We start from the raw sequence: 102,333 nt of genomic DNA on the forward strand, positions 1-102,333 counted from the left end.
GGTTTTTCTTTTTTAAAGGAGTATATATGGAAAGAGAATATACAAATGTGATGGAAGAGATTGTTGTGACTTGGGTGCAGATTTTAATGGCTGGAATGGAATATCAAACGTTTTGTTCGTGCAACAAATGTAAGAATGACATTATCACATTATCTTTGAATGCCCTGCCTAATTATTATGTAACAACGGAAGAAGGGCGGAAGCGGATATTTGAAAACTTGAATACGGATGAAAACCGAAAATGGATTAACAAAAGACTTATTAGTGCCATACATGTGGTAGGTAAATTCCCCAAACATAATCAGAATGGAACAAGGGAAAACTGTTAAAGGCAAACAAGGTGAAGTCGAAGTCACAATAGATGAAAGCATCGACTCAGTAAAACCAGAGGACTTTGATGCTTTGTTCATTCCTGGAGGTTTTTCCCCAGACCAGCTACGTGCAGATGCACGCTTCGTAACGTTTGCAAAATCGTTCATGGATGAAAAAAAACTGTATTTGCATTCTGTCATGGACCACAGTTGCTGATTTCTGCCAAAACACTTGAAGGACGTCATGCAACAGGGTATAAATCTATTAAGGTAGATTGAGTATGCAGGTGCTACATATATGGACAAAGAGGTCGTTGTTTGCGGCGATCAGCTTGTCACCAGCAGAATACCAGAAGATATCCAAGCCTTTAATCGAGAGTCACTTAGATTTTTTCTTTAATAAGGTTTAAAGGATTCATATACTTCCATCTTTGCAGTAAAATAAAAGGAGAGACGAAAAAAAAGGAAGTGTAACGATTGATCGTATTAAAATCTGCACGTGAGATTCAAGCGATGCATGACTCAGGTAAAATTTTGGCAGCTTGTCATAGGGAAATCGCAAAATTAATTGTACCCGGTGTGACAACATGGGAAATTGAAGAATTTGTTGAAGGGTTTTTAAAGAAGCATGGGGCGAAGCCGGAACAAAAGGGTTACAAAGGGTATGAATATGCGACATGCGCAAGCATCAACGAAGAAATCTGTCATGGTTTTCCTCGAAAGACACCTTTGAAAAATGGCGATATCGTAACAATTGATATGGTCGTTAATTATAACGGCGCGCTTTCAGACTCTGCCTGGACGTACCCGGTCGGTAAGGTTTCAAAGGAAACGGAACACTTACTGCATGTGACAAAGGAATCTTTATATAAGGCGATTGAAGTATCTGTAGAAGGCAATCGTATTGGCGACATTGGTCATGCTATTCAATCATATGTAGAAGCGGAAGGCTTCTCTGTCGTCCGTGATTTTATCGGCCACGGGATTGGAAATGTTATTCATGAAGAGCCTCAAGTTCCGCATTATGGATTGCCAAATAAAGGGCCGCGCCTAAAAGAGGGCATGGTATTCACAATTGAACCGATGGTGAACGTAGGTACATATAAAGCCAGCAGGGATGCGAATGGTTGGACCGCCTCTACTGCAGATGGGAAATACTCGGCTCAATATGAGCATACGATTGCCATCACAAAGAACGGTCCAATTATTTTAACGGAACAATAATGATTTGGTTATCTTATCTCCTAAAAACGAAAAAAACAGCATCGAAAATTGATGCTGTTTTTTTCATCTCATTTAATTGGCCGTTCCAATGAATATAAATCTTCTTCGATGTTCCCAATTCGGTCCTCAATCACTGTTTTAGCATCTTTAATGCCCTCGTTATATATAAAGGGAGCAATGTTGTCGAGAATATCTTGTAAGTGGTTTTCAGCAGCAATTTCGCCAATTCTTTCACCATTTTCCTGGTAGACATACTCTTGAATGCGTTCAATCATCACGCGTCGCTTTTCTAAGGGAAATTGAATAAACATAAAAAACCTCCTTTATATCTGTTCTAAAAACCATGAAATGAAATGATCCGAATTTAGAGGGAAGACAGGTACTGAAGCATAGCTCATTGTTTGCTCCAGACAGTCAGGCCAAGCAATAACTGCTTTGATATTATTAAGCTGTTTTAGTAATAGAAGGTCATTTTCCTCTTTGATTAGAATTATCTTAGGAAAGTCTTCCTGTTTGTATCCTTCGATTAAAATCACGTCGGGATGAAAAAGACCCAGCAATTGAATCAGCTCTGCTATAGAGGTTCCTTTTCTAAAATTGCCAAGTAATTCAATCGTCCCGTCTCCTTCAACAAGTGATGCAGCTGCCCCAGCCTGAAAGTGTTTGGTGGAATCCTTTATACTTGTATGATCGGGTTTTCCGCCATGCCCATGATGCTTTAATACGGCTGTTTCCAAGTTTACTGCGCGAAGCTTCTCAATTATATTCGTAATGAAAGTCGTTTTTCCTCTATTTTGGTAGCCGACCACTTGAAATATAAAAGGTTTCACCAAGGCCATACGCATCCTTCTTGGTCATCAAGAAGAAGGACGTCCACGATATCGCCAGTTTTGAATCCACGAGTGCCTCCAGGTAATACGGTTAGTGAATTTGCTCCTGCAAGGCTTGTTGTTATATTGGATTTATCTACACCACTAGGGATAACCTTCAGCTGGCCAGATTCGAAAAATAAACGCGTTCGCAAAAGCCGTGAGAAGGGATTGGGCTTTAAGAAATCCTCAGCCAATTGCGCTTTTTCTTTTCGTAAATGAGGCAGCTCAGAAAACAGCATGGTTCGAATAATCGGTCTTGCAAATAACTCAAAGCCGACATAACTGGCAGATGGATTACCAGATAAGCCGAATAGAAATTTATTATTAAATACAGCAACTGTTGTAACACTGCCTGGGCGCATAGCTACTTTATTGAATAAAACATCGGCTCCTATTTTCCGGTAAATATCAGGGAGAAGGTCGAAATCACCGACGGAGACGCCCCCCGTTGTAATGAGAAGGTCAACTTCCTTCAAGGCTGAGGAAATTGCCTCATAGCTTAAGTCAAATTCATCCTTAAGTTTTCCATAAAAACGAACTTCTCCTCCTGCTCTCTGAATTTGGGCGGAGATGGCATGAGAGTTGCTGTTGCGAATTTTTCCCGGTTGCAATGGTTCACTGACATCTAGAAGTTCTGACCCTGTAGCAAATAAGCCGACGACAGGCTTTTTGGCAACTGGAACTTCAGCGTAACCGAATGTAGCAAGCAAGCCGATGATGCCTGGATTAATCATTGTGCCTTTTTTGACAAGAATATCACCTTTTTTTGCATCCTCCCCTTTGAAAGACACATTTTCGCCTGCGTTAAGTGAGCGTTTAAAGGATATGTATTTCTTCCCGTCCTTTTCAAATTCCTTGGTGAGCTCGAACATAATAACTGCATCACATTCGTCTGGCATTTGGGCTCCAGTCATGATTCTTGCTACCTGGTTTTGTTGCACAGGAAGAGTAGAAACCATCCCTGCAGCCAACTCTTCTATCACTTCGAATTCGAGCGGATTATTAAGGGAACCTTCAGCCGTATCTTCAGACCTGAGGGCAAAACCATCGTACGGTGAACGGTTGAAATGTGGAACATCATTTGTAGCTATAATATCTTGAGCTAAAAAACGATAATGACTTTTCTCAAGAGCAACTAATTCCACCTGTCCTTCTAATGTATGTTTCATCACTTTTTCTACTGCATCAGCGAGACTAATGGGCGTTCTTCTTTCTACCATACCTACAACTCCTGTCTGATTGTCCAATAATATTCACTATAACAAATTTAGCAGAATTCTTTAATAAATAAAAAACCCTCACCATTATGGGAGGATTTGGATGTTATTTATTGCGGAGTCTTCCAAGTTCTTCAGCGATTGCTTCCATTTCACGGACACTGAAGTTTGTTTTTTTCATCACCATTTTATAAATATCATGAAGTTCTTCATACATTTCGATATCGAAATGGGTGGATTTGATTGCTCCGAAGTTCATTACTTTTAGTTTATCCTTGATTGCTTCTACCATAAACTCGACACTTTCGGCTGTATTTTGTGTTAAATCCATTTCCCTCATCCTTTCACACGTTTCTAAATTATTTTCATCTTTGCATGATTACCCCTATAAGTCAATGAATATTCAGTAGGAAAACGACGCATTATCTCCGATTTACTTGATTGTCTCGCGTTTTAATGTGAGCATGTTTGGGAAAAGATAGGAAAAAACTTTTTTAAACACTGTATAATGGAGATAACCACCATTACCCATCAACTAATATATGACGAGGAGGAGAATATATGAGCAACATTCGTGAAGAATATAAGTGTGCAAAGAAAAGTAAATTTATGCAGGCGGTTTTAATAGGGGCTCTAGCTGGGGCTGCTGTTAGTCTTTTTGATAAAAACACGCGAAGTTCCGTATTAGCAAACAGCAAAAGTTGTATGAATAATATGAAAGAACTAGTGAAAAACCCCAATGGAATCCTAACTCAAGTACGTGAAACATCTTCAAAAGTTCGTGCCACAGTTGAAAAAATTTCCGATGATGTATCCTTCATTTCCCAAAGAGTAGAGGAGATGAAAGATATTCCATCGCAAGTTGCGCATGTTGTGATGGAGACAAAAGAGGTCTTCTCTGCGGAAGGACAGCAAGAATCGTCTTCAAACCATGATTTAGAAGAGCGTATTTCCTTAAATTAGATAATGAGGTGGAGGTATGGCCGATAAAAAAGAATGGTTGAAAGGGTCATTCTTCAAAACTTTCATAAAACGGTTACAAGTGGATGATGTGTCGGGACTTGCCGCCCAACTGTCCTATTTCTTTTTACTTTCCCTGTTTCCGTTACTTATTTTCCTATTTACTTTATTGGCCTACCTGCCATTTTCACAGGAAGATATTTTACGTATAGTCCGTTCATATGCACCAGATGGTTCTATGGCAATCATTGAGGGAAATCTAACAGAAGTTATGGAAGGGAATAGTACCTTATTGTCGTTTGGTGTCATTGGAACAATATGGTCAGCATCTAATGGAATGAATGCAATTATTAAAGCCTTTAATCACGCATATGGTGTAAAAGAAAGTCGAACTTACTTTATTTCCCGGGGAATGTCGATTATTCTCACATTAGCGATGATTTTTGTTTTTATTGTCGCTTTGTTGCTTCCTGTATTCGGAAAGCAGATAGGTATATTTTTATTTGCCGAATTTGGGCTATCTGACGAGTTTTTGTCGATTTGGAATCATATGCGCTGGGTGATTAGCACAATTGTATTATTTATCGTGTTTACAATCCTCTATTTGATAGCGCCCAACAAAAAGTTGAAATGCCTGACAGTGATTCCGGGTGCTATTTTTGCCACGGCTGGCTGGAGTCTCGTTTCCTTTTTATTTTCTTTTTATGTAGCGTACTTCGCAAATTATTCTGCAACATATGGGAGCCTTGGTGGGATAATCGTGTTAATGATCTGGTTTTACTTATCAGGGCTAATCATAATTCTAGGCGGGGAAATTAATGCCCTCATAAGTAATAAAGAACAGCCAAAATGTGAATGAGCTTCCTAAAGTTCCCGTAATAGCTATAAGTCCTGTAGCAAATGCTAATCAAGAAATGACGACTTAGTAGTAGGGAGGAATTCTTTCATGGGTAAAAGCAACAAAAAGCAAAAAGGAAAAAAAGGTTCGAACCATAAAACGTCAGGTTCTGCTAATGGGAAAAACGGCTATCACTAAGTAGAATGAACACACAAAAAAAGGGGCCTCATAGGCTCCCTTTTTTGTTTAGTTTTTCAATAATCTTAAACTGTTCAGAATAACTAGAATGGTGCTTCCTTCATGGCCAATTACGCCATATGGAAGGTCGAGGAATTGAAGGAAGTTAGATGCAATCAGAACCATAATGACAGAAATCGAGAAAACGACGTTTTGTTTGATGATTCGGTTCATTTTCTTAGATAACCTTACTGCTTCGGCAATACGCGGTAGGTCATTCTTCATTAGGACAACATCCGCTGTTTCCAACGCAACATCTGTGCCCTCGCCCATTGCAATCCCGACAGAAGCAGTTGCAAGTGCAGGTGCATCATTAATTCCATCTCCAACCATTGCTACAGTACCGTAGTGTTCTTTCAACTTTTTCACTTCAGTAACCTTAGTTTCAGGTAAGCATTCAGCAATATATGCATCGATATGGCTCTCAGACGCAATCGCTTTAGCGGTCTTTTCACCATCGCCTGTTAGCATAACGGTATGAATGCCTTCATTTTTCAATGCTTCGATAGCAGTAATCGTTTCTTCACGCACCACGTCTTTCAATGTAAGAATGCCGGCAATACCTTGATTGTCTCTTGCATAAACTATCGTCTTGCCTTGTTCAGCTAGTGTTAGTGCAATACCGTTTTGAAATTGTTCGGCTTCACTTCTTCCGACGAAATCAGCTTTTCCTACTTGCCAAAGTACTCCGCTGAAATATGCTTGAACCCCATTACCTGAGATATCTTCCATATTATCCGGTTTAATGATGTCTTTTGCTAATTTAGTTTTAGCGTAGCGCACAATTGATGTTGCCAAAGGATGGTTCGAATAATTTTCAACAGATGCAATATGGAATAGGAAATCTTCTTCGTTTAAATCTTCACGGATAATGACATCCGTTACCTCTGGTTTTCCTTTTGTTAATGTTCCGGTTTTATCTAAGGCTATTGCCCTCAAGTTACCAAGATTCTCAAGGTGGATACCACCTTTAAATAGAATTCCATGACGAGCACCATTAGAGATGGCAGATAGCGTAGCTGGCATAATAGAAGCTACGAGAGCACAAGGTGAAGCAACAACAAGCAAAATCATTGCCCGGTAAAATGTTTCGGTCCAACTCCATCCTAATACAAAATGCGGTACGAACAACATCAAAGCGACAACGGTTAATACGATTTTTACATAGGTTCCTTCAAAACGTTCAATGAACAGCTGAGAAGGAGACTTTTCACTTTGTGCAGATTGAACGAGAGTAATTATTTTTTGAAATAATGTTTCGTTTGCTGGTTTTGTAATTTCTACGGTAATCGTTCCACGCAGATTCACTGTTCCCGCAAATACTTCATCATCCAATGACTTACTAACTGGAATAGATTCGCCAGTGATCGCCGCTTCATCAATATTGGTACGTCCGTCCGTGATTTTTCCATCAGAGGGTATTCTTTCACCTGGTTTTACCAAAATTAGGTCCCCGACTTGTAGCAGGGAGACGGATACGGTTTCTTCATATCCATTTGTGATTCGCAGCGCTTCTTCCGGCTGTAAATCCATAAGTGCTGAAATTTCTTTATGACTTTTATTCATTGTGTATGTTTCAAGCGCCCCGCTTAAAGCAAAAATAAAAATTAAAATAGCGCCCTCCGTCCAGTAACCGATAATCGCAGAACCGATGGCCGCGAAAATCATTAGCATCTCTACATTCAATTCCTTATCGGCAAACGTATCTTCAATTCCCTCTTTTGCTTTGGCATAACCRCCGATTAGGAAGGAAGCTAAATATATAACGATAGAAGGAGTTTCAAGTCCATTCTTAGAAAGCGCCCAGCCCAATAATATCAATACACCGCTAAACAATGCGGCAATAAGTTCTAGATGGGGTTTTACTTTTTCCAACCAAGAGGTTTCGCATGCAGTCGGTTGTGTTAATTGTTTAGTATCAGTGGTCATAAGATTCCCTCCCATATTCTTTTCTATTTTTGTGTAAATGATATAGATTATCATTTGTATAATATCTAATTGAGAAAGATAATCAACGTCATTTCTCTGAATAAAATATGAAAGCTGTCACCAAAATTGCGATGACAGCAACGATTTAAAAGGTTTATTAACGTGGTGTTCTTTTTATTAATCTTATATTAACACATATCCTATTCAAAAATAAAGAAGAATGATTCTAATGTAGGAAAAAATATAAAGAACCATAATTTATATCATTTGACCACTATATGATAAATACAATACAAATTGAATAATAAATGGAGTAGTTCAGATAATAAACTATACTACAAGTTTGGAGCAGGCATTTTTTCCTTAAATAGCACCAGTGAAATAAAGACAAGAAGAAGCATTATACTAATTAAATAGAAAAAATTACCTCCTTGTAAGTATTCTATGACTAAACCACCGAAAAACGGACCACCAATGCTGCCGAGACTGTAGAAGATGCTGCATAACAGATTTCCTGCAGGTAATAGGTTGCGGGGCAAAAGGTCTGCCATATAACTGATTCCTAAAGAGAAAGTCGAACCCACCATCATCCCGCCAAGCAGGAAGCAAATGAACAGACCGATTACGGAATATGAAACAATCCCAGCTAGAGTAAATACGGTAAAGCCTGAAAAAAGAATGATCAGCAAGATTTTTCGTCGGCCAAATCGGTCACTGAGCATTCCAAGCGGAATCTGTGAAAGCAAAGTACCACCTGAAAATGCTGGAATGATAAGCGATACTGCGGTTAAATCAATTCCAGAGCGCAACGCGAATACTGGAAAGTTGCTATTCAATGAGGATTCAAGCACGCCAAAGGTGAATGGAAGTAAAAAGGCGACCCAAGCAATGCGACTCACTTTCGTAAACCGTTTGAGTGTACCGAAGAATGATGTGCTTTCTGACTCATCCTGTTCAGGAAGCTCGTTTTTAATCAGGAATACAGTCATCCACGTAAGTAGGCTTAGTATGGATGTAATGATGAATGGCAAAGACTGATTAATCTCCAGAAGCTTCGTCATTAGCGGACCAACCATGAAACCAAGACTGAAAAATAGTCCATAAATAGCGATATTCCTTCCGCGCTTTGCTGAAGGGGAAATAGCGGTAATCCATGTCTGGGTAGCAAAGTGAAGGGTATGATCACCGATTCCGATGAAAAAACGCAGAGCAAACCAAAACCAGAATGATTTCCAGACCGGAAATAAGGCAAGTGAAAGAATTACCGTTATTCCGCCAAATAATATTAATGGCTTATAGCCATATTTGCGGAGAGGTGCTTCCATAAAAGGAGAAATTAAAAGAATCCCAATATAAAGTGACGCAGCATGAAATCCATTTAAGGAAGAGCTAATTCCGTCATTTTCGAAAATGATTGCGATAATTGGCAGAAGCATTCCTTGAGAAAATCCAGATATGCCGACCATACAAATTAGAACACTAATAAGCAGCTTTTGATTCATAAGTTTTCGTCTCCTAAGATATGTATACCTTGTTGATGTTACATCCAGGGGAGAGGGTTAAGCAATAGAAATTTGGGTAAATGTTGACAAGAAGAGAATATCGTTAAAAATCCCCTTTTTCATTTCGGGAAAATTATGTATGATAATTTTTGTTACATATTAAATTGCATATAGGATTGTGAGGAGAAATATCGTGGATAAAATATTTTTGGGGCTCGTCCTCTTAGGTGTCCCTTTATCAGTTATAGGTTCTTTGATGCATTGGCCGAGTGTAATCATGTTTATTGTGTATTGTTTAACAATTATAGCGCTCGCAGGTTTTATGGGCCGGGCAACGGAAAGTCTAGCGATTGTGATGGGCCCAAGGATTGGTGGACTGTTGAACGCAACCTTTGGTAATGCAGTGGAACTGATTATTTCCATTTTTTCATTAAAGGCAGGGCTAGTGGGCGTCGTATTAGCCTCCTTAACTGGATCGGTATTAGGAAACTTATTGTTGGTGGCAGGACTTTCCTTTTTTATTGGGGGGACGAGGTACAAACGGCAGAAATTTAATGTGTTCGATGCAAGGCATAACGCTGGTCTGCTAATCTTCGCCGTTATTGTTGCTTTCGTGATACCGGAAGTGTTCACTCAAAACATGAGCGAATCAAGTACTATGTCGTTAAGTGTCGGAATTTCCATTATTTTAATCTTATTATACTTAGCGGCATTATTCTTTAAATTAGTTACTCATCGCGGGGTTTATCAGCATGCGGAAAAAAGAGAAGCCCATGAGGAACATGAAGAGGAAATACCGGAATGGAGCAAGAAAAAGGCCATTACTATCCTAGCTGTTGCTACATTGGCTGTTGCTTACGTATCGGAAAAACTTGTTCATACTTTCAGTGAAGTCGGGGAGACGTTCGGGTGGACAGAGTTATTTATCGGGGTCATTATCGTTGCCATCGTAGGTAACGCGGCTGAACATGCATCAGCCGTTATTATGGCATATAAAAATAAAATGGATGTCGCTGTTGAGATTGCAGTCGGTTCTACGCTGCAAGTAGCGATGTTCGTTGCTCCTGTCCTAGTGTTGATATCATTAATGTATCCAACACATATGCCGCTTGTTTTCACATTGCCTGAGTTGATTTCTATGGTTACGGCTGTCTTTCTGATGATTATGATTTCGAATGACGGGGAAACGAACTGGTTTGAAGGGCTTACCCTGTTGGCTGCTTACTTTATTATGGGGATTGGATTTTACTTATTATAAGAGTGTCAGGCCTTCCACATCGGGAGGTCTTTTCTTATGAGAAATGCGGATACAAATAAAAATGACTCTGCCCAGGTTATTTTAGCAGAGTCATTTCTATATTAATAAATTACCATTCATAAATTAATCCAAAATTTTTCATCATGCTTCTGTTAAAGTTGAGAAATAATTCTAGAGTGTTACACCATCCTTTTACATCAAATTTAAGTAAGTGGCGAATTCGTTTTTCTGTCATCCTTGAAAAGGGTGTCTTAGATCGATAAGCATACCTCCTGAACGTTTATTAGGTATGAACGATTTCGCCTCCTTTTTATAATGTAAGTTAAGTATAACCGATTTATATAAAAAAGTAAATATTCTGAACTTTACAAATTTATTACAAAATCAACATGTTATTGAAATGTATAGAATGTTGAGTAAAAACAAAATCTATAAACAAAATGATTGAACCTTTTAAAGGAGTGCTACAGCATGAGACGACTTATTCTTATTACAGTGTTTGCCCTAACTGCCTTTATTCAGGCGAATGTAAGTTTTGCAGCCCCTATATCAGCCGGAGATAAAACAACTCCGAACAAGGTGAATATCCCACCTTCCGTATTAAATATTGCGAAGGAGAATACGTATCCAAACTCGACTCAGGATCTTCCAATGCTGCAGCCGAGTGAGTTTGCTAAACAGTTGATTGATTCATCGGATATTAAGATTGAAAATCCAGAACTCATTCATATGTTGAATGAATCAGCAATTGCAAAGGCACCGCTTGCTTTTGGTTACAGGGCGACCATTTACCTTGGCCATTGGGCGTTGAATTACGAGTCTTCCGAGACGGCCCCAAATTGGGAATATCAAAAGATCAATATGAATTACTATGATAATCGCGGCGGTGATGTTCCATACAGAATCCGTTATGTCCAAGAAAACCAAAAGGGAGTGAGTGGTGGACTAACAGCGAAAATTCCTAAGGCCGAGGATGTTAAAAAGATGATGCTATTAAAAGCTACGGAAAAGACCCATTTGCCACTCGCTTTTGAAACGATTGTTGGAGCTGGTACGAAAAAAGATGAAGTATACAATGTTGCTTCAAATCGGATTGGTTATTTATCTAGCTATGCTTCTGCCGTCAATGAAAAAGGTAAGGTCACCTATGGAGAAGTATATTTGAACCTTAAAGGAAATAAACGCTCGATTACGATTAAAAATATTACCTCTCAAGGCATAGGCGCTTGGATACCAGTTCAGGACCATGTTTCCTTCAGCTTTACTGTTTCGCAACAACCACGGTAAGGAAGGTGAAGTAAAAAAACTCGCCTGATTGGCGAGTTTTTTTCTCATATATTAGACTTTCTTACGCTGAAGTCTTCTTTAGGGTAATATGCATTTTTGACAAGAACATTCGGACCGAGACATTTAACCGACGAACAGTGGCAGTTTAATTCATTGGCCAGCTTCGAATTCATCCATGTTTCATAGGATTCGGTTAACGGCTGATCAATGATATTTCCCAAAGTAGGTGCATCCCCAAAATCGGTAACAATGACTTCTCCGGTAAAAATATTGACATTCAAACGAGAGCGTCCATCAGGGTCATTCCGAACTGTCACTTTTTTAGCACTGTAAAGCCGCTGAAGCAGCTCTAAATCTTCTTTGCTGTTGTTACATGGATAGAATGGGAGCGTTCCGAAAAGCATCCATACATTTTCATCCCGAATATTAAGTAGATGATGAATCGCCTCGCGCATGTTCTCCAATGATAACGTTTCAAGTGCTGAGGCGAAATCACTTGGGTACATCGGATGTATTTCATGGCGCTGACATCCCATTTCATCGACAATCTGTCTGTGGATATGCTCAAGATGCGGCATGGTGCGTTTATTAAGCATCGTTTCTGCAGAAACTAGTACACCTGCTTTTGTCAGGGCACGGGAATTTTCAATCATTTTATCAAATAATTTTTTTCGTTGCTCGCGCGAAGGTTTGCGGTCCATCATGGCAAAACCGATATCGATGAATTCATCGATCGTTCCCCAGTTATGGGAAATATGAAGAACATCCAAATAGGGTATGATTTCCTCATACCGTTCCAAGTCAAGGGTCAAGTTAGAATTGATTTGGGTACGAACTCCACGGTTACGAGCATATTTTAATAAAGGTAAAACATAATTTTTCACTTGTTTTTTAGAAAGCATTGGTTCACCGCCAGTTATACTTAGCGAGCGAAGCAATGGTATCTCATCGAGGCGCTGAATTATTAATTCTAAAGGAAGAGCATCCGGGTCTTTTGGCTGAAGTGTGTAACCGACAGCACAATGTTCGCAACGCATATTGCAAAGGGTAGTGGTTGTGAATTCGACATTGGTAAGACTGAGCTTTCCGTATTGTTCAACGTCCATATATGCTTCCCAAGGATCATACTTGGGTGTGATTGGTGTTAAAAGATCTTGCTTGATTATAGACATGTTTAAAACTCCTTACGTAATAATGCACTAACCCATTATGAACAATGGGCACAAAAATTGTCAAATGGCGGAGAGCTTCATTTTAGCTTGCCATTGCACTTTCAAGAGGATTTCGTTACGATGGAAGAAGAACGGAAGGAGAGTGCCTCATGGGAAAAACCATTACAGGTAAAAACGAACAATTAACATACTTAAAAGAACGCCTCACGATGTTCATGGAGGTTCTTGACCATATTGAACCAGAAAATACAGAATTAGAAGATATTGATCGCTTAATCGGCATGCTTGATGATTTGGAAGTTAAAGTAGAACAATTTAAAACGCGCAAAGAAGGATAATATCTGTACGATAGTATGATTTTTTTATAATTAATATTCATAAAGGGATGACGCTATTTACTCGTCATCCCTTTTTATATGTAAGGAAGAAAAATGGTTATTTAAAATTAGGTAATTATCGGTAATTTTTTTGCTTTATGCTATTCTTAGCGCCATGATTATTTCTCTTCACACTGATTTTCATTAAGAAAACTAATTACTTGTTTTCGAAAGATTATGTTAGATGTATAATAAAACGGGTGTTGTATCATTTGCTCTTATATAGAGAAGCGGTGAATGATTAAATCTAGGGGAAATAAGAGGGGGAAGAGAAATTTGGATATTCAAAAATTCCAAGAAAGTATGTACAGTCTTATCGTTGAAACTTCAACGAATCTTCCAAAGGATGTTCGTCGTGCGGTCAAAAGTGCGAAACAACGTGAAAATGCAGGTACGCGTTCAGCGTTGAGCCTAACAACAATCACGAATAATATTACAATGGCTGACGACAATGTATCACCGATTTGTCAGGATACAGGTCTGCCGACATTTAAAATTAAAACTCCAGTTGGTGTGAACCAACTTGAAATAAAAGAAGCAATTCGAAATGCAATCATTTTAGCAACAAAAGGCGGAAAGCTTCGTCCAAACGCAGTTGACTCTTTGTCAGGTGAAAACAGCGGGGATAACCTTGGGGAAGGTCTTCCTGTCATGAAATTCGATCAATGGGAAAAAGATTACATTGATGTGCGTCTTATATTAAAAGGCGGCGGCTGTGAAAATAAAAATATTCAATACAGTCTTCCGATGGAGATTGAAGGATTAGGTAAAGCCGGCCGTGATTTAGACGGAATCCGTAAATGTGTTCTTCATTCCGTATACCAAGCGCAAGGACAAGGCTGTAGCGCAGGGTTCATCGGCGTTGGTATCGGGGGAGACCGTTCATCCGGATATGATTTGGCTAAGGCTCAACTTTTCCGCAGCAACGAAGATGTGAATCCGAATGAGGATCTTCGTAAACTAGAAGAGTATATTATGGAGACGGCTAATGAATTGGGAATCGGCACGATGGGCTTTGGCGGAGAAACAACACTGCTTGGCTGTAAAATTGGTGTCATGCACCGTATTCCGGCAAGCTTTTTCGTATCGGTTGCTTACAACTGTTGGGCTTTCCGTCGCTTAGGTGTGAAAGTGAGCCCAGAAACAGGAGAAATCAATGAATGGCTATATCAAGATGGCGAGAAAATTGACTTTGCTCTAGAAGCAGAAAAAGCAGCGAAAGAAGAAGTAGCCGCAGCAATAGAAGCGGAAGTTGAAGCACCGCGTGAAATCATCCTTCAGGCACCAATTACGGAAGAACAAATCCGTGAGCTGAAAGTTGGTGACGTAGTCCGGATTAACGGAAGAATGTATACTGGCCGTGACGCGATACACAAGCACTTGTCTGAAAACCCTGCACCAATTGACCTTGATGGACAGATTATCTATCATTGTGGGCCGGTTATGCTTAAGGACGAAGAAGGTAAATGGCACGTGAAAGCTGCAGGTCCGACAACTAGTATACGTGAAGAACCATACCAAGGCGATATCATGAAAAGATTTGGCATTCGCGCTGTTATTGGTAAAGGCGGAATGGGTCCAAAAACACTAGAAGCACTAAGCGAACACGGTGGTGTTTATTTAAACGCGATCGGCGGCGCAGCTCAATATTATGCAGACTGCATTAAATCAGTCGAAGGTGTGAACTTCACTGAATTTGGTATTCCTGAAGCAATGTGGCACTTGAACGTTGAAGGATTTACCGCAGTTGTTACCATGGATTCACATGGAAACAGCCTGCATAAAGACGTACAGCAATCTTCATTAGAAAAACTGTCACAATTCAAAGAACCTGTATTTAAATAAGATGTATGCAAAAGACGCTCACCAATTCGGTTGAGCGTCTTTTTACCTTACTCTTCTATTTTCGGCAATGGATCAATCCTTTTTGAATCCCCTAAATTCAATCCACTTTTCACAAAATAAACAAACAGTCCCGCACCTAATCCCAGACAACCAATAAAACCTAACGTAATCACCCATTCAAGCATTGTATACGCCCCCTTGCTAATGTATATGAAAAAAAAGGCTATTATTGCCTTAAAAAAGTACAATCTTTTTGCACCTTTGCTCATACATTAGAAGAGAAAGGGGGGAGTAAAATGCAAAATAGCATCTTATTGTTCTTTGTCGCAATGTTAACAGGTTTTGCTTTCATCCATCTTCCTGTGGCAGGCACGATTTTCTCCGGACTTGAACCAACTTTAGACGTAATTGGAATTGTAACCGTTATCGTTTTTGCCATCGTCGTCATTTGGAAGGCGGTACAGGCGTTATTTAAAGGGTAAATAGATAGGGGGCCTATCCTTTTAGGAGGATAGGCCTTTTTTTGTGTGGAATTTGTTCGTTGTGGATAAAATTCGTCCAACAGAAAGATAATTCGACCGTAACCGGCAAGAATTCGACCTACATGGAAATAATTCGACCGTCATCGGGTATAATTCGTCCTACGTGGCAATAATTCGACCGTAACCGGCAAGAATTCGTCCTACATGGCAAAAAATCGACCGTCATCGGGTATAATTCGTCCTACATGATGAAAATTCGACCGTAACCGGCAATAATTCGACCGTAACTGGCAATAATTCGACCTACATGGTAATAATTCGACCGTCATCGGGTATAATTCGTCCTACATGAGGAAAAATCGACCGTAACCGGCAAGAATTCGTCCTACATGGCGATAATTCGACCGTCACCACGAAAAATTCGACCTACGACAATATCATGCATATAAATCTTCATGTTCCAAACACTAAGAAAAAAAGAACATGGGGGATAATCCAATGAAAAAAATGGCGATTCTATCCGTTTTTATATGCTTGATCTGCTCTTTAGCAAGTCCGGCTTTTGYGGAGTCCTATAATTGGGGCTTCAATAAAGGGAAAAACGGAACTCCTGCCGATGCAGGAAAAAACTTCAATGAAATGCTGCCTAAATATGAAGCAATTTATAAAGGTGACACAACGAAAAAAAACATATATTTAACGTTTGATAATGGTTATGAAAATGGATATACGGCCCAGATCTTAGATGTGTTAAAAAAACATAAGGCCCCAGGAACATTTTTCGTCACTGGTCATTATTTAAAAACCGCACCGGAGCTTGTTGTCCGTATGGCGAATGAAGGTCATATCGTCGGAAACCATTCCTGGAATCACCCTGATATGACCAGTGTGACGGATGAAGTCATTCGCACAGAACTGCAACGGGTTAAAAAAGCAACTGAAAAATTAACGGGCCAACAGGGGATGAACTATTTAAGGCCGCCGCGTGGTGTATTCAATGAGAGAACAATGAAAGTCGCACAAAAAGAAGGATATTACCACATTTTCTGGTCGCTTGCTTATAAAGACTGGGTCGTTGACCAACAAAAGGGTGCAGCTTACGCTCATGATGAAGTGCTTAAACAGATTCATCCAGGGGCGATTTTATTACTGCATACTGTTTCAAAAGATAATGCAGAGGCGCTTGACTCGATTTTGACTGATCTTGAAAAACAAGGATACACATTCAGCAGTCTGGATGAATTAATGATTGAAAAACACCTGCCAAATCGAATGCTTTATTAAAATAAAAAGCGGAACCTGAAGTGAAAATACAGGTCCCGCTTTTTTCCATTCTCCTCATTTTTAAGTAATATTTCAGGAAACATGCTATAATACGTGGAAAACTGCTAAAGGATGGATCGCTTGTGTGGACGGAAAAATTACAGGTCCAGGGACCATATAATTTCGACCTTGTTCTCGAACGATTATCGTTAGACCCACTTCAAGTAGTTGATTTTACTAACAGAACGGTAAAAGTTCCGCTTTATATAGAAAAAGAACCAGTCGTTTTGCATGTTCAGGCAATAGGAAACATCGAAGAACCGACCTTTATCATTAAAGGTCAATCAGAGGAATACAAGTCTAAAGCAATCGAACGGTTAAAAAAGGTGTTTCATTGGCATCAGCCATTAGAAGGCGTTTCCCAGCATTTCCGAAAATCTGATTTGAGGGGAATCTTTGAAGAGCACCGCGGTACAGCCATAGTCTTGGACTTCGATTATTACAGTTGCCTCGTCAAATGCATCATACATCAGCAATTAAACTTGTCTTTTGCGCATATACTCACGGAACGGTTCGTGAAAACATTTGGCTACCAGATAGATGGTGTGTGGTTTTATCCAACACCGGAAACGACCTCACAACTTCAGGTGGAACAGTTAAGAGCCATTCAATTCAGTGGCCGAAAAGCTGAATACGTCATCGGACTATCCCAGCAAATCACTCATGGCCATCTTAATCTTGATCTGTTGGCAGAGCTATCCGATCAAGAGGTTATGGATATACTAATAAAAATACGCGGAATCGGTAGATGGACGGCTGAAAACTTCCTGCTTTTTGGACTTGGAAGGCCGAACCTTTTTCCAAAAGCCGATATTGGCATTCAAAACGCCATAAAACATTTATACGGCTTACCGCAGAAGCCAACCCAAGAAGAAATGGAAACCTACAGTGCAAAATGGGCTCCATATCTAAGCTACGCTTCCCTCTATTTGTGGAGAAGCATCGAAAAACGGAGTGAAAAGAAATGACAAACATGCAAGATACAACACTAGAAGTAAATCAAACCCTTCCATTAACCATTAAACGGCTTGGCATAAACGGAGAGGGCGTCGGCTACTTTAAAAAGAAAGTCGTCTTCGTCCCAGGAGCATTACCAGGTGAAGAAATTGTAGCTTTAATAACAAAAGTGCAGCCAAACTTTTCTGAAGCAAAAATAAAAACCATCCGGAAAGAATCGCCACACCGCATTGCCGCACCATGCCCAATCTACGCAGAATGCGGTGGCTGTCAACTACAGCATTTAAGCTATAGTCAACAGCTTATTGAAAAACGCGATATCGTCATTCAAGCGATGGAACGTCATACGAAATTCCCGATTTCTTCATTAAATATACAAGAAACAATCGGCATGGAAGATCCTTGGAACTATCGCAACAAAAGTCAGTACCAGGTCGGTCAGAAAGATGGCAAATTGATTGCCGGTCTTTACGGTTTGAACTCCCATAACTTGATCGATATTCCCAACTGTCTTGTCCAACACAAAGCTACTAATAAAGTAACCCGTACGGTGAAGAAGATACTAAAGAACTTGAATATCTCGATCTATAATGAAAGAAAGAGAAAAGGTGTGATCCGAACAGTCATTACAAGAGTTGGCTTTGAAACAGGCGAAGTACAGGTGGTCTTAGTTACAGGAGCGGAAGAAATTCCACAAAAAGATCAATTACTTAAGCAAATTCGTGACCAACTGCCGGAAGTGAAATCGGTCGTTCAAAATATTAATAACCAAAACACATCACTTATTTTTGGCGAAAAGACGATCCATCTGGCTGGCGAAAAAGTCATCAACGAAACATTGGGTGATCTATCGTACGAACTATCGGCCCGCACTTTCTTCCAACTTAATCCAGTTCAAACAGTCCGCATGTATGACGAAGTGAAAAAAGCGGCAGCCCTAACCGGTACCGAAAAAGTCGTTGACGCGTATTGCGGCGTAGGAACCATCGGACTTTGGCTATCGGAAGATGCAAAAGAGGTTCGCGGAATGGACGTCATCAAAGAATCCATTGAAGACGCCAAGAAAAACGCCATAAAACACAAACGCACCAACATGCACTACGAAACAGGAAAAGCCGAAAACATCCTGCCACGCTGGACCAAAGAAGGATGGAAACCGGACGTATTAGTCGCCGACCCACCAAGAACTGGCCTGGACCAATCCTTACTGCAAACTATCCTAAAGGTCAAACCAAAAACCATTGTGTATGTATCATGTAACCCATCCACATTGGCAAAAGACCTACAAGAATTGAGCGCTTTATATAACGTAGAATCCATGCAGCCTGTGGACATGTTCCCGCAGACGAGTCATGTTGAAGTTGTGACAAAGTTGAAAAGGAAAGAATAAGCAGAAGGATCCGAGAATCTGTAAAAGGTTCTCGGATTTTCATCTGCGTTTATTTCAATCCATTTGTGAAATAATGAAGGTGCTGTAAAAAATAAGAAATATACAGGAGGTTTATGGATGCATAATCATGATATTTTAATTAGATTAAGATATGCTCTGGATATAAAAAATAAAGATATGGTAGAGATATTTAAACTTGGGGATATTGAAGTAACAAGAGAAGAAGTCATGCAGATGCTCACAAAACCAAAAGACGGTTTCTATGATGAATACGACGACGATGATATGGATGATGAAGGTATAAAATGTAACAATACGATGTTGGAATCCTTTTTAAATGGCTTGATCATTTTTAAAAGAGGGAAACAAGAACCAAAACCCGGCCAGCCAGAAAACCCGGCACCGACTGCAAAGAATAAGGAAAGCATGAATAATATTCTGCTAAAGAAATTGAAAATTGCGCTGACATTAACAAGCGAGGATATGATTGATATCCTGGATGAAGCAGGAGTCATGATAACTAAAGGAGAATTAAGCGCCATCTTAAGAAAAGTTGGTCATAGAAATTATAAAGAGTGCGGGGACAAATTCGCCAGGAATTTCTTAAAAGGGTTAGCTTATAAATATAGGGGATAAGGGAGCAGCCAAGTAGTTGAAATAAAACTACTATATGAATAAGATGCTCATACCAATGCTCAATTTTTTTGAAAGTTACTTAACCGTTAATAAGAAATAAAAGAATCCTAATTTCTCATTTATGACCCTGAGAAAATTAGGATTTTTTGCAAACTTCACCAAAATCCAATGTTCCGCCACATACGCTCTACACATGTTGAATTAGTAACAAAATTAGTTTTAAAATAAAATAGTAGACCACTAATTAAAGTTGTGCATAAAGTGTGGACAAAGGAAAGAAGGAAGAAGGAGAAATCCCAATCCCTCAAGCCTTTCTCCTATCCTTGTGCATAACTTTTTTTAGAGGGGAGAAAGAACGACCCTATATATTATTGAGAAAAATGAAGTACAGCAATGAGAGTGTTCCATTGTAAAAAGCCCATTCTATTGAAACTTTTTTTAGTATACGTTTCAATACCAGTTTCTAATTACCATCACCTAAACTAGATTAGGAAAATCATCCCTAATATTATTTAAAGAAAATAATATATATTCAAAAAATTCATACTATAATACTTTATACTTATGCTATATTATAGGGAGAATTATTTATTATCACGTATAATCTAAGAATTGGAGTGATTTGAATGAAGAAACTTGGTTTATTTAGTATGTTTTTGATTCTTACTATCATTATCTCAGCTTGTGGAAGCAATGATGAAAAAAATGCAGGTGAGAAAGAGAAAAGTCAAAAGGTATATAAAGTTGGTGTGGATACGACATATCCTCCCTTTGAATTTAAAGAGGGAAACGACTATAAAGGTATTGATATTGAATTAATCAATGCAATAGCAAAAGACCAGGATTTTAAAATCAAATTTTCTCCAATGGATTTCGGTGGTATTATTCCAGCGATGCAAGCCAATCAGCTTGATGTCGCTATTGCAGGAATGAGCATTACAGAGGAAAGAAAAAAGGTAGTAGATTTCTCAACGCCGTATTTTGATGCAGGATTAACAGTGGTTGTTAAAAAAGATAATACAAGTACTAAATCAGTCGATGACCTTAAAGGAAAGACCATAGCAGTGAAAAAAGGGACAACCGGTGCTAAATATGCACAGGATAATTCCAAGAAACTAGGAATTAAAGTTGTTCAATTTAATGATAGTCCAGCTATGTTCCAGGAAGTAGCAAACGGTAATGCCGAAGCACTTATAGAAGATTATCCTGTTATCTCCTATGCAATTGCTCAAAAAGACCTTGGGTTAAAAATCGTAGGTGATCGTTTGAATGGAGATCAGTATGGAATTGCTGTATTGAAAGGGCAAAACCAGGATTTATTGAAAAAAATAAATGACGGTCTTGCTAATCTTAAAAAAGATGGAACATACGATGAAATATTAAAAACTTATCTTGGTGAATAGATTTATGCTTATTAGGCGCGCTTAAAGCGCGCTTTCTTTTTCTAAGGGGTGAATAGAATGGATATAATTGTTGCGGCATTGCCTATTTTATTAAAAGGACTTCAGGTGACACTTTATATCTTTGTAATTGCCATTATCCTAGGTTTCTTGATTGGTTTAGTGGTGGCCTTGCTGCGACTTGCTCCTATCAAGATCTTGAACTGGATTGCAAAGGTTTATGTAGATGCGATACGAGGAACGCCGTTTATTGTGCAATTGTTTTTTATATATTTCGGTGTGAATTCACTGAATTTGATTTCTTTAAACAGTACTACAGCTGGAATAATTACCGTTGCCATCAATGCAGGGGCCTATTTTGCTGAGATAATAAGAGCGGGAATTCAATCCATCGATAAAGGGCAAACAGAAGCGGCAAGATCAATCGGATTCACTGGTACTCAAACAATGCGATATGTAGTACTGCCACAAGCCTTTAGAAGGATGCTTCCCACCATTACGAACCAATCGATCATTAGTCTAAAAGATACATCTCTATTATCCGTTATCGGTATAGCGGATTTAACACAGCAAGGGCAGATTCAGGCTTCGGCAACCTTTGAAGCGTTCAAGATTTGGCTTGTTGTTGGTGTGATTTACTTTATCATCATCTATTTGTTAACCCTTATTGCTAACTTCATAGAAAGGAGGGTACAAGTTCGATGAGCATCATTACTGTAAAAAACCTGAGAAAATCATTTGGAACTGTCGAGGTTTTAAAAGATATTAATGCAGAAATAAAAGAAAAGGAAGTAATTTGTGTAATAGGTCCTTCTGGATCTGGAAAGAGTACATTTCTGCGCTGCCTGAATCTTCTTGAGGAAGTTACGGGCGGTGAGGTGGTCATTAATGGGCATGATATTACTGACCCTAAAGCGAAAATCAATATCAACAAAGTTAGACAAGAGGTTGGAATGGTTTTTCAACATTTCAATCTATTCCCTCATAAAACCGTGTTGGAAAACATAACGTTGGGGCCTATTAAAATTCGTGCCACCGATAAAGCTGAAGCGGGAAGATTAGCGCTTGAGTTACTGGATAAGGTTGGGCTAAGGGAAAAAGCAAATAGCTATCCAGGAGAACTATCCGGAGGACAAAAACAACGGGTTGCCATCGCAAGGGCATTGGCCATGAATCCGAAGATTATGCTATTTGACGAGCCGACTTCTGCACTTGACCCTGAAATGGTCGGAGATGTTTTAGAGGTAATGAAACAACTTGCTAAAGAAGGTATGACAATGGTTGTTGTTACCCATGAAATGGGCTTTGCCCGGGAAGTTGGAGACCGTGTCATATTCATGGACGGAGGGTATATTGTAGAAGAAAATGAACCGAATGAATTATTCGGTAACCCTCAGCATGTTCGAACCAAAGCCTTCTTAAGTAAGGTGCTTTAGGCAGGTAGAGTGTGGGAATGAATGGCTAAAAGAGTGAATGCATATCACTTAAGAGGCTTATAAAACTCACCAACGTTGAAGTTAAAATAAATTAAAGTTGTGCATAACGTGTGGACAAAGGAAAGAGAGAAAAAGGAGAAATCCTAATCCCTCAAGCCTATCTCCTATCCTTGTGCATAACTTTTTTTGTTTTAGAGGTAAAGGTTAATCGTGTTCAATCAGGCTAAACATTCATACAAAAAAGTAACCTATGCATTCAACACCCGCACAGGTTACTTCTCTAGTTACTGGGCCCCGTAACTAATCAAGTTCGTCATGATTCGATATCCTCCTGGTACCTGGCTTTGAATTTGCCGGTAGAGGACAAGGTTGGTGTAGAGATAAGTTCCTTTACCGTAATTGGCCATTAGGATTCCACCATCAAATGGTTCTTCATTTGGATCAGCCATGGAAATGAAAGTTTCAAATCTTTCGTCCCATTTCATTGGGAAGTACAATCCTCTTTCTTGAACCCAATTGTTCCAATCGTCCGTTGTTATTTTGTTTGGATAGTTGAAAAGCGCTGATTCTGGTTTCAATACGTTTACTGTGGCTTTTTCATCGGTTACTCTCCAGCGAATGGATGGATTTCCGATTGTAAGTGGATATGGAGCAGTCGTCAGGGCATCCCATCCATCACCAGGTTTGTGGTATTGAACGACAAGGTGACCGCCGTTTTCTACGTATTGAAGTAAGCGCGCGTTATTTGTCTTTAGATCTTCTCGAGATAGATAAGCGCGTATACCTGTAACAATCGTGTCGTATTGGCTCAAATCACCTAATGCTAAATCATCAGCTGTTAGCTTTGTAATATTAAGACCTGTGTTGCTTAAGTAATCGGCTACTTTGTCAAATCCACTCTCAATGTAACCTACTTTTAGTGAAGCTGGCATTAAAAGCTCAAATGCAACGGTGTTGATTGCTGCTGGGTATTGGTAATAGAATGTTCCGATATGGTCATAGGAAATTTCTTGAATAGTAGAATCAAAGGTTTTTCCATTGACAGTAGCTTCTGCTTTTAGCTGATATTCACCATTTTGAATCGTCTTCGGTGGTATAAGGGTGAATTTTACTTGTTTTTCTTCTGATTTTTCATTAAATGATACGGTTGCTTTGGTAGGTGACACTTTCCAATTTTTAGGTATTTTTAAAGCGACGTTTGCTGATGTTTTTCCTTCTGTATAATTTTTTACAGTTACGGTTACTGGTATTTCTTCCTGTACATCTGCTGTGTTTACTACGATGTCTTCAGGTGAAAGGGTAAGACCCACATCAGGTAGGACAGCGATTGTTCCTTCCAATTCTTCTGTGATGGTAGTCTTGGTTTTACCGGATTCATATGAAATGTTGGTTGTAATTGCTGATTTGTCATAAGCATGGTAAAAGGAAGCATCTTTTGGAACGTTAACCTGGTAGGTGATGGTCTCTGATTTATTTGGTGCTAGATTGATTGCTTTAGATTTTGTTTTAGCTTTCCATCCTTTAGGCACGTTCAATTTGGCAGAGAATTTTTTCAATGTTTGTTTTCCGGTATTCTTCACTGTTACGGTTACGTTCGTATTTTGACCTTTTGTAAGGATCGCAGAGGCTGATTTTGCTTGAACATATAGTCCTGAAGAGACATAACTAACGTTTTGTAATTGCTCTTCTTTTAATGAGAGCTTATGAAGCAAGTCGTTCTTCAACTCAGAGTTTAGCTTTGCCTTTTTAATTTGCGAAGTAAGTGAACGTACATGAGAAAGAGCTGTTTGGGATGTTGTGAAAACACGTTGATCATTCGGATAGGCCGCAATAACTGTGTTCAAATCCCGTTGTACATTTTTAAAATAAGATTTTAACTTTGAAGCTGAAACTGGGAGTTTATCAGCCCATTCGGTAAAATTATAAGGTACTCCTGCAAAAAGGTCTGACTGGTCTTTCGTATCAACTGCACTTTGTTTCAAATCTAGATGAACCTGGCGAGGTGCTGCAGGGATATCAGAGCCCATTCCTTGGCTTTTATGCAGATAGCGGGATTGTTCTCCAAGCTGTGGATAAGTCATACCGTATATTGGGTCATAGGTACCGATTTCAATGGATGTGGTGGCTTTATCTGCGGAGGAAACAGGTAAATATAATTTTTTCACTTGCCATACCGATAGACCTTGTTTCAATTGTTGTGGAAAAACAGATGGATTAGCCGCATCCTTAAAAGCACGTTCACTTAAGATTGTCATTGTGCGATGATGTCCATGCTGGGTATCATCATTTTGGAAGGATGGCATCAATATATCAGGCTGATATGTTCGGATAAACCGGATAAGCCGTTCATATGTGAGTTCCTCGCCCCATTTTTCTAATGTTTCTTCTGGTGTTTTCGAGAAGCCAAAATCATAGATGGGATCAGAGGTTGTTTCACTGAGATGATAGGCTTTAACCCCGGTAATTTTTGCAGCTTCTATCATTTCTCTTGAACGGATAATTCCAAGAGCATTGTCCAGTTCATCCCCAATTTCATTTTGTCCGCCTTCCCCACGGTTCGCAATTAGGCTGGAGGTCTTCACACCTAACCCTCTCGATAAATAGGCGAGAAAGTCGCTGCGCTCATCATCTGGATGGGCACCGCTGTTTAAGAATGTAACGGTTGTCTCGAGTGGCTTGACCGCATTCCATAACTCAACATTAGGTTTTTCCTTTTTTGCTGCGCTACCTGCGAGCGGCAATAGTGAAAAAACTAACAAAAGTGAAAGCAAAGGTACCAAAATTTTTTTCATGCCTTCCTTTAACCCCTTTCAAATTTAATAAAAAACCTAAGCTTCTTTGAAGACTATGAAAAGTATGTTAGTAATATTACCTAACTAACTTGATGAAAAAGCTTATCTAATAAATAACATAATAGGTTATAATTGTAAATGAACCGAAATAACTATTAAAAACAGAGTATTTGAAATAATCAAAAAAAATATCTTGTGCACTTTCTTGATTTAAGTTATATTTTTACTTAATTAGTAAGATTTACTAACTAAATAATGTAAGGCCGTGATGTGATGAGTTTTAAGCGAACACCCAATCATCAAAAATACGTAAATAAAAAAAGAATCATTCAATGCATCCAAGAATGTTCATCTATTTCAAGGGCTGAAATCGCTGTTAAGCTTCAGCTTAGTAAACCGACAGTTTCTCTTGTTGTAGATGAACTTATACAGGAGAAATGGGTATTTGAGAAAGGAATAGGAGAGTCCTCTTCTCAAGGCGGGAGGCGGCCAATCCAGCTCTTTTTCAATGAACGAGCGGCATATATCATAGGAACCGATATTGGCGGAACAAAAGTGAAAATCGTTTTATGTGATTTAAGTGGCAACATCCTTGCTGATACTAGTTTTTCAACAAATATTTATCTGCAATCAGGTCTTCTTAAACAAATGGCTATTGAAACAGATCGGTTACTTGCAAAGAATCAGATCGCGAAAGATAGGATTTTAGGGATGGGAGTTGGGATTCCTGGTATTACACAAACAGCAAGTGGACTAGTAATTGAGGCACCGAGTTTAGGGTGGATTCAGTATCCATTTATAGCCGAAGCGAAACGGTATTTCGATTTCCCTATCTTTGTCGACAATGATGTGAATGCTGCTGCGCTAGGTGAACAGTGGCTAGGGAACGCACAGAATAAGCGAAATGTACTGTTTATTGCAGTTGGCACAGGGATAGGAAGCGGCATTATCTTGAATAACCAGTTATACAGAGGGGCTTCGAGTGCAGCTGGAGAGATGGGATATATGGTAACTAATAAAGAGGATATGAAGCGTGAATTTAAGCCGATTTTCCACAGATATGGCTATTTAGAAAGTGTTGCAGGAGGAAAGTCCATTGGTGCTCATTTTACTAGAGCAGTTCTTAAGGATCCTCATCATTCCTTTTTTGAACGGGCCCAGTCTTCTGAACTATCAGGTGAAGATGCTTTTTTGTTCGCAAAAAAAGGAGATTCGACAGCTATAGCTGTCATTAATGACGCCATCGAACATTTAGCCTACGGAATTGTCAATGCAGCCTGCTTGCTAAATCCAGAGGTCATTATTTTAGGAGGTGGTGTATTAAATTCATCTGAATACATTTTACCTAGAATTCGGGAGATTGTTGATCGATATCTTCCAAGTTTAGTAGAAATGAAAACTTCACAACTGGGAGAAAACGCAGGAGTTTTGGGAGCGGTTTCCCTATTTTTAAGAGAACATGATAGCATTTTGAATTTTCATAATGAGGGGGATTATTAATGAATAATAAGAAAAAGTCGTTTGTTTCAGTGCTAACCTTATCGGCAGCTTTATTGATTTCTGGATGTAGCAGTACAGATACAAAAACGAATTCGAATGCAGGCGGTGCCAAAGAAGAAAAAAGTGAATTAGAAGATAAGATTGTAGTTTATTCACCGCATGGAAAAGATATTTTATCAAAATTCGAGACTCAGTTTGAAGAAAAATATAGCATTGATGTTGAGTGGCTTGACATGGGGTCTCAGGAAATCCTTGATCGTGTTCGATCAGAGAAAACTAATCCGCAGGCAGATGTTTGGTGGGGAGCACCTTCCACGAACTTTAACCAAGCAAAGGATGATGGACTGCTAGCTGCTTACCAACCTACCTATTCTGATAGTCTTGATGAAGGGTTCCACGATCCAGAATGGTATTGGACGGGAACGAGCCAGACTCCAGAAGTCATCATGTATAACAGCAAGGAACTATCAAAAGACGAAGTACCAAAAGATTGGGATGAGCTGCTTGACCCGAAATGGAAAGATGAAATTATCATTCGCTATCCGCTAGCATCTGGAACGATGAGGACGATTTTTTCTTCGATGATTTATCGCACGTATAAGGATACAAATGATCCTCAAGAGGGCTATGATTGGTTAACGAAGCTCGACCAAAATACAAAAGAATATTCAGCCAACCCGGAAATGATGTATAACAAAGTAGCCAAAGGAGAGGGTTCACTATCTGTTTGGGCAATGCCGGACGTTGTCATGCTGAAAGAAAATAAAAACTATCCGTTTGAGTTTGTTATTCCAGAAAGCGGAACACCGGTGTTGACAGAGGGAATTGCCATTGTTGAAGGTGCCAAGCATCCAAAAGCAGCTGAAGCGTTTTATGAGTTTGTGAACTCACCAGAAGCTGCGAAAATTTTAGCTGAGGAATTTTACCGGATTCCGACAAGAAGTGATGTGACGGATTTACCTGAATGGATCACGGAAACAGATATTAAAACGATGGATATTGATTGGGATGTTTTCCAAGAAAAAGGTGACGAGTGGATGAAATATTGGGACGAAAATATTAAAAGTGGAGATAAAGAAATAAAAGAATAAGGAAGTGTCGTTGGGATGGCGTCAATAAAAATAGAGAATGTCCAAAAAGCCTTCGGAAAAACGATAGCTATCGATCATTTAAATCTGGAAATCAAAGACGGTGAGTTTTTTACCTTTTTAGGTCCAAGTGGCTGCGGTAAAACGACAACCCTTCGGATGATTGCTGGGTTTTATTATCCAACAAAGGGTGTCGTCCGATTTGGCGACAAAGATATGACGCGAGTCCCTCCGGAGAAAAGAAATACTGGCATGGTTTTTCAAAACTATGCCCTTTTTCCTCACATGACAGTTTTTGAAAATGTAGCCTTTGGATTGCGCGTGAGAAAAGTTTCTTCAAGCGATTTAAAGGGGAAAGTGCTGGATGCACTTCGCAAAGTCAGGCTGGAGAAATACTCGGATCGTCAAGTGAGCCAGTTAAGCGGAGGACAGCAGCAGCGTGTAGCCCTTGCGAGAGCACTTGTTATAGAACCGGAAATATTACTGTTGGATGAACCATTAAGTAATTTGGATGCCAAGCTTCGTGATGAAATGAGAGCAGAAATCTTAAGGCTGCAGCGTGATTATAAGATTACCACCATTTATGTCACACATGATCAGGCAGAGGCATTATCCATGAGTGATCGGATCGCCGTTTTCAATTTTGGGGTATGTCACCAGGTCGGGACTCCAGCAGAAATTTATAATCAGCCCGCTAATGATTTCGTGGCGAGTTTTATTGGTGAGATTAATCTATTGTCCGTTCAAGTGAAGAACGTTCAACAAGAGAATATAGTGGTTACCCTAGAAAACGGTGAAGAACCGGTAAAATTAATTGTACATAATCACACTAATGAAGGAGAGTTAATTCAACAGAATGAAAAGAACCTTGCAGTTTCGATTCGTCCTGAAGCAATCCGTATTCTTGATACGGTCGAAAAAGGAACAAATATCTTAAAAGGAAAAATCGAATCTGTCCAATTCTTTGGATCTGTTGTGAATGTGATGGTGGATGTTCATAACGTGTTACTGAGGGTGGACGTGTTAAACACGCATGAATTCGGATACTTTTATCAAGGGAAGGAAGTGTATGTACAACTTCCGGAGAAACAACTGCGCCTCATCCCGGTCATAAGCGGTGATGCTCCATGATTAAAAATCGTGATACAAGGTTGACGATTTGGCTTCTTATACCAGTTGTATTAGTGCTCGTTGCATATGTTCTTTATCCATCATTGAGAACCTTTTTCGAAAGTTTGCAAAAAGACGGATCGATATCTTTCGGAAATTATCAGGATTTCTTCGTGCAGGAATCGAAAACGAACTTAGAAGCTCTATGGAACTCTGTTTATATATCAATTTTAAGTGTATTGGCTAGTGCCTTGATTGGTATTCCGCTTGCGATTATTTTTAACCGTTACGATTTTCCAGGCAGAAGCTTCTTTTCAACTGCAGCGATTTTGCCGATTGTTCTTCCATCATTGGTAGGGGTTATGGCCTTTATGTTTTTATATGGAGAATCAGGATTAATTCCAAATGCTATTAAGGATTTGTTTGGTCTTGATAAAGTTCCTTTTAAAATTGGCGGGGTTTCGGGAATCCTGATCGTGCATGCCTATACGATGTATGTATATTTTTATATGACCGTATCCGCTGCGATCAATAAAATTGATCCGTCTCTAGAAGAAGCTGCTTTTAACTTAGGAGCGAATAAATTCAAGGTATTTTGGAAGGTGACATTTCCATTATTAACACCTGCCATCGTTGCCGCTTCTTTACTTGTATTCATGATTTCAATGGCTTCATTCAGTGCCCCGTTTTTATTAGCTGGTGGGTACCGAGTGTTGAGCTTGCAAATATATTTTTCGAAAATTAATGGTGATATGGAAATTGCTGCTACTCAATCTGTAATACTTTCCATTGTTTCGATTTCATTTCTATTATTTATGCGTTGGTATCAGAATAGGAAAGATTACCGCATGGCTTCGAAAGGAATCGGGGCACACAGGAGTGAAGTGAAAAATCCGCTTATGAAGTGGGTGATGGTGGTAACTGGTATCATCGGCGTACTTATTCTGCTTTTACCGCACTTTACGATTCTATTGCTTTCACTTGTGCCGGATGGAACCTGGACGTTTCAAACGTATCCAACAGTATTTAATGTGGAAAATTACCGGCTTTTGTTTGAAGACCCTAATATTTTTAAACCGTTACGAAATAGTTTACTAATGGCTGTTATTGCCACACTAGCAAATTTGGTATTTGGGGTCATAGCGTCCTATGTTCTTGTCAAACGGAAATTCATTGGGAAAAGCTTTATTGATATTCTAGTCATGATTCCATGGGCCTTGCCAGCAACGGTTATTGGGATGAACTTGATATTCGCATTTAATGAACCTAGCGTTTTTTCTTTCGGTCAAATATTAGTAGGAACATTTTGGATTTTGCCCCTGGCCTATTTCGTTAGACATATTCCACTTGTTGTCCGCTCAACTAACGCCGTTCTAGAGCAGCTTGATGACTCGATTGAGGAAGCAGCCAGAAACTTGGGGGCAAAGTGGTTTTATACCTTCAGAAAGGTCATTTTACCGATTATTATGCCTGGCGTTTTATCAGGGACATTATTAGCCTTTATCGAGTCTGTAGGAGAATTCCCAACCTCAGTCCTATTGTATACGATTTCTAACAGACCTATATCTATTGAAATTATGAATCAGCTTCGAATGTTCAATATGGGGCAGGCAGCTGCTTATGGGATGATTCAAATCACGCTGATTGTTATTGTTCTCTTTATTTCGAACAAGTTTTTTGGAATCAAAGCAGAAAAAGCCTTATAAATCGGGGGTAAAAAGATGAGTAAGCTGGATGAATTTATCAAAAATGAAGGTAGTGTTTTTCCAGGGAAAACATATGTAGAAGAGCTTCTAATGCCCGTTTTTAATGATCAAAGAGATTACTTATTTCATGTGATGTTCGATATTCATCGAGCCCATGTGATCATGCTTTCAGAACAAAAGATTATTAAAGAAGAAGAAGCAAAAATTATGCTGGATGGGATTCGGAAAGTGGCTCAAACAGATCTAACCCTCCTGACCTATCAACCTCAATTCGAAGACTTATTTTTCATGATGGAGGCAAAGATTGGCGAAGAAATCGGTCATGAGCTTGCAGGAAAGATTCATATCGGTCGCAGTCGTAATGATATGGGAGTTGCAATGTATCGGCTTGTTTTGAGAGGCCATCTTCTTCAATTAATTGGCTATGCAGACCAATTGAGTGAGTCATTCTTGGTGCAAGCTGAAAAGCATATAGAAACCTATATTACGGGTTACACGCATACTCAGCCAGCTCAGCCGACTACATTAGGCCACTACTTTCTAGCCATTTATGATGTTCTTCAAAGAGATATTGGAAGGTTATGGGCAGCCTATGAAACGGTGAACCTATCTCCTCTGGGAGCGGCCGCATTAACCACAACTGGTTTTCCAATCAGCCGGAATCGTACCGCTGAATTGCTTGGCTTTGAGGCGGTTGTTGAAAATTCCTATGACTCGATTGGCGGGGCCGATTATTTATTAGAAACTGCAACTGCAATTATGACGTGCATGGTCAATACTGGAAGATGGATTCAAGATTTTTTGCAGCATGTGACAAGAGAGTTTGGTACATTTTATGTGGCAGATCCTTATGTTCAAGTAAGCAGTATCATGCCGCAAAAAAGAAATCCAGTATCAATTGAACATTCCCGATCGATTGCCAGCAGTGCGTATGGTGATGCGCTTGCTGCAGTGAATATGATCCACAATACTCCATTTGGTGATATCGTCGATACGGAAGATGATTTACAGCCGCATTTATATCGAGCATTTTCGAATGCAGGCCGTGTCATGAAACTAATGTATGCAGTCATATCAACCTTGAAAGTAAATGAAGAACATACAAAAAAAATGGCCGCAAAATCTAGTATCACGGTTACTGAATTAGCAGATACTCTATCAAGAGATTACGCGATATCATTTAGGAAAGCTCATTCCATAGCTAGTCATATTGCAAAACGGTCGATAAGTGAAGGGAAAGAGTTATATGACTGGGACACACAAGACATTAACAAGATTATTAATGAATTCGTTTCAGTGAATATAGCAGAAGACGAATGGAAAAAAATCATCTCTCCCGAATATTTTGTGGAGATTAGAAGCATTCAAGGTGGACCTAGTCCGAAAGAAGTTTCGAGGATGATTGTGAATAGAAAACAAAAACTAGAACAACAGGTGCAGGAATATAAGGAAATTGTTAAAGCTTTGAATGATAGAAGGAAAGCTTTAGTGGAATATTGAGGTTGCAGTTTTGGAAAATCCCGTAAGCAGAACTAGTGTCAAAGTCAGCATAATGATTAAAGACCCGGGAGGAAGTTGCCTGGGTTTTTTAGGTTCATTCCATTTTATTTAAATGTCATCTAACTATTTACAGGGCTAGGGCTCTGATAATTGAATGTGTAGAACGAGTGTTCTAAAATAAAAGAAAAGAACGAGAGTGAGGTGTATCGAATGGCTTTGTAAGAGAATATAGTAAAATGACTAGAAAGCTTTAAAATGGAGGATTAGAACAGATGGATGAGAAAAATCGAGACTTATTAGAAGCTGATCTCAGCGGTCAAAATTCCTGGGCTTCCTCTGAAACAATTCATAGTGACCTTCTTGCAACTAAGGAACTTGTCTTTAGTCCATGCAGGTTTGAGTTCTCTCAACCACTAATAGAAGCACAAAACGCTGAATATGGAGCCTATATATTCAAGTTGAATACTCTTACGGTTAGATTTCGTGTGGCAAAAATCATGCCTACAAAGGTAGGACAATTTGTGACTTTATGGGAGAGAATTGGGGATGGAGTGATTCAACCATATGACGTATCAGAGCCAGTTGATTTGTTTGTTATTAGTACTCGCAAAGGTAATCACTTTGGTCAGTTTGTATTTCCAAAAGCTGTTTTATGTGATCAGAATATAGTATCTAATAAAGGTAAAGGTGGTAAAAGAGCAATACGCGTTTACCCACCTTGGGACAAGCCTACTAGCCGTCAGGCACAAAAAACTCAGATATGGCAGCTAAAATATTTCATAGAGATACCTATAAATACACCAATAGACTGTGTTCGTGTTCAAATGCTTTACAGTCCAATTCACGCAAGTCAATTAGAAAAATAATTATGATCTCTATGAATTTGGGAATATGTACAATTGAGTCGTAATAATTTGATGAATTTTCAACATTATCGTTTAACATAGTAAAGAATAAAAGAATCTGCTGATTGCCAAGGCTCTTGCTGTCTTTCATTACACATGTATTAAGAGAAAAATAGACGGTTTAAGGGAGAAAAACGCCGAAAAAAGAAGTGTGTATCCTTTATGGGGTATGAGATACATAACAATCGAAAGGCTCAGTCTTTTGACTGAGCCTTTCGATTGTATAATTGACGGTGCACTTTTAATCCCCAAAAAACCACCGTCAAAGAAGTACTTCATATATCTTTAACAGATTTAGATTATTTTGCGGAATCTAACTGAACCGAGAGCTTTCTGAAAGCGAGACTTACAGTAATCATAACAAAGAAATTGACCGCCAAGGCAATGATTCCAACATTCAAATCCTTCGCTGCCTGTGGTAAGGATGGAAACATGGTACCTATGGTTGAATGACTAAGTGTAATGTAGGTTACGATGGCCAATCCGCAGATGATCCCGGCGATCGCTCCATATTTGTTGATGGTATTAGTCTTTTTCAGGCTAAAGAGAAGAGACGGAAATAACTGTGTGATAAGACTGTATCCCATGAGAATTAATGCTGACATCGTTTCGCCGCCGTTTAAGGTAAAGTAGACTGCTATTAATGCAATAACAGGAACGAGGAACTTTGCTAATCTTACAACGTTCCGATCGGATACTGTAGGTGCAAATTCCTTATAGACGTTTTTCGCGAGCAGTGTAGCCACACTCATTAAAAGCATGGATCCTGGTACTAATGCGGTCAGCATTCCAGCTCCGCCGATTATGCCTATAAACCATGGATCAAAGGTCTCAATAGAAAGGCGCAGCAATGAGAGGTCTGCATCTGCCCCAACGAGTCCAGGCACTTTCAATATAGCAGTAAATCCTACAAAAAAGACAAATAACAACATGAGCGTATATAAGGGACTGATTATAGCATTTTTACGAAATACTTTCCCGCTGCGCGCCGAATAGACAGCGCTGAAAACTTGGGGCCACATGTAAAAACCAAATACAAGCAATATTACCGTGGAGATAAACCATGAAACACTAAGCCCCTGTTCAGGAAGCTTTAGAAAACCAGGCTTGGCTGCATTTACGGCCTCAAACATTGGTTGAAAACCACCAAAGTAATGAATAGGAAGATATATTCCTAAGAATCCTATAATCACGATCATCATGATATCTTTAATGACTGCTGTCCAAACTGAGCCGTGTATTCCAGAAATCATAACATAAATGGTAAGGCTGATTGCTCCCATCCAGACTGCGGTAGACATTGAAATTGCTCCATAAGATGCTTCTGAAACAATAATCCCTAATCCTTTAAGTTGCACGACAATCACTGGAATCATAGATACCACACCGACAAGTGCTGCCAGAATTCCTAAACTTGGGCTCTTATACTTGCTTACAAAGAAATCAGATTGAGACATTAGACTATTTTCTTTGGCATATTTCCATATTTCCGGAAGAAGCCAATATGACAATACATAAGACAAAGTAATGTAAATAAGGACGTATAAAGCGGGTGCACCCTTACCATAAGCCCAGCCGCTGCCACCAAGAAAGGAAAACGTCGTATAAATTTCTCCAGCCATCAATAGAAAGACGAATATAGCACCAAAACCACGGCCTCCAACTGTCCATTGTTCCAAATTCATGTCTTTTCCTTTTGAAGATCGAATACCTAAAAAGATTGATAAAAGTAAAAATCCTAAAATAATTAAGAGGGAAATATTCATTCCTGGTCACCTTCCCGATTTCTGGGGTCCAACTTATACATGATGCCCAAAATAACGGATGTAAGGACCACCCACATAGCCATCCAAAACATATTAAAAGGCATCCCTAATACGTAAGGTTCTATTCTGTTTACAAACGGAAGAAATCCTAATATGCCTATAAAAGGAACTAGAGTAAGTATATATATAATCTTCATTAATCCAACCCCTCCATTCTAAGTGAAAAGTCATTTATATCGACTTACAGTACCTTACACTATTTTAATATAAAATTTACTGTGGCTGCATTATATATTTTAGTAGCACTTCTCTGTGTTAGCAAAATAAATTGAAAAAAAGGAAGGGAGTGTCCCTTCCTTTTAATTCCTGCGACCATGAAAAATAGCTACTTCTTTTTCTGATAGTTATAGAGTACGAGTAGAAGAATGAACCAGATTGGCGTCATTAACAGTGAAAGTCGTGTAGCTTCAGCGAATAGCATAACGATTAGGATGAACAGAAATAATCCTAAAATAACGTAATTGATAAAGGGTGTAAAAGGAGCTTTGAATGTAGATTGCGCTCTCAAGTCCGGACGTTTTTTCGTATATTTGATATGTGAAATCAGGATGATGCTCCAAACCCAAATAAAACAGATGGCACTGATTGTAGTTACTATTGTAAAGGCCTGTTCAGGTATCATTTTGCTTAGCAATGCCCCTAGGGAGACGACGATTGCCGATGTAACCAAGGCATTACTTGGAACAGCATGTTTATTTAATTTTGCTAATTTTGCAGGAGCATCGTTATTATTGCTTAATGTATAAAGCATACGGCTTGTTGAAAATAAACCGCTGTTGCCGGCAGATGCAGCGGATGTCAGGACAACAAAATTGATAATCCCTGCAGCGATTGGAATGCCGATTAGTGTAAAGACTTCTACGAATGGACTGCTTGATGCATCCAGCTGTGTCCAAGGATTGACGCATAGAATGACGAGTATGGCACCTACATAGAAAAGTAAAATTCGGACCGGGATTTTATTGATGGCTGATGGTATATTTTTTTTCGGGTTAGCTGTTTCTGCTGCAGAAACACCAATTAATTCGACCCCTACAAAGGAGAAGACAACCAATTGTAAAGATAGCAGGAAGCCGGATACGCCGTTCGGAAACATGCCTCCGTGGCTCCAAAGGTTGGTAAGTGAAACGGTGCCAGTATTGGTTTTGAAGCCAATGACTAACAGGATGATGCCTACAATAATTAAGGCAACAATCGTGATGACTTTAATGAGCGCGAACCAGAATTCAAGTTCTCCAAACAATTTAACCGTCAATAGATTCAACCCTAACAGAATGACCAGGCAAGCAAGAGCTGGTATCCATTGAGGGATATTGAACCAATATTGCATATAGACACCAACCGCGATGATATCGGCCATGGCTGTCATGATCCAACAGAACCAATAGGTCCATCCGGTCACAAATCCAGCCCACGGCCCGATATATTCGGTAGCGAATTCGGTGAATGACGTATAACCGGCGTTGGATAAAAGTAATTCCCCTAAAGCCCTCATAACAAAAAATAAGGCAATCCCTATAATAAGATAGGAAAAGATAATGGAGGGGCCTGCCAATTGGATGGCTTTACCGGATCCAAGAAATAAACCGGTACCAATTGTTCCTCCTATTGCAATTAATTGTACATGGCGATTTTTTAAATCTCTTTTCAATTCCTGTTTAGCCAATTTGAGCATCTCCCGTTGTTTATGATCTTAGTCGTGTGGAGCGTGATTCTACATTCCGTGTAGCTCGTTGTTTTCACCTCGCTTATGCCATTGAATGGCAATATCTTGGATTTTGGACAATAAAAAAAGAGATTGGATACTACCAATCTCGTCAGGTTTAAGAATAACAATTCATCATTCGTTACTCTTCTGTCCTTTTGCCTGAGATTGTGAATCCTTCGGCGCTGTACTATGTACAGTCTCTCCAGAAGCTGCTCCTGCTATAGTGTGATCCATAGCATTCAACGCTTGCTAGTATGCGGTTGTAATAAATGTCCGTTTGTAGAAGAAATGAATCTTCCTTCGGTCATTTGTCATTATACTTAAATAACGTCAATATAATATTGGAATTCTATCATTGTTTATTCTATAGGTCAATATGGAAATTGGAAAGTTAGCGGGTAATGTAGTTGATGTATATCAACATTCTATAAAAGTAGTGATTTGAAAAGCCATAGTTACTGGAGCGATGGATAACGGGGCCCGCTTTAAAATCAATACAAAAAACAACAACAAATTTTGTGGTTATCGTTCCGCAGAAGAGTAGACTTCGTTAAAGACTTAATTTGCTTTTTAGTGAAATACATGAACCAAAAGGAAGCTGTAAGGAAGTTACAAACCCCTCGTGTCATTATTGATATTTCACAATATTGTAGCTTTTCTAGGTGGTTTTTTTCTAAACAATTCATACCATAGAACTGGCATTTTAATCGCGACTGTTTTCCGAATAGTGTGATAATATTTAGGTAAAAAGGTGAAAGGGATTAGAGATGCTATGGCGATAAAGACAGTATCAATTGTTGGATTAGGAGCACTGGGCATTTTATATGGACATCATTTATCAAAGGAAATGCCGAAGAAGAATGTGAGGATTATTGCGGATACAGCTAGAATAAAGAGATATGTCCAGGATGGGGTTTATTGCAATGGTGAGCGTTGTGACTTTCATTATGTAACGCCTGAAGAAATATGCGAGCCTGCAGATTTGATGATTTTTACTGTTAAATTTAGTGGATTGGAAGATGCTATCGAAGCGGTGAAGAATCAAATTGGAAAACAGACGATTATTATTTCTGCTTTGAATGGAATCACAAGTGAAGCGATTATTGGTGAGGCGTATGGAAAGGATAAAGTCTTATATTGTGTTGCGCAAGGTATGGATGCTGTTAAAGAAGAAAATAAGTTGACATACGACCATATGGGCATGCTCTGCTTTGGTGAGCGGGAACCTGGTTTGGTTTCAGAAAAGGTTCAGCTGGTGGCAGATTTTTTTGAAAAAGTGAATGTCCCATATGAGATAGATACGGATATGTATAAGCGGCAATGGGGGAAATTTATGCTGAATGTTGGTGTTAATCAAACTGTTGCTGTCTATAAAAGAAATTATGGTGAAATTCAACGAAAGGGTCATGCAAGAGAAATGATGATTTCTGCCATGAGAGAGGTTATCGTTCTGTCAGAGAAAGAAGGAATTCATTTAACGGAAAGAGATCTGGATTATTGGTTAAGTGTATTGGATGCATTAAGCCCAGAAGGAAAGCCATCCATGGCTCAAGATATCGAAGCTCGACGTTACAGTGAGGTTGAGTTATTTGCAGGTACGATATTAAAATTAGGTGAGAAATACGGTGTGCCTACACTTGTAAACAAAGAGTTATATGATCGGATTAAACTTCTTGAAAGTCAATATATTTGCAACTAAAGTTTGACTTTTTTCTATAATAACTCCCTTACCTTTCTCTAGAAAAAGGCCATTTGAACTGAGCTCAGTCTTTAAAGACTGGGTTTTCTTTGGTTGTGTTAAATTCCCTACTTTATCTTATTAGGCTCATGTTATTTTATTGATTTCTTAAAATACTAATATATCTAATATCACTTTTAGTGATTGAATTTTTTTATACTGGTTAGTGTTTCCTCTAGAAATACATTTGTTTTTTTACAGAATATTTATTATTATAAGATAAGATTATAAATTATTCGATATGATAAAGAATTGGAACTTTTCAAATCTAATCATAAGTATGGAAAAAGAATCAACAGTTGTTTTAATCTAAATTGAGAGTTAATTAGGGGCTAGAAAAAGACTTTAATAACCTTGTACGAAGTATAGTCGCTAATATTACATCTGGAGGAATTAAACATGTCAAACAAAGAATTAAAGAGAGGGCTAGAGGCACGTCATATTCAGATGATCGCTTTGGGCGGTACCATTGGTGTTGGGTTATTTATGGGATCAGCAAGTACGATTAAATGGACTGGACCATCTGTAATGCTAGCTTATGCTATCGCTGGTCTTTTTATATTTTTCATCATGCGTTCTATGGGAGAAATGCTTTATTTAGAGCCTACTACGGGTTCGTTTGCAACATTTGCGAGTAACTATATTCATCCTTTAGCAGGTTATATGACTGCATGGAGTAATTGGTTTCAGTGGGTAATCGTCGGAATGTCCGAGATAATTGCCGTTGGAATGTATATGAAGTATTGGTTCCCAGATTTACCCGCATGGATACCAGGTGTGATTGCCATGGTTATCCTAGGGGCTGCAAACCTCATTTCTGTAAAATCTTTCGGGGAATTTGAATTTTGGTTTGCGCTTATTAAAATTATAACGATTGTACTGATGATTATTGCTGGACTAGGTCTTATCTTTTTCGGATTTGGAAATGGCGGTGATGCAATTGGATTATCAAATCTTTGGGCAAATGGCGGCTTCTTCACCGGAGGCTGGACAGGGTTCTTCTTTGCGCTTTCCCTTGTTGTAGCATCCTATCAGGGCGTTGAACTTATCGGTATCACTGCGGGTGAAGCGAAAAATCCAACGAAGACTGTAACAAAAGCTATCCAAAGCATCATTTGGCGTATTTTAATATTCTATATTGGCGCTATTTTTGTCATCGTGACAGTCTTTCCTTGGAACCAACTAGATGACATCGGTAGTCCGTTTGTTTCAACCTTTGCTAAAATAGGTATTACTGCAGCAGCAGGTATTATTAACTTTGTCGTAATCACAGCGGCGATGTCTGGATGTAATAGTGGGATTTTCAGTGCAGGTCGTATGCTTTACACTCTAGCAATGAACGGTCAAGCTCCTAAAATCTTTGCGAAAGTATCTAAAAATGGAGTGCCAGCTTATTGTACGATTGCTGTCCTTTTAGGTTTAGCAATTGGTGTTGTCTTGAACTACCTTGCACCGCCACAACTATTCCTTTATGTTTACAGTGCCAGTGTTCTACCTGGAATGATTCCATGGTTTGTCTTACTTATTAGTGAGCTTAAATTCAGAAAGGTAAGAGCTGCGGAAATGGAAAACCACCCGTTCAAAATGCCTTTTGCCCCTTACAGCAACTATGCAACAATTGCATTTTTACTGATGGTGCTGGTTGGTATGTGGATTAACCCTAGTACTCGAATTTCCCTGATTGTTGGGGTCGTTTTCCTAGCTATAGTCGTAGCAAGTTATTACATTTTAAAAATGGAGAAGCGAGTACCATTAGAGGCTAAGACCGATGATGATATTTCCAGTTAAGAAGCAAGTAAGGATTTAGGGACATCATCTTGTTCAAGGAAACATTAAAATACTAGTAATCTACGTTCATCATTCTAGCTATGCTGAGTGTGTTTCACAGTTAGTTTAAATATAATAGACACTAATTAAAGTTGTGCATAAATTGTGGACAAAGCAAAGAGAGATCTTCATCCCTCAGGCTTTTTCCCCAACTTGTGCATGACTTTTTTTGCGGAAGAAAAGAACACTGGGAGTAAAGGGGGAATAATCCAGTGAAATTGAAAACCGATAAGGTATTTTAGAAATATGGGGGATTTATATCCCATTGTGGTCATGGAACCTCCCCACCGTTATGGTTGATTCTAGCAAATCGGGTATTTTGAACAAAGTTGCTATGATATTATTGCAATAAACCCGAACCTTAAAAGGAATAAAGAAAATCGGGAATACCCATTAATTTGGAACGGTTTATTTTGCACATATAAGCTATTAAAGATTTTTAAATATAATGTTAAAGGGAAATGATTATATTGTTGAAGCATGTAGTTCTAGAAATCGAATGTTTGCTTTTTGAAGCTTAATCCACCTAATTTTTTCAAATTAAAAAGAATATTAATAGTAAATTCCGAAAAAACAATGGAATTATTAATAAAATATAAATGTTTTTCAAGTATTGTGAAATTTAAAAAAATCCTATATACTAAGAAAAAACTATTTTTCTATATGTAACTGGCGCAACATGGAGTACCATGGGGGAGCATATAGAGTATAAGCCGCGCGCCTGGGCAAACACTTGATTTTTTAGATCAAGTGTTTTTTATTTTCCTAGGAAGAGGTGTAGTAGGGATGAGTAATATGCATAGAAAGATGGGGACTTTTGCTTTAACTATGACAGGTATTGGTTCTATTATCGGCTCAGGTTGGTTGTTCGGAGCGTGGAAAGCTGCCCAGATTGCAGGACCAGCAGCTATTTTTTCTTGGATTATCGGTATGGTTGTAATTTTATTTATCGCATTATCTTACGCAGAGCTTGGGGCAATGTTTCCTGAAGCTGGAGGAATGGTTAAGTATCCTCAATATTCGCATGGCTCTTTTATTGGATTTTTAGCTGCGTGGGCAAACTGGATATCTATCGCTTCGACTATTACCGTTGAGGCCATTGCTTCAGTACAGTATATGAGTACGTGGCCTTGGGAATGGGCAAGATGGACTCATTCTTTAGTTGATAACAATATCTTAACGATCAAAGGATTATTCATAGCTTCTTTACTACTATTGTTCTATTTCTTCTTCAACTATTGGACAGTTAACCTTTTTGCTAAGGCAAATTCATTTATTACTATTTTTAAATTAATTGTTCCAGGTGTAATGGCAGGATCGTTATTTTTTGCTGGATTTCATGGTGAAAATTTTACAAGTTCTCAAGGGATCGCACCATATGGTTGGGCAAGCGTTTTAACAGCAGTAGCTACTTCTGGTATCGTGTTTGCGTTTAATGGATTTCAAAGTCCCGTTAATATGGCAGGAGAAGCTAAGTCGCCGAATAAGTCCATACCTATTGCTGTTATTGGGTCTATTCTAATTGCAGGTTTTATATACGTTATATTACAAGTTGTGTTTATCGGTGCAGTTGATCCGTCTATGATCGTGAACGGATGGAGTCATCTGAATTTCAATTCACCTTTTGCTGATTTGGCAATTGCTCTTAGTCTTAACTGGTTAGCGATTGTATTGTATGTAGATGCATTTGTATCACCGTCTGGTACAGGTGCTACTTATACAGCGACAACTTCGCGTATGCTTTATGGAATGCAGAAAAATGGGTACTTACCGAATATCTTTGGTACATTACATCCACTTTATGGTGTTCCTCGTCCAGCGATGTTATTAAACTTAGGAGTATGTTTTATCTTTTTATTTTTATTCCGCGGATGGGGCGTACTTGCTGAAGTGATTTCAGTTGCTACACTTATTTCGTATATCATGGGGCCAGTTGCATTGGCAACATTAAGACGTACAGCTTCTCATTTTAATCGTCCATTTTACTTAAAAGGTGCTTCTATTATTGCACCATGTGGATTTGTTTTTGCATCGCTTACTTTATATTGGGCGCGTTGGCCATTAACAGGTGAAGTCGTTTTCATCATTGCCATTGGACTTCCTATTTACTTTTATTATCAAGCGAAAAATAAATGGAATGGATTCAAAAAACAATTTTTATCAGGTGTTTGGATGCTTCTTTACTTAGGTTGTATGATTTTGATTTCTTATATTGGAAGTGAGAAGTTCGGCGGAAAAAATATTCTTACATTTGGCTGGGATATGGTGGTCATCGCATGTCTAGCACTTGGCTTCTATTGGTGGGGAGTTAAAAGTGGGATTAAAACAGAATACATGGCTGAGGCTGAAAAAATTAACAAAGAATTTTTCAATAAATAACTTTTAGTGTATATGAGTAGAATGAAAACATGGTTACTTTATGACCATGTTTTTTTTGTGCTGGCGATTGGAACGGTATTCCCATAAATGGGCATGGAAAATTTTATAGTTTAAAAAATAGCGTATTTTGCTAGATACAAAACCAATCCATAATCAGTTAAAAGTGAGCTATACAAAACCTTCATCGTAATTATAATGGAAAATGGGGATTCACTCAGTTTGTATCTTGATAAGATTGAATCCGCAAATAATGTAAAAGCTGAATTGAGATCATAAAAAAAGGTGTCAGGCATCCTTTTGATTTTTTTCCTTAAGATACCTGACAATAATAATGAAGAATTTAAACTTTTACTACACGTTTATAGCCAACCTCGCTGAATAATGGATTGGCAGGAAGTACAAACATTTCATCTTCCAAGTCTAGTTGTATCGGATTAGAGAAAATGTCTCCGTTATATACGAATGAGTGATATTCACCAAACTCACCACATGGATCTACATCATCTGGTAAATCTTCTATAAATTTTTGGTCCAAATCTCTTCCTAAAAAAGAAGGATCGAGCTTATCTAAACGAATGCTGACAATTTTCGCTTTATACCCTAAATCAATAAACTCCTGGACTAACTGTTTCGTGTTGATTCCGGCTAAAGGAAGGATTAGTTCATAACTATTAGACTCAACTAAATTCTTTTTGTATTCGATACAATCCTCCAGAAAGAGATCTCCAAATGCAATTTTTGAGATACCTTGATTGCCAAAAAAATTCATGGCGTCAATAAGGTCTTTTTCAAAACCTTTTCCATCATATAAAGGATATTGAATTTTGTATAATGGAATTCCAATGGATTCTGCTTGAGCTTGAATCAATTTAAAATCAACCATGTGTCCGGATGTTTCATCATCAGTTGTTACGGTTGTAAGCAAAGATACGACTTCATATTTGTTTTCTTTTAACAGCTTATGAAGCATATACGTGGAATCTTTGCCACCACTAAAGCAAGCAATGATCTTTTCTTTCAACATCAATCCATCTCCCTTTTGTTCCGTTTATTTCTATCGTACGCACTTTAGCTGCGTGAATCAACAAAGAAGGGGGGCGAGTAGAGTGCATACAGTCATCACTTGTTAAGTTTATTGAAATTGTTACGAGTAAATTGGTGGAATTCACGAGTAAAACTGCAAAATTCACGAGTAAATTGGTGGAATTCACGAGTAAAACTGCAAAATTCACGAGTAAATCATGAAAATTCACGAGTAAATCATGAAAATTCACGAGTAAAACACTGAAAACTTGCGAGTTAAATGTGCTCTATCATATAGAAAAACTATATATCCTACTTTTTAAGGTACGGATGTTGAGTTAAAAGTATGAATTAGATTAATTGAAATCCTTACCAGCCTATAGAATGTGTCTTCTCCTAAAGAATTTCATAGTATATAGCATCCTCTCTACATCAACTGAGGAAGGGGGTTATATTTTGGAAAAGACAAAGCTTACCGGGCGGATCGTTACACCTGTTGATTCTGAATATGAGCAGGCAAGAATAAATAATAATTTAAGTTTCCCAAAATTCCCAAAGATAATTGTATTTTGTCAGAATACAAAGGATGTACAAAATGCATTGAAGTGGGCGAGGGAGAATCATATACCTTTTCGGGTGAGAAGCGGTCGACATAGCTATGAAAATTTTTCATTAGTAAATGGCGGTCTTATTATTGATGTCAGCGAAATGGATAGAATCAAGGTCAATCGTGAAAAAATGATTGCAAAAATAGAAGCCGGAGCTAATTTAGGGAAGGTATATAATAAATTATGGGAATAYGGCACGACTATCCCTGCAGGTACCGAAAGCAGTGTAGGTCTTGTCGGCCTTACGCTCGGCGGGGGAATTGGCATGTTAACGCGGTTGTTTGGACTTACTTGTGACAATCTTATTGAAATAGAAATGGTAAGAGCAAGTGGGAGTAAAGGTGCCGAACTCATTAAAGCAAACAAGAATCATAATAGTGATTTATTTTGGGCTTGCTGCGGCGGGGGAGGAGGAACGTCCTTTACATTCAAGGTGCACCCCATTTCTAGGGTTTCAGTCTTCTCCATTACATGGGGATGGGAAGATTTCGAAGCAGTATTTAATGCATGGCAAAATTGGGCACCTCACACGGATGACCGACTAACATCAGAAATAGAGTTTAAGTCAAAGGAAGTAAATCAAATTATCGCTCAAGGTGAATTTGTAGGTACGTCTTCTAGGTTAAAGCAACTTCTTCAGCCTTTAACGACAACCGGTTCACCAACTAGTGTATTGATAAAGGAAGTTCCATATATTGAAGCTGTACGGTTCTTTGACGACCCGAGTGGAAACCAATCAGCCCATCGAAAGAGATCAGGATCTTTTCTTAATAAACCTTTTCCAAAGAAAGCGATCTTGACGATGAAACAATTTTTAGAAAAAGCACCAAATGAAAATTCAGGCATTTGGCACCAATCTCTTGGAGGAGCAGCAGGCAAGGTCGAACCAAAGAAAACGGCTTTCTATTACCGGGACGCCATTATTGCACAAGAATACCTAGCTACTTGGAATAATCCTAAAGAAGAAAGGGAAAACATACGTTGGATCAAAGAATTAAGGAGTGCCTTATCACCGTATACGACTGGTGACTATGTGAATTGGCCTGATAGGCAAATCAAAGATTGGCCAACAGCGTATTATGGAGAAAATTTTAAACGGCTTCGAGAAGTAAAAACTACATATGATCCATTTAATACGTTTAAATTTCCTCAAAGCATTCCACCTTATAATAGTGGTTTTAAGAAAAACAGGGGCGCTCCCTTTTTATAAGGTTTGCTAAACTATGTGAATAACTAAAAAGGCCTAATCCACTTATGGGTATAGGCCTCTTATCATCTAGCTTTTGTGACATTCTATTCTTAATTTACTCCGTTTTTTGAGTTTGCATTACACTGTAAACTTGACTTACATATGATTGGGCTTGTGCGATTTCCGAAGCAGCTTGTTTAATTGCTTCTTGTGCCAATGTTGGGTCCGATGAGGATTTTTCAATTGCTTGACTAAGTAAAGTTTGTGTAAGAGTAACGTTTGCTTTTGCTTGATTTAATTGATTGACATCGATTTGTTGTTGAGGCATTTATTTTCTCTCCTTATTTCCTATTTTGAATTACTCCTTTAGGATGACCCTTCTTTTCTTTTTTATAAGGAGAAAAAAATAATAACTTAAATATGTCAGTTTTATAATAAAAGGAGAAGTCGGAGCTATTCTAGCTTACTGAGTTCAATTGATGGATACGAGAATCTCTAACGAATGATGGATGTTCCATCTTTCTTGATTTTAATCCAACTTACAAATGAAAGTAGTGTCTGAGGAGTTAATTCTACAAAGACCAAGATACCTGGAAAGTTCCAGCCCGATTTTTGCATATGCATCCCATGATACAAAGTAGAACTTTGTTGGTTTTATTCCATAACTATCGCCAAATGAAATAACAATTCCTATTAGCCATTAGAGTGATCAATATTTTTTTAGCGAATATATATTCTCCTTTTGGGATTAACAATCCAAAGTTTTGTGTCTTGAATATAAAGCTTGTCATATATCATATTTTTACTTAATTAAAACGTGTGGATGAAAAATACTAGGTGCTAAGCAGGTATTTAGCACAGATATTGTGTGTTTTCTCTTTGAATAGCCGGCTAGGCTGGATTCAGTTTGTCCGTTTATACAATGAAGTGGGTGGTATTTAATTCACTTTTCTCCTAAGGTATGCGCCAATACTTTTTAAATTGTGAATGGTTGATCTTTCAACTAAATAAAATACACTTTACTTATTGGAATTATATGATTAAAATCGAATAAAGTCTCTATAAAATGGAAAAATCATTCATTGCTCCATAACGCGACAAGCGAAGGAGCCTGCTTTCATATTGGAGATAAGGAGTTGGATAGATGAATATTGATCATATTGAAGCATTTTTATATGTTGTTCACTTTAACAGTTTTCATAAAGCTGCAGAGGCACTGTTCTTGTCACAACCAACGGTTACGGCAAGAATTAAAACACTCGAGAATGAACTCGATTCGGTATTATTTGAGCGGCAAGGCAGGGGGATTATATTAACTGAAAAAGGGAAAGCATTTATTCCATTTGCGGATCAGATTATTCGTACCTATCAACAGGGGAAAAAACAGTTAAAAAAAGGAAGTTATCGCGAAGAAATAACGATTGGCGCCAATATCATTACTTCGCAATACTTTATTCCATATGCTCTTCCTTTATGGAAAAAAGAAAACCCTGATTTACGCTTTAAGTTTATTTCTGCTCCAAACGATGCATTAGTTGATAAATTGCTTCAGAAACAGGTGGATATCGCATTTATGAAGGATGTTACGCATAGTGGTCTCCAAAATCACAAGGTCCTTGATAATTCGATTCGTTTAGTTGTGTATCCAGGCCATCATTATCAATTTCAAAAAGACCTGTCAGCGCAGCAATTGGCAACTGAGCCGCTAGTATTTTTTGAATGCGGCGCATTTGATTGGAACCAGGTTCATAAAATCTTTGAGGTGTCACATGTAGAGCCACGTATTGAATTTCAGGTAGATCATTTGGAGGTGGCTAAATCTCTAATTCTTAGCAGGAGCTGTATTGGGTTTTTACCGTATTTATGTATTAAAAAAGAGTTAGAACAGGGAACCCTGGTTGAAGTGGATGTGTCGCATTTAATCAAGATAAAGCAGCACATCCATTTGACACATTTAAAATATGGGGTTGAAGCTCCTTTATTATGGAATGAAATCCTGTCTTCTGTTCAGAAATTTGAAAAATTGCTCCTTCATTGATAGAGATTTCCTATCCATACAATAATTCTTTCTATCAGTTTAAGTATTGCCATTAGCATGTTTAAGGTGATAGGATAAATCACAATTACAAATAAACCATTATTCTTATAAGAAAGCTATGAATTAAACGTGGAGGAGATAGTATGAGTTATAAGCTTGGCATTTTAGACCAGAGCCCGATATTTCCAGGAACTTCGGCTTTTGATGCACTACAGCAAACTATTAATCTAGCTAGACATGCTGAGGAATGGGGGTATACCCGTTTCTGGGTATCAGAGCATCATCATGCAGAACAGCTGGCTGGATCTTCCCCAGAAGTATTGATATCGTACTTGTTGGCCCAAACAAAATCGATTAAGGTGGGATCTGGAGGTGTAATGCTTCAGCACTATAGCCCATATAAAGTGGCGGAAAACTTTCACGTGTTATCAAATCTTTCACCTGGCAGAGTAGACCTTGGTATTGGAAAAGCACCCGGTGGTCTCCCCTTATCAACGAAGGCGCTACAGTTTGGTACTGTGAATGATGGAAAAGATTTCGAAGAGCGGTTATCTTTTTTGCAAAAAATAATTGAAAATTCGGTTAATGAAACTCACCCGCTTGCAGGTATTCAAGCGACACCACTCCCTTCGAAAAAACCAAAAATGTTTCTGCTTGGTGCGAGTGCTGACAGTGCCAGGCTAGCAGCTGATCTTGGTATAGCTTATGTATTTGCTCGATTTATCAATAGTAATGAGACTGTACTCGAAGATGCTGCACGCATTTACCAAAGTATCTATCCAACTGGGAGCTTTAAGGTATCAGTTTCAGTGATTGCTGCTCCTTCACAACAAGAAGCAGAACAGTTAACAGGTGATCAAAAGATTGTGAAAGTTCATCTCCAAAGTGGTCGTTCTGTTACGGTCCAAACACTTGTGCAAGCAGAGTTATTTGGGAAGCAGTCTGGGGAGCCTTACGAAATAGAAGAACAGGATTCCAATATTATTGCTGGAACTCCCTCTTACGTGAAAGGGATATTAACAAATTTTCATGAAAACTATGGGGTAGATGAGTTTATCTTACATACGCCGATTTTAAAAGAAGCAGAACGATTCAGGTCTTTTCAGCTGTTAAGTCCACTTTTACCTGAAGAGGATCACTTTACGAGCCAAAAGAAAGCCTTCATTAATTAAAGATGTTCAGTAGATGGCTGGCTGCAAAGTTAAAAATGGATTCACGTGTTTTCTATGAAAATTAAAGGAGGAGTATCAATGTCCAAGCAAAGAAAGTTGAAATTGGGAGCACTTATACATGGAGTTGGAGGGAGTATATCTGGTTGGAGGCATCCTGACATTCAAGCAGATGCCAGTGTTAGTCTTGAATTTTATAAGGAGCAGGCTCAGAAGGCCGAAGAGGGAAAGTTCGATTTACTTTTCATTGCTGACGGTTTGTTTATCAATGAAAAGTCAATTCCGCATTTTTTAAATCGATTTGAACCACTGACCATTTTATCCGCACTCGCTGCTTTTACATCAAGAATAGGGCTTGTCGGAACTGTTTCCACCTCATACAGTGAGCCATTTACTGTAGCCCGGCAATTTGCTTCACTTGATCACATTAGTCAAGGTCGTGGCGGATGGAACCTTGTTACTACACCTCTTGAGAGTACGGCTTTGAACTATAACAAAACGATTGAAGAACACCCTGATCATGCCAAACGCTATCGGATAGCATCAGAATATTTACAAGTTACCAAAGGGCTTTGGGATTCCTGGGAGGATGACGCGTTTACTCGGGATAAAGAGTACGGTGAGTTTTTTGAACCTTCTAAATTGCATCAATTAAATCATAAAGGAGAATTTTTCTCAGTGCAGGGACCACTTAACATTGCTAGATCTAAACAAGGGCGGCCTGTCATTTTCCAAGCAGGTTCATCAGAAGCAGGCAAGAGTCTTGCGGCTAAAGAAGCGGATGCAATCTTTACGGGTCAACCAACATTGGAAGAAGCGCAGAACTTTTATCAAGATGTAAAAAACAGAGCTATTGCATTTGGGAGAAATCCTGATGAACTTGTAATTCTGCCAGGAATCGCTCCAATCATTGGTGCAACTGTGGAAGAAGCAGAGAACAAATATCAAGAACTCGCTAACCTAGTTTCTATAGATAAGGCGCTTGACTATTTGGGACGATACTTTGATCATCATGATTTTTCTCAATATGAACTGGATGCGCCTTTCCCAGATCTCGGACACATCGGAAAAAACAGTTTCCGAAGTACGACTGACCGAATTAAACAGGAAGCCAAGGAGAAACAGTTAACGCTCCGTCAAGTAGCACTTAAGGAGACTACACCTCGGACTTCTTTTATTGGAACTCCAGAGAAAATAGCGGATTTGATCCAGCAATGGTTCGAAGAGAAGGGTGCGGACGGGTTTATTTTTACTTCAAGTGTTCCAAATGCTTTGCGCGACTTTGTAGACTATGTGGTGCCTATCCTTCAAAAAAGGGGGATATATCGTACTGAATATGAAGCAGAAACATTAAGAGGCAACTTGGGACTTCCATTCCCGGAAAATCGTTATGCCAAAGAAAGCATTAATCAATAATTGAAGAATCATTTAAAAAATTTGAAGGAGGAATACGAAATGGGAGATGCGTTATCTGTCGTCGTTTGGTCCAAACAAGGATGTCACTATTGTGAAGAGGTTAAACAATACTTGAAAGAAAAGGACATTGCTTATCAAACAGTGGATGTTACCAATCATGATGAACGGCGAGATATTTTAGAAATCAAATATGGTGTCCGACATGTGCCTATAATTGAAATTGGGCGAGGTAACGTATATGAGAGTGTTACAGAAGTTGGAATTCCACATCTTGAAGAAGTACTTGAACGTGTACAATAACAAAAAATCACGCGTTTAAATCTGGGTCTATAAGCATGACTGATTGATTTAAAGAAAGATTGCAGATATAAATCCGATTATTCTGGTACATATAATATGTTATAGAAGTGGGGAGTTAATCATGACACAGCTAATCCGTCTTGCCACTGTAAAAGATGCTCCCGAAGTGCTAAACGTTACACTTCGGGCTTATGAACCAATTAGAGAATTGAATATTAACTTTCTGGCTGCGACAGCTGATTTGCAGCTAGTGACGAATAATATTAGGCGGAATCTCACTTGTGTTTTAGAACAGGAGGGCCAAATTGTTTCTACTGTGACAGTTCGTCATCCATGGAATGACCCTGATCAGTTCAGTCCATACCCATTCATTTGGTGGTTTGCAGTCGACCCCCTTTACAAACAAAAAGGTTTTGGCTCGACTTTGTTAACCTGGGTGGAAGAAAACGCACTTCGGAAACAGGTGAAAGCGCCGGCTGTCTATTTGGCGACAGCTGATCGTCATCCTTGGCTTGTTTCCATTTATGAAAGAAGAGGCTATGAGATTTTTGCTGAACGAGATCACGATGGAGAAAAAATTGTGTATCTTCGTAAAATTCTCGATGAAACGTTGTATCGCATTATTGAAAATAAAGAACCAATTGTTAGTAATTAAAAACGTCGGGGGAATTTGAGATGAAAAAAACATTATTAATTGTTATGGCACTGCTACTTACTTTTTTGGGAGCTTGCTCTTCGAAAGAAACAACGAGTACAGCAAAATCAAGTTCTGGAGGTTCAAAAGATAAAAAAGTTCAGAAAATCATTGTCGGAACAGGAACGCAATTCCCTAATATTTGCTTTTTAGATAAAAATGGTAAGTTGACAGGGTATGATGTCGAGTTGGTACGTCAAATCGATGAAAAGCTACCTGAATATGAATTTGAATTTAAAACGATGGAATTTTCGAATCTATTATTAAGTTTAGAAACGAACAAAATCGATTTTGTTGCTCACCAAATGGAGGTGAATGATGAACGAAAAGAAAAATTTCTATTTAATAAAGAACCATATAATGTCTTTCCCCTTCAAGTTACAGTTCATCAGGACAACAATGATATTCATTCGATTAAAGATCTAAAAGGAAAAAAAGCGATAGTGAGTGCAACGAGCAATTCTGCTGTTTTTCTTGAAAAGTATAATAAAGAAAATAATGCCGGTATTGAAATTGTCTATTCTGGCCAAGGCGTAGATGATACGAAAAATCAAATCAAAACTGGTCGGGCGGATGCTACCATTACTACACCATTTGCAGTCGACTTCTTAAATAAACAAGCAGATGCACAGCAAAAGGTTGTGGGTGAGCCACTTCTTAATTCAAAAGTATACTTTTTACTAAGAAAAGACGAAACGCCTTTACAGAAGAGAATTGATGAAGCACTTGTGGAGCTGAAAAAAGATGGGGTAGTTAGCGAACTAAGTAAAAAGTGGCTGGGCGCAGACTATTCAGTAGGATTTTAATTAGATAGCAGTAAGCGCGGAGGTGCTAAAGCATGGGGAAAGCATTTGATCCTTCATTAATCGTCGATTTCATTCCGACGTTAATATATTACCTTGGAGTAACATTGCAAATTCTGGAAGCATCCGTTTTATTAGGAATGGTCATCGGGATAGCGGCAGCCATACTGAGATTATTTCGTATCCCTGTTTTGAATCAATTTGTCATTTTGTATATTTCATTCATTCGGGGAACTCCTATTTTAATACAATTATTTCTAGTTTTTTATGGACTGCCTGCAATCCTTTTATTCATTAATATTGATATTTCAAGAATGGATGCTCTGTATTTTGTCATTATTACTTATGCATTAAGTAATGGGGCGCATTTCGCAGAAATATTCCGAGGAGCGATTAAGGCTGTCGATTATGGGCAAACGGAAGCAGCCTATTCTGTTGGCATGAATAATAGTCAAAGTTTCTTTCGAATTGTGCTTCCTCAGGCAATACGGATTGCTTTTCCGAATATCGCAAACTCTATTATCGGATCCTTGAAGGATACCTCACTTGCCTTTACCATCGGCGTAATGGATATGATGGGTAGGGGAGAGACATTAATTGCTGCAACTGCACATGCTCTCGAAGTCTATCTCTCATTAGCTGTTATCTATTATGCAGTCGTGCTATTGTTTGAGAAAATATTCAGACTTTATGAAAATCGCATTAATCGGCATCAAACTGTTGATGTGTCTGTTACTGGATAACAAAGGGAGGAGAGAAGGACTTGACGATTGATATTCTATTTATTTGGACTGCTTTTAAGGAGATTATTAAAGCACTTCCGATCACACTTATCTTAACGATTCTTCCTCTTCTTGCAGGTTTTATTATCGGTCTCGCTGTTGCCTTGATTAGGATATATAAAGTGAAATTTCTATGTAGAGTTGCAAATGTATATGTTTCCTTCTTTAGAGGAACACCGATTATTATGCACATAATGCTCATTTATTTCGGTTTTCCATTATTAATCGATCAAATTTCTAAAAAATTTGACTTGGGTATTCAATCTAATTCCATTCCGATCATTTTATTTGTCTTAACCGCCTTATCGTTGAGTGCGGGTGCCTATTTATCAGAAATATTCAGATCGGGAATTATCAGTGTCTCCAATGGCCAAATGGAGGCAGCCTATTCCGTAGGTATGAATTCGTTTCAAGCCATGACGCGAATTGTTGTGCCACAGGCCATTGCTCAGTCCATCCCGAATTTCACGAATATTTTCATTGGATTCTTGCATACGTCATCCATTGCTTTCATTGTATCGCAAAAAGAAATGACAGGAGCAGCCAATATAGTTGCATCCACCAATTTGAAATTTTTGGAGTCTTTTATCGCTGCTGGTTTAATTTATTGGGGCCTCACAATCATTGCAGAGGGGCTTTCGTTTTTAATTGAGAAAAAGGCCACTGCCTATAATCGAGGAGGAGTACAATGATTTATTTAAAAGATATAAAAAAATCATTTAACCAGCAGCCCGTTTTAAAAGGAATTAATTTGAAAATAGGCAAGGGAGAAGTAGTTACCATACTTGGACCAAGTGGATCTGGGAAAACAACCCTGCTTAGGTGCTTGAACTTTCTGGAGAAACCAGATGAGGGAATTGTTCAAGTGGGAGATGTACAGGTGGAGTCTAAGAAGGCGACCAAAAGGGAAATCTTATCCCTTAGAAGACAATCGGCAATGGTTTTTCAGCATTATAATTTATTTGCTCATAAAACTGTTTTGGAGAATGTAATGGAAGGGTTAATTGTTACAAAAAAATATAAGAAAGCTGAAGCGAAACGGGAAAGCGAGCTGTTATTGGAAAAAGTAGGTTTGGGAGATAAGCATAACTATTTCCCTTCGCAATTGTCAGGAGGTCAACAGCAACGTGTTGGAATTGCTAGGGCACTTGCTTTAAATCCGGAGGTCATTCTATTTGACGAGCCAACCTCGGCACTCGACCCTGAGTTGGTCGGTGAGGTGCTTTCTGTCATAAAAGCAATTGCACAGGAAGGCATCACGATGGTGATTGTAACCCATGAAATGAGTTTTGCTAAAGAGGTATCGGATCGTGTTCTTTTCATGGATCGCGGGGTCATTGTAGAAGAAGGTTCACCATTGGAGATTTTCAATGCTCCAAAGGAAGAGCGAACACGTCAATTTTTAAACCGGATATCAAGAGATTTTTCCGTATCGTTTTTAGAAGAAAGGGCCAATTAAAGGAAGGGGCAAAAGTATGATTAGTACAATCGTAGTAGATGAATTGATTGAAGAAGATAAAGAGACGGTCCGCCGCTTATTGGTAGAAAGTTATCAACAATATGAACATGAATATTCGAACCCAGAAGCTTGGGAGGGATATTTAAAAAATATAGAATCCTCGGTGGATAATCCACATGTTGATAAGGTGTTGGTTGCAAAGTGCAATCAGGATATCCTTGGTACATTGCAGCTTTTTCAGTCATCTGAAAAAGCATATGAAAAGCCGGAACTTGGGATTTTTTCACCAATCATTCGGTTGTTGGCCGTTCATCCCGAATCAAGGGGACGCGGTATCGCACAGGAATTATTAAAAGCTAGTGTAATTTATGCAAAATCGCAAGGTGCGTCCAGTTTGTATCTACATTCTACTGATAAGATGCATAAAGCCATTAAACTATACGAATGGTTTGGCTTTAAACGGGATCGAACGAAAGAATTTCAAAATCATGATATTTTAGTAAAATGCTATCGCTTAGATTTATAGAAGGAGGCGACTGTATGAGTCGAGAGCTGGAAAAGCGCTTAATATCGATACGGCGTCATTTACATCAATATCCGGAGTTATCAAATGAAGAATTTGAAACGACAAAATCGATACAAACGTGGCTCGAGGAAGAGGGCATTGAGATCCGTCATACAGGATTGAAAACAGGTGTTTTTGCAGATATAAAGGGTGGTAAACCCGGACCGACAGTAGCCATAAGGGCGGATATCGATGCTCTTCCGATTGAGGAACGAACCGGGCTTCCATTTGCTTCGAAAGTAAGAGGAGTGATGCATGCTTGCGGCCATGATTTTCATACGGCAGCTGCAATAGGTGCTGCCTACCTTTTAAAAGAATATCAATCAGAGTTGTCCGGGACAGTGCGATTGCTTTTTCAACCCGCAGAAGAATTAGGTGGCGGAGCGGTGCATGTGATAAAAGATGGTCAAATTGACGATGTAGCGGCTGTGATTGGGCTGCACAATAAACCCAATTTGCCTGTCGGCACCATTGGGATAAAAGATGGTCCGTTAATGGCGGCGGTGGACCGTTTTCAAATTGTTCTTCAAGGGAAGGGGAGCCATGCGGCCATCCCTCAAAACGGAAAAGATCCAATAGCGGCAGCGGCTCAGCTTATTACCGCTCTTCAAACTATCGTCAGCCGGAATGTATCCCCATTAGATTGTGCTGTGGTGAGTGTTACGAGAATAACAGGTGGAAACACTTGGAATGTAATTCCGGGTGACGTCATATTGGAAGGAACGATTCGAACCTTTAATTCTGGAATCCGCGAAGAAGTAACAGAAAAGTTTTATTCGATTGTGAATCATATTGCAGCTGCTTTTTCACAGGAAGCTGAGATTGGTTGGTTTCCTGGGCCCCCTGCGCTTCTTAATCATCCTGCAGTTACAGAGATGGCACGCGTGTCTGCTCGGCAGCAATCATTGCATGTAATCAATCCAGAACCTTCAATGGGTGGTGAAGATTTCGCTTATTACCTTCAACATATCCCCGGTACCTTTGCCTTTTTTGGTACAAACGGAAACGAAGACTGGCATCATCCAGCTTTTACTGTTGATGAAAAATCCATTATTAAAGCCGCTTATTTTTTATATGAAAGTGCCAAGGCTTTATTACATAACCAGGGTAAGTGGTGAACATACATGACAAAGGTGCCAGACACAATCTAAAGTTGGTTCGTGCCTAGCACCCTATTTGTCGTAATTCCAAGGATATCTGCAACTTAATTTCAAGCAAAGGCATGATAAATCCACCACAAATTAACTATTCAGATAGCTGCTTTTGTGTTGTGTAAGCTCCGTGAATGACTTATCCGATTGGGAGCCTCTTTTCTCTTCTGCAAGTCAGCTGATGCGAACATTGCCCCCTCCATTTTTCCTTAACTACATAGCCACTCTTCGTTCATTAATTCATTCAAGTTTTTCATAGATTCTTCTATCCTTTTCTCTTCCTCTCATTGATGATTCTTAGTTCTGATAGGGTTTAGAAGATTAGATCTCTATAAAAAATATTTCTTAACCCTAATAGGCGAAAGTGAGGTTAAGTAATTTGGCAAAGGTATTCCATACTCATAAGCGAATGATAGAGTTTTTTAATCAATTAAATAAATTTTTCTATCAAATAAGGTGTTGTCAAGTGCTTGTTTACAATGTTAGGATGAATTTCAATCAAATTAAAACAACTAATTCGATTTGTTAACTAGGTATTGATGATTGGAGGGAGATATATGAGTTTTAAGCTTGGAATATTAGATCAAAGCCCCATTTTTCCTGGGAATTCGGCAGTTGATGCACTTAAGCAAACCGTAAACCTAGCTCAAAAAGCTGAAGAATGGGGATATACCCGTTTTTGGGTATCGGAACATCATCATATGGAACAAGTTGCTGGATCTTCACCGGAAGTATTAATTTCTTATTTATTATCGCAAACCACATCCATTCGTGTAGGTTCGGGAGGTGTCATGCTTCAGCACTACAGTCCTTATAAAGTCGCTGAAAATTTTCATGTTTTATCCACTCTTGCCCCGGGGAGGGTAGATCTTGGCATTGGTAAAGCACCAGGTGGATTTCCTTTATCAACAAAGGCATTACAATTTGGAACTGTAAATGATGGAAAAGATTTTGGGGAACGTGCATCCTTATTGCGAAATATTATTGAAAATTCAATCAATGACGATCACTTGCTCTCTGGTATTCAAGCAACACCGATACCGCCTGAGAAACCCGAAACTTTTCTGCTTGGTGCCAGTTCAAACAGTGCTCAACTAGCCGCTAACCTCGGAATGGATTTTGTATTCGCCAGATTTATTAATAGTGATGATACCATGCTGAATGAAGCTTCCTCTGCTTACCGAAGCAAGTACCCAGATGGTCGTTTTATCGTATCAGTAGCCGTTGTGGCTGCTCCTACCCAACAAAAAGCAGAGGAGCTGGCAAGCGATCACAAACTATTTAAAGTTCATCTTCAAAGTGGCCGAACGTTGACAGTTCAATCACGTGAACAGGCTGAATCATTTGAGAAGCAGGCTGGTGAAGCTTACGAAATAGAAGAGCAGACCGCAAGTGTTATTGCTGGGACTCCAGGATATGTAAACGGAATTTTAAAGGAACTTCATAAAACTTATCAAGTGGATGAATTTATTTTGCATACACCGCTCCGAAAAGAAGTAGAACGGATCCAATCATTTCAGTTGTTGAGTCCGCTTTTCTTAGGGGAAGAGACTATACATATAGAAGGAAAAGAAAACATCCAGCGGATATGAATCAGCTGATAAATATTTGCAAGTATTTATTCCAATATAAAAGGATAAAAAAAGGAGTGAGGAACATTGAAGAAAATTAAATGGCTGTCAGTGACGATTTTAACAGTAGTATTACTGGTATTAGGAGCTTGTGGAAATAATGAGCAAACATCATCGGAGAGTAAAGGAGACAAAGATGAGGAAGTGACTTTGAAAATTAGTGCAGCCTCGATTCCACATGCCGAAATTTTAGAGTTTATCGCACCGGATTTAGAAAGACAGGGCGTGAAACTAGAAGTAGTGATTTCTACGGATGGTATTCAAACGAATCAACAAACAGCAAACAAAGAAATGGATGCAAACTTCTTTCAACATACACCGTATTTAGAGCAAGTAAATAAAGATAGTGGTTTAAATTTGGTTAATGTGAAGGGCGTACATATTGAACCATTTGGTGTCTACTCCAAGAAAATTAAGTCTATAGGGGAATTGTCAGACGGAGCGAAAGTAGCTGTACCGAAAGATCCAGTAAACTTTTCACGAGCGTTACAGCTTTTTGCGGCAAATAATATCATTGAGTTGGATTCGTCTAAGTCAGGGGATTATACGATTGAGGATATTACAAAAAATGATAAAAAAATAGAATTCATTCCAGTCGACTCCCCTCTTTTAGTTCACTCGCTTGACGATGTGGAAGCGTCGGCCATTAACACAAACTACGCGCTAGAAGGAGGGTTAAAACCTCTCGATGATGCACTGATAATTGAAGGAAAGGATTCACCATATGTTAACATTTTAGTTGCTCGTCCAGACAATAAGGACGATAAAGCGATCCAAAAGCTTGCGAATGCATTAACGACGGAAAAGGTCAAAGAATTTATTTTAGATAAATATGAAGGAGCCGTCGTACCTGCGTTTTAAGTGAAGTGAGTTTTCTAAACCAAACTAGTTAAAAAGAGGAGGTGGCCACTTTGATTGAATTTCGTCAGGTTTCAAAAGTATTTGATGACGGAGAGAAGAAAATTGAAGCGTTAAAGGAGATTAATATAACCGTTGAAAAAGGGGATATATTCGGAGTCATCGGTTTTAGTGGAGCAGGAAAAAGTACACTCATCCGAACTGTGAATCTATTAGAATATCCTACTTTAGGTGAAGTGATTGTAGAAGGAAAAGATCTAGCAAAGATGTCTGAAAAAGATTTGCGTGAAGCTAAGAAAAATATTGGCATGATTTTTCAGCATTTTAATTTACTTAATTCCAAAACAGTCTTTGATAATGTGGCGATGCCATTATTGTTAAGTAAAAAAAAGAAAAAAGAGATTGAAGAACGAGTTTATGAGATTCTCCGCTTTGTTGGTCTAGAAGACAAAGCAAAGAATTATCCAAATCAGCTATCAGGTGGACAAAAGCAGCGTGTCGGGATTGCCCGTGCGTTGGCTACAAACCCTTCGATTCTATTATGTGATGAAGCAACATCGGCATTGGATCCACAAACAACAAAATCAATCTTGAATCTATTGAAACGGATAAATGATGAATATAAAATTACCATTCTAATTATCACGCACGAAATGGAAGTTATTAAAGAAATTTGTAATCGGGTTGCAGTGATGGAGGATGGTAGCGTGATTGAATCAGGAAATGTGTTCGATATTTTTGCCCGTCCACGAACAGAAACAACACGTAACTTCATTCGATCGGTTGTTCGCGATGAAGTGCCATCAAGTGTTTATGGGTTGCTAAAAGAGGATGCCTATTTCAGCCGTATTTTTAAAATTGATTTTTTTGGATTGAGCTCTGGGCAGCCTATCGTTTCAAAAACAGCGAAGAGGTTTAATGTGGAAATAARCGTTCTGTTCGGCAATATTACTGAGTTACAAGGCATCCCATTTGGTAATTTAATTGTTGAAATAATAGGAAATGATGATGAAATTGATCGGGCATTACAGTTTATAAAGAATCAAAAGGTTGAAGTGAAGGAGGTTACGAAGGATGGAAGTCAGCAAAGAGCTCATTTTAAACGCATTGTGGGAAACGCTGTACATGGTTAGTATTTCACTTTTTTTTGGAAGCATCATTGGAATATTCTTAGGCATTTTATTGGTTGTAACAAGAAAAGATCATATTTATGAAAATAGATTTATTTTTTCTATTGTGAATCCAATTGTAAACATTTTCCGATCGATTCCGTTTATTATCTTGCTTGTGGCGATTATTCCATTTACAAGACTAATTGTTGGTACGTCGATTGGTACGACAGCAGCAATTGTACCACTCGTGCTTCATATTGGCCCATATATCTCAAGACTTGTAGAGAATTCGCTATTAGAAGTAGATGAAGGCATTATTGAAGCCGCGAAAGCTATGGGAGCAACACCGTTACAAATTATTTTCAGGTTTTTAATGCCTGAGGCTTTTGCGTCGTTAATTCTGAGTATAACAACTGCAACAATTGGTTTAGTAGGCGCTACAGCTATGGCAGGAGCTATAGGTGGCGGTGGACTTGGTGATGTAGCTATAACATATGGCTATCAACGCTTTAGCACTATTACGATATTCGTCACCGTTGTAATTCTAGTAATTGTAGTTCAGGGAGTACAAAGTTTAGGAAATATACTCGAACGAAAAATTAGAAGAGTGTAGTGGTGGTACTGAACAGACAGAGAGGGGAATTAATGATGAAAAAATGTATTTTACCTTTATTGCTTATCTTGGGGGTGTTATTGACAGGTTGCTCAAGTGATTCAACTAATGCGGGAGGGAAACAAACGAAAGTGAAGGTCGGGATTAGAAATTCTGAACTTCGAACATGGGAATTTTTAAAGGAACAGGCTGAAAAAGAAGGGGTGGAAATTGAAATTGTTAATTTCTCATCGGCTTATGATCCGAACGAAGCGCTGGCAGAAGGGGATATTGATATCAACGCCTTTCAACATGTTGCCTATTTAGATTCATTTAATGCGAAGAACGATACAGACATCGTTCCAATTGGGACTACAATTATTGCTCCTCTCGGTTTGTATTCAAGTAAATATAAATCGGTGGAAGAAATTCCAAATGGTGCACAAATTGCTGTGCCCAATGACCCAGCAAACTGGGGAAGAGCTTTATTGTTATTACAAGAAGCAAAACTCTTAAAAGTTGTTGATGACTTTGACGGAAATGGTGGACAGGACAAAATAAAAGAAAATCCGAAGAAAATCGAAATTGTTCCTGTCGATAGTGCCAGTGCTCCACGTGTGATGGAAGATACAGCTGGTTCGGTGATTAATAATGGAGTTGCGGTAGAAGCGGGACTAAATTTAAAAGATGCTCTTATTTATGAAAGTAGTACTGCAAAGCCTTATATTAATATCATAGCGGCTAGGAGTGAAGATCAAGACAATGAAATTTACCGAAAATTAGTTGATCTCTATCAATCAGAGAAAACGGCTAAATTTATTGAAGAAACTTACAATGGAAACTATATTCCAACATTCATTACCTTGAAAGAATTGAGCAGTTATAAGGAGATATATTCTAATAAATAAGGAGAGATTAGAATGGCTCAAGACAGACAGATGAAGCTAGCTGCTTATCTGATTGGAACAGGTATGCATGTTGCGTCGTGGCGACATCCGGCATCAAATCCGAATGCAAGTATTGATGTGAAAGCTTTGCAAAGACTGTCAAAAATTGCGGAGAAAGGGAAATTTGATCTTGCCTTTGTGGCAGATAGTTTGGCCATTAATCATGAATCGCATCCTCAAATACTTAATCGATTTGATCCGATTGTACTAATTACAGCATTAGCTGCAGCGACAGAAAAAATTGGCATTGGGGCGACGGCTTCTACAACCTACAGTGAACCATATGTACACGCTCGCCAATTTGCTTCCGTTGACCATATAAGCGGCGGAAGGGTGGGGTGGAATGTTGTTACAACAGCTGATGCGACCGGAGAGACGGCCTTGAATTTCAGTCGTGATAAACATTGGGCACACGATCATCGTTATGAACGAGCAGAGGAGTTCATCGACGTTGTGCAGGGATTATGGGATTCTTGGGAAGATGATGCATTTGTGTATAACAAAGAAACGGGACAATTTTTTGATCCTGATAAAGTGCATGAGCTTCATTATAAAGGCAACTATTTTTCGGTTAAAGGTCCGTTGAATATTGCACGATCGGCGCAGGGACAGCCGGTCATTATTCAAGCGGGTGCTTCTCTACCAGGGCAGCGATTAGCCGCTCGAACAGCCGAAGTCGTTTTCACACATTGGGATAACATTGAAGAATCGAAACGATATTATCAAGAATTAAAATCGTCCTTAATGGATTTTGGAAGAAGCGGAGAGGAGCTCCACATCCTTCACGGCATTTCCCCTATTATCGGAGAAACCGAAGAAATAGCCGTTCAAAAATACAATAAACTCCAAAGTCTCGTCGACCCTTATGAGAGTTTGAAATTCGTTTCTGGTTATATGGGCAATGTTGATTTTTCGAAATACTCTTTAGATACGCTAGCGAAGGATGTTGAGTTTCCATCAGTAAATAGCATACAAAGTAACTTTAATGAAATGAAGAAAATTATTGATGAAGAAGACTTAAAAGTCGGTGAATTATATGCGAGATTTTTCAGTCCTGCCAGACGTGATAGATTTGTCGGTACACCAACTCAAGTAGCCGATGAAATGGAGGTATGGTTTACCGAAAAAGCTGCAGATGGCTTTATGCTTCAACTTCCACTGTTACCAGGCGACTTAGAGGATTTCGTCGAGATGGTTGTTCCAATTTTACAGGAGAGGGGTTTGTTCCGTTTGGACTACGAAGGAGACACTCTCCGTGATCACCTTGGATTAAAGAATCCAAAAAATCGCTTTGTTAATGAAGAAATAGCAAATTAAGGAGAGCAAGGATTAGATTTCTCACATCTTCGTTATATCCATCAAATGAAGGCATATATTAGGTGCGGACAAAGGAAAGAGAGACAAGGAGAAATCCTAGCCCCTCCATTCTTTTCTCCAACCTATATATATGACTTTTTTTGTTTATAGAAGAATCACCAATCATGATGCTGCCGGAAATTACCGGTACACAGCAAATAACTGACTGAATGCTCAAAATATAATAGTTAGTTAGCCCTAGCTTTTAATTGTAATTAGAGTTTTCCCTTTACACACGAGAAAGAAAACATGTTTTTACTTTATCAGGCTGCTGTTAGTGATCCACAACTCGGAAAATCTTGTTGATTATTAGAGTGGAAACAATGAAATCATAAGTTGTTTATGGTACTTTTAAATAAATAAAGATAGGAGAATTATGATGAAGACTTTGAATGAATGGTTTGAAAAGGGGATTCCTGCTAAAGATTTTGTTGCTTCGATGAAAGTTCATAAAGAAAGCTTACAATCGATTTATGATCGGTTTTCTGTTTCGGAGGTAGACCAAGATTTTTTTAATGATTTAAAAGCGAAAGACCTTCGAGTTATTATCATTACTGAAGACTGGTGCGGAGACGCGATGATGAATATACCTATTCTTTTAAACATTGCAGAAGCCGCAAATATTGAAACTCACATGGTTTTACGTGATCAAAACCTTGAGCTGATAGATCAATACTTAACAAATGGAACAGCACGTTCAATTCCTATTTTTATATTTATTGATAAGAATGGTGAAGAAAAAGCGGTTTGGGGGCCTCGTGCACCAAAGGTACAAGAGTACGTAATGGAGTTGCGATCGGATCTGCCAGCTAAGGATGACGAGCGCTTTGAGGCAGAGCAAAAAGAAGTATTTAAAAAAATAACAGAGGCTTTTTCTGAAGATAAGCAGCTTTGGAACGAAGTATACTGCAGTATAAAAGAAACCTTAGTTAAGATATAAAATCTGAATTACCCCCTCGTTTCCCCGCGGATAGTTAATTACCACACTGAAAGCCTCTCCGATAAGAAGAGAAGCGTGGGTGTAACCCGAAAAAACGAGTGTAAAACGTAAGCTGTTTTACCCTCGTTTTTTTATTTGTAGTGTTTTTTTCTATATGTTAAGGATATGGTTCATGGCGCCTTGTTTTGGGTCAGCCTTTTTTCATTTGTTTATGATTCTGGAATAATGGTAACGCCAATGGTTCGAATTGGAGAATCCTGTTTAGCACTTTGGTTCGTGGCTTTGTAGTATTTTAACATTAGATCGTTTAATTCATTTTGAAAGTTAATAAAACTTTCATCATCAAGCTTAAGTTCTATAAGTGAAAAGGTTGAACCATCTTCTGAGCAATCTCGTTCTTCTAATTTAGTAAGGTAATTTTGATATTGAGTCATAAGTGATAATTGATAATAAGAATAATAGTTCAACTTTTTCTCATTAGAAGATTTTTTCCACTCTTCTCCACTAAGTCGTGCCTCTTCTTCATTTAAAACGTAGTATTTTTCGGAAACTGATCTCACTTTTTTCTCTTTCACAATACGAATAACTCCAGAATCTAACAAAACTTGTATATGTCGATACAATGTTGCCTGAGGTACATCTTTAATGATTTTTAACATTTCTAGTGGTGTTAATCCATTTTCTTTGTTTCTCATTAAAGCTTGGGAGATCTTTATTCTTACGGGGTGCATTAAAATTTCAGCTTTATTAATCATTTTATTCTCCTTACATTAGAAATTTGATACTACATAATGATAATCAATTCGATAATCCCAATATTGTTCTTTTCTTATCATATAGATCACGAATAATAACTTCATTTTGTCATATAGTGTATGGTTAAATCATTTTCATTTAAGTAAGATAATAGTAAAAGAATACATTTAATCAAATTAGAAAATTTTTACCGTAATGTATTTTGAAGAAAGTAAGATGCATTTAAAAATTATATGTCTTTTTTTAAAAGATGAAATGTGTTCATACAATAGGATTAATAGCTTTTAGCATACATAAATCCCATTATATTTTTATTATTATTTATAATGATAATATTATCATTATAAATAATAATAAAAACTAAAACAATATTTTTAAAAGAAAAAAATAGGTGTAATATTCCAATTATAATGTTATCATTATTGATAATGATAGTGTTATAATTGGAATTATTAAATGATAGGAGTGGTAGGTATGCAATTGCATTACGGATGGGACGAATTTAAAGATATTGATTTCATGTCTATTCTGCCGATTATTTTACCGGTAATTGCTATTGGATTTATTTTAGTCCTTATAGCTTTAATTGATTTATACAGACATCGAAAAACGAGGAAAAATATTTTATTGTGGACACTCATTATTATTTTTGTAAACACTCTTGGTCCAATACTGTACTTTGTTATTGGTAGAAAGGACAGTGACAGAATATGAAATTAGAAATCAAAAATGTTACTAAAAAATTTAAAGAAAAAACAGCGGTTAATAATTTTTCAATGGAACTACAATCAGGGGAATGTGTTGGATTGATAGGGCCTAATGGGGCAGGTAAATCGACACTAATAAAAGTTATTGCAGATATTATAGATCCAAGCATGGGAGAAGTCTTACTTGGTGGTAAGAAAATTTCTAAAATGAAAAGGGAAATAGGCTACTTACCACAATACCCAAACTTTTTTCAATGGATGACTGCCAAAGAAACCCTTACTTTTATGGGACAGCTATCAGGAATAAAGAAGGAAGAATTAACACGGAGTATTCCAGAAATAATGTCGAAAGTAGGGTTAAGTGGGGAAGAGAATTCAAAGGTAAGAACCTTTTCAGGTGGAATGAAACAGAGACTTGGAATTGCACAAGCATTGTTACATAAACCATCTTTGATTGTAATGGATGAACCGGTTTCGGCATTAGATCCAATTGGTCGAAGAGAAGTTCTAAATATAATAGAAGAAATAAAGAAAGAGACGACCATTTTATTATCAACACATATATTAAGTGATGCAGAAGAAATATGTGAGAGATTTGTCATTATAAAGAATGGTGAAAAAATTGAAGATACTACAATGACAGAATTATTAAACAGGAATAGTGAAAATAAAATTAATGTTGATTTAACAGTTAAAAATCAAGAATGGATTGAAATCGTTAAAAGCTTGAACTTTGTAAAAGGTGTAGAGGTAATAGGAAATAAATTAAAAATAGAAGTGGAAAATATAGAATTAAACAAGAATTTATTACTGGCGAGTGCTCTGGAACACAATGTTGATCTTGTACGGTTTGAAATAGATAACGATACATTGGAAGAGATATTCTTAAAATTGGTGGTGGAAAAATGAATAATTTTACCGTTTTAGCGAAAAAGGAATTTGTGCAGATGGTACGTGAATTCAAAGTTATTTGGCTGCCTCTTGTATTTATATTTTTAGGATTAACTCAACCAGTTGTTAGTTATTACTTACCTTCAATATTAAAGGCACTAGGTGGAGGCCAAGGGATCACTATTGATCCAAGTATGGCTGCTCAAAAAGGCGGCGAAGTACTTGCTAGTACATTAGGGTCTCAATTTGATCAATTAGGGGTCATGATTATTATCGTTTCCATGATGGGGGTCGTACAGTCTGACAAAGCAAATGGTATGTTAGCCTTTATTCTTACAAGACCTGTTACGGTTGGTTCTTATATAAGTGGAAAAGTTATTTCCAATTATTTGTTTGTTGCTTGCAGTGTAGTGCTAGGATACTTGGTCTCATATCTATATGTTATTTTATTGTTTACGAGAGTTGATTTTGTGGACTTATTAGTAGCTTTGTTGTTCTATCTGATGTGGATTCTATTTATAGTTTCATTCACGACAATGATCAGTACTATTTTTAATAGTCAGGGTATTATTGCATTAATATCAATAGTATTTTTACTGGGCTGTAGAATCGTAGTGGGTTTAAGTCCTGTTATAGACAATGTAAACCCGGCAAGTATGAGTAAACATGCTATGGAAGTACTTATTTTAGGAACAGTCAATACAGATGTAATCTGGAGTGTAATATCGACAATTGTATTGTCAGCACTAACAATCTTAGTAACAAACATCTGGATTTCTAAAAAGAAATTTAATAATGAATAAGTAGAAGGCAGAAATGTGTTAATCATGAAGTGATGGGGGGATGATAACATTGTTAAGCATCACAGATTTAGAAAAAGGTTACTCAACCAAGAAAATTTTAAACGGTGTAAATTTAAAAATAAAAAAAGGGGAAATTTTATCGAACCACAACCTTAGAATAATAGATGAAATCTATATTTTAAAGTTGTGGTGATTTCAGACACTTTTGGGTCCTTTTTTATTATGCCATCGGTTTCAGAGACAAGGTTTTGAAGTAAAGTGACACCCGTTCTATCTGCTTAGGATCTGAGGCCTACTATCCTTTAATTGGTTTGATGGAATAACAATCTACCATATTGATCGCTTTGATTATTTGCGTTAATTGCAAGGGAAAGACTGAAATTTTAACGAAAAGATTAATTCGGAAAAGAAGTGACGACTTATTAAAATTTTCAGGGTTTATTATAAATCAAAAAGATTTTAATGGATGAATCGTTTCGTGAATACCGTTCATCCACTGGTCTCATATTCATGGTCCTCTATACCCCAATTTTGAAGAAACTCGATTGCCGGTTTCAATCACATTTTTAATGAGAAAATCAAGTCTGTCTTCTGTCAAGTTAAAGCTGACAAAACCAATACTCACTGCCCCATGCACTTCTCCAAAATGGTTTAAGACTGGAACAGCTACAGAAGATGTTCCTTCTGTTCTTTCACTGTGACTGATTCCATGTCCCTTCATTTTAGCTTCTTTCAATATATCCCAAAAAGCTGCTCTTTCTTGAACTGGCAAAAGAGCATCTACGATTTTTTTCGCTTGATTATATGGCATATAGGCGAGCATTACCTTATTAGCAGCTCCAATATGCATAGGGACTCGTGAGCCAAGCTGGTCATAAACACGGATTTGGCTTTTTTCACTGTCGATTCGTTCGATAATGAGTGACTCAATTCCTACTGGCTGGCTGAGATAGACGCTTTCCTCCACTTTGTTCATAAGCCTTTCTAGTTCAGGCCTTATTTGACTGATGTAATCCATTTTGTCATACATACGCAAACCATATTCGAGCCAAATATTTCCTAAACCATATTGTTTGGATTGTTCGTCTTGTTGAATTAGGCCATGCTTGGACATTGCTTTTAACAAACGGTGCATGGAACTAACCGGAAGTTCACATTCTTGAGATAGTTCCGTAATAGACAGCCAGTTTTCCGATGAATCGGAAACTAGCACCTTAATAACGTTCATGGCCCGGTCAATTGATTGCATAAACTTACCACCTATCTTTCATTACGAGTTACAAAAAAACTGAAGATTTAAAACATATTGACATTATACCATATTTAATTTTATAATTTAAGAAAATTTCCTATTGCCGGAAACGTTTTCCGATATGCGGAAAAAGGAGGGAAGGTAATGACATATTGTTCGTCTATGTACCAACCATTAGAACGTGTCATTGTAAAACATCCGAACGACGCTTTTATTAGTCAAGAACATATAAGCCAAGAATGGCGGAATTTCAACTATGTAGAAGAGCCAGATTTCAAAGAAGCCCTAACAGAGTATGGTGACTTTATTTCTATTTTGGAGAAATATGTTCCAAACATCGATTATTTGCCCGCATCTTCGGAAGTCGGAATGGACTCCTTATATGCCCATGATCCTGTAAAATTCACAAGTGAAGGAGCCATTATTTTAAAGTCTGGGAAAGAATTGAGACAGCCTGAAGCAAATGTATACAAGGAGTTTTGTAAGGAGAAGGACATACCGATTATTGGTGTTTTAACTGGTGATGCTGTCGCAGATGGCGGTGATATCGTTTGGCTTGATGATCGGACACTTGTTGTCGGACATGGTTATCGTACAAACGCTGAAGCTATTCGTCAATTAAAAGAAATGACCGCTCATCTTGTCGATGAATTCATCGTAGTCCAGCTTACACATGATCAAGGCGAGGCAGAGTGCCTCCATCTTATGTCCTTTATCAGCATGGTAGACCATGATTTAGCAGTAGTCCATTCTCGTCTTATGCCAGTATTTTTCAGAAAACTGCTTATTGATCGCGGTATTCAGCTTATTGAAGTGCCGGATGATGAGTACATGAACTTAGGCTGCAATGTGCTTGCATTAGCTCCGCGTGTTTGTGTAATGTCTTCTGGTAACGCTTACACAAAACAACAGCTTCTTGATGCTGGAGCCACAGTATATGAATACAAGGGAACTGAAATCAGTTATAAAGGCACTGGCGGACCGACTTGTTTAACCTGTCCAGTTGTACGTACGAATATCAAATATTGAGGGGGAAATTAAGTATTAACATGTAATTGTAAAAACACTGGGAGAAAGTTATGTAAATGGTTTAACAACCTCCGACTTAGGCAAGCCAGATTATGAAAGATTATTAGAGAAGCATGAAATGCTTATGTGGAAGCATTAATAAAATGCGGGGTTTCAGTTACACACTTGCCAGCAAGCGAGGAATTTCCAGATTCAACATTCGTTGAAGATACCGCTGTCTGAAAACAGGAATCGCCTACCTTGGGAAAAACTTGATTGTAGCTGCAGGTGAATTTATCAATCATCATAATTTTTCACAATACAAGAAAATAACGGTTTCAACTCAAGACGAATACTCAGCAAACTGTATCCTTGTAAATGATTATGTGATAATTCCAAAGGGATATGAAGAGACGAAACATAAAATGAATGAAGTTGGTTTTAAAACGAATGAACTGGAAATGTCTGAGTTCCAAAAGCAGGACAGTGGATTGAGAACTACGCTTTTAAAAAACAGAAAATTTAGATAAAAGAAGGTTGGTTTTTCCTACGTTCTTACATTTATTAAAAATCGGAAGGGGGATTTCAATGAGTCGATTACTATGGGGTACACCTGAAACTCTTCGTGCTTTATTATGTGAACTTGTTAGCTGGGAAAGTCGTACTCTTACTGAAGGGGAATGCATGTTTCCTTATAAAGTTCAAGAGAAATTAAGCAAGCTTGATTATTTTAAAAGGAATCCAGAGCACTTATCACTTCACGAAGTTGATCTAGGGAGAAATTTTGTCAATGCCTTTTACAAACATTCTGAAGCAAAGGATACAGTCGTATTAATTAGCCATTTTGATACGGTTCAGACTGAAGAATACGGCGATCTTGAGACTCTTGCTTTTCAACCAGAGGAGCTTACAAAAAAACTTCATGAACGAAAAGATAATTTACCGGAAGAAGCGCGCATTGATCTTGAATCGGGAAAGTACTTGTTTGGAAGAGGAACGATGGATATGAAAATGGGACTTGCCCTTCATATGGCTCTCATCGAAAAAGCAAGTATCGAACAATGGTCTATCAATCTTCTGCTACTAACCGTCCCAGATGAGGAAGTGAATTCAGCGGGAATGAGAGCTGCAGTTAAAGAACTTGTGACTTTGCGTGATAAATATGACCTTTCTTATAAAATGTTTTTTAACAGTGAACCATCTTTTTCACAGAAACCGGGAGATGATAGACATTATATCTATTCTGGAACGTTGGGAAAAATCATGCCGGCTGCTCTTTTTTATGGAAAAGAAACTCACGTTGGTGAGCCTTTAAAGGGAATTACAGCTAACTATATTGCCTCGTTCCTTACTCAACTCATGGAGTGGAGCACTCTGTTTCAGGAAAGTGATCTCGGAGAGGATACACCTTTACCCGTTTCGCTTCAGCAAAAAGATTTGAAATTACAATATTCAACACAGACTCCTTATCGTGCAGCCGCCCTTTATAATGTTTTCATTATGAAAAGAAGCGCTGCTGAAATTATGGATATATTCGAGCAGGTTGCACAGGAAGCAGCGATAATGTGCAATGAATCATATAAAGCTGTTTGCCGGCGTGAACAGATTGAAGGTGTAGGCGAAGTAAAAGTATTGCGCTACGAAAAGTTACTTTCTTATGCCGAGGGGAAATTTGGTGCAAATTTTGTTGAGGAAATAAAGAGTGAAGTCCAAGGAAACATGGATTGGGATGAGCGGGAAAAATCACTGCGAATCGCAGATAAACTGATGATTCAATGTCAGGAGCTTGCGCCGGCTATTGTATTGCTGTTTGCGCCGCCCTATTATCCAGCTGTTAATACGTCCAATGACCCGTTTATCATCGATTCTGTGCAATTAATAAAGGAAACTGCAGCCAGGTTTAATAAAGAAGTCAGCCAAATTCATTATTTTAATGGTCTTTGCGATTTAAGCTATGTTCAATATAGTGATGAGGCTGATGGCTGGACGGCTTTTGAAAAGAATACGCCAGTCTGGGGCGATACTTATAGCATTCCTTTCGCTGATATGCTTCAACTTCAAGCACCCGTGCTCAATGTAGGGCCGTTCGGCAAAGATGCACATCAGCGTACAGARCGCCTTCACATCGATAGTGCCTTTGTCCATACTCCTGCTATGATAGAGAGTTTGATAAAGAGTATGTTTAAGAGTTTGGTAGAGAGTCGATAGAAACATTTCTGCAAGGCCAGTGGTGCCGAAAATCCAATAACTAAAAAACTACTTGTACAGTTTGGAGCACAAGTGCACTAAGGTACGGAAGGTTCAGGTGGTTTAACTGTCCCTATTTTAAAAAAGTTAAGTTAACTATATTAGGAGGAATAAATATGTTTAAACATGCGATTGTACGAAAGATTGGTAAAAGTTTTGTAAATGGTTTAACAACATCGGATTTAGGAAACCCAGATTATGAAAAAGCGCTGGTACAACACGAGGCTTATATAGAAGCATTAAAACGCTGCGATGTGAAAGTGACTGTTCTCGAATCGGATGAAACATACCCTGATTCTACGTTTGTAGAAGATACCGCCGTGTTGACGCCAAAATGTGCCCTTGTAACGAATCCTGGTGCAGATAGCCGAAATGGTGAGATTATTGAAATGAAAGAAGTTTTAAAAGACTTTTATGACACAATTGAGTATATTCAATCCCCAGGTATGTTAGATGGCGGAGATGTTATGCAGGCTGAAGATCGCTTCTATGTTGGACTTTCTTCAAGAACAAATGAAGCAGGTGCTCGGCAGTTCAAAGATATTATGGGTAAGTATGGTTATGATACGACCATCATTCCTCTTAAGAAATTCTTTCATTTAAAAACGGGTGTGAATTATCTAGGAGACAATAATTTATTAGTGGCCGGAGAATTCATCAATCATGAAGCTTTTTCTAGCTATAATCAAATTGTTGTAACAGAGGACGAAGAATATTCGGGTAACTGCGTCCGAATGAACGACTACATTATTGTCCCGAAAGGATTTGAGGGAACAAAGAAAAAGATTGAAGATATTGGATACACTGTGATTGAAGTGGAGATGTCAGAATTCCAAAAACAAGATGGCGGTCTTAGTTGTCTCTCATTAAGATTCTAAGTTAGTTAGGAAGAAGGTGGATTAATAGCAAAGAAAAGGACGTGATAATATGGGGAATGGTTTGGAAAACAATGAACAACTGCAACGCTCAATGAAAAGACGTCATTTATTTATGCTTTCGCTTGGTGGCGTTATTGGGACAGGCCTATTTTTAAATGCAGGCTATACAATTAATCAAGCAGGGGCTGGAGGGGCTCTGGTGGGTTATTTAGCAGGTGGTCTTATTTTGTATATGGTAATGGTCTGTCTAGGCGAGCTAGCTGTTCATATGCCGGTTACAGGTTCATTCCAAAAATATGCTGCTACATATATTGGACCTTCCGCTGGTTTTTCGCTCGGATGGATGTATTTCGTCGGTTCAGCCGCAACTGCAGGAGTTGAGTTTACAGCAGCGGGAATATTGATGAAACACTGGTTCCCTCATGTTCCTATCTGGATTTGGTGTGCTGTGTTCATTGTACTTTTATTTACATTGAATGCGTTAACGACAAGAGGTTTTGCAGAGGCGGAATATTGGTTCGCTGGAATAAAAATCGTTGCGGTAATCTTGTTTATCTTAATTGGAATCGCTGGCATCTTTGGCTTTGTCTCCTTATCTGATCGTCCAACCCCATTCTTTGAGAATCTAGCTTCTTCTGGACTTTTCCCAGCAGGTGGTATTGCAATTGTCTTTGTGACAATGATGAATGTAATATTTTCTTATCAAGGCTCAGAACTAATAGGGATTGCAGCAGGGGAAAGTGAAAATCCTGAAGAGAACATACCTAGAGCTATTCGAAATGTAATTTTTAGAATCATTGTATTCTACATTGCGTCCATTATTATTCTTTCTGCCATATTCCCTTCTTCTGAATTAGGTTTATTAGAAAGTCCTTTTGTAACTTTAATGAAGATTGCAGGGGTCCCTTATGCAGCAGGTATCATGAACTTTATTATTTTGACAGCTATTCTTTCTGTTGGAAATTCATGTCTTTATGCATCTTCACGTTTACTTTGGTCGATGGCACATGATGGAATGGCACCTAAGATATTTGGTACTTTGTCTAAGAGAAAAGTACCGTTGAATGCCCTTCTTTTTACAATGTCTTTTTCACTCTTATCGTTATTGACCAGCTTTATTGCTGCTGATACTGTGTTCGTATTACTTATGTCAATCGCAGGTATTTCTGTCACGATTTCATGGATGGGAATTGCTTTATCGCAATATATGTTTCGAAGGAAGTTTTTAAAAGCGGGTGGGAAAACGGAAGAATTACAATACAAAGTACCATTTTATCCATTTGTCCCATTGTTTTGTTTAGGATTTTGCTTTTTGATTCTAGTATTTCTAGCTTTTGATTCTACTCAACGAGTCGGATTATTTTATGGGATAGGATTTTTAATCGCCTGTATATTATTCTATAAATTTAAACTGGCTAAGAAAGTAGAGTCAACAATAAATGTTGATAGTAGTAATGAAAAAATAATGTAGTTTAGAATCTATAGGGCATTATCGCCTTGGATTACTGGGTTAGGATAAAATTCGATTTTTATCTAAAATGTAAAAAGGACTGATCTTTTTTTTCAGTCCTTTTTCATATGGAAATTACTTCACACATACAAATCTAGATCTTCAAGTACTGTTCTCGTTTTTTATTACCCAAGCACATTGTCTGCTTAAAAAGTTATATGAGAAACATCGCAATTATTGTAGTGAATACTAAACCAATGGTTACCGGTAGCAGATTCCGGCGCGCAAGTTCGAAGGGACTAACATTACATATTGCAGCGGCTGGGATGAGGGCCCATGGAATCAAGGTTCCGCCGCCTACCCAAATTGCAGTTATTTGCCCAAGTGCAGTCAAGGTAGCGGTTCCGCTTCCGATGGCTGTTCCAAATAGTTTAGCAACCGATCCTGCTAAAGAAATGCCTGAAAATCCCGACCCATCGAGGCCAGTGATGGCACCGATGCCCGTTAATGTAACGGCGGCTATTTCTTTCGTTAAAGGTACGGAGGCTGCTAAGGCGGCACCGAGATCATTGACAATGCCGAGAGACGTTTTTGGTAAATAGTCACCGATGATTTGGTTGAAGCCAGAATCACCTAAATAGAAGAATGCAGCGATTGGAATGACGGGTCCGAATACTTTGAATCCAAATTGAAATCCCTGAATTAAATAGGCCGTTGATTTTTCAAGTCCTTGTTGTTTATGTGCGACAAGGGATAAAATCAGCAAAATGAAAACGGCAGTACCGCCAACCAATGCGGTTGCATCTCCCCCTTGTAACTTCAAAATCGATAATGCCACAACATCCAACAGAAATGCGATCGGAATGAAGACTGCAAAAAACTTCTTTTGTGCCAGTGTGAGCAGATCTTCACTAAATGTTTGATCTTGGACGATACCTTCATTATCCTCCGCCTTGATTCTTCCAAGTTTCATATCCCGCTTCAAGAGGATAAAGGCGGAGAGGGTGGTGACGACGCCCATTGTGATGACAAGGGGAATGCTCGCAGCGATAACATCACCGACTGGTATCGAAGCGGCATCCGCCGTCAGTTTAGGTGCAGCTTGAATGATGAAATCCCCTGACAATGCTATTCCGTGACCAAAAAGGTTCATCGCCATCGCCACACCGAGAGCAGGTAAACCAGCCCGTAATGCAACGGGGAGCATAACCGCCCCAAGTAAGGCAACAGCCGGTGAGGGCCAGAAAAACCAGGATATGATCATCATGACGATTCCGATTATCCAAAAGGCAAGTGTAGGATTTTTAATGAATTTAGCAAATGGTGCGATCATGACATCATTAATTCCAGACTTCGTTAAAACCGTGCTCATAGCGACTATGATTGAAATGATTAATATCGTGGACATTAATTCCGTGATGGCGAAAATGAAGCTGTTAAATATCCCGCTAATGGATGAGGCTAAACTGCCAGTAGCAACTAAAGCCAAAAGGAAAATTCCAATTATGCAAATGAGGGTAGTATCACGACGTTTTACCATAAACCCGATTATCAATACGATAAATACAACATAAATCCAATGGAGTGCCGTCAATTCCATCTCCATGATCCGTCCCCCTCATAAATGTGCCTAGTTACAGATTATGAGGGGAGATCGGGGTGGTGAGTTGTTTCATAAATTTAAGGGCTTATCTTCATTATTTTCACTTATGATGAAAATATCGAGTTCAAGAAGCAGCAACATGAATGCTTGGCCGAACATTTTGTCATTCGGTTTATTGTGTACGGCAACAGGGGCTGTCCTTGGCTTGTTAACATTTAGCCGAAATAGAAAAAACGATATCAAAAGTAATGTCAAAAATGATGCTACAGAATCGGCTATCATTAAAACAAAGCTAGACAATATTGATCAATTTGTTGATTCAATTAGGATTGATTTTAAAGCTAGTGACCAGCGTTGGACTGCATTGTCAGAGACGGTTATTCGTATAGATAAGGCAAATCATCTAAAATATTGACGCTGATAAGCTTATGAAATTTGGGCAATTGGGACGATAAATAAGACAGCCATATTGGTTGCCTTGTTACTTCAATAGCAAATGAATTTTCTAAGCATTAATTTTCCTATATCTTAATGTCATATCAACTATAGTCAATAATAAAACAAACCATAAAATAGGATTATTTAATGAGATTCCTACAGTAGATTTCCCACCCATTAATGTTAATACTCCTATTAGCACTAAAGTATAGAGAATAAATGCTGCTTCTCCAATAAATGAGTTTTTTTCGTTATCTTCATCAGTCTTTCGATTAATTACCATATAGATAATCACTACTGCGATAATTCCAATTGTCATTGTAGTCTTAGACATGTCATTGAAGACGATATTCGGGAAATAATCAAAAATCATAAGACCAGAAAATAATAAAAAGATACCTATTCTCACTAATGTTATCAAATTCATCTTATTCCCCATTTCCTCGGTTATTAATTATTTTCCAAACCAGTAATTGCATTGGAAATATTGAACTGATTTAGGTGCTGTGTAATTACTTTTTCCGTAATGTACTACTGTTGCATGATAATTTCTTTTCTTTTCTGCAGTGCTATAAGAACTTGATACCCAAGAACCCACATAAGTTGGACTAATTTTAGACCAGCTATTTAACTTTACAAAAAGCCAATTTGCAAATACGTTATCTGTTAATGATTTAGGAATCTTTTTCATCATATATGCAAAAATTAGATTTTTGGCTTCGTTTACACCGGTATTTTTGTATGTTCTAAAAATAGGTGCTATTTCAGTAACTGTTGAACCGCCAGACACAGGAGCGCGCAATGATATACCACCATAGTCAGGGTCATTTTCAATCGATGTTGTTTCAGGTGTCGTACTCATAACTGCATTGTACACGTTTTCAATCTCTTGGTCTGTTAAAATGGTATTACTCGTTATTTCAAGATCATTAAAAGAATATGTATATCCTTCTAACTCTTGTTCTGGAGATGTTCCGTTGCTAACATTTTCATTGGCAAAGGACGGAGTTACTAAACTAAATAACATAACCAAAGATAATGAAAAAACAAACATTTTTTTCATAATTTTCCCCCTCTTAAACAATAATGACATCCTTTTTCAATTATTTAATATGCGTCCATGTATTTCTAAGTATGTTAACTAGTGCAATAGTAACATAGATTTGTAAATTTATTAATAAAAATTTACAAGTTTGTAATTTTTAAATAGATTTGAAGATTAAATATAGGTATATTGGATGATATGATATAGGGCTGAACAAAAAAATCTGTACCTACATTTGGTATCCAGTTCATGGGCCTATCACCGGCAAAAAAGAGAATAATAAACGATGCTGCCTTTAATAGAGATGGATATATGCATTTAATAGAAATAGACTACAAAAGAATGATTGATAATCAAAAAATGATGCCTATTTACATATGCATCAACAGAAACAGATTACGATCCAAATTCATATCCGGTACTATCCATTATCGAAGAATTGAGAGAAGAACAATCAGAAATGACAGATGAACAAAAAATTCAAGCTTATGAACAAGCTCAATATTAATTTTGAATTTGGCCGAAGAATTTGAAAAAAAAAAACAATATACTTCATTTTTCTTGAATTAATGATGAATATGATCCATAGATTTGTCGAGTATAGCTAATTTAAAGGCCTATCTTCTTTATTTTCGACAATACATCAAGTATCCTTAATTTGAATGGCCACTACTGTAAATGAGGGATAAGTCGTGAGGCAAATATATAGTGATATTATACAATTTCGCGGTACACATTTTGAGTTTGGATACATGCAAGGTGAGGAGTTAAAAGATTCACTAACGCTAAAAAATCGTGAAGATCAGTGGAAGATTAGGCAGCCACGGTTTACGGTTGAAGAAGAAGAGGTCAAGAAAGCGATTACACAATTTGCCCCTGGTGTGTGGGAAGAATTACTTGGCTTGCAGGAAGCGCTGAAATGGCCAATTGAACGTGTGTTGCATGAGTTTGGAGGATACCGATTGGATTATGTTCGGTCGGGATGTTCCATTATGACAGGTGAGAATTATTTCATTCGTAATTATGATTACCATCCAAAGACATATGAGGGACGCTATGTCCTATTCCAACCAACTGATCAAGGCTATGCTAGCATTGGTCCAAGTCAACGTGGGACTGGACGGATGGATGGCATGAATGAAAAAGGGTTAGTGATTGGATATAACTTTATGAATCGAAAAAATCCAGGAGATGGATTCATTTGTTGTATGATTGGTAGATTGATTGTAGAATCTTGTGCAAATGTAGGGGAAGCTGTCGCCATGTTGAAGGAAATCCCACATCGGCATTCATTTACTTACGTTGTCTACGATAAAAGTGGTGATACCTATATCGTAGAAACTTCTCCGAGAAATGTTGAAGTTCGCACAGCAAATGCCTGCACAAATCACTTTGAAATCATGAAACATGAAAATCGTAACCACCTTATTGATTCGAAACGCCGATTAAACATTATACAAAATCAACAAGGAAAACTTTCAGATGCCTACGATGCTTATAGATTGTTCAATGATACCAATCAAGGTGTATTTTCAGATTTATATAGCAGTTGGGCGGGAACGATTCATACATCCGCTTATTTACCTAAAGATATGAAGGCATGGATTGCTTTAGGGGGAAACCAAGAGCCTACTGCATTTGATTTTGCGAAATGGCTTGAAGGAGAAGATGTTGAGTTAGACCGAATCAGGGGTGTAATTGATACGGATATTCCATTTGTACATATGGATGAGGGAGCAAACTGGTTCCGGAATTGAGCGGTTAAGATCCCCTTTAAGCAACTTTGAATCACGTTGAAAAAGTAAAGTCTTTAACAGGCCCAATCCTTGGATTGGGCTATTGTTGTTTTAATTTTAGGCAAACGAATCATGGATACTTTTTATTAGTGGAGCGACTAGCAATATAATATGATAGAGAAATAGACTGGAAAATTAAAGTAGCAAGTAGATAGAAACCTTTCATGTGAACCGTTCCTATCAATTTGTACTTGTAAAAAAAGTAAGGGGGATGAACAAGTGTTTTCTACAGCTCTTGGATGGTTTCGGTTTATTACAATAATTGAGGGAATCTCATATGTTCTATTGCTAGCTATTGGTATGCCCTTTAAGTACATATTGGATATTGGAGAAGCAACACTCATTTTAGGCAGCATTCATGGTTTCCTATTTGTCGTGTTCGGCCTTTCACTACTTTATGTGAGCATTAAATCAAAATGGTCTTTTTTTAAAATGGCGATGATCTTCATCGTTTCATTTATCCCGTTTGGGAATTTTGTTATTGATCGAAAACTATTGAAGCAAAGTTAGATGATAAAGAAACATTCTCTCTCTATCCAAACAAATAACGTTATTTTAAAAAAGTTCATCTGAAAAAAATAAGGTAAAAAATCGTCTTCTATACAATAGAAGACGATTTTTTTTTATAGATTTAAGGTTGCTGTAAGGTTGGCACAAAGATGCTGTAAGGATGGGCATTTATAGTATAAGTATCAGCAAAAATGACGAGGTGAAACACATGGAACCATTATTAAAAGTAGAAAATATTAAAAAAACATATGGTAAATTAAGCGCTGCTTATACTGCGTTAGAAAATGTATCTTTTGACATTCATGAAGGAGAGTTTGTGGGCATCATGGGGCCTTCTGGAGCGGGGAAATCGACTTTGCTTAATATGTTAGCAACAATTGATTCACCAACTGAAGGGAAAATCTATATGAATGATACGAGTATTCACGATTTGAAGGAAGCTGCTTTAGCAGATTTCAGACGTGACAATCTTGGTTTCATCTTCCAGGATTACAATTTGCTCGACTCATTGACTGTGAAGGAAAATATATTATTACCACTGGCGATTGCGAAAACCCCAGCTAAAGAAATTAATATCTTAGTGAATCGTATTGCTAAAGTATTTGGTATTGAAGATTTACTAGCAAAATATCCTTACCAAATTTCCGGTGGCCAAAAGCAAAGAACAGCTGCAGCCAGAGCGCTTGTGACAGAACCTGCACTGATTCTAGCGGATGAACCAACAGGTGCACTTGACTCAAAATCAGCGACAAATCTACTGGAAAGCTTAAGTAATTTAAATGAAAATAATAATTCTACCATCATGATGGTGACACATGATGCATATGCAGCAAGCTTCTGCCGCCGTATTATTTTCATCAAGGATGGTACGCTATCAACAGAAATTTATCGTCGTGACCAAACACGTAAAGCATTCTTCCAACAGATTTTGGATGTCCTTGCAACAATTGGGGGTGAGGTAGATGACGTTATTTAGTCTAGCGAGAAAAAATATTGCACGAAACTTCTCCCAATATTTTTTATACATCGCATCTATGGTTTTTAGTATTGTCATCTACTTCACATTTGTGACATTAAAATATAGTGATACGATTGCAGAAAAAACGGCGTCATCACAAAAATTAGATTCACTAATGAGTGGTGCGGCTGTCATTCTAATATTCTTCGTTGCCATATTTATCGCATATTCGAATTCATTCTTTATGAAAAAACGTAAAAAAGAAGTGGCATTGTATGCATTACTTGGCGTACGTAATCGTCAAATTGGCTTTATGCTCTTTTTTGAAAACTTATTATTAGGTTTGGTTTCATTAGTAATGGGGGTTGTTCTTGGATTCCTTTGTTCAAAAGGATTTATGACGATTTTGATTCATTTAATGGGCTATGATGTCATAGCACCATTTATATTTTCGGGATCAGCAGCTTTGAATACCGCCATTGTATTTCTTATTATTTTCTTAGTGACATCATTCCAAGGCTATCGTTTAATTTATCAATTTAAACTAATTGATTTATTCCATGCATCGAAAAAAGGGGAAGCTGCTCCGAAGCCATCTATGATTGTAGCCATTCTTGGAGTATTACTAATTGCCATCGGTTATTGGTTGGCGATGCAAGATCTTTTTACTTCTAAAGTGTGGCAAAAAGTCGGCTTTTTAATGACAGCACTCATTATTTTAGCAACAGTAATTGTCGGTACATTTTTATTGTTCCACAGTGTTACAGGCTTTGTGTTAGCTGTGATTAAGAAAAATGAAAAATGGCTATGGAAAGGTCTTCATATAATGACGATCTCACAACTGCTATATCGTATTCGGGGTAATGCACGTACATTGACTGTAATTGCGGTGTTAAGTGYTACAACTGTAACAGCAGGTGGTGCAGTGTATGGTCTTTATTACAACACAAATGACCAAGTTATGACCGCTGATCCGAATACCTTTATGTATCAGCAAACAGATGCAAAAAGCGACCAACAAGTTAGCAATGTATTGTCAGATACAAAGTACGATGAAAATATCGAAGCACTATCAGTCACATTTAATACAAAAGAATTAAACGCGGCATCAGTTTTCGATAGCTCAGATAAAAGAATTTATACGGTTATCAACGAAAAAACCTATAACAAATTAGCAGCAGTACAAAACAAGGAAGAACTACATGTGAATGCTGACAATGCGGTTATTTTAGATATTGGATATGACAAAAGATTCTCACCTAAATACAAAGGAAAGACCATCACGACAGAAAACAACTCTGCAATCACATTCCAGAGCTATAAAACGCAAACAGTTTTAAATGCCGGCACAGCAGGTATTGCAGTTGTGGTATCAAATGATCAATTTAAAGTATTACAAAAAGAAGGAGAAGCACTAAAATATCGTGTCATTGGTGTGGACAGAGCTTCTACGGATTTATCTAAAAAAATTGCAAAACAAATACCTGAAGAAGCGCTATTTTCTAGTGCTCCTCAAGATTTTCAGACAAGCATTGAAGGCGTAGGATCACTGCTCTTTATCGGAAGCTTCCTGGGTCTGGTATTTTTAGCTGCAACAGGTAGTATCATTTATTTCAAAGTATTAACTGAAGCAGAGGAAGATAAATCACAATACAATATGCTTCATAAAATGGGCGTTAGCGCAAAAGAAATGCGGAAATCCGTTGCATCACAAGTATTCGTAATCTTCTTCGTACCACTAACAGTAGGGTTATTACACAGTGTTGTTGCTTTAAAAGCCTTCTCTAGCTTACTGATGATGGATCTTGCAAAACCTGTGATGATCTGGATGATTGCTTATACAGTTATCTACGGTCTGTATTATATCTTAACGGTAGCTTCTTACAATCGTATTATCACACAAAATAATAAAACAGAAGGATGATTGAGATGAAAAAATTTCTAATGGTAGTGGGCATTTTGTTTTTGCTAGGAGTAGTAGGAGCCTTCGCGCTTACTAATATTGACTTCAACCGTATGAATGCCAGCAATTATTATTTACAAATTACAGAGGATGGGGAAGAGCATGAAACCAAACTGGATGATGGTACAGTGATGACCTCCTACTCTTATAAACTGGACGCTACTAATGCTGATGGTGAAACAATTCCACTAGAATTCACTGCACAAAAAAATCTTCGGAAAGATGCCTACTTGAAAATGTACGTGAAAAATGGTGATGAAGTATCGTCATATGATGAAGTGAAATTTGAGGAAATTCCGGAAAAGGCACAAAAAAAATAAAATATGAAAGAAGGGCTGTCTCCAATAAGTAAGTGGAGTACAGCCCTTTTCTCTGCCTGTTAAGAAAAAAATAATTAGCATTATAAAAGAATAGTAATGGTGGTGCCCTTATTTTCAACGCTAGTCAAATCGATTTTCCCATTATGGGCTAGAATAATATCTCTTGCAATCGCCATTCCTAAACCAGTTCCATGTGTACTGGTAGTATTCGTACCTCGGTAGTAGCGTTCAAAAACCTGTTCTAAATCTTTAGAGGGGATACCGCGGCCATTATCGGCAATGGTAATTTGGGTATGAAAGACTGAAGCTGTGGATATGTTGCTTGACTTTTGCTCTTGTCCACCCTGTAGATAAATATTATCAATTCGAATATTCACAACGACATGTTCATCGTTATGCACAAGTGCGTTGTAGATAAAGTTAAAGATCGCCCTTTTCAGTAATTTTTTATCCACTTTATGCATGGCTTTGTCCACATTTGCCTCAAATTCAACCTGTCGATCCCCAAATGATGAATCATTTAAAAGCTCAATCGTCATTTCACGAATAAACCCAACAATATTTACATCTTCAAATTGTAACGGGAGTTGTTGATTGCGCAAACGCATCGTTAAATTGAGGTCATCTAACAAATCTTTCATATATTTAGACTGTCTATAAATAATAGATGTATACTCATACAGTTCTTGTGGTGTTATATCTGTGGAGCTATCTTTCATCAATTCTGCATACCCATGGATAGAAGCAAGTGGTGTCTTCATATCATGCGAAACATTGCTAATCCATTCCTCACGCATTTGGTCGAGTTGATCACGTTCTTTCTCATACTGATCTAATTTTACCGATAGTTCATTCATATTGCTAAATACATCTTCATAAACGCCTTTTGGTATAGGCATCTTTTTAAAACGTCTTTCCCGAAGCTGCTGAATTCCTTCTATTAAGGTGTTGAGTGGGGTAGTTAATCTTTTTCCGAATAAAAATCCTATTACTAATGCAATAATGATATCGACGATTAAAAATAGTAAAAGTAAAATATTAATGTATTTAAAAACTTTAGCATAATCATAGGTTATTACATAGCGACCTATTTTCTGTTCCTTAACACCTACAAAATAGCTGAAATTATGGGCTTCGCCAACAAACACAGTCGTCTCTGCATCAATTTCTTTATACTTATACATTTGTACGATTTCAATAGGAGAATAGACTGTTTGCAAATTTTGAGGTGTATAAAAGGCTGCCACTTGCTCACCCTTATTATTCAAAAATTGTATCCAGGCCTTATTGTCTTGGAGTTTTTCCAGTCCTTCTTCATTTACCATCGGTTTGTTATCTTGTAGTTCTACATATTGTGAAAATGTTCGGCTAAAGTTTTCCGCAGATACTTCTTCTGTCCCAAAATTATGCATGGCTCGATAAAAGAGTAAGCAGAGGAGTAAAATTGTATTTACAATCCCTACGATTACAACAATTGTCACAACGGATCCTAAAAAGCGCCGTGTCAATTTCCACTTCATTTGTCGCACTCCTTGGATTGTAATTTATAACCAAGCCCTTTAACTGTTATTAAAAACGAAGGCTTTGAAGGATCTGACTCAATTTTTTCGCGTAAACGGCGAATATGAACCATCACTGTATTATCAGAGCCAAAGAAATCATCGCCCCACACATGTTCAAACAAAGTTTCCTTACTCAAAATCTGATTCGGGTGATGCATAAAACAGCTCATCAGTCCGATTTCTTTGGCTGTGAGCTCAATCGCTTTGCCATCCTTTTTCACTTCTTTTTCATTGGCACTAAGCTCAAAAGGACCGACTTGCAAACTTTTCGGAGCCGCTTTTTCCTCTGAAAAGCCAGCGCGTCTCAGCTGTGCCTTTACCCGATAAGCAACTTCTTTTGGACTAAATGGTTTGGTAATATAATCATCCCCACCTATCGCCAGCCCTAAAAGCTTATCAATTTCCTCATCCTTAGCCGACATAAATAAAATGGGCACATTTGACACTTCACGAATTTGCTTGCATAAATCATAGCCTTCACCATCAGGTAGCATAATATCTAGCAATACAAGTGCAGGAGTAAACTCCTGAAACTTTGCCCAACCATCCGCAACCGTCCCCGCCGTTACAATATTTGTAATACCTTCTTTATGTAAAACTGTCTCCATGAGAAGTGCCAAATCTTCCTCGTCGTCGATAATTAAAATCCACTGATCATTAGCCATTCTTCTACCTCCCAAACATCAATCTTAACCTACAGTATAGAGTACCCTGTAGCAAAAAATAAGGGGAAGGGAGAGATAATTCTGGAATAAGTGGCGTCTTAGGCATCCGTTTCATAATTTTTCATTCAAGATTATATTTAATAGCGAAGATAAGCTGCGAAACAAAGTAGAGAAAAGCACATAGGTTCCATAAAAAAAGAAAATGTACTTTCGATGTAAGGACCAGGACCTTGTTGCCATAAAACGTAGAGGCCTGATCATGGCTTGGTTTTAAGTAGTTTCTGGTTGTAGGCTTATTTATTTGAGGTGGATATAGATAGTACTAAATACTGATTTGGTAAAGGTTGTATGATAAACTGTTTAAAGTATTGGTAGGTAGATAATGATATAGCTATTATGTTTTACTATGCAATTAAGTCTAGGTCTTCGATAATATTCTTTCTAGACCAAAATCATTTTTTATCAAAGATCATTAGAAAAAGTATGCGGCAAATGTGAAAGAATAAAAGGAGAAAAAAATAATGGAAACAAAAAAGGTGTTGCCTGTTCTTTTTTTAGTCATGTTTTTAGTGATGGTCGGCTTTGGGATTATTATTCCCGTAATGCCGTTCCTAGCTGAAAAGGTGGGTGGCAGTCCGACAGAGCTTGGTCTTTTAATGGCTGTCTATTCGTTAATGCAATTATTATTTGCCCCAATGTGGGGACGTATCTCAGACCGAATAGGTCGTAAGCCTGTTATGATGATTGGAATCGCAGGATTAGCGCTTTCTTTTTTCATCATGGCGACAGCAGATTCTTTATGGGTTTTATTCGTAGCTAGAATTGTTGGTGGGGTTTTATCCTCTGCTAACATGCCAACTGCAATGGCGTATGTAGCTGATATTACGACGCCAGAGGACCGGGGGAAAGGGATGGGGATCATTGGTGCTGCTACAGGACTTGGCTTCATCTTTGGTCCGGCAATTGGAGGTATCTTCTCAAAATCAAGTTTGAATTTACCTTTTTATATTGCTGGAATTTCATCTTTAATTACTCTAATTTTAGTGTTTATAATACTGAAAGAATCACTTACAGTAGAAAAAAGATCTCAGCATTCGAAAAATAAAGAATCAATGTGGAAAGCCTTTAATGGACCTCTGAGTATTATGTTTATTCTACAATTGATTATCACACTTTCGATGGCTGGACTCGAAACGACTTTCGCCTATTTCGCAGCTCAAAAGGCTAATATAAGCCTTGTACAATTAGGCTATATCTTTATGATCATGGGATTTGGCAGTGCGATTGTTCAAGGTGGATTAGTGGGAAGGATGACCAAGAAATATGGGGAAGGAGCGGTCATCCGAATCGGGATTATCGTATCGGCCATTGGATTTATTCTAATACTGTTCTCTAATAATTTCTGGACATCTGCAGTTTTCTTAACTATTTTCGGATTAGGGAATGGTTTCATCCGGCCGGCCATTTCGGCACTGTTGACCAAAAATTCTACAACTGGACATGGCAGTGTTACTGGCTTACTTTCTTCATTTGACTCATTCGGTAGAATTGCTGGGCCTCCAATAGGTGGATGGTTATTTTCCATTTCGATAGATTTGCCATTTATTTCAGGAGCTATGCTTTCAGTTTTTGCATTGGTTCTTTATCAGATTTATCATGCACAGACGAAACAAGTTAAAGCACTTGTTTGATGTATGTGCAACCCTAAACTAGCCTGTAGATAACGTCCAAAGTCGGGCAAATCTACAGGTTTTTTCAATAAGTTCGTACAGTCGAAATTGAGATTATACATTTAATTTAAATGAGCAAAAAAACCCTATTTTGCAAATAGGGTTTTTCTATTCTACTTAATATAAGCGCCTTTTTATTGAATCATATTCAAAAAACGGCGTGTACGCTCTTCTTTAGGGTTTGTGAAAATTTGTTCGGGTGTTCCGCGTTCCATAATTTTTCCTTCATCCATAAAGATAACTTCGTCTGCTACATCACGAGCGAAACGCATTTCATGTGTCACGACAACCATTGTCATTCTTTCTTCTTTCGCTAGGTCTTTCATTACTTGTAAGACGTCACCAACTAGTTCAGGATCAAGAGCAGAGGTTGGCTCGTCAAACAGCATTACTTTTGGCTCCATGGCCAGTGCCCTTGCAATTCCCACGCGCTGTTGCTGGCCGCCAGACAACTGGAAAGGATAAAAATCAACTTTATCACCTAAACCCACTTTTGTAAGCAATGCCTTGGCTGTTTCTTTCGCTTTTTGTTTTGGAATGTTCTTTACTATAATGGGACCTTCCATGACGTTTTCTACTGCTGTTTTGTGTGGGAAGAGGTTATAGTTTTGAAATACCATTCCTGTCAAACTGCGAAAAGAAGTAATGGATCTTTTACTAACCGTTTTTTTAAACTCCATTAATTTCTGATCAATTTCAATCGTCCCGTCTGTAGGCACCTCAAGGAGATTTAAGCAACGAAGAAACGTTGTTTTACCTGAACCAGAAGGGCCGATTAATACAATGACTTTTCCTTGTTCTACTTCCAAATCAATGCCCTTTAACACTTCAAGGTCACCAAATGATTTATGAAGATTCTTAATGTTAATCATTTTAAAATCTCCTTTTAATACTTCAGCTCTTATTTTGCTACATACCGATTAAGTTTGTCTTCGATACGTCCTTGAATAATTGATAAAACCGTACACATAATCCAATATATAGCGCCTGCTTCAATGTAGAGTAATAGAAATTCATAGTTTTTTGCAGCAATTTCTTGAGCTTTACGGAACATCTCTGCTACAAGAATTAGTGATGCAAGCGATGTATCCTTTAAAAGGCTAATAAAAGTGTTTGATAATGGGGGAATGGATACTCGAGCTGCTTGCGGTAAAACAATTCGCTTTAATGCTTGGGTATATGTCATACCAATTGAATAACCTGCTTCCCATTGTCCTTTTGGTATTGATAGAATAGCAGCCCGTATAATTTCTGATGCATAAGCTCCGACGCTTAGAGAAAATCCTATAATAGCCGATATGAAAGGATTAAGCGTTATACCTAAGTTTGGCAGCCCGTAGAAAATAATAAATAATTGCACAAGTAATGGTGTCCCGCGGATGATTGACACATATACACGCGCAATTATTTGTAAAATTTTTATAGAAGATAATCGAGCTAATGCTGTTAGTACAGCGAGAATAAGGCCAAGAACAAATGTTATTAATGTTAGTGGAATTGTATATTTAATAGCTCCCTCTACCATAGGATAGAGGGAGGTCTGAGCGATAGAAACAAGTTGGTTCATACGCTCTGGGTCAGAGAAAATATTACTTAGGAGAAACATCTTCACCAAACCATTTTTCGGAGATTTTTGCGTACGTACCATCGTCATTCATATCTTTTAGTGCTTTATTTACTTCTTCCACTAACTTGCCGCTGTCTTTTCTAAACATTAACCCACTAGCTACACCGTTTTCTTCCTCATCAGCCACTTTGATAGGTGCATCGGGGTGTTGTTTTTTATAATCAAGGTAAGATAATTTATCATTTATCGTTGCATCTACACGTTTAGAACCAATAAGCTGTACAGCTTGAGAAAATCCTTCAATACCAGTAACTTCAGCACCATGGGATTTAGCTATATCATTGTAGTTACTTGTTAAAGATTGTGCAGATTTCTTCCCTTTTAAGTCATCGAATGATTTAATATCTGAATTGTCTTTGTGAACAAGTAATACTGCTCCTGATTGAATATATGGGTCAGAGAAATCGTATTTCTTTTGACGGTCTTCATCAATTCCAACTTGGTTTGCGATCATATCAAAACGTTTGGCATCTAATCCTGCAAACATACCGTCCCATTGTGTTTCTTTAAACTCTGCTTTCACACCAAGCCGCTTTGCTACTTCCTTAGAAATTTCAACATCAAACCCAGTTAGTTTGTCTGAATCATCGTGGAATGTGAAAGGAGGGTATGTACCTTCTGTTCCAACTGTTAACACGCCATCTTTTTTGACTTTATCATATAGACTTTCTTGTGAAGAAGATTTATTGTCGGTATTATTTGCCTCATTTTTTGTATTTGAACCACAAGCAGTAAGTACAATTGTGAAAGCTAACAATAGCGATAAAAGAGCAATCGATTTTTTCATTTGATAAACCTCCTAGTAATCTGATAGGGATTGATACTCTGTGATACTAAATTAGAAAGGGCAAAAAGTCAATAGAAACAACTTATATCATTAGTGTTAATGTTTCTTTGCGAATTATACAGATTTTAAGGGATTGAAGTGAATTAGTACTCATAACGAAGAGCTTGTTCTTTTCTACAACTTTTCATTTCTAATATCAACCATTTCGTAAAAATGATGCCTACATAGATTTTCTTTTTATCCTTGAGAACGTTTGTCCTAATTATTCTCAAGATAATTGGAGGGGCCCACCTATCCTTTCTACTTATATGGCATCTGTTCTGATACCGAACTCGCACGTGAGTTTCAAGGTTTTTTGTCTGGAGGAGACTAAGGAGATTAGAAACGATGGATTTAAAACTTTCCAGAACATAAAGACTCCCATCCACCTTTAGAACTAAGCAGGGGATGGGAGTGTTATTTCTGGATTTGAACCGCCCGAAACTATTGCAGCATCTTTATTATTGGCTAGTGATTGTCATGTGTTCTTTCCTCTACGCTTACGAAGATAGGGTTCGAATAGAACCAAAGGTCTTTATAGTTACGGTTGTTGATCTCGGCAAAACGTGATTCGTTATCCTCAATATCAGTCTTTGAATCGATCAGCGGCTCACCGTTGCTCGTTTCTCCAGAGACATTTTCTCCTAGATTCGTACCTCTCAAACGGAAATATTGGTCCTTACTCGCTTTGACTTTGTAAGTGATAATATGGTAACCGTCGCCATCAGTTTTCCAGTCTTTGCTTGTAAAGCGTTTAACTACTTTTGTCGTATCATTGGTGTCTTTACTGTAAGCAGGTGTTCCAGGCACAGCTTTCCCAGTTACATCACCGGAAATTAAATCCACGTGATCCACTTTAACCGAATCGCCGTTGTTGTTCTTTTTAGGGCTCTTAAATCGGATTGTAATTTTGACCATTTGTCCTTCCTTCACTTTAAGGTCCCCACCCATATCTACCTTGCTGCTGCCGCCTTTAGCTTGGAAATCAAGTGCGTTAATCAAGTCACCAAAAACAGAGAATGATTTCCCCGACCGCATGCCGTCCAAGACGGATTGCATTGTGGAACCGTTCACCCAAGTGTAATTTTTGGAATATTCGCCAGGCCAGTATCCGCTTGAGTAAAGGCGGTTTTCACTGATTTCGAAATGGGAGTCCGAATTGGAAAAGTTCCAGAACTGACGTCCTTCTCCAAGAAGCGCATCCCATGCACCGCCTACCTTAGCAAGCATGTAATCGGAACCACCGTAAGTTCTGTTTTCAGGCGTTGTCAGGTTTAAGCCGCCTCTGTCAGGCTCCATCTGGTTTCCGGGCATGCCTTCAAATCCGAACAAGACATCCGGTGCGATATTGTTGAAGTCGCGGAAATCAGATATGGTGTACACCTTTTTTCTCGAAGGGTGATTCAGGATGGCATAACTTGTATTCTTATAATTCTTCTCAAGCCATGCCAAGGCTGTTCGAGCATCCTGGGGTGTCTTATTGGCTCTTTGATCCTGTGCTTTCCAGATGGCTACATCCGTTGAATTGAACATCTTTTCATCCTGGTTGGTAAACAAATACTCGAATTGATTGCCAGCTTTTAAACTTTTCGATGATCCTGCCTGATCTCCCAAAATTCCTATGCCGACATGCTCGTATGTAGGCATGTCCCATTCGAACCCCGAAAAGATAATTTTATTTTTATATTTGCCCTTTTTCTGCAGTTGTTTCATTTTCGGAGCTTGATATTGAATGATTCCCTGAGACAGCGGAATCGGACCGCCTGGAACCAATTGTCCTTCATCATCCCGTGAAGACATTCTCAAATGGTCGGAAATCCCCATCCAATCCATACCATACTTGTCAAATGAGTTGTTGAGCACGTTTTCAAGGGTCTGAGACCCCTCTGCATCGTCGGACTGAGTAGTATGGGCATGATATTCCCCTTTCATCCATCTGCCTCCAGAATTTGTCTGGTTGTTTTCTTCTGCATCTTTTGCAGCGACCGGCAGACTTTGAGAAAAGATGGCTAAGCTGAGAGCCAATCCCGTGAATGATTTGAACTTATTTAACATCTTTCTGATACCTCCGAAATATTGAAATAATATTGAACAAGCCAATTTTATTGTAAAAGTATTAAGTAGCTATTTGGGGAGAGTATGGTTTTTGTAAATGAAAAGGGGAAATTTCTGGAATAATCTTTCATTTGAGAACCTATAGAAAAAACCATATGTTTATTGACGAAATAAGGGAAAAACTCTTTAGCAGAGCCTCGGATTGTCGAGAAACCTTCGACAGCCTTTTTATTTAACATCATTCTTTTATCCATCACGTTAAATTTAAAAGAGTATACTCCTACCATTTAATGTAATTGGATGATATAATTTTTGTGAATAAATTCACAAAAATAGAAATATCTAGTTAAAGTATTTGCTATTAACTCTTGAAAGAAAGCGAGTTGGTTATATGAAGAAGAAAGTAGTTTTGGCTGGCGGGACTGGTTTTGTCGGTAAATACTTTGAAAATCATTTCATGAGTTTAGGATATGAGGTAAGAATAATCTCAAGACAATCTCCACATATAAGTTGGAGCAATAACGAAGGAATAAGAGAATCGATTGAGAATTCTGATATGTTAATCAACTTGGCAGGAAAAACAGTTAACTGTCGCTACAATGCTAAGAATAAGGAAGAAATCTTACATTCACGAACTGAAACTACTAAAATACTCGGAAATGCGATTAAACAATGTGAAAATCCTCCTTCATTATGGATAAATTCAAGTACGGCGACTATTTATAGGCATGCTGAAGATAATCCAATGACAGAAGATGACGGTATCATCGGCTCAGGTTTCTCGGTTCATGTGGCCAAAGAGTGGGAGCGTTCTTTTTTTGAATTTCAATTACCTGAGACAAGACAAATTGCTTTAAGAATTGCGATTGTGTTGGGCGATGATGGAGGGGTTATGACTCCTTATAAAAATTTAGTCAAATTTGGTCTAGGCGGTCATCAAGGATCGGGAAATCAAAAGTTCAGTTGGATACATATAGATGATTTATTTAACATTGTCCTTTTTCTTAGAAAGAACGAGGAGTTGTGCGGAGTATTCAATTGTTCTTCGCCTCACCCAGTTACAAATCGCGAGTTAATGGCTCACTTGAGAAAAGCCATGAATAGAAAGATAGGATTGCCATGCCCAAGACCCATGCTTGAAATGGGAGCTTTCTTTATGAGAACCGAAACTGAATTGATTTTAAAGAGTCGCTGGGTTATTCCTGAAAGAATGGTAAGGGAGGGTTACGAGTTTAAATTTGATAAACTCGATGCAGCCCTTCAACAAATACTCAAGAGTTCTAAATAAGGGTATAAAACACTAGAGAGTGATTTGCTATAATAATAGATAAAAAGATTATTGATGAAGGGGAATCCGTATTATGAATATTACTCCATCTGAAAAAGTCGGAAGATTCACAACAGGAATTTTTTCGGAGTTGGCGACTCGTAAGCAGGATGCGATGAAGCGCGGGATAGATGTTATCGATTTGAGCGTTGGTAGTCCTGATTTGCCACCGCCTGCATTTGTAGTGGATACGCTGGTAAAATATGCACAGGATACAAACTCATACGGTTATACGCTGAAAGGTACAACTGAATTCCATGAGGCTGTTTGCTATTTTTATCGGCAGCGTTACGGGGTAGAGCTTGATTCAGATAAAGAGGTCCTTCAACTGATGGGCTCACAAGATGGGCTTGCACACTTGGCAACAGCGATGATTAATCCGGGCGATTATGTGTTAGTACCAGATCCGGGATATCCAATTTACGAAGCAAGTGTAAAACTCGCGGGAGGTAACATTTATCCGATGCCGCTTACTGCCGAGAATAAATTTCTGCCACAGCTCAATCAAATCCCAGTGGAAATATTGAACAAAACGAAAATGATGATCATCAGTTACCCTGGAAATCCAGTCACTGCACTTGCTGATGAAGCTTTTTTTTCAGAGGTTATTTCGTTTGCTAAAAAGAATGAGATTCTGGTTGTTCACGATTTTGCTTACTCTGAGTTAATTTTTGATGATCATCCTCAGATTAGCTTTATGTCTATTCCGGGTGCTAAGGAGGTTGGGATTGAATTTAATTCGCTATCGAAAACGTTCAATATGGCAGGCTGTCGTATTGGATATGTGGTCGGCAATCATGATGCGTTACATATCTTAGGTACATTGAAATCACACATCGATTATGGAGTTTTTTATCCGATTCAAAAAGCTGCAGAAATGGCGCTTACATCCAACCTTTCGCTGCTGTCCGATCAGGTTAAGGAATACGAGGCCCGTCGGGATGCCTTGATAACAGGTCTTGCAAAAGGAGGATGGCATGTACCTAAATCCTCAGCTACCATGTTTATTTGGGCTCAAATTCCTGCTGGTTGGAAGTCACGCGATTTTGCTTATGAATTGATTGAAAAAGCGGGGGTTACGGTCGTCCCTGGGGATGCTTTTGGAGAACAAGGCGAAGGGTATGTTCGAATGGCCTTGGTCCAACCGGCTGAGAGATTGACAGAAGCTGCAGAAAAGATTCAATTGTTTCTGGAAGAATATCAAAAAGTGATTCAGGATTGAATATGAAAAGTAAACGGAAAGAGTGCAGAGGTAAGCCGCACTCTTTTTTTGCAGGTCCTTCTCATTCAATTCTTTTTTGCGACTTTATTCAAAATGAAATAGGCTGATATAGCAGATAAAACAGCAATTATTAATGTAGGTATTTGTGAACTTTGAACAAAAATCACTTCTTGTGAAAGTGTATTACTCATGCCCAATGACTCTGAAAAATCAGGGGTATATGTAGCAGTTAGAAATAGTCCAGATGAAATTTGCAATAAGGTAAATAACAGTAAGAAACTAATAGTGAAAATTAGATACTTTTTCATTTTACACCTCCTCATTTAATTACGAGTATAGCGTACAAAAGTTTCGTTTAATTTTACACTTTTCTGGAAAATGCGAAACGATGCATTTTCATTAGATTTCTAAAGCCATTCGTTTGGTTCTTAGCTTGTGTCTATAAAGTCCTCATCAAACTCTTCAAAACGTTTAAATCCTTTACCTTTATAGTAAATTTCTCCGACTTGGTTTCCTATTTCAACATCGGCAATAACTTGCGATAACCCTTGTAATTCTTGGATTAGCTTCTGTAAAAGCTTCTTACCAATTCCCTTTCCTTATGATATTTTATTCACTCATTCTTACTCTATCTAGTGGGATGAAATCCTGCGAATAAGCGAGCATTCGTAAGAAATACTTAATTAACTGAGGGAGTTCAACAAGAAGAATGCAAAAAAGACCGCCTATACTGGCGATCTTTCGAATCTACGTATTAAAAAACTAAGCAGCATTTTGTATCGCTCTTGTTTTTTTAGCAAATAGTTTTTCTTTAAGAGGTGGAGTAATCAAACCATCTACCCCATATCTTCCTGCATTCATAGCAGAAACTAGGATAAACATTGACAATAAAACAAGTTGTGGGTTTGTACTTGTAGTACCACTAAACATATAAGAAAAGTTCATCGCTATTCCAAAAAACACTGCTGTTTTTGTAAAACAACCGATTAATAAACCTACACCTACAAATAGTTCTCCCCAAGGTACTAAGAGGTTAAATACCTCTATATTAGGAATCGCTATATTTTTTAGAAATACCACCCACCATTCTTGAACAGCCGGGTGTTCTCCGGTTGAGTTAGCTAAAGCACCCTGTAAAAAGCCAGAAGCATCAAACTGTCCACTTGCTATCTTCCCCCAACCAGCCATAATCCACGTATATCCGATATATGCACGTAATACAGCTAAGAGTATAGAAATGTTTTTGTTTTGTCTTAGAGCATCAATCATCATGTTTTCCTCCAGTATTTCAAAATAATAAGTACTAAGGAATATAATAACATCACCGAAAATGATTTTCATTATCAATTATATTAAAAATGTATTAAGAATATATAATGAACCTCCTTCTACAATCGGAAGTAAATCTGAGGATTCAGTAAGACACTTATTATTCAAAAATGGTATTGATCCAATTGTTGAAGTTAGTCTCAGTAAACAGCAATTTATTGGAGTTCTCTATTGAAATTACCATCAGACGATCCCAATTTCGAAGCTAGCTAATATTATTGTTATTTAACCACTCAATCCCGAAAAATAACGCTATGTGAATATTAAACCACCTTACAAAAATATGACAAAATTGTAAGGTGTGAACCTTAAACTGTTAGGTTAATCGATGGCGATTTATCTCTCCCTCTTTTAAGATTTAAGAAAAAGAGGAAAAAAAGGTGGTATGAAATGAGTTTTTTAGAACTGAATATTAATTTATTTAGAATGATTAATGACTTAGGGAAACAATACACATACTTAAACCCTGCTATGATTTTCATTGCTGAGTATATGGTATTTTTCTTAGCTTTTGGTGTTATTGTAATTTGGTTTACTCAAAATAAAAAGAGTAGAATGATGGTTTTTTGTGCAACCATTACTTTTGTTTTTGCTGAAATAATCGGGAAGATAGCAGGAGAATTTTATTCCAATAATCAACCATTTGCTGAGTTGACAAATGTTAATAAATTAATTGAAAAAGCAGTTGATAATTCTTTTCCAAGCGACCATACAATATTGTTTTTCTCATTTTGTGTATCCTTTTGGATGTTCAAAAGAGGATGGTGGTTTTTATGGATCATACCGGCTTTCCTTGTTGGTTTTTCTCGTATTTGGGTCGGTGTCCACTATCCAGCAGATGTTCTAGCAGGAGCTATTATAAGCATCATTTCAGGCTCAATTGTTTACCTTATTGTTCCTAAGTTACGCTTGACTCTGAAATTATTAGGGATTTATGAGAAATGCGAACAATTGGTTATATCTCCTTTAACTAAATCGAAGGGGAAAAAATCAAAGGATTTTTAAGAAATAATAACATTAAAAATTTAAAATTTATGAATAAGTTTCAACTAACAGGTGCTTTACTTCAATAAGAGAGTTGCTTCGGCAGCTCTTTTTCTAATATCACGAACAGGACAGGTTAGTGAAAGGTGATATTATAAATATAGATGAGATTTTAAAGTAAAGGAGACTTATTGTTGTGGAAGCAAAATGTATTAAATTCTATGAATTCGGAAGCCCGCAAAACGTATTGAAAGTTGAAAGTAAAAACATTCAACGACCTGCTAATGGAGAAATCTTTGTGCGTATGAAAGTTCGCCCTATTAACCCATCTGACTTGCTACCAATTCGTGGGGTATATGCTCATCGAATCCCTTTACCTTCCATTCCTGGCTATGAAGGGGTAGGTATTGTAGAAGAGGTGGGTCCTTCAGTTTCTCAAGAACTAATAGGTAAGCGTGTTCTGCCTCTGCGTGGTGAAGGAACTTGGCAAGAATATGTTAGAACATCTGCGGAGTTGGCAGTTCCTATACCTCGTTCCATTGAGGATTATATTGCAGCACAATTATATATAAATCCGATAACAGCTTGGCTTACCTGTACAGAAGTATTAGCATTGAAACCGGATGATGTATTAATCGTGAATGCTTGCGGATCTTCTATTGGTCGTATCTTTACTCAGTTATCCAAGATTCTCGGTTTTCAATTGATTGCTGTAACAAGAAACAATAAATATACGGAAGAACTACTTAAACTTGGAGCTTCTTATGTAATCAATACTTCGGATAGATCATTACATAATACCGTGATGGAATTAACGAATGGGCGTGGAGCAAAAGCTGCTATTGATTCTGTGGGTGGAACAGATGGTTCAGAGTTAGCTTTTTGTGTTCAACCAAATGGAATGTTATTAACTATTGGGCTTTTATCAGGAAAGCCTGTAAATTGGGCGGAAATTTCAAATAGGACAAAAGTGAATGTTAAAATGTTTCATCTTCGGCATTGGAATCAACAGGTATCAGTACAAACTTGGCAAGAAACTTTTAACCTTTTGATAAATTTTATAAACGATAAAAGGTTGAGGTTTATGGTGCCAGACTCTCACTATGACTTACAGGAGGTACAGGAAGCTATTCGTGTAACAGAATCCCCTATGAGTAATAGAGGGAAGATTTTTTTATCCAGTTAGCTACTAATTTTTCTTCTTCGACTAAAAAGTCAGGCGTTTTTTATAATGAGATTGTTGTTTGAAAAAATGAAACAAAGAAGTTTTACTTTTGCTTTTCTCATTCGTAATTTTTATTTTAAGTCAGTCGAGTATATCACGGATATAGACCTAATTTGGTTATTTATCATTGTTGCAATTGTGATGATTGTTCTTGGGTCTTCTTTATATACTGAACGTCAAAGAAACAGAAAAAGTGACAAGTGAATTCCAGTTCTTGTTAACTAACGGGGGCGTACGTTCATAAAGAAGTGTGGAAAATCAAACTTTTTTATAAAAGTAACATTAAATTGAATTTGTTAAGAGCATGTTTTTGGCCAGTCTTTTTCAAAACATGCTCTTTTCTTTTGGATATACTTTCTAGCATATAGCGATATATTAATTTCATAGAATTCCCGAACGCTAGAAGGACAAGCTACATAAAATATAGCAAGTCCGTACTATTTATGAATTGAAGTGGACTTAATATAAATAAGGGGCATAGCAATGATCAACTGGAAAGTGCGTTTTAAAAATCCGACGTTTATTTTTACAGTTCTTCTCCCTGGGCTTTTAATATTAACGCAAATGGTTGCAGCGTTCATTAATAACTTTATCCACCCGATTGGTTTTACCATTACCGATGATGCGCTGAATGGGGCGATGGGGATTATTAACTTTATTGCGCTTACATTCTTTGGGGTCGGCGGTGTGGTTGATCATACTACTAAAGGTTTAAGCGACAGTGATGAGGCTCGAAAATATGAGGAACCTAAGTAATTGGACGAACCTTTTTCTACTAAAAATATAGAAGAAACCAGATGTCACCGTTTATTTTATGTAACGGAACATGTGGTTTTTTTGTTTTTTATATAGAGAATTTATGGTGAATAAACGAAGATGGTAGAAATAAAAAAGGATTTTAGGAATCAAATCAAAACTTCATCATATATTTAAAATTGTGTTTCATTTACAGATTGGGGAGGAAAAAGAATGAGTCTTAGTTTACCAGTTTCAAAATGGCTTGTAGCAATTGTTTCACTTGTAGCATTGGTTGCAGCATTTATTTTCGGTCCAGCTAATGCATCAGCATCAATCAACTATGGCGATGAAGTTGCCGCCTTAGCGGAGAAGCAGGTCGGGAGCCCATATAAATATGGAGGAACGACACCAAAAGGATTCGATGCAAGCGGGCTTACTCAGTATGTATATAAAAATGCAGCGACAGAAATGAAAATTCCGAGAACAAGTGCAGAACAGTATAAAACCGGTAAAGCCGTGAAGCAAACAGACTTAAAAACAGGCGACTTAGTGTTCTATGCAACTGGCACGAAAGGAAAAGTCTCATTTGTGGGCATCTATAATGGAAAAGGTACTTTTGTGGGAACCACAACAAAAGGTGTAAAGGTAGTTAAAATGAGCGACAAGTATTGGAAAGATCGATATATTGGGGCTAAACGGGTCATTAAGTAAAAGCTCTGATATTCATAACGGATACTTTATAATATGACTAGCAAAAAAGAGCATCGAAAATCTGATGCTCTTTTTGCTAGTCTCGGATAGTTGAAAAACACTTACTCAATGATAATATCTGTTAATACAACATTACCATTTCTAACCTTTACTATAGCAACTGAAGGTTTAGCCAAAGCGTCTGTTTCCATTTCCTTAGCCTTTTCTTCGGATGCATAATAATTGTCTAGGCCGTATCTAATCTGAACAGTTGTAGCTCTTTTTAAGTCATAAGGAATTTCTAATTCTCCTTTTAGATAAACACCTTTGCTGGGTTTTTCTTTCGTTACTAAATCGACTTTATATAGACCATCATTGCTTTGTTTTAGTATTACATATACCTTTTTATAATCACCCATATTTCTTGTTTTAAACTCAGAAATAACAGAGTCATCAAGTTGTGAAGGCTTAACGGTCTCTATTTCGTAATTCAGAGCCACATAGCTACCCCGGAACAGGTCCGTCGGGTCGACTGGAGCGGTTTTGATTTTGATTTCCTCTCCGGTCATGGTAGTCCAGACGGGAGGAATCGCCAAGACTAAAAGAATCAAGATTGGAATGGAAAATACGATGAGCGGTCGGAAGAATAGATTATTCTTCATTGAAATCGCCTCCTTTTTTCCGTTGGTTTTCAAAGAAGAAGCCAAAACCAATAAGCATGATGCCGCCGATTATGAATGTAAGCGATTTTGGCAGGAAGTCAAAGGAATCAATATAGTATCTGAAAATCAGTGCACATATTATCACAATGCTGGTTAAACTGCCCTTTAGAATGAGGTAAAGAAGGAAAATAAAATAAGCTATAGGGAACCATATCGAAAATTCAAAGGTAAGGAAGAGTGCGGTGATTCCATGTAAGATATGCCCTTGTATGTGGGTGGTGCTTTGTAATTTAGATGGAAATGGAAGATACGCCAATATGATTCCCAATACAAACAGAATGGAAAGGACGATCGTATTCGACTGTTTAACATCTAACTTCGGTACAAATTCCATTAGAAATAAGGCGATTGTATTGATGGCTAATGCGTTAATAAAAAAGCCCAAGGCCTTAGGATAATCGAATTTTTTTAATAGAATATATAAAAAAGGTATAAATACAAGAATGGCAAGTGGGTAAGACGTTTCATCAAGGAATATACTTCCGTTAATATAAATGAAAAGCAGAAAGGAAGTAAAAAGAAGGATGAAGACGTCTTTTAAATAGTAACCAATGAATACTGTTCCAATGGCCCATAATAAAAAGGAACTGTTGAAATTGATGCTGATGTTAAAAATCTGCTCAACTAGAAATATGCCTGCTCCGAATATCAAAATTCCAACATAATGTAAACTCCGGGCTGTTTTGGGAAAGCGTTTCTGCCACTTAACACCAGCGAAGTTTACTCCAATTAGACACGCAATTATTATTAGGAATTTAACTCCCTTATTTAAATATATCCAGTTACTGGCGACGAAGGTTAATACCCCAAGACCTAAAAGAAGCGCCCCGATGGATAATAAAATAGTAATGAAACTTAAATTATCCTTCACATCATAGGAACCTAGCATCTTTTCTTTTTCTTGCTCAGAGATAACTCCTCCTGTTTCAAGATACTTAAGTTCGTGTTCAAGAAAATCAAACTGCTTTTTCGTTATTTCTTTTTTTGCCAAAGTAGTTCCTCCTTCCATATATTTCTATTATATAACTTATTCTCCGTTTGCTATTAATATATGTTTAATTTTCTCTTACCCTCTTTTGATAACACTTAACAGAATAACAATAAATTGCATTCCTGATTGGTTAAGCAGCAGTCTGCTCAAAGCATAATTTAAATAAGATAAGAACAAGGAAGAGGGTGAGCGTTAAAATATTTTTACAGTACCTTGCAATAAACAGTAGCATGTGGTAATTTATTTACATAAGATGTATTATTCGTTGTTTGGTACTGTTTAATGAATAGTACCAAAACATTCAAGAAAGGAGTGATGGTGCATTGAATGTACAATTTAAAAAAGGTGTCTTGGAACTGTGTGTCCTTGTGTTGTTGGATAAGCAAGACCGTTACGGCTATGAACTTGTTCAGAAGATTTCAGATCAAATCGAGATATCGGAAGGTTCGGTTTATCCACTGTTACGAAGATTAACCAAGGAAGAGTATTTTACGACATATTTGCAAGAATCAACAGAAGGGCCGCCGCGTAAGTATTATAAGTTAACCGAGAAAGGCCGAGAATACCTTCACGAATTGCTGACAGAATGGAACGAGTTTTCTAATGGAGTCAATCAATTAATCAAGGAAGGTGCGGGCAAATGAATAAAGAACAATTTTTGAAACAATTGAATGCCTCATTAGTAAGGCTTTCGCAAGAGGAACGGCAGGATATTTTACAAGATTACGAAGAGTATTTCGCGGTTGGGATGGAAAAGGGAAAAACGGAGCAGGAAATTTCAGCATCCCTTGGAAATCCGAATCAAATTTCCAAGGAACTAACGGCATCTTACCGTCTTGATCAAGTCGAGCAAACGACTTCTGCTGGAAATGTCATGCGAGCCGTTTGGGCAGTTATTGGTTTAGGTTTTTTTAATTTAGTAATTGTATTAGGACCTTTTATTGCGCTGGTAGGGGTTGTTATTGCAGGATGGGCATCAGCGATAGGCTTCATTCTTGCCCCGTTTGGCGTACTTATTAATCTAATTATAGGCAACTTTCAATTATTTGATTTGTTCTTCGCATTGGGTCTTTGCGGAATTGGAATTTTCATTGCCATGGGGATGTTTGTCGCTACAAGTGCTTTAACTAAAGGGTTTATTCGTTATTTGAAATTTAACGTTTCCCTTGTGAAAGGTGGTTTGAAACATGATTAATATCAAAAAATTATCGATTATTGCACTTGTTCTGTTATTAATCGGTGTAGTAGGGAGTTTGTTTACATTTTCTCAAGTGACGAATAAGGAAACGAATACAGAGGAAAAATCGATTTCAGATGAGGTAACGGACGTAGAGGTCATCTCTGACAATGCAGCTGTTGAAATCATCCCAACGACAGCTACAGATACTAGTATAGAGTTAGTATCAAAAGGTGTGGATGTTTCTAAGCTGAATTTTTCTGCAGATGTGGAAGGAAAGAAACTTAAGGTTACATTAAAAGATCGACGCTCCTTTAGCATTGGTTTTCAAATTCAATCATTACATTTAAAAGTGTATGTGCCTGAGAAATCTTATAAGTCGTTTGTCGTTAAAAGTGATAATGGAAAAGTACAAATGGCTGAATTGGACATTAAGAGTCTGAACGTGGAATCACAAAATGGTCGAGTTGAATTAAAAGATATAATATCTGAAAAAGTTGAAGTGAAATCTGCTAATGGAAAAGTAGATCTTAATAATGTAGAGGGAAATCTGATAGGGTCCTCGAATAACGGAAAAATTTCCCTTGTAACAAAAGACTTGGATCGGAATATTCAATTGGAAAGTGACAATGGCAAAATTATGATTACAACAGATAAGGAGCCGACCAATACAACCTTTGATGTTCACGTTGATAATGGGAAAATCGATATTCTCAATAAATATGAGGGAAATGTTGTTATTGGTAAAGGTGAAAATTTGGTTAAATTAGAAACAAATAATGGGAAAATTGAGATAACAAAATAGCAACAAAGCGAGAAAAAAGCCGATTCCATTTGGAATCGGCTTTTTTATTTAAGCAGCCATTTTATCTTCTTGAATCGGCTTAGGCTTATGATAATACCTGTTTAAGAATGAACCATAAACGGAAGCGAGTATTTGTTGGAAAAGAGTACCGAGAATGACAGGAACAGCAACGGCGGCAGGGAAATAAGCAACGGCAAGAGCAGCTCCTGCAGCGATATTTCTCATACCTCCTGTATAGGTGACGGTAATAATCTCTTCTTTTTCCCACTTCAGGAATTTTCCGACCATCCAGGATAATAGATAACCAGAAAAGGCAATAAAGAAGACCATAATAGCCATTTTGATTAATTTTGCATCGATATGACTTAAATATGGAGCAACTTTTGCGCTGTTTAAGGTCACACATATACCAAGTGCCATTTTAGAAAAGGGAGCTAAGCGAGGTCCAAGCATCGGTTTTATTTTTCCCTTGGTAATCTGATTCAGCACCATCCCAATCAGTGAAGGAATGACAACCATGCCGATTAACCCTTTCATGATTGCCATGGTATCCATTTCAACCGATGTTCCGCTGAAGAAAGCAACGCTATACGGTACAATAATCGGTGACAAGAGCGTATCGATTAAGACAATCGTCAAAGTGAGCAGGGTGTTCCCTTTGTAAATGG

99 protein-coding genes, 2 pseudogenes and 2 riboswitches are annotated in these 102,333 nt (G+C 38.0%); of the genes and pseudogenes, 70 read left to right on the forward strand and 31 right to left on the reverse strand.

Going from position 1 to position 102,333, the window contains the following annotated elements; translation table 11 throughout:
* Positions 1-95 precede the first annotated feature (95 nt).
* From AC1DUW_RS01625 to map, 3 genes and pseudogenes are all read left to right on the forward strand, one after another.
* Complete coding sequence (locus AC1DUW_RS01625) at positions 96-329, forward strand: late competence development ComFB family protein (RefSeq protein ID WP_477641922.1); 234 nt, start codon at positions 96-98, stop codon at positions 327-329.
* Positions 301-711 (forward strand): annotated as a pseudogene (locus AC1DUW_RS01630) (DJ-1/PfpI/YhbO family deglycase/protease); the annotation flags it as partial. The gene AC1DUW_RS01625 and the pseudogene AC1DUW_RS01630, both read left to right, overlap by 29 nt.
* A gap of 77 nt (positions 712-788) precedes the next feature.
* Positions 789-1,535, forward strand: coding sequence for a type I methionyl aminopeptidase (map, locus tag AC1DUW_RS01635; RefSeq protein ID WP_477641884.1), 747 nt, complete (start codon positions 789-791; stop codon positions 1,533-1,535).
* A 68-nt stretch (positions 1,536-1,603) separates the two neighbouring features.
* On the opposite strand, the gene AC1DUW_RS01640 is transcribed toward map, so the two are convergent.
* The 4 genes from AC1DUW_RS01640 to AC1DUW_RS01655 form a co-directional block, all read right to left on the reverse strand.
* Positions 1,604-1,846 carry a DUF2164 family protein gene (locus tag AC1DUW_RS01640; RefSeq protein WP_477641885.1) on the reverse strand — a complete coding sequence of 81 codons (243 nt, stop codon included), beginning with the start codon at positions 1,844-1,846 and terminating at the stop codon, positions 1,604-1,606.
* A 12-nt stretch (positions 1,847-1,858) separates the two neighbouring features.
* Positions 1,859-2,374 (reverse strand): molybdopterin-guanine dinucleotide biosynthesis protein B, encoded by a 516-nt coding sequence (gene mobB / locus AC1DUW_RS01645; protein ID WP_161804892.1) that lies wholly within the window; start codon positions 2,372-2,374, stop codon positions 1,859-1,861.
* Entirely contained in the window at positions 2,362-3,627 is a 1,266-nt protein-coding gene (locus tag AC1DUW_RS01650; protein WP_477641886.1) for a molybdopterin molybdotransferase MoeA, read from the reverse strand. The genes mobB and AC1DUW_RS01650 overlap by 13 nt, the downstream gene beginning before the upstream one ends.
* Positions 3,628-3,730: 103 nt before the next feature.
* Positions 3,731-3,955: a DUF1128 domain-containing protein gene (locus AC1DUW_RS01655; protein WP_053344366.1), complete on the reverse strand. Its 225-nt coding sequence runs from the start codon at positions 3,953-3,955 to the stop codon at positions 3,731-3,733.
* 230 nt (positions 3,956-4,185) lie between these two features.
* On the opposite strand from AC1DUW_RS01655, the gene AC1DUW_RS01660 reads away from it, so the two are divergent.
* Together AC1DUW_RS01660 and AC1DUW_RS01665 are read left to right on the forward strand one after the other, a co-directional pair.
* Positions 4,186-4,587 (forward strand): YtxH domain-containing protein, encoded by a 402-nt coding sequence (locus AC1DUW_RS01660; protein ID WP_053344367.1) that lies wholly within the window; start codon positions 4,186-4,188, stop codon positions 4,585-4,587.
* A gap of 16 nt (positions 4,588-4,603) precedes the next feature.
* Positions 4,604-5,443 (forward strand): YihY/virulence factor BrkB family protein, encoded by an 840-nt coding sequence (locus AC1DUW_RS01665; protein ID WP_056522487.1) that lies wholly within the window; start codon positions 4,604-4,606, stop codon positions 5,441-5,443.
* 225 nt (positions 5,444-5,668) lie between these two features.
* On the opposite strand, the gene AC1DUW_RS01670 is transcribed toward AC1DUW_RS01665, so the two are convergent.
* Both AC1DUW_RS01670 and AC1DUW_RS01675 read right to left on the reverse strand, forming a co-directional pair.
* Positions 5,669-7,588, reverse strand: coding sequence for a heavy metal translocating P-type ATPase (locus AC1DUW_RS01670; RefSeq protein WP_053344369.1), 1,920 nt, complete (start codon positions 7,586-7,588; stop codon positions 5,669-5,671).
* A 335-nt stretch (positions 7,589-7,923) separates the two neighbouring features.
* A complete protein-coding gene (locus tag AC1DUW_RS01675; RefSeq protein ID WP_377441643.1) occupies positions 7,924-9,090 on the reverse strand; it encodes an MFS transporter in 1,167 nt (388 codons plus the stop codon).
* A gap of 190 nt (positions 9,091-9,280) precedes the next feature.
* Here AC1DUW_RS01675 and cax point away from each other — a divergent pair, with 190 nt between their 5' ends.
* Positions 9,281-10,348, forward strand: coding sequence for a calcium/proton exchanger (gene cax, locus AC1DUW_RS01680; protein WP_053347939.1), 1,068 nt, complete (start codon positions 9,281-9,283; stop codon positions 10,346-10,348).
* A gap of 471 nt (positions 10,349-10,819) precedes the next feature.
* Positions 10,820-11,635, forward strand: coding sequence for a YfkD family protein (locus AC1DUW_RS01685; protein ID WP_477641887.1), 816 nt, complete (start codon positions 10,820-10,822; stop codon positions 11,633-11,635).
* A 44-nt stretch (positions 11,636-11,679) separates the two neighbouring features.
* Here AC1DUW_RS01685 and yfkAB read toward each other — a convergent pair whose 3' ends face one another.
* Positions 11,680-12,801, reverse strand: coding sequence for a radical SAM/CxCxxxxC motif protein YfkAB (yfkAB, locus tag AC1DUW_RS01690; RefSeq protein ID WP_477641923.1), 1,122 nt, complete (start codon positions 12,799-12,801; stop codon positions 11,680-11,682).
* A gap of 155 nt (positions 12,802-12,956) precedes the next feature.
* Between yfkAB and AC1DUW_RS01695 the strand changes: the two genes are divergently transcribed.
* The gene (locus tag AC1DUW_RS01695; RefSeq protein ID WP_053344373.1) at positions 12,957-13,145 is read left to right on the forward strand and encodes an SE1561 family protein; all 189 of its coding nucleotides are present in this window, start codon (positions 12,957-12,959) and stop codon (positions 13,143-13,145) included.
* A gap of 315 nt (positions 13,146-13,460) precedes the next feature.
* Positions 13,461-15,029 carry a fumarate hydratase gene (locus AC1DUW_RS01700; protein ID WP_053344374.1) on the forward strand — a complete coding sequence of 523 codons (1,569 nt, stop codon included), beginning with the start codon at positions 13,461-13,463 and terminating at the stop codon, positions 15,027-15,029.
* A gap of 47 nt (positions 15,030-15,076) precedes the next feature.
* Here the strand turns inward: AC1DUW_RS01700 and AC1DUW_RS01705 are convergent, their stop codons facing one another.
* Complete coding sequence (locus tag AC1DUW_RS01705) at positions 15,077-15,214, reverse strand: hypothetical protein (RefSeq protein ID WP_162878737.1); 138 nt, start codon at positions 15,212-15,214, stop codon at positions 15,077-15,079.
* A 111-nt stretch (positions 15,215-15,325) separates the two neighbouring features.
* Here AC1DUW_RS01705 and AC1DUW_RS01710 point away from each other — a divergent pair, with 111 nt between their 5' ends.
* From AC1DUW_RS01710 to AC1DUW_RS01745, 8 genes are all read left to right on the forward strand, one after another.
* Positions 15,326-15,511, forward strand: a complete 186-nt coding sequence (locus AC1DUW_RS01710; protein ID WP_053344375.1) for a hypothetical protein — start codon at positions 15,326-15,328, stop codon at positions 15,509-15,511.
* Positions 15,512-16,009: 498 nt separating this feature from the next.
* Complete coding sequence (pdaA, locus tag AC1DUW_RS01715) at positions 16,010-16,795, forward strand: delta-lactam-biosynthetic de-N-acetylase (protein WP_477641888.1); 786 nt, start codon at positions 16,010-16,012, stop codon at positions 16,793-16,795.
* A gap of 122 nt (positions 16,796-16,917) precedes the next feature.
* Positions 16,918-17,802: a DNA-3-methyladenine glycosylase family protein gene (locus tag AC1DUW_RS01720; RefSeq protein ID WP_477641889.1), complete on the forward strand. Its 885-nt coding sequence runs from the start codon at positions 16,918-16,920 to the stop codon at positions 17,800-17,802.
* Entirely contained in the window at positions 17,799-19,181 is a 1,383-nt protein-coding gene (rlmD, locus tag AC1DUW_RS01725) for a 23S rRNA (uracil(1939)-C(5))-methyltransferase RlmD (RefSeq protein ID WP_053344378.1), read from the forward strand. Before AC1DUW_RS01720 ends, rlmD begins: the two co-directional genes overlap by 4 nt.
* A 117-nt stretch (positions 19,182-19,298) precedes the next feature.
* Positions 19,299-19,817: a YehS family protein gene (locus AC1DUW_RS01730; protein WP_053344379.1), complete on the forward strand. Its 519-nt coding sequence runs from the start codon at positions 19,299-19,301 to the stop codon at positions 19,815-19,817.
* Positions 19,818-20,443: 626 nt separating this feature from the next.
* Positions 20,444-21,220 (forward strand): transporter substrate-binding domain-containing protein, encoded by a 777-nt coding sequence (locus AC1DUW_RS01735; RefSeq protein WP_053344380.1) that lies wholly within the window; start codon positions 20,444-20,446, stop codon positions 21,218-21,220.
* Positions 21,221-21,277: 57 nt separating this feature from the next.
* Positions 21,278-21,922: an amino acid ABC transporter permease gene (locus AC1DUW_RS01740; RefSeq protein WP_053344381.1), complete on the forward strand. Its 645-nt coding sequence runs from the start codon at positions 21,278-21,280 to the stop codon at positions 21,920-21,922.
* The gene (locus tag AC1DUW_RS01745) at positions 21,919-22,653 is read left to right on the forward strand and encodes an amino acid ABC transporter ATP-binding protein (RefSeq protein ID WP_053344382.1); all 735 of its coding nucleotides are present in this window, start codon (positions 21,919-21,921) and stop codon (positions 22,651-22,653) included. The genes AC1DUW_RS01740 and AC1DUW_RS01745 overlap by 4 nt, the downstream gene beginning before the upstream one ends.
* Positions 22,654-22,937: 284 nt before the next feature.
* Here the strand turns inward: AC1DUW_RS01745 and AC1DUW_RS01750 are convergent, their stop codons facing one another.
* Entirely contained in the window at positions 22,938-25,445 is a 2,508-nt protein-coding gene (locus tag AC1DUW_RS01750; RefSeq protein ID WP_053344383.1) for an NEW3 domain-containing protein, read from the reverse strand.
* A 273-nt stretch (positions 25,446-25,718) separates the two neighbouring features.
* Here AC1DUW_RS01750 and AC1DUW_RS01755 point away from each other — a divergent pair, with 273 nt between their 5' ends.
* The 6 genes from AC1DUW_RS01755 to AC1DUW_RS01780 all read left to right on the forward strand — a co-directional run bounded on the left by AC1DUW_RS01755 (position 25,719) and on the right by AC1DUW_RS01780 (position 33,215).
* Complete coding sequence (locus tag AC1DUW_RS01755) at positions 25,719-26,945, forward strand: ROK family transcriptional regulator (RefSeq protein ID WP_053344384.1); 1,227 nt, start codon at positions 25,719-25,721, stop codon at positions 26,943-26,945.
* The gene (locus tag AC1DUW_RS01760) at positions 26,945-28,036 is read left to right on the forward strand and encodes an extracellular solute-binding protein (protein WP_053344385.1); all 1,092 of its coding nucleotides are present in this window, start codon (positions 26,945-26,947) and stop codon (positions 28,034-28,036) included. Before AC1DUW_RS01755 ends, AC1DUW_RS01760 begins: the two co-directional genes overlap by 1 nt.
* Positions 28,037-28,051: 15 nt before the next feature.
* Entirely contained in the window at positions 28,052-29,164 is a 1,113-nt protein-coding gene (locus AC1DUW_RS01765; RefSeq protein ID WP_053344386.1) for an ABC transporter ATP-binding protein, read from the forward strand.
* On the forward strand, positions 29,161-30,849 hold the full coding sequence (locus AC1DUW_RS01770) for an ABC transporter permease (protein WP_053344387.1): 1,689 nt from the start codon (positions 29,161-29,163) through the stop codon (positions 30,847-30,849). Before AC1DUW_RS01765 ends, AC1DUW_RS01770 begins: the two co-directional genes overlap by 4 nt.
* Before the next feature lie 15 nt (positions 30,850-30,864).
* The gene (gene argH / locus AC1DUW_RS01775) at positions 30,865-32,349 is read left to right on the forward strand and encodes an argininosuccinate lyase (protein ID WP_252430248.1); all 1,485 of its coding nucleotides are present in this window, start codon (positions 30,865-30,867) and stop codon (positions 32,347-32,349) included.
* A gap of 272 nt (positions 32,350-32,621) precedes the next feature.
* Complete coding sequence (locus AC1DUW_RS01780; RefSeq protein WP_477641890.1) at positions 32,622-33,215, forward strand: MepB family protein; 594 nt, start codon at positions 32,622-32,624, stop codon at positions 33,213-33,215.
* Between the two features lie 338 nt (positions 33,216-33,553).
* On the opposite strand, the gene AC1DUW_RS01785 is transcribed toward AC1DUW_RS01780, so the two are convergent.
* From AC1DUW_RS01785 to AC1DUW_RS01795, 3 genes are all read right to left on the reverse strand, one after another.
* Complete coding sequence (locus AC1DUW_RS01785) at positions 33,554-35,020, reverse strand: sodium:solute symporter family protein (RefSeq protein WP_053344390.1); 1,467 nt, start codon at positions 35,018-35,020, stop codon at positions 33,554-33,556.
* The gene (locus AC1DUW_RS01790; RefSeq protein WP_053344391.1) at positions 35,017-35,217 is read right to left on the reverse strand and encodes a DUF3311 domain-containing protein; all 201 of its coding nucleotides are present in this window, start codon (positions 35,215-35,217) and stop codon (positions 35,017-35,019) included. The genes AC1DUW_RS01785 and AC1DUW_RS01790 overlap by 4 nt, the downstream gene beginning before the upstream one ends.
* A 188-nt stretch (positions 35,218-35,405) precedes the next feature.
* The gene (locus tag AC1DUW_RS01795) at positions 35,406-36,746 is read right to left on the reverse strand and encodes an amino acid permease (RefSeq protein ID WP_053344392.1); all 1,341 of its coding nucleotides are present in this window, start codon (positions 36,744-36,746) and stop codon (positions 35,406-35,408) included.
* A 179-nt stretch (positions 36,747-36,925) separates the two neighbouring features.
* Positions 36,926-37,004, reverse strand: a riboswitch (glycine riboswitch).
* A 556-nt stretch (positions 37,005-37,560) separates the two neighbouring features.
* Between AC1DUW_RS01795 and AC1DUW_RS01800 the strand changes: the two genes are divergently transcribed.
* The 3 genes from AC1DUW_RS01800 (at position 37,561) to AC1DUW_RS01810 (ending at position 42,732) form a co-directional block, all read left to right on the forward strand.
* The gene (locus tag AC1DUW_RS01800; RefSeq protein ID WP_477641924.1) at positions 37,561-38,487 is read left to right on the forward strand and encodes a ketopantoate reductase family protein; all 927 of its coding nucleotides are present in this window, start codon (positions 37,561-37,563) and stop codon (positions 38,485-38,487) included.
* 438 nt (positions 38,488-38,925) lie between these two features.
* Complete coding sequence (locus AC1DUW_RS01805) at positions 38,926-40,314, forward strand: amino acid permease (RefSeq protein WP_116821393.1); 1,389 nt, start codon at positions 38,926-38,928, stop codon at positions 40,312-40,314.
* A gap of 694 nt (positions 40,315-41,008) precedes the next feature.
* Positions 41,009-41,087, forward strand: a riboswitch (ZMP/ZTP riboswitch).
* 52 nt (positions 41,088-41,139) lie between these two features.
* On the forward strand, positions 41,140-42,732 hold the full coding sequence (locus tag AC1DUW_RS01810; RefSeq protein ID WP_477641891.1) for an APC family permease: 1,593 nt from the start codon (positions 41,140-41,142) through the stop codon (positions 42,730-42,732).
* Positions 42,733-43,072: 340 nt separating this feature from the next.
* Here AC1DUW_RS01810 and AC1DUW_RS01815 read toward each other — a convergent pair whose 3' ends face one another.
* Positions 43,073-43,756 carry a Dph6-related ATP pyrophosphatase gene (locus tag AC1DUW_RS01815; RefSeq protein WP_477641892.1) on the reverse strand — a complete coding sequence of 228 codons (684 nt, stop codon included), beginning with the start codon at positions 43,754-43,756 and terminating at the stop codon, positions 43,073-43,075.
* Positions 43,725-44,006, reverse strand: a complete 282-nt coding sequence (locus AC1DUW_RS01820; protein WP_477641893.1) for a hypothetical protein — start codon at positions 44,004-44,006, stop codon at positions 43,725-43,727. The genes AC1DUW_RS01815 and AC1DUW_RS01820 overlap by 32 nt, the downstream gene beginning before the upstream one ends.
* A 205-nt stretch (positions 44,007-44,211) precedes the next feature.
* On the opposite strand from AC1DUW_RS01820, the gene AC1DUW_RS01825 reads away from it, so the two are divergent.
* Positions 44,212-45,573 carry an FAD-binding oxidoreductase gene (locus AC1DUW_RS01825; protein WP_477641894.1) on the forward strand — a complete coding sequence of 454 codons (1,362 nt, stop codon included), beginning with the start codon at positions 44,212-44,214 and terminating at the stop codon, positions 45,571-45,573.
* A gap of 94 nt (positions 45,574-45,667) precedes the next feature.
* Here AC1DUW_RS01825 and AC1DUW_RS01830 read toward each other — a convergent pair whose 3' ends face one another.
* The gene (locus AC1DUW_RS01830; RefSeq protein ID WP_053344397.1) at positions 45,668-45,880 is read right to left on the reverse strand and encodes a hypothetical protein; all 213 of its coding nucleotides are present in this window, start codon (positions 45,878-45,880) and stop codon (positions 45,668-45,670) included.
* An 816-nt stretch (positions 45,881-46,696) separates the two neighbouring features.
* Between AC1DUW_RS01830 and AC1DUW_RS01835 the strand changes: the two genes are divergently transcribed.
* The 18 genes from AC1DUW_RS01835 (at position 46,697) to AC1DUW_RS01920 (ending at position 63,365) form a co-directional block, all read left to right on the forward strand.
* The gene (locus AC1DUW_RS01835; protein WP_053344398.1) at positions 46,697-47,590 is read left to right on the forward strand and encodes a LysR family transcriptional regulator; all 894 of its coding nucleotides are present in this window, start codon (positions 46,697-46,699) and stop codon (positions 47,588-47,590) included.
* A 143-nt stretch (positions 47,591-47,733) separates the two neighbouring features.
* Positions 47,734-48,762 (forward strand): LLM class flavin-dependent oxidoreductase, encoded by a 1,029-nt coding sequence (locus tag AC1DUW_RS01840; protein WP_477641895.1) that lies wholly within the window; start codon positions 47,734-47,736, stop codon positions 48,760-48,762.
* Between the two features lie 78 nt (positions 48,763-48,840).
* On the forward strand, positions 48,841-50,175 hold the full coding sequence (locus AC1DUW_RS01845; RefSeq protein WP_477641896.1) for an LLM class flavin-dependent oxidoreductase: 1,335 nt from the start codon (positions 48,841-48,843) through the stop codon (positions 50,173-50,175).
* Positions 50,176-50,214: 39 nt separating this feature from the next.
* Positions 50,215-50,475 (forward strand): glutaredoxin family protein, encoded by a 261-nt coding sequence (locus tag AC1DUW_RS01850; RefSeq protein ID WP_053344401.1) that lies wholly within the window; start codon positions 50,215-50,217, stop codon positions 50,473-50,475.
* Between the two features lie 121 nt (positions 50,476-50,596).
* Complete coding sequence (locus AC1DUW_RS01855; RefSeq protein ID WP_477641897.1) at positions 50,597-51,130, forward strand: GNAT family N-acetyltransferase; 534 nt, start codon at positions 50,597-50,599, stop codon at positions 51,128-51,130.
* A gap of 20 nt (positions 51,131-51,150) precedes the next feature.
* Positions 51,151-51,975: an amino acid ABC transporter substrate-binding protein gene (locus AC1DUW_RS01860; RefSeq protein WP_053344403.1), complete on the forward strand. Its 825-nt coding sequence runs from the start codon at positions 51,151-51,153 to the stop codon at positions 51,973-51,975.
* 32 nt (positions 51,976-52,007) lie between these two features.
* On the forward strand, positions 52,008-52,715 hold the full coding sequence (locus AC1DUW_RS01865) for an amino acid ABC transporter permease (protein ID WP_477641898.1): 708 nt from the start codon (positions 52,008-52,010) through the stop codon (positions 52,713-52,715).
* A gap of 20 nt (positions 52,716-52,735) precedes the next feature.
* The gene (locus AC1DUW_RS01870; protein ID WP_477641899.1) at positions 52,736-53,446 is read left to right on the forward strand and encodes an amino acid ABC transporter permease; all 711 of its coding nucleotides are present in this window, start codon (positions 52,736-52,738) and stop codon (positions 53,444-53,446) included.
* On the forward strand, positions 53,443-54,213 hold the full coding sequence (locus AC1DUW_RS01875) for an amino acid ABC transporter ATP-binding protein (protein ID WP_053344406.1): 771 nt from the start codon (positions 53,443-53,445) through the stop codon (positions 54,211-54,213). Before AC1DUW_RS01870 ends, AC1DUW_RS01875 begins: the two co-directional genes overlap by 4 nt.
* Before the next feature lie 16 nt (positions 54,214-54,229).
* Positions 54,230-54,739, forward strand: a complete 510-nt coding sequence (locus AC1DUW_RS01880; RefSeq protein WP_053344407.1) for a GNAT family N-acetyltransferase — start codon at positions 54,230-54,232, stop codon at positions 54,737-54,739.
* A gap of 14 nt (positions 54,740-54,753) precedes the next feature.
* Entirely contained in the window at positions 54,754-55,896 is a 1,143-nt protein-coding gene (locus AC1DUW_RS01885; RefSeq protein ID WP_477641900.1) for an amidohydrolase, read from the forward strand.
* Between the two features lie 590 nt (positions 55,897-56,486).
* Positions 56,487-57,521 carry an LLM class flavin-dependent oxidoreductase gene (locus tag AC1DUW_RS01890; RefSeq protein WP_477641901.1) on the forward strand — a complete coding sequence of 345 codons (1,035 nt, stop codon included), beginning with the start codon at positions 56,487-56,489 and terminating at the stop codon, positions 57,519-57,521.
* A 66-nt stretch (positions 57,522-57,587) separates the two neighbouring features.
* Entirely contained in the window at positions 57,588-58,421 is an 834-nt protein-coding gene (locus tag AC1DUW_RS01895) for a MetQ/NlpA family ABC transporter substrate-binding protein (protein WP_477641902.1), read from the forward strand.
* Positions 58,422-58,471: 50 nt separating this feature from the next.
* Positions 58,472-59,551, forward strand: a complete 1,080-nt coding sequence (locus tag AC1DUW_RS01900; RefSeq protein ID WP_477641903.1) for a methionine ABC transporter ATP-binding protein — start codon at positions 58,472-58,474, stop codon at positions 59,549-59,551.
* Positions 59,493-60,143: a methionine ABC transporter permease gene (locus AC1DUW_RS01905; protein WP_477641904.1), complete on the forward strand. Its 651-nt coding sequence runs from the start codon at positions 59,493-59,495 to the stop codon at positions 60,141-60,143. Before AC1DUW_RS01900 ends, AC1DUW_RS01905 begins: the two co-directional genes overlap by 59 nt.
* 35 nt (positions 60,144-60,178) lie before the next feature.
* Entirely contained in the window at positions 60,179-61,030 is an 852-nt protein-coding gene (locus AC1DUW_RS01910) for a MetQ/NlpA family ABC transporter substrate-binding protein (protein ID WP_083450632.1), read from the forward strand.
* Between the two features lie 12 nt (positions 61,031-61,042).
* Positions 61,043-62,386 (forward strand): LLM class flavin-dependent oxidoreductase, encoded by a 1,344-nt coding sequence (locus AC1DUW_RS01915; protein WP_477641905.1) that lies wholly within the window; start codon positions 61,043-61,045, stop codon positions 62,384-62,386.
* 415 nt (positions 62,387-62,801) lie between these two features.
* On the forward strand, positions 62,802-63,365 hold the full coding sequence (locus AC1DUW_RS01920; RefSeq protein ID WP_477641906.1) for a thioredoxin family protein: 564 nt from the start codon (positions 62,802-62,804) through the stop codon (positions 63,363-63,365).
* 209 nt (positions 63,366-63,574) lie between these two features.
* Here the strand turns inward: AC1DUW_RS01920 and AC1DUW_RS01925 are convergent, their stop codons facing one another.
* Entirely contained in the window at positions 63,575-64,120 is a 546-nt protein-coding gene (locus tag AC1DUW_RS01925) for a helix-turn-helix domain-containing protein (protein WP_053344416.1), read from the reverse strand.
* A gap of 475 nt (positions 64,121-64,595) precedes the next feature.
* Here AC1DUW_RS01925 and AC1DUW_RS01930 point away from each other — a divergent pair, with 475 nt between their 5' ends.
* Genes AC1DUW_RS01930 through AC1DUW_RS01945 form a run of 4 tightly spaced genes read left to right on the forward strand, consistent with a single transcriptional unit; the run spans position 64,596 to position 66,715 of the window.
* Positions 64,596-64,835: a PLD nuclease N-terminal domain-containing protein gene (locus tag AC1DUW_RS01930; RefSeq protein ID WP_477641907.1), complete on the forward strand. Its 240-nt coding sequence runs from the start codon at positions 64,596-64,598 to the stop codon at positions 64,833-64,835.
* On the forward strand, positions 64,832-65,737 hold the full coding sequence (locus AC1DUW_RS01935; protein WP_053344418.1) for an ABC transporter ATP-binding protein: 906 nt from the start codon (positions 64,832-64,834) through the stop codon (positions 65,735-65,737). The genes AC1DUW_RS01930 and AC1DUW_RS01935 overlap by 4 nt, the downstream gene beginning before the upstream one ends.
* Positions 65,734-66,522: an ABC transporter permease gene (locus tag AC1DUW_RS01940; RefSeq protein WP_377441681.1), complete on the forward strand. Its 789-nt coding sequence runs from the start codon at positions 65,734-65,736 to the stop codon at positions 66,520-66,522. Before AC1DUW_RS01935 ends, AC1DUW_RS01940 begins: the two co-directional genes overlap by 4 nt.
* 49 nt (positions 66,523-66,571) lie before the next feature.
* Positions 66,572-66,715 carry a hypothetical protein gene (locus AC1DUW_RS01945; protein WP_477641908.1) on the forward strand — a complete coding sequence of 48 codons (144 nt, stop codon included), beginning with the start codon at positions 66,572-66,574 and terminating at the stop codon, positions 66,713-66,715.
* 315 nt (positions 66,716-67,030) lie between these two features.
* Here AC1DUW_RS01945 and AC1DUW_RS01950 read toward each other — a convergent pair whose 3' ends face one another.
* On the reverse strand, positions 67,031-67,771 hold the full coding sequence (locus AC1DUW_RS01950) for an IclR family transcriptional regulator (RefSeq protein WP_477641909.1): 741 nt from the start codon (positions 67,769-67,771) through the stop codon (positions 67,031-67,033).
* Between the two features lie 147 nt (positions 67,772-67,918).
* Between AC1DUW_RS01950 and AC1DUW_RS01955 the strand changes: the two genes are divergently transcribed.
* The 5 genes and pseudogenes from AC1DUW_RS01955 to AC1DUW_RS01975 all read left to right on the forward strand — a co-directional run bounded on the left by AC1DUW_RS01955 (position 67,919) and on the right by AC1DUW_RS01975 (position 73,378).
* Entirely contained in the window at positions 67,919-68,803 is an 885-nt protein-coding gene (locus tag AC1DUW_RS01955) for a dimethylarginine dimethylaminohydrolase family protein (RefSeq protein ID WP_053344421.1), read from the forward strand.
* A gap of 25 nt (positions 68,804-68,828) precedes the next feature.
* Positions 68,829-69,312, forward strand: a pseudogene (locus AC1DUW_RS01960) (hypothetical protein).
* Between the two features lie 58 nt (positions 69,313-69,370).
* Positions 69,371-70,990: a M20/M25/M40 family metallo-hydrolase gene (locus AC1DUW_RS01965; RefSeq protein ID WP_477641910.1), complete on the forward strand. Its 1,620-nt coding sequence runs from the start codon at positions 69,371-69,373 to the stop codon at positions 70,988-70,990.
* 155 nt (positions 70,991-71,145) lie between these two features.
* The gene (locus AC1DUW_RS01970) at positions 71,146-71,907 is read left to right on the forward strand and encodes a dimethylarginine dimethylaminohydrolase family protein (RefSeq protein WP_053344424.1); all 762 of its coding nucleotides are present in this window, start codon (positions 71,146-71,148) and stop codon (positions 71,905-71,907) included.
* 49 nt (positions 71,908-71,956) lie between these two features.
* Positions 71,957-73,378, forward strand: a complete 1,422-nt coding sequence (locus AC1DUW_RS01975) for an amino acid permease (RefSeq protein ID WP_477641911.1) — start codon at positions 71,957-71,959, stop codon at positions 73,376-73,378.
* Positions 73,379-73,571: 193 nt separating this feature from the next.
* Here AC1DUW_RS01975 and AC1DUW_RS01980 read toward each other — a convergent pair whose 3' ends face one another.
* On the reverse strand, positions 73,572-74,963 hold the full coding sequence (locus AC1DUW_RS01980; RefSeq protein WP_477641912.1) for a hypothetical protein: 1,392 nt from the start codon (positions 74,961-74,963) through the stop codon (positions 73,572-73,574).
* 103 nt (positions 74,964-75,066) lie between these two features.
* Between AC1DUW_RS01980 and AC1DUW_RS01985 the strand changes: the two genes are divergently transcribed.
* Positions 75,067-75,375, forward strand: a complete 309-nt coding sequence (locus AC1DUW_RS01985; RefSeq protein ID WP_477641913.1) for a hypothetical protein — start codon at positions 75,067-75,069, stop codon at positions 75,373-75,375.
* A gap of 90 nt (positions 75,376-75,465) precedes the next feature.
* Here the strand turns inward: AC1DUW_RS01985 and AC1DUW_RS01990 are convergent, their stop codons facing one another.
* A complete protein-coding gene (locus tag AC1DUW_RS01990) occupies positions 75,466-75,825 on the reverse strand; it encodes a hypothetical protein (protein WP_387590152.1) in 360 nt (119 codons plus the stop codon).
* 27 nt (positions 75,826-75,852) lie between these two features.
* Positions 75,853-76,461, reverse strand: coding sequence for a hypothetical protein (locus AC1DUW_RS01995; RefSeq protein ID WP_402879432.1), 609 nt, complete (start codon positions 76,459-76,461; stop codon positions 75,853-75,855).
* A 674-nt stretch (positions 76,462-77,135) separates the two neighbouring features.
* Between AC1DUW_RS01995 and AC1DUW_RS02000 the strand changes: the two genes are divergently transcribed.
* The 5 genes from AC1DUW_RS02000 to AC1DUW_RS02020 all read left to right on the forward strand — a co-directional run bounded on the left by AC1DUW_RS02000 (position 77,136) and on the right by AC1DUW_RS02020 (position 81,990).
* The gene (locus tag AC1DUW_RS02000; RefSeq protein WP_053344430.1) at positions 77,136-78,200 is read left to right on the forward strand and encodes a C45 family autoproteolytic acyltransferase/hydolase; all 1,065 of its coding nucleotides are present in this window, start codon (positions 77,136-77,138) and stop codon (positions 78,198-78,200) included.
* Between the two features lie 258 nt (positions 78,201-78,458).
* Complete coding sequence (locus tag AC1DUW_RS02005; protein WP_053344431.1) at positions 78,459-78,749, forward strand: DUF3817 domain-containing protein; 291 nt, start codon at positions 78,459-78,461, stop codon at positions 78,747-78,749.
* Between the two features lie 208 nt (positions 78,750-78,957).
* Positions 78,958-79,725 carry an ABC transporter ATP-binding protein gene (locus tag AC1DUW_RS02010; RefSeq protein ID WP_053344432.1) on the forward strand — a complete coding sequence of 256 codons (768 nt, stop codon included), beginning with the start codon at positions 78,958-78,960 and terminating at the stop codon, positions 79,723-79,725.
* Positions 79,712-81,631 carry an FtsX-like permease family protein gene (locus AC1DUW_RS02015; RefSeq protein WP_477641914.1) on the forward strand — a complete coding sequence of 640 codons (1,920 nt, stop codon included), beginning with the start codon at positions 79,712-79,714 and terminating at the stop codon, positions 81,629-81,631. Before AC1DUW_RS02010 ends, AC1DUW_RS02015 begins: the two co-directional genes overlap by 14 nt.
* A gap of 5 nt (positions 81,632-81,636) precedes the next feature.
* Positions 81,637-81,990: a YxeA family protein gene (locus AC1DUW_RS02020; RefSeq protein WP_053344434.1), complete on the forward strand. Its 354-nt coding sequence runs from the start codon at positions 81,637-81,639 to the stop codon at positions 81,988-81,990.
* Positions 81,991-82,070: 80 nt separating this feature from the next.
* On the opposite strand, the gene AC1DUW_RS02025 is transcribed toward AC1DUW_RS02020, so the two are convergent.
* Both AC1DUW_RS02025 and AC1DUW_RS02030 read right to left on the reverse strand, forming a co-directional pair.
* Positions 82,071-83,510 (reverse strand): sensor histidine kinase, encoded by a 1,440-nt coding sequence (locus tag AC1DUW_RS02025; protein WP_477641915.1) that lies wholly within the window; start codon positions 83,508-83,510, stop codon positions 82,071-82,073.
* Complete coding sequence (locus AC1DUW_RS02030) at positions 83,507-84,217, reverse strand: response regulator transcription factor (RefSeq protein WP_477641916.1); 711 nt, start codon at positions 84,215-84,217, stop codon at positions 83,507-83,509. Before AC1DUW_RS02030 ends, AC1DUW_RS02025 begins: the two co-directional genes overlap by 4 nt.
* Positions 84,218-84,738: 521 nt before the next feature.
* Between AC1DUW_RS02030 and AC1DUW_RS02035 the strand changes: the two genes are divergently transcribed.
* Positions 84,739-85,908, forward strand: a complete 1,170-nt coding sequence (locus AC1DUW_RS02035; RefSeq protein ID WP_053344437.1) for an MFS transporter — start codon at positions 84,739-84,741, stop codon at positions 85,906-85,908.
* Positions 85,909-86,081: 173 nt separating this feature from the next.
* Here AC1DUW_RS02035 and AC1DUW_RS02040 read toward each other — a convergent pair whose 3' ends face one another.
* The 4 genes from AC1DUW_RS02040 to AC1DUW_RS02055 all read right to left on the reverse strand — a co-directional run bounded on the left by AC1DUW_RS02040 (position 86,082) and on the right by AC1DUW_RS02055 (position 90,425).
* Entirely contained in the window at positions 86,082-86,819 is a 738-nt protein-coding gene (locus tag AC1DUW_RS02040; protein WP_053344438.1) for an amino acid ABC transporter ATP-binding protein, read from the reverse strand.
* 29 nt (positions 86,820-86,848) lie between these two features.
* On the reverse strand, positions 86,849-87,553 hold the full coding sequence (locus AC1DUW_RS02045) for an amino acid ABC transporter permease (protein ID WP_053344439.1): 705 nt from the start codon (positions 87,551-87,553) through the stop codon (positions 86,849-86,851).
* Positions 87,537-88,361, reverse strand: coding sequence for an amino acid ABC transporter substrate-binding protein (locus AC1DUW_RS02050; RefSeq protein ID WP_053344440.1), 825 nt, complete (start codon positions 88,359-88,361; stop codon positions 87,537-87,539). The genes AC1DUW_RS02045 and AC1DUW_RS02050 overlap by 17 nt, the downstream gene beginning before the upstream one ends.
* Positions 88,362-88,868: 507 nt before the next feature.
* Positions 88,869-90,425, reverse strand: a complete 1,557-nt coding sequence (locus AC1DUW_RS02055) for a PHP domain-containing protein (protein ID WP_236694849.1) — start codon at positions 90,423-90,425, stop codon at positions 88,869-88,871.
* Between the two features lie 421 nt (positions 90,426-90,846).
* On the opposite strand from AC1DUW_RS02055, the gene AC1DUW_RS02060 reads away from it, so the two are divergent.
* Both AC1DUW_RS02060 and AC1DUW_RS02065 read left to right on the forward strand, forming a co-directional pair.
* A complete protein-coding gene (locus AC1DUW_RS02060; RefSeq protein WP_402879455.1) occupies positions 90,847-91,743 on the forward strand; it encodes a TIGR01777 family oxidoreductase in 897 nt (298 codons plus the stop codon).
* Between the two features lie 73 nt (positions 91,744-91,816).
* A complete protein-coding gene (locus tag AC1DUW_RS02065; protein WP_053344444.1) occupies positions 91,817-93,004 on the forward strand; it encodes an LL-diaminopimelate aminotransferase in 1,188 nt (395 codons plus the stop codon).
* Positions 93,005-93,069: 65 nt separating this feature from the next.
* Here AC1DUW_RS02065 and AC1DUW_RS02070 read toward each other — a convergent pair whose 3' ends face one another.
* Both AC1DUW_RS02070 and AC1DUW_RS02075 read right to left on the reverse strand, forming a co-directional pair.
* Complete coding sequence (locus AC1DUW_RS02070; RefSeq protein WP_053344445.1) at positions 93,070-93,312, reverse strand: hypothetical protein; 243 nt, start codon at positions 93,310-93,312, stop codon at positions 93,070-93,072.
* A gap of 454 nt (positions 93,313-93,766) precedes the next feature.
* Positions 93,767-94,276, reverse strand: a complete 510-nt coding sequence (locus AC1DUW_RS02075) for a DoxX family protein (protein WP_477641917.1) — start codon at positions 94,274-94,276, stop codon at positions 93,767-93,769.
* Positions 94,277-94,723: 447 nt separating this feature from the next.
* On the opposite strand from AC1DUW_RS02075, the gene AC1DUW_RS02080 reads away from it, so the two are divergent.
* The 4 genes from AC1DUW_RS02080 (at position 94,724) to AC1DUW_RS02095 (ending at position 97,991) form a co-directional block, all read left to right on the forward strand.
* Entirely contained in the window at positions 94,724-95,338 is a 615-nt protein-coding gene (locus tag AC1DUW_RS02080) for an undecaprenyl-diphosphatase (protein ID WP_053344446.1), read from the forward strand.
* A gap of 175 nt (positions 95,339-95,513) precedes the next feature.
* On the forward strand, positions 95,514-96,503 hold the full coding sequence (locus tag AC1DUW_RS02085; RefSeq protein WP_477641918.1) for a zinc-dependent alcohol dehydrogenase family protein: 990 nt from the start codon (positions 95,514-95,516) through the stop codon (positions 96,501-96,503).
* A gap of 522 nt (positions 96,504-97,025) precedes the next feature.
* Complete coding sequence (locus AC1DUW_RS02090) at positions 97,026-97,298, forward strand: phage holin (protein WP_053344448.1); 273 nt, start codon at positions 97,026-97,028, stop codon at positions 97,296-97,298.
* A 213-nt stretch (positions 97,299-97,511) separates the two neighbouring features.
* Entirely contained in the window at positions 97,512-97,991 is a 480-nt protein-coding gene (locus AC1DUW_RS02095; RefSeq protein WP_053344449.1) for a C40 family peptidase, read from the forward strand.
* A gap of 101 nt (positions 97,992-98,092) precedes the next feature.
* On the opposite strand, the gene AC1DUW_RS02100 is transcribed toward AC1DUW_RS02095, so the two are convergent.
* Both AC1DUW_RS02100 and AC1DUW_RS02105 read right to left on the reverse strand, forming a co-directional pair.
* Positions 98,093-98,632, reverse strand: coding sequence for a GDYXXLXY domain-containing protein (locus AC1DUW_RS02100; protein WP_053344450.1), 540 nt, complete (start codon positions 98,630-98,632; stop codon positions 98,093-98,095).
* Entirely contained in the window at positions 98,622-99,683 is a 1,062-nt protein-coding gene (locus AC1DUW_RS02105; protein WP_477641919.1) for a DUF2157 domain-containing protein, read from the reverse strand. The genes AC1DUW_RS02100 and AC1DUW_RS02105 overlap by 11 nt, the downstream gene beginning before the upstream one ends.
* A gap of 323 nt (positions 99,684-100,006) precedes the next feature.
* On the opposite strand from AC1DUW_RS02105, the gene AC1DUW_RS02110 reads away from it, so the two are divergent.
* From AC1DUW_RS02110 to AC1DUW_RS02120, 3 genes are read left to right on the forward strand one after another with little or no spacing between them, the layout of a single operon-like run.
* Positions 100,007-100,327, forward strand: a complete 321-nt coding sequence (locus tag AC1DUW_RS02110; protein ID WP_053344452.1) for a PadR family transcriptional regulator — start codon at positions 100,007-100,009, stop codon at positions 100,325-100,327.
* On the forward strand, positions 100,324-100,878 hold the full coding sequence (locus AC1DUW_RS02115) for a DUF1700 domain-containing protein (RefSeq protein ID WP_201254222.1): 555 nt from the start codon (positions 100,324-100,326) through the stop codon (positions 100,876-100,878). The genes AC1DUW_RS02110 and AC1DUW_RS02115 overlap by 4 nt, the downstream gene beginning before the upstream one ends.
* Positions 100,871-101,665, forward strand: a complete 795-nt coding sequence (locus AC1DUW_RS02120; protein ID WP_477641920.1) for a DUF4097 family beta strand repeat-containing protein — start codon at positions 100,871-100,873, stop codon at positions 101,663-101,665. The genes AC1DUW_RS02115 and AC1DUW_RS02120 overlap by 8 nt, the downstream gene beginning before the upstream one ends.
* 48 nt (positions 101,666-101,713) lie before the next feature.
* Here AC1DUW_RS02120 and AC1DUW_RS02125 read toward each other — a convergent pair.
* A partial coding sequence (locus AC1DUW_RS02125) for a bile acid:sodium symporter family protein (RefSeq protein ID WP_477641921.1) occupies positions 101,714-102,333 on the reverse strand: 620 nt, incomplete at its 5' end.

Source organism: Peribacillus sp. P4_C12 (assembly GCF_056402095.1).

Coding starts and splice junctions, on each gene's coding strand:
- AC1DUW_RS02070 (WP_053344445.1), bottom strand. CDS start 93,312: ATGAAAAAGTATCTAATTTTCACTATTAGTTTCTTACTGTTATTTACC.
- AC1DUW_RS01980 (WP_477641912.1), bottom strand. CDS start 74,963: ATGGAGATGGAATTGACGGCACTCCATTGGATTTATGTTGTATTTATC.
- AC1DUW_RS01925 (WP_053344416.1), bottom strand. CDS start 64,120: ATGATTAATAAAGCTGAAATTTTAATGCACCCCGTAAGAATAAAGATC.
- AC1DUW_RS01920 (WP_477641906.1), top strand. CDS start 62,802: ATGATGAAGACTTTGAATGAATGGTTTGAAAAGGGGATTCCTGCTAAA.
- AC1DUW_RS01875 (WP_053344406.1), top strand. CDS start 53,443: ATGATTTATTTAAAAGATATAAAAAAATCATTTAACCAGCAGCCCGTT.
- AC1DUW_RS01880 (WP_053344407.1), top strand. CDS start 54,230: ATGATTAGTACAATCGTAGTAGATGAATTGATTGAAGAAGATAAAGAG.
- AC1DUW_RS01640 (WP_477641885.1), bottom strand. CDS start 1,846: ATGTTTATTCAATTTCCCTTAGAAAAGCGACGCGTGATGATTGAACGC.
- AC1DUW_RS02065 (WP_053344444.1), top strand. CDS start 91,817: ATGAATATTACTCCATCTGAAAAAGTCGGAAGATTCACAACAGGAATT.
- AC1DUW_RS01860 (WP_053344403.1), top strand. CDS start 51,151: ATGAAAAAAACATTATTAATTGTTATGGCACTGCTACTTACTTTTTTG.
- AC1DUW_RS01755 (WP_053344384.1), top strand. CDS start 25,719: ATGAGTTTTAAGCGAACACCCAATCATCAAAAATACGTAAATAAAAAA.
- AC1DUW_RS01730 (WP_053344379.1), top strand. CDS start 19,299: ATGCATAATCATGATATTTTAATTAGATTAAGATATGCTCTGGATATA.
- AC1DUW_RS01930 (WP_477641907.1), top strand. CDS start 64,596: ATGCAATTGCATTACGGATGGGACGAATTTAAAGATATTGATTTCATG.
- AC1DUW_RS02010 (WP_053344432.1), top strand. CDS start 78,958: ATGGAACCATTATTAAAAGTAGAAAATATTAAAAAAACATATGGTAAA.
- AC1DUW_RS01935 (WP_053344418.1), top strand. CDS start 64,832: ATGAAATTAGAAATCAAAAATGTTACTAAAAAATTTAAAGAAAAAACA.
- AC1DUW_RS01760 (WP_053344385.1), top strand. CDS start 26,945: ATGAATAATAAGAAAAAGTCGTTTGTTTCAGTGCTAACCTTATCGGCA.
- AC1DUW_RS01735 (WP_053344380.1), top strand. CDS start 20,444: ATGAAGAAACTTGGTTTATTTAGTATGTTTTTGATTCTTACTATCATT.
- AC1DUW_RS02030 (WP_477641916.1), bottom strand. CDS start 84,217: ATGGCTAATGATCAGTGGATTTTAATTATCGACGACGAGGAAGATTTG.
- AC1DUW_RS02045 (WP_053344439.1), bottom strand. CDS start 87,553: ATGTTTCTCCTAAGTAATATTTTCTCTGACCCAGAGCGTATGAACCAA.
- AC1DUW_RS01915 (WP_477641905.1), top strand. CDS start 61,043: ATGGCTCAAGACAGACAGATGAAGCTAGCTGCTTATCTGATTGGAACA.
- AC1DUW_RS01710 (WP_053344375.1), top strand. CDS start 15,326: ATGCAAAATAGCATCTTATTGTTCTTTGTCGCAATGTTAACAGGTTTT.
- AC1DUW_RS01940 (WP_377441681.1), top strand. CDS start 65,734: ATGAATAATTTTACCGTTTTAGCGAAAAAGGAATTTGTGCAGATGGTA.
- AC1DUW_RS01810 (WP_477641891.1), top strand. CDS start 41,140: ATGAGTAATATGCATAGAAAGATGGGGACTTTTGCTTTAACTATGACA.
- AC1DUW_RS01970 (WP_053344424.1), top strand. CDS start 71,146: ATGTTTAAACATGCGATTGTACGAAAGATTGGTAAAAGTTTTGTAAAT.
- AC1DUW_RS01955 (WP_053344421.1), top strand. CDS start 67,919: ATGACATATTGTTCGTCTATGTACCAACCATTAGAACGTGTCATTGTA.
- AC1DUW_RS02050 (WP_053344440.1), bottom strand. CDS start 88,361: ATGAAAAAATCGATTGCTCTTTTATCGCTATTGTTAGCTTTCACAATT.
- AC1DUW_RS02035 (WP_053344437.1), top strand. CDS start 84,739: ATGGAAACAAAAAAGGTGTTGCCTGTTCTTTTTTTAGTCATGTTTTTA.
- AC1DUW_RS01890 (WP_477641901.1), top strand. CDS start 56,487: ATGAGTTTTAAGCTTGGAATATTAGATCAAAGCCCCATTTTTCCTGGG.
- AC1DUW_RS01665 (WP_056522487.1), top strand. CDS start 4,604: ATGGCCGATAAAAAAGAATGGTTGAAAGGGTCATTCTTCAAAACTTTC.
- AC1DUW_RS01855 (WP_477641897.1), top strand. CDS start 50,597: ATGACACAGCTAATCCGTCTTGCCACTGTAAAAGATGCTCCCGAAGTG.
- AC1DUW_RS01655 (WP_053344366.1), bottom strand. CDS start 3,955: ATGGATTTAACACAAAATACAGCCGAAAGTGTCGAGTTTATGGTAGAA.
- AC1DUW_RS02115 (WP_201254222.1), top strand. CDS start 100,324: ATGAATAAAGAACAATTTTTGAAACAATTGAATGCCTCATTAGTAAGG.
- AC1DUW_RS01885 (WP_477641900.1), top strand. CDS start 54,754: ATGAGTCGAGAGCTGGAAAAGCGCTTAATATCGATACGGCGTCATTTA.
- AC1DUW_RS01840 (WP_477641895.1), top strand. CDS start 47,734: ATGAGTTATAAGCTTGGCATTTTAGACCAGAGCCCGATATTTCCAGGA.
- AC1DUW_RS02120 (WP_477641920.1), top strand. CDS start 100,871: ATGATTAATATCAAAAAATTATCGATTATTGCACTTGTTCTGTTATTA.
- AC1DUW_RS01950 (WP_477641909.1), bottom strand. CDS start 67,771: ATGCAATCAATTGACCGGGCCATGAACGTTATTAAGGTGCTAGTTTCC.
- AC1DUW_RS01625 (WP_477641922.1), top strand. CDS start 96: ATGGAATATCAAACGTTTTGTTCGTGCAACAAATGTAAGAATGACATT.
- AC1DUW_RS01805 (WP_116821393.1), top strand. CDS start 38,926: ATGTCAAACAAAGAATTAAAGAGAGGGCTAGAGGCACGTCATATTCAG.
- AC1DUW_RS01740 (WP_053344381.1), top strand. CDS start 21,278: ATGGATATAATTGTTGCGGCATTGCCTATTTTATTAAAAGGACTTCAG.
- AC1DUW_RS01975 (WP_477641911.1), top strand. CDS start 71,957: ATGGGGAATGGTTTGGAAAACAATGAACAACTGCAACGCTCAATGAAA.
- AC1DUW_RS02095 (WP_053344449.1), top strand. CDS start 97,512: ATGAGTCTTAGTTTACCAGTTTCAAAATGGCTTGTAGCAATTGTTTCA.
- AC1DUW_RS01800 (WP_477641924.1), top strand. CDS start 37,561: ATGGCGATAAAGACAGTATCAATTGTTGGATTAGGAGCACTGGGCATT.
- AC1DUW_RS01835 (WP_053344398.1), top strand. CDS start 46,697: ATGAATATTGATCATATTGAAGCATTTTTATATGTTGTTCACTTTAAC.
- rlmD (WP_053344378.1), top strand. CDS start 17,799: ATGACAAACATGCAAGATACAACACTAGAAGTAAATCAAACCCTTCCA.
- AC1DUW_RS01780 (WP_477641890.1), top strand. CDS start 32,622: ATGGATGAGAAAAATCGAGACTTATTAGAAGCTGATCTCAGCGGTCAA.
- AC1DUW_RS01850 (WP_053344401.1), top strand. CDS start 50,215: ATGGGAGATGCGTTATCTGTCGTCGTTTGGTCCAAACAAGGATGTCAC.
- AC1DUW_RS01770 (WP_053344387.1), top strand. CDS start 29,161: ATGATTAAAAATCGTGATACAAGGTTGACGATTTGGCTTCTTATACCA.
- AC1DUW_RS01990 (WP_387590152.1), bottom strand. CDS start 75,825: ATGAATTTGATAACATTAGTGAGAATAGGTATCTTTTTATTATTTTCT.
- AC1DUW_RS01910 (WP_083450632.1), top strand. CDS start 60,179: ATGAAAAAATGTATTTTACCTTTATTGCTTATCTTGGGGGTGTTATTG.
- AC1DUW_RS02075 (WP_477641917.1), bottom strand. CDS start 94,276: ATGATGATTGATGCTCTAAGACAAAACAAAAACATTTCTATACTCTTA.
- AC1DUW_RS02100 (WP_053344450.1), bottom strand. CDS start 98,632: ATGAAGAATAATCTATTCTTCCGACCGCTCATCGTATTTTCCATTCCA.
- AC1DUW_RS01660 (WP_053344367.1), top strand. CDS start 4,186: ATGAGCAACATTCGTGAAGAATATAAGTGTGCAAAGAAAAGTAAATTT.
- AC1DUW_RS01675 (WP_377441643.1), bottom strand. CDS start 9,090: ATGAATCAAAAGCTGCTTATTAGTGTTCTAATTTGTATGGTCGGCATA.
- AC1DUW_RS01650 (WP_477641886.1), bottom strand. CDS start 3,627: ATGGTAGAAAGAAGAACGCCCATTAGTCTCGCTGATGCAGTAGAAAAA.
- AC1DUW_RS01815 (WP_477641892.1), bottom strand. CDS start 43,756: ATGTTGAAAGAAAAGATCATTGCTTGCTTTAGTGGTGGCAAAGATTCC.
- AC1DUW_RS02025 (WP_477641915.1), bottom strand. CDS start 83,510: ATGAAGTGGAAATTGACACGGCGCTTTTTAGGATCCGTTGTGACAATT.
- AC1DUW_RS01750 (WP_053344383.1), bottom strand. CDS start 25,445: ATGAAAAAAATTTTGGTACCTTTGCTTTCACTTTTGTTAGTTTTTTCA.
- mobB (WP_161804892.1), bottom strand. CDS start 2,374: ATGGCCTTGGTGAAACCTTTTATATTTCAAGTGGTCGGCTACCAAAAT.
- AC1DUW_RS01745 (WP_053344382.1), top strand. CDS start 21,919: ATGAGCATCATTACTGTAAAAAACCTGAGAAAATCATTTGGAACTGTC.
- AC1DUW_RS01995 (WP_402879432.1), bottom strand. CDS start 76,461: ATGAAAAAAATGTTTGTTTTTTCATTATCTTTGGTTATGTTATTTAGT.
- AC1DUW_RS02040 (WP_053344438.1), bottom strand. CDS start 86,819: ATGATTAACATTAAGAATCTTCATAAATCATTTGGTGACCTTGAAGTG.
- AC1DUW_RS01905 (WP_477641904.1), top strand. CDS start 59,493: ATGGAAGTCAGCAAAGAGCTCATTTTAAACGCATTGTGGGAAACGCTG.
- AC1DUW_RS01845 (WP_477641896.1), top strand. CDS start 48,841: ATGTCCAAGCAAAGAAAGTTGAAATTGGGAGCACTTATACATGGAGTT.
- AC1DUW_RS01865 (WP_477641898.1), top strand. CDS start 52,008: ATGGGGAAAGCATTTGATCCTTCATTAATCGTCGATTTCATTCCGACG.
- argH (WP_252430248.1), top strand. CDS start 30,865: ATGAGTAAGCTGGATGAATTTATCAAAAATGAAGGTAGTGTTTTTCCA.
- AC1DUW_RS01685 (WP_477641887.1), top strand. CDS start 10,820: ATGAGACGACTTATTCTTATTACAGTGTTTGCCCTAACTGCCTTTATT.
- AC1DUW_RS02090 (WP_053344448.1), top strand. CDS start 97,026: ATGATCAACTGGAAAGTGCGTTTTAAAAATCCGACGTTTATTTTTACA.
- AC1DUW_RS02060 (WP_402879455.1), top strand. CDS start 90,847: ATGAAGAAGAAAGTAGTTTTGGCTGGCGGGACTGGTTTTGTCGGTAAA.
- AC1DUW_RS01695 (WP_053344373.1), top strand. CDS start 12,957: ATGGGAAAAACCATTACAGGTAAAAACGAACAATTAACATACTTAAAA.
- AC1DUW_RS01985 (WP_477641913.1), top strand. CDS start 75,067: ATGATGAAAATATCGAGTTCAAGAAGCAGCAACATGAATGCTTGGCCG.
- AC1DUW_RS01765 (WP_053344386.1), top strand. CDS start 28,052: ATGGCGTCAATAAAAATAGAGAATGTCCAAAAAGCCTTCGGAAAAACG.
- AC1DUW_RS01790 (WP_053344391.1), bottom strand. CDS start 35,217: ATGAAGATTATATATATACTTACTCTAGTTCCTTTTATAGGCATATTA.
- AC1DUW_RS01705 (WP_162878737.1), bottom strand. CDS start 15,214: ATGCTTGAATGGGTGATTACGTTAGGTTTTATTGGTTGTCTGGGATTA.
- AC1DUW_RS01785 (WP_053344390.1), bottom strand. CDS start 35,020: ATGAATATTTCCCTCTTAATTATTTTAGGATTTTTACTTTTATCAATC.
- AC1DUW_RS02080 (WP_053344446.1), top strand. CDS start 94,724: ATGAGTTTTTTAGAACTGAATATTAATTTATTTAGAATGATTAATGAC.
- AC1DUW_RS01830 (WP_053344397.1), bottom strand. CDS start 45,880: ATGCCTCAACAACAAATCGATGTCAATCAATTAAATCAAGCAAAAGCA.
- AC1DUW_RS02020 (WP_053344434.1), top strand. CDS start 81,637: ATGAAAAAATTTCTAATGGTAGTGGGCATTTTGTTTTTGCTAGGAGTA.